This window comes from Rhodococcus sp. 14-2470-1b (genome assembly GCF_002259415.1).
Classification (GTDB): domain Bacteria; phylum Actinomycetota; class Actinomycetes; order Mycobacteriales; family Mycobacteriaceae; genus Rhodococcoides.
Genome location: NZ_NPFY01000016.1, coordinates 56751 through 171446 on the forward strand (window position 1 = coordinate 56751; position 114696 = coordinate 171446).

Consider the following 114696-nt stretch of genomic DNA (forward strand, 5'->3'; position numbering starts at 1 on the left):
GGAGCTCGAACACCTTGAAACCTGGTGGCCGGTATGCCACTTCACCGAAGTACATCTCTCCGTCGCTGGTGACGAAGTATTCCGGGTGCACGAATCCGAACTCGATGTCGAAGGTCTTGATGAGCTTCTCGATCTGCGCGGTGATCTGCGGCCGGTACTTCTCGAGCTCCGGAGTTGCGGGCACGAACACCGAGTATCCGAGCGTCACGTACTCGGAGATGTTGAGGAACTTGATCTTTCCGTTGTGGATCCACGCTTCGACAGCGAATTCCCAGCCGTCCAAATGCGACTCCATCAGCACCGGGAACTCGTCGTCGGGGATGGAGTCGACCTCGTCGGGAGTGCGGATGACGCGGTGCCCCAGGCATCCGGCCTTGTCGAAGGCCTTGAGGTGAATGGGATCGTTGGGGTCGCCGTCGAGTTTGAGGAGTGTCTGGTTGACGCGGCGGAGGAATCGAACAACGTCTTCCCGGTCGTGCGCTTCCTCGAAGATGCCGACGCGGATGCCGCCGAGCTGCGCGCGACGCTTCATCAGCGCCTTGTCTCGCAGCAACATCGCCTGACCGAACAACCGTGGGTTACCGAGCAGAACGGAGTTGATGGCACCCGCCCACTCGACAGTCTCCTCGTACAGCGGGATCGCGACGTCGACACCACGATCCTGCAGTGCCTCGGCGATCTCGAGCGAACGGTCGTTGATGCGTTCGAAGTTCCAGGAGATGTACGGAATGTCGTGTTCGGTGCAGTACTGCTCGGCCCATTCGGGCGCCACGACCACATACCGACGGTCGAATGCATCGAGGGCCTCCACCGCGGCGAGACTCCAGCCCAGTAGTGCGACGTAGCCCTTCTCCGGATTCTTCTCCAGTCGTGTGGGCTGCGGCATACATGGTCCTTTCCGTCGGAAACGTGTCGTCAGGTCGTCCCGTCCACCGTACATAGGGCAGTGCGCAGGGCAAATCGCGCACGTACGTCACCGTCGCGACGTGCGGTGGTCCGCGACGTGCGGTGGTCACCGTGGGCCTAGTGCTGGTTGACGTCCACGGCGCTGCGGATCAGGTCCGAGAAGCCTTTCTCGTCGACGACGTCTCCGGAGTGGATGTCGATCGCGCGGCGCGTTCCGGCATCGAGGCTGGCGTTGAAGATTCCGGACGGGTCGGTCACCGACGCGCCCTTCGCGAAGGTCACCTTGACCTTGTCCTTGTAGGTCTCGACCGTGCACAGAAGACCGTCGAGACTGAACGTAGGCACGCCGTCGGGATTGGACGGCTTGCGCCACTTCACTTCCTCGGTGGCACCTGGAGCAGCAGTGAGAATCAGTCCACGGATGGTGTCCACGGTGTCGATCCGCCAGTCTGCGCTCATAGGCGAAAGACTACTGGCCCTGGCGCCACAATCGCAGGGCCACGAACGCATTCGCAACGAGAACCGCGATGTACGGCGCCACGAACAACGGCGTGCCCGACGGCGTCAGCGCCGAGACCCAGCCGGCCGGGTCGCCGTCGACGACGGGACGGAACAAGTCGGTGATCTCGGCGGTGACGAGAACGGTCATGCAAAGGATCGCCAGCACGTTGCCGAACGTCGACACGGCCCGGCCTGCCCGGAAGTCGGCGATCATCACGAGCGCCGCGACGCAGGCGACGATCATGATGGGAGCGAACACGGTAAGGCCGAACACCGCATACAGATTCCAGTCGCCGAGTGCGCCGGGAAGAAGGTCCTGATGGTCTATCAGTGCCATGATCGGCATCGTCAGAACCAGAACGAGTAGCGGCGCAACTCCGACGGTCAGTACCCACTCGATGTCCCGAGGGCCGCGAGCGCGATGCCCGATGACTGTCGGTTGGGGGTATTTGTCCGCTTCGTGCACGGACCTACAGTGCCATACGGGCGGGTGTGATCGAAACGGTTCATCGCAGGCCAGGCGCATAATCTGCAAGAATCGAACAATGGTCGACGACGTGGCGCTACGACGGGATTCGCTCGTGCGAATCCTCGAGGTCGTGCGCGGGCTCGGCGTCGGAGAGGGGCTCGACGTCACCCTCGATCGCATCGCCGCCGCTGTCGTCGACGTATTGGGTTTCGGGGCTGTTGTCGTCAACGTCAAGGTTCCGGGTGGAGGCCTCGTCGTCTCGTCGGCAACCGGCCCTCCGGAAGTCCGCGACATGGTCGGCGAGACGATGACGCACGAGGTGTGGCTGGGGCTGCTGGAGGCCTGCGAGCGGTGGGGTGAACTGCGGTTCCACGAGAACTTGGCGGACGTCGATGCCCTCGGAGGCGTGTCCTATCGTGACCCGCATCCGACGCACTACCTCGCCGCATCACCGGATGGTGAGCGGAGGATCTGGCGGCCGGAGTACGCGCTTCTGGCGCCGATGTGGGCCGGGGAGAACACGCTGCTGGGTGTTCTGAGCGTCGATCTCCCGATCTCCGGTCTCGTGCCGGACTCTCAACAGTGCGCGATGCTCGAACTGTTCGCAGGCCAGGCCGGTGCAGCCATCGCCGAAGCCGCCAGGATCGGCGATGCCGAAGATCAGCAACTGCAGTACCGAGCCGTGTTCCTCGATTCGCCGATTCCGACGGCGATGCTCGGTCTCGACTCCGCCGTGGTCGAGGTCAACAGGGCTTTCGAGGAGCTCACCGGCCGGAACGACGATGAGCTGCGCGGCCTCGATCTGACTGCGGTGTTCGGTGTCGAGACCCGACATGCCGGCGTCGAAGACCGACGAGTCGTGCGCATCGACGGCGAGGAGAGATGGGCGCACGTTCGGCTGCAACGCATCGAAAGCGCCTACGGCACAAGGTTCGTCTGTACGGCCGAGGATCGTAGTGCCTCGCATCTCGCTCTCGATCACCTGCGGCTGCGCGCGGAGCGCGACGACCTCACCGGCCTCGGGGTCCGAAGCCTCGCGATGACCGAACTCGCCGAGCGGCTCGGCCATCAGGTCGACGACGACCTCGTGGCCTTTCTGTTCTGCGATCTCGACGGCTTCAAAGCCGTCAACGACGGGCACGGCCATCTCGTCGGCGACCGGGTTCTGGTGGAGATCGCGGAGTGCCTCCGCGAATGCGTGGAGGACGGTGACCTCGTGTGCAGGCTCGGCGGCGACGAATTCGGCATCGTCGCGACCAGGAAAACGGTGGACGACATCGAAGATCTCGCGGCCCGCTGCGTCGGAAAGCAGAGTTCCGTCCACGGACGGATGTCCGTCGGAGTGTGCATCGCGTACGCGGGAAGCGGTAGCACGGCCGAGGCAGTGGTCGAGTCCGCGGATGCGATGCTCTACCGCACCAAGAGCGACGGGGGCGGCAACTGGCGAAGCACAGTTCTTCGTCCCCTTGCCGATGGGATGAGTCGACGGCGTGTTCTTGACTAGCCTCGCGGGGTTGTGTCAACCTGAGACTTGACCGAGCGATCGCTCGGTCGGCCCGAATTCGAGGAGCGCGCCGGTGTCGATCGATCTGACGTATTCACCCCAGGTCCAGGCCGTCATCGACAAGACGCGGACGTTCGTACGGGAGACCGTGCTGCCGATCGAGGACAAGTTCCTCGGAAACATCGCCGATGCAGGCGGAGACGAACTGCGGAATTCCCTGCAGCAGGCAGCCAAGGACGCAGGCGTCTTCGCCCCGCACGCCCCCGTCGAGTACGGCGGCCTCGGGCTGAACATGAGCGATCGTGCGCCCGTGTTCGAAGAGGGGGGATACTCGCTGTTCGGTCCCATCGCTCTGAACATCGGAGCCCCCGACGAAGGCAACGTGCACATGCTTGCCCACATCGCATCGCAGGCGCAGAAGGAGCAGTTTCTCGCGCCGCTGGCATCCGGTGATGTTCGATCCGCGTTCGCGATGACCGAGCCGGCTCCTGGTGCAGGCTCCGACCCGTCCGCACTGACCACGGCCGCAGTCAAGGTCGACGGCGGATGGAAGGTCGACGGGCAGAAGTACTTCATCACGGGCGCGGACGGCGCCGGGTTCTTCATCATCATGGCCAGGACTGCAGGCAAGCCGGGGGACCGCGGCGGTGCGACGATGTTCCTCGCGCCGGCCGACACTCCCGGCATCAAGGTCGGCAGGCACATCGGGACCCTGGACAAAGCAATGATCGGCGGACACTGCGAGGTGTTCTTCGACAGCGTCTTCGTACCCGACGAGAACGTGCTCGGTGCCGTCGACGAAGGCTTCTCCTACGCGCAGGTCCGCCTGGGACCGGCGCGCATGACCCACGTGATGCGATGGCTCGGCGCTGCCCGTCGCGGACACGACATCGCCGTCGATCACGTGGCGCGTCGCGAAGGATTCGGCTCCGCGCTCGGCGATCTCGGCATGGTGCAGAAGATGGTCGCGGACAACGAAATCGACATCGCCGCGACGCGTGCCCTTCTTGTTCGGGCATGCTTCGCCCTCGACCAGGGATCGCACGCCGGGAACGAGACATCGATCGCCAAAACCTATGCGGCCGAGGCCATCTTCCGAATCGTGGACCGCAGCATTCAGATGTGCGGTGGGCTCGGAGTGTCCGACGACCTGCCGTTGGCCCGCTTGTCCAGGGAAGTCCGGCCCTTCCGCGTCTACGACGGTCCGTCCGAGGTGCACCGATGGGCAATCGCCAAGCGAGTTGTCGGCGCGGCCAAGAAGGCAGCACGTCAGGCCGCCGAGAAATGACCGAACTGCCAGGCATGAACACCCCGGCCCTCGCCGCCTTCCTCGGTGAGAACGGGGTGGCCCTCGACGGTGAACTGCGCGTCGAACTGATCAGCGGGGGCAGATCGAACCTGACGTACAAGGCATTCGACGACACGAGCGCCTGGGTCGTGCGCCGCCCCCCGACGAGCGGTCTCACCCCGTCGGCACACGACATGGCCCGCGAGTGGGCTGTGACCAGCGCGCTGCAATCCACCGATGTACCCGTCGCGAGGACGGTGGCATTCGACCGGGACGGCGACGTATTGGGGGCTCCGGCAACCGTTGTCGAGTTCGATCCAGGTTCGGTCATCCGAACCCGCGAGGATCTGGACAGTCTCTCCGACGAGGACGTCGCGGCCAATACATCCGAGCTGATTCGAGTACTCGCCCGCCTGCATCAGGTGAACTACGACGCAGTGGGTCTCGGCTCGTTCGGCAAGCCGGCAGGATTCGTCGGGCGTCAGGTCAAGACGTGGGCCCGCCAGTGGGAAACCGTCAAAACGCGTGACCTCCCGGATGTGGAGAAACTGCGGGACAAACTGGAAGCGGCGGTGCCGCCGTCGTCCGAGGCGTCCATCGTGCACGGCGACTACCGCATCGACAATGTCATTCTCCAGCGAGAGAATCCAGGTTCCATTGCTGCAGTGGTGGACTGGGAGTTGTCCACCCTCGGTGACCCACTCACCGACATCGCCCTGATGTGTGTGTACCGGCAACCCGTGTTCGACGCGGTACTCGGTACGTCCGCGGCCTGGACCAGTGACCGATACCCGTCCGCGGACGAGCTCGCCCAGATGTACAGCCGAGAAACAGGTTCCGAGCTGCCCGAGTGGAACTTCTATCTGGCCCTCGCGAACTTCAAGCTGGGGGTCATCGGCGAAGGCATCACGCACCGAGCGTTGTCCGGCTCCGACTCCGGACCCGGGGCTTCGTCCGCAGCAGAAGCTACACAGGAATTCATGGCGTCGGGACTCCGCGCGATCGAGGGGAAGAAATGAAAACTGCTCTGGTGACGGGTGGCTCGCGCGGAATCGGACTCGGAATCGCCACACGTCTGGCGCGTTCGGGCTACTCGCTCACGATCACGGCGCGCGACGGCGCGGTGCTCGAGAAGGTCGCCGAGGACCTCGTCCAGGCAGGTGCTCCCCGCGTGGTGACCGTGGCCGCCGACCTCGCCGATCGCGAGGCCGCCGACCGAATCGCCGACGCGCACGCCGAGGCGTACGGATCCATGAACGCATTGGTCCTCAATGCAGGCGTCGGGACGGCAGGACGTATCGAGGACTACCCCATGCGCCGCTTCGACAAGACCCTCGACGTCAATCTGAGGTCACCGTTCCATCTACTGCAGAACTCCATCCCACTGATGCGCGTCGCAGTCCAAGCAAACCCGGACAGCGGAGCCAAGGTGATCGCGCTCGCGTCCATGGCGGGCGTGTACTCCGAAGCAGGTCTGGCCGTCTACGGAGCCACCAAGGCCGCCATGCTGTCACTCGTCGAAACCCTGAACGCCGAGGAAAGCGCCAACGGCATCAGCGGAACCTCCATTGCACCCGGATACGTGGACACCGACATGAGCGACTGGACCAAGGACAAGATCCCCGGCGACTCCATGATCCGAGTCGACGACATCGTCGAACTCGCAACGAGCGTCCTGTCGCTCTCTTCCCGCGCAGTCGTACCTCGCCTGGTGGTCACCCGCGCCGGGGCCGGGTTGGGAGCGTAGCCGAGCCCCGACCGAGCGGGCACCCGATAACAATCGAATGGATTGGTACGCCCGCTTTCGATTGAAGACTCGCCGGTTTGTCGCTCGGTCTGTGTACGAAGTTGCCCCACAATTGTTTTCGTATGCAAAACTGCCGGTGGACACGGTCGTCTGGGCCGTCTCGAGCACGGGGGTTTCATGGTTCACGCATGGCGTTTCGTTGTGTTCTGCGCGGTCCTTCTGGTCGGCTGGGTCGGTATCCCCGCCCTCGCCACTGCGGAACCGTCGGCCCCGAGGATCGACAGCCGAGTCGACGTCAGCACCACCCTCACCCAGCTCGCGGTGTACTCGCCGAGCATGGATCGGATCATCGACGTCCAGGTGCTGACCCCGGAGACCGAGAGCGGACCTCGTCCGTCGCTGTACATGCTCAGCGGGATCGGTGAGGAGGATCCGACCAACAGCATGTGGCTGCGCAAAGGTGGGGCAGCCGAGTTCTTCCGCGACAAGAACGTCAACGTCGTACTCCCACTCGCCGGGCCGGGAAGCTTCTACGCGGATTGGCAGCGCGACGACCCGAAGCTCGGGCGCTACAAGTGGGAGACTTTCCTGACGCAGGAGCTTCCGCCGCTGATCGATGCCGAGTTCGACGGCAACGGGCGCAACGGGATCGCCGGCTTGTCGATGGGTGCGCAGTCGGCGATGATGCTGGCGTCGCGTAATCCGAGTCTCTACTCGGCCGTCGGTGCGTACAGTGGCTGCTTCGCCTCGGCGGAACTGCTGGGCCAGGGCAGTATGCGCGGGATCGTCACGGCCTTCGGCGGCAACGCGGACAACATGTTCGGTAGTCCGCTCGACCCGGCCTGGGCGGCTCACGACGTACTGGTCAACGCCGAAGCGTTGCGCGGCAAATCGATCTACGTCTCCGTCGGAACCGGGCTGCCGGGGCCGCACGAGAAGTTCGAGACCGCCAAGGACTGGGACGTCGTCGTGGTGGGTGGCCTCATCGAGGTGGGATCGAACTACTGCACCCACAGACTGGACGATCGGTTGCGTGAGCTCGCCATCCCCGCCACCTTCGATTTCGAGGATGTCGGCACCCACTCGTGGGCGTACTGGGTCGATCAACTGCCCAAGAGCTGGCCTACCCTCGCCGCCGGCCTCGGGTTGTGAGTTCGAGAACCGAGACCAACGTCTCGACGGCGAGGCCGGCGTTGCTCGCGCCGGCCAGCTGCTGGCTCAGATCTTCACGATCAACGCCTGGAACCGCATCGGTGTGTCCACCCACCTGGTGCCGGGTGTGACCAATCCGGGTAGCTCCGCCTGAGGGCGGGTGGCGGTTCAGCGCAGAATCGGCGGGTGCAGCGACGAGGCGGGTCCGGGGCGATAGACCTGCGCGTTGCGCCCACGCCGGCCGGTCGAGGCGACGACCCCGTCGACGGGTTCCACGAATCCGGCCGTGCCCAGGACTTTGCGGCGAAAGTTCGCCCGGTCCAACTCCGTCCCCCACACCGTCTCGTACACCGACTGCAAATCCCTTACGGTGAAGGGGTCGGAGACGAAGTTCGTGGCCAAAGTGGTGTATTCGAGCTTCGAACGCACGCGTTCGACGGCATCGGCGAGGATCTCGTCGTGGTCGAAAGCGAGAGACCGTGCATCCCCGACAGGCAACCATGCGGCAGAAGCGGCGTCCGTTCCCGCCACGGGCTCGGGCAGATCCGGTGCGAACGCGACATAGGCGACCGAGACGACGCGCATACGAGGGTCCCGATCGGGCGCACTGTAGGTCCCGAGTTGCTCGACGTAGCCCGGAAAGATGGTCAGGCCTGTCTCCTCGCTCAGTTCACGCGACGCCGCGGCGGTGGCGGATTCCTCCGGTCGCACGAAACCGCCCGGCAGTGCGAGCTTTCCGGCGAAGGGGTCCTCGCCACGTTCGACGAGAAGGGCGCACAAATCGGCGTCACGGATCGTCAGAGCAACGAGGTCGACGGTCACGGCAAACCTCGGATACTGGGCGGCGTCGTAATTCATACCACTCCCAGCGGATCGGTGAAGGTCATGCGCCTACCCAGCTCCTGTTCTGCAACTCGAACGGCCAGAGCAGTTCTCTCGGTGAGGCTTCCCGTCAGCATGACCCAGGACCGCCCACTACGCGTGAGCGCGTCGACGAACCATCCTGTCATGTCGGCTCGGATCGACTCACCGTCCCGAATGCCGTCCTGCACGAATGGTACGTCCACGTGATCGGTCAGCAGGTACAGCGCTCGGCGGCCGTCGACCTCGTTCTCGGCTCGGCGAGATTCCGGGCCGAGGTAGCGGCGCTCCCAGACTGTCGTCGCGAAGGCGTCGGTGTCGCAGATCAGAATCGGCGAACCAGCGCGGGCGGCGGCGTCTTCCATCGCCTGCTGCGTGCGTGCGATCCGCGCGAAGTCCTCACCCGTCCAGACGATGTCGTCCATCTCCGCATCCGGGGCGACCTTCTGCGCCGCCGCGAGCTTGTCGATGGTGTCCTGTCGGCCGAACTCGTCCACGAGCCCCGTACGCGCCCACACGCCCCCGCGTCGTCGAAAGTGCTCTGCCAGAGCGACGCTGATCGTGGTGGTGCCCGTCGATTCCGCGCCGACGACGACGATGCGGGTGGCAAGACCGGCCTGCGCGGGGGCATCGAGCATGTCCCACGACGATGCCAAGTCGGATCGACAGGCGGTGCCGGATATGGGAACCGCCGATCGAGGCAGGTCGAACGGCACGTGCGTCGCATCGAACCACTGCGCGAGTTCGTCGCCGTAGGCTTCACTGCTGACGACGGCGTCGACCTCGGTGTCGGTCACGGTGCTCACCGCAGCCCTCATACAGGCCACCTGCGCAGTCCACACGGCACGGGAGGTGTGGTCGATCGGCGCATCGCACACGATCCCGGTGACGGTCACCCCGGCGTCGCCCGCCTGTGATTCGGACACGCTGTGTGATTCGGACACGCTGTGTGATTCGGACATCCAGGCGACTCGGTGTTCCAGGGGGACCGATTCGAACGCCGAGGACATGACCACGACGGTCACTCGTCGGGCACGGGCTGCGGCGAAGCGAACAAGGGCGTGGTGGCCGGCATGGGGCGGATAGAACTTCCCGATGACCAGCGCGTGGTTCCACATCTCAGGCCTCCACCAGTTCCGCGTCGCGCATCGATGCAGTCCACGCCAGCAGGCCGCCCACGCACAGGGCGATGAAGCCCAGGTAGAGCACGGCCGTCAGGACCAGATCCTTGTACAGGTACAGCGGCACGTAGATCACGTCGGCGGCGATCCACAGGAACCACGATTCCCGACGCTTGTTGATCTGCCCCCACGTCGCCAGCAGTGACAGCGTGGTGGTCAGTGTGTCCCAGAACGGCACAACGGATTCCGTTGCCGTGGAGAGCAGCATGGTGATGCCCGCGACGCCTGCGACGCCCGCGATGGCCAGCCATGTCCATTCCCGAACCGAGGTCGCGGTGACGATCGTCGTCTTTCGGTGTCCGCCGGACGTCCACGTGATCCAGCCCCAGACGGCAAGCGCGATGTAGACGATCTGAAGGGCCGAGTCCGCGTACAACCCGGCACCGACGAACAGGAGAACGAACGCGACGTTGTTCGCGATTCCGATCGGCCAGTTCCACACCGACTGTCGCGCGACGAGCAGGACACACAGTGCTCCCGTCGCGAATCCGATGACTTCGACCCAGGATGTCGGGGCGCCGAACGACACGAACGCGATCGAAGCGAGCCATTCAGTGAACGCGGTCATGTGCTGTTCCTTTAGTAGTCGATGTGACTACTAAAGCTAACACGGAGATCGGAAAGGGCAAACCGCACGTGCCGACGCCGCGGGAGTGGTCGATTCCTCCATAGGCTGAGCGCGCTCCAGCCCATAACGTGTCCCAGGTCACTCTCACCACCGAGAAAGCCGAGACACATGCCTGCAGACGCACCGAAACCCGAGATCGAAACGCGGGTGGTCAAGAAGGTCGCCCGACGGATCATTCCGTTCCTGGGTTTGGCCTACTTCGTCAACTACCTCGACCGAACGAACATCGGGCTCGCGAAACTCACCATGAGCGACGAGCTCGGCCTGACCGAGACGATGTTCGGGTTGGCGTCCGGACTGTTCTTCATCGGTTACCTGCTCTTCGAGGTGCCGAGCAACCTGGCGTTGCACAAGTTCGGTGCCAGGCGCTGGATTGCCCGCATCATGCTGACGTGGGGAGTGATCGCCGCGGGCATGGCCTTCGTGCCCACCGCGGGCTGGCTCTACGGTTTGCGCATTCTGCTGGGTATCGCGGAAGCCGGCTTCTTCCCCGGTGTGCTGCTCTACATGACGATGTGGTTCCCGCGTGCGTACCGCGTCCGGCTGATGGGCCTGTTCCTCCTGGCGTTGCCGGTCTCGTCGGCTTTGGGTGCGCCATTGTCCAGCGCGATCATCCAGTACTGGGACGGACTGTTCGGGCTGTCGGGTTGGCGTGTGATGTTCCTCGTCGAAGGCCTTCCCGCGGTTCTACTCGCCGTCGTCACCTGGTTCTACCTGACCGACCGGCCCTCCCAGGCCACATGGCTCGACGATGACGAAAAGGCATGGCTGACCGCTGAACTGGAGTCCGAGGACTCCGCGAAGGGTGGACACGTCAGTGGCTCGGTGACACGAGCGCTTCGCGACGTCCGCGTGTGGATGCTCGGCCTCGTGTACTTCGGCATCACCTATGGGCTGTACTCGCTCAGTTTCTTCCTGCCCAGCATCGTCGCCGGTTTCAAGCAGACGTTCGATACGGACTTCTCCCTCGTCACAACCGGACTCATCGTCGCCGTTCCGTTCGCCGTCGGTGCCGTGGCCATGGTGCTGTGGAGCCGGCATTCCGACCGAACCGGTGAACGTACCTGGCACGTCGCGATTCCGACCCTCGTCGGTGCCGTCTCCATCCCGTTCGCGCTGTACATGGACTCACCGTTCACGACGATGCTTGCGGTGACGGTCAACGCCGTCGGTGTCTTCTGCGCACTGCCGGTGTTCTGGTACCTCCCGAGCACGTTCTTGACGGGTGCGGGCGCTGCCGCTGGAATCGCGATCATCAACTCGGTGGGCAACATGTCAGGTTTCGGTGCGCCCTACGTGACGGGGTGGCTGCTCGACGCCACCGGGAACGCGCGCGCAGGGCTGTGGGTAGTGGGCGCGGTGATGCTGCTGGCCGTCGCGTTGGTCCTGATTCTTCGAGGCCGTGTGGGCGCCGGGCCGGGACCGGTCGCCCCGCCGCACGAGCAGTCAGTGCGCACAAGGTAAGCACGTTTTCGTTACCCAGAATCATGCAGAGTGCTCAACTTCTAAGTGATGTATTGATCCTTCTGATGATTCTTGGTTGTGTTCCAGGTAACAGTGCAACTGTATGGAGGCCGAGATGGACACCGCAATTTCACGGGCGAGCAATGACGACCTCATCCAACTCGTCACACCCGAAGGCACGCGAACCGCGCCTTCCGAATTTTCCGGCCTCGTGGAGGACATCACGACGGAGAAGCTTTGTGATCTCTACGAGGACCTCGTTGTCGTGCGGCGTATCGACGCAGAAGCCACCGCACTCCAGCGTCAGGGAGAACTCGGCCTCTGGGCTCCCCTCCTCGGACAGGAAGCCGCTCAAGTGGGATCCGCACGTGCTCTGCACGCCGACGATTTCGTCTTCGGCAGCTACCGCGAACACGGCGTTGCGTACTGCCGCGGCGTCGACCCGACGGAAATGCTGCGGTTCTGGCGCGGCTCCACACAATCCGGCTGGAACCCGTACGAGTACAACATGACGACGCCGGCCATCATCGTCGGATCCCAGGCATTGCATGCCACGGGATACGGCCTGGGAATGAAGTTCGACGGAGCCGAGGGGGCCGTCATCACCTACTTCGGCGACGGCGCCACGAGCCAAGGCGACATCTCCGAAGCATTCGGATTCGCGGCAAGTTTCAACGCCCCTGTCGTGTTCTTCTGCCAGAACAACCAGTGGGCAATTTCGGAGCCGGTGACTCTGCAAACACACATCACGATCGCCGAACGTGGCCGCGGCTTCGGCGTTCCCGCACTGCGTGTCGACGGCAACGACGTGCTGGCCGTTCTCGCAGCCACCCGGATGGCTCTGACTCGCGCACGCGAAGGCAGCGGACCCATGCTGATCGAGGCCGTCACCTATCGAATGGGACCGCACACCACCTCCGACGATCCCACCCGCTACCGGTCGGCGGCAGTCGACGACGAGTGGAAGAAGAAGGACCCCATCGACCGCATCGAGCGACTGCTCGACGCCGAAGGAGCGATGGACGACGCACTCCGCGCACGCGTCGAGGATCGGGCCGAGTGGACCGCAGCGGAACTCCGCCGCGGATGCCTCGGCACTGTGGAGCCGAAGGCGATGTCGGTGTTCGACAACGTCTACGCCGACCCGCATCCGCTGATCGCCGAGGAGCGAGACGCCTACGCCACCTATCTCGCCGGATTCGAAGGAGCTCAGTCATGACCGCGACCCTTGCCGCCCCGCAGCTTCCGCTCGGTAAAGCGCTGAACGCAGGCCTGCGTCGGGCGATGGAAGACGACCCCAAAGTAGTGCTGCTCGGCGAAGACATCGGCAAACTCGGCGGGGTCTTCCGCATCACCGACGGCCTGCAGAAGGACTTCGGACCCAACCGCGTCATCGACACTCCACTGGCCGAGTCCGGAATCATGGGCACCGCAGTCGGACTCGCCTTCCGCGGATACCGGCCGATCGTCGAGATCCAGTTCGACGGTTTCATCTACCCCGCGTTCGATCAGATCGTCTCGCAGGTCGCGAAGCTGCACTACCGCACCGGTGGCAACGTCAAGATGCCCCTGACGATCCGCGTGCCGTACGGCGGCGGAATCGGTGCCGTCGAACATCACTCGGAATCCCCGGAAGGGTATTTCGCCCAGACCGCCGGTCTTCGCGTCGTCAGCTGCAGCAATGCCGCCGACGCCAATGTCATGCTGCGCCAGGCCATCGCGTCGGACGACCCGGTCCTGTTCTTCGAGCCCAAGCGTCGGTACTGGCAGAAGGGTGAAGTCGACGTCACCCTACCGATCGACGACGCCTATCCGCTCCACAAGGCGCGGGTCGTCCGCGAAGGGACCGACGCGACCGTCATCGCCTACGGACCACTCGTCGTCACCGCGTTGCAGGCCGCCGACGTCGCCGCGGGGGAGGGCCGTTCGCTGGAGGTGATCGACCTCCGTTCGCTCTCGCCACTGGACATGGACACCATCGCGGAATCGGTCCGCAAGACCGGCAGGCTCGTCATCACCCACGAGGCAGCGACGTTCATGGGAATCGGCGCAGAAATCGCTGCGCGAGTGCAGGATCAGTGCTTCTACAGTCTCGAAGCACCCATCCAGCGCGTCGGCGGATTCTCGACCCCGTATCCGGCGGCGAAGCTCGAAGAATTCTTCCTCCCCGACGCCGACCGAATTCTCGACGCAGTGGACAGGACGTTCCCGGTATGACGAACAGCTTCCGCCTACCCGATCTCGGCGAAGGACTCACCGAGGCCGAACTGATCAGCTGGTCGGTGAAGGTCGGTGACACCATCGCACTCAACCAGGTGATAGCCGAGGTGGAAACCGCCAAGGCATCGGTCGAACTGCCGTCGCCGTTCGCCGGTACGGTCACGGCACTGCGCGCCGACGAAGGCTCGACAGTCCAGGTGGGCAGCGTCATCATCGAGGTATCCGACGGCTCGACCGAGATCGTGACCGAAGAGCCAGCCGAGAAGGAAGAACGTGTCCCGGTTCTCGTCGGATACGGCGTTGCCGGCGAAGGCGTGAGCCGACGCGGCAACCGTCGCCCGGCGGCCCCCGCGTCGCCGCCGCCGTCGAACGGTAGACCGCTCGCGTCCCCACCGGTCCGATTCGTCGCCAAGCAGCAGGGAATCGACCTTGCGGACGTATCGGCGACCGGTGCACATGGCGAGGTGACCCGCGATGATCTGGCTGCGTACACCGAGCGCGACACAGCCCCGGTCTCGGGCACGGTGAAGAACGAAACCCGCACTCCCATCAAGGGAGTTCGCAAGCACACGGCGGCAGCCATGGTGTCGAGCGCATTCACCGCGCCGCACGTCACCGAGTTCATCACCGTCGACGTGACACCGTCGGTGGAACTGTTGGAAAAACTACGCGGCACCAAGCACTTCCGCGACATCAAACTCACCCCGCTGGCGCTCGTCGCCAAAGCACTGCTGGTCGCTCTGCGCTCCAATCCGAGTCTCAACTCCGAGTGGGACGAACAGAATCAGGAAATCGTCACCAAGAACTACGTCAATCTGGGCATCGCTGCCGCGACACCCAGAGGGCTGATGGTCCCGAACATCAAGGACGCACACACTCTCGGTCTGAAAGACGTCGCGCACGCGTTGACCGAGCTGACCGTGACGGCCAAGGAAGGCAAGACCGGCCAGGCCGACCTCGCCGACGGCACCATCACGATCACCAACGTCGGTGTCTTCGGTGTGGATTCGGGGACCCCGATCCTCAACCCAGGGGAGGCAGCGATCCTCTGCTTCGGCGCGATCCGTCGTCAGCCGTGGGAGTTCGAAGGGGAGATCGCTCTGCGCTCGGTCACGACACTCAGCCTGTCCTTCGATCACCGTCTGGTCGACGGTGAGCAAGGCTCGAGATTCCTGGCCGACATCGCGTCGATCCTCGCCGATCCGATGAACCTGGTGGCGTTGGCATGAGCGACGTCGTCGTCCTCGGAGGCGGATCGGGCGGGTATGCAGCTGCATTTCGTGCTGCGCAACTGGGACTTTCGGTCACCCTGGTGGAGAAGGACAAGGTCGGAGGAACCTGCCTGCACCGCGGGTGCATCCCGACCAAAGCCCTCCTCCACGCGGCGGAGGTGGCGGACACCGCCCGGGAGAGCTCGTCGGTGGGGGTTCGTGCGACCTTCGAGGGTATCGACATCGCCGGCGTCCACGCCTACAAGGACGGCGTGGTCTCCAAGCTGTACAAGGGCTTGCAGGGTCTCGTCAAGGCTCACAAGATCGAATTCATCAGCGGTACGGGTAAATACGTCGGAAACAAGACCGTCGACGTGGACGGCCGCAGGATCACCGGATCATCGGTGGTCCTCGCAACCGGGTCGTACGCAAAGGTGCTACCGGGAATCGAACTCGGGCCGCGAGTGCTGACCAGCGACCAGGCGTTGACCCTCGACTACGTCCCGAAACGAGCGATCGTGCTGGGCGGGGGAGTCATCGGCGTCGAATTCGCCAGTGTGTGGGCATCGTTCGGCGTCGAGGTGACCATCGTCGAAGCACTGCCCCGACTGGTTGCAGCCGAGGACGAGTGGGCGTCCAAACAGCTCACCCGGGCCTTCAAGAAACGAGGCATCGCCGCACGGACATCGTCGCCGTTCACCGGCGTCAAGGAAACCCCAGACGGTGTGACAGTGACCCTCGACTCCGGGGAGACGCTCGATGCCGATGTTCTGTTGGTCGCGGTCGGGCGTGGGCCCACTACGTCCGACCTCGGCGGCGTCTCGATGGATTCGGGATTCGTCGGCGTCGATGGAAACTTGATGACCTCGGACGACGGTGTCTACGCCGTCGGCGACATCGTCCGGGGACCACAGTTGGCGCACAGAGGATTTCAGCACGGAATCTTCGTCGCCGAGCACATCGCGGGTCTGAAGCCCGTCCCGGTCCCCGACGAGAACATCCCCCGGGTCACGTACTCGAACCCCGAAATCGCGTCCGTCGGACTGACGGAAGCGCAGGCGCTCGAGCGCCACGGCTCCGCGGATTCCGTCGTCTACGACCTCGCCGGCAACGGCAAGAGTCAGATCCTCGGCGCGTCGGGCGGGGTCAAGCTGGTGCGAGCCGGGGGCGCAGTCGTCGGCATTCACATGGTCGGCGCACGCGTCGGCGAACTGATCGGTGAAGCGCAGTTGGTCGTCAACTGGGGTGCATATCCCGAGGAAGTCGCGCACCTGATCCACGCGCACCCGACGCAGTCCGAGGCCTTCGGGGAAGCTCACCTCGCTCTGGCGGGGAAGCCGCTGCATTCCCACTGAGGTGTCTTCTGTTACGCCCGTGAAAACTAATCCTCCCAGCGTCCCGCATACGTAAATCTACGGACGTGCCCACTGCCGAGTAGTTCCTACTGTTCAGCCATCGCATCAATCGGATGCGCATCACCGATCTCGGTGAGGCAAGCAGAAGGAGGCATGATGGGACGTCTGTCCGGATCAGTGGCCATCGTGACCGGTGCGGCGGGCGGTATCGGGTTGGGTATCGCCGAGCGTTTCGCCTTGGAGGGCGCAACCGTCGTCGCGACCGACGTCCAAGGCCTGACCAGGGACAGTGCGGTTGCGATCCGTCAGCACGACGTGACCGACAGAGGCCAGTGGTCGGCACTGTTGGAGGACGTGCTGGCCGCCCACGGCAAGGTCGACGTACTCGTCAACAATGCGGGCGTCGCCGGCTACCACGACATCGTGGAGACACCCGTCGACGAGTGGCAACGCATCGTCGCTATCAACCAGACCGGCGTGCTGTTCGGTATGCAGTCCGTCATTCCGGCGATGCGCGCCAACGGCGCAGGGTCGATCGTGAACGTGTCCTCGATCTGTGGATCGACAGCTGTGCCCGGTGTCGCGGCCTACCACGCCACCAAGGGCGCGGTGATCACCATGACCAAGAACGCGGCCGTGAGCTACGCCCGCGACGGGATCCGCGCCAACGTGATTCTTCCCGGCTGGATCAAGACGCCGATGACCGTCGGGCAGACCGACGAACTCAACGCTCGCTACCTCGACGCCACACCGCTCGGACACGGTGCAGATCCCGAGGATGTCGCCTGGGGCGCCGTCTATCTCGCGTCGCGCGAATCAGCCTTCGTCACCGGCGTCGAACTGCCTATCGACGGCGGATACCTCGCGCAATGAGCGCCCCTACCCGAGAAAGCGAACGCTCCACCATGAACAGGTTGCACGGCAAGGTCGCGCTGGTCACCGGCGCGCAACAGGGAATCGGACGCGCGACGGCCGAAGCGTTCGTGGCCGAGGGGGCCACGGTATACGCGGCCGACCTGACCGACAGTTTCGAACGGATCGACGGTGCACACTCCATCGCCCTCGACGTCTCGCAGGAGGCGGCCTGGCAGTGCGCAGTCGAGGCCATCCTCGCCGAGCACGGCAGCATCGACGTACTGGTCAACAACGCAGGCGTCATCGCATACTCCGGCATCGAGGAGATCGATGTCGACGAGTGGGACCGGGTCATCGGCGTCGATCAGACCGGTGTGTGGCTCGGTATGCGCGCGGTCGTTCCGTCCATGCTCGCGGCAGGGGCAGGCTCGATCATCAACCTGTCCTCGGCATGGGGGGTTGTCGGTGGCGTCGGCGTCGCGGCGTACCAGGCTGCCAAGGGAGCCGTACGGTCCATGACCCGAAATGCGGCAATCACTTATGCGCAGCAGGGAATTCGAGTGAACTCGATCGTGCCCGGGTGGATTCGAACGCCTCTCGCCGAAGCTCAGGATCCGGAGATCAACGCACGCGTCATCGGTGGAACGCCGATGGGGCGGGGCGCGGAACCGAGCGAAATTGCCTATGGCTGTGTCTATCTCGCCAGCGACGAGTCCTCCTACGTCACCGGAACCGATCTGGTCATCGACGGCGGCCTGCTCGCTCGCTAGAGCCCGAACGAGAGAGAGATTCATTATGAGCAGGACAGTCACCGTTTCCGCGGTGCAATTCGAAATGCGCGAGCTCGACGGTTTCGACGCCTTCGCCGCACAGGTCCGAGGGCTGACAGAGCAGACGGACGGTAGCGACATCGTCGTGTTCCCGGAGCTCGTCACCGAGCCGCTGTTCACCGTCAAGCCCGGGTGGCAGTCCGATCCGATCTCCGAACTCGGACGTATCTCGGAGTACACCGACGACTACCGCGCCTTGTTCGCGGACCTCGCCCGCACTCGTGGTCAGAACATCCTCGCCGGCACACATCTCGTGCGCACCGAGGAGGGGCTGCTGAACACGGCCTTTCTGTTCACTCCGGACGGCACCGAATACCGGCACGAGAAGACTCATATCTTCCCGACCGAGGCCGACTGGGGAACGGGTGAAGGAGACCGACTCGATCCGATCGATCTCGGCAACGTCACCGTCGGAATCGCGGTCTGCTACGAGGCCGAGATACCGGAGGTCAGCACGGTTCTGTCACGGCGCGGAGCCGAACTTCTGCTGATGCCGTCGTACACGTTCACCGAGGCCGGCTTCTATCGCGTCCGGCACACCGCGGCAGCGAGATGCATCGAGAACCAGGTCTACGCAGTACACGCACCGATCGCAGGTTTCGCCGGAGCACCACTGTCACCGGGCTGGGCGAGGGCGTCGATCCTGAGCCCGTGTGATCTGGACTTCCGCGCTGACGGTGTGGTGGCCGAGGCCCGGACGAACGTCGAGGACGTCATCACGGCCACGTTGGACCTGGACCTGCTTGCGGAGAACCGAAAGACGGGAGCGGCGACGACGTTCTTCGATCGGCAGCGCCGGAACCCGCTGTATCGCACATTTTCCGCAGACCTACTCCCCGAATAGAAGGAGACCTCGACAAATGCCTCTGAACCTGCCCGAAGGTAAGAAGATCGCCGTCAACATCGGCTGCGATTTCGACGCACACAGTGTCTGGATGGGAACGTTCGGCAAGACCAGCCCCAGCTACCTCTCCCGCGGTGAGTTCTGCGCCGAGGTCGGTGTGCCGCGGATGCTCTCACTGTTCGATCGCTACAAGATCGCCGGAACCTGGTGCACCCCCACACATTCCATGGAGACGTTTCCCGACGCCTTCCAGAGCATCGTCGACGCAGGACAGGAAGTCGCTGCTCACGGGTGCTACCACGAATCGGTGCCGTCGCTCGATCTCGACACCGAACGGCACCTCATGGACAAGACCCTGAAGCTGCACGAGAAGTACGTCGGAAAGCGCCCGCGCGGATACCGTTCGCCGGCTTGGGACTTCACCGAGCACACCATGTCGATCCTCGAAGAGCACGGTTTCGAATGGGACTCCTCGCTCATGGGCCGCGATTTCGAGCCGTACCATCCGCGTCCGGTGGAGGTGCGCTGGGAAGAGGGAAGCGTCCTCGGCGCCCCGTCACCGATTCTCGAGTTCCCCGTGTCCTGGTTCCTCGACGACTTCCCCGCGGCCGAGTACATCCCCGGCGTCAACCAGGGCTTCGAGTCGACAGCGTCGATGTACGAGCGCTGGAAGGACCACTTCGACTACTGCTACGACAACGTCCCAGGCGGAGTCATGGCCCTGACGGTGCATCCGCAGACCATTGCTCGCGCGCACCACATCATCATGTTCGAGAAGCTCCTCGACTACATGTCCGGTCACGACGGCGTCTGGTTCGCGTCCCTCAGCGACATCTACGACACGTGGACCGAGAACTGAACGCCCCTTCCAAACTCAAAGGACCATCATGAAGCTTCGCACCATGAGCATCGCAGCCGCGGCAGCAGTGCTCACCGTATTGCCCGCCTGTTCGGTCGACGCAGTCGCCGACTCCTCCGGCGAAGGGCGCGAGCAGACAGTTCCCACTGTCGACTCGGCATCCGATCTGAAGATCGCGTACTTCTCCGCCGGAGCGAGCAACGCCTACCTGCAGGCCTCCATCGACGAGGCGAAGAAGACAGCCGACGAACTCGGCGCCGAACTCGATGTCTTCGACGGACAGTTCAACGCCCAGACTCAGTTCGATCAGATGCAGAATGCGATCACGAGCGGAAAGTACAACGCGTTCGCTGTCGAGCCGAACGACGGAAACCTCGTGTGCAACATGCTGACTCAGCAGGCACCCGAAAAGAACATCATCGTCTCGGTGTTCAACCTCCCCATCTGCGGCCGCGCCACCAACAGTGGCGAGGAGACTTGGGAGCCCGGCACCGTCAACTACGTAGGCGGGCAGACCCTCGACGTCTACGAAGCATGGGTGGAGAAGGTCAAAGCCGACCATCCCGACGGCGCCAAGATCGCGCTGATCTCCGGACCCGACCTCAACGCGAACACGCTGTGCTTCTTCGATGCAGCACAGGCGTTCGACGGTGACGGCCGGTACCAGGTCGTCGCCAAGCAGACCACCGACTACACCACTCCCAAGGGTTTCCAAGCCGCACAGACGATTCTGCAGGCCAACCCTGATCTCGACGTCGTGATGTCGAACTTCTCCGGCATGACGCGTGGGGTCGTGCAGGCGACCGCAGGCCGCGATGTCTCGGTGTACGACTTCGGTGGCGATCAGTGGGCGCTCGACAACGTCTCTTCCGGTGCCATCACCAGCAGCGTGATGATGCTTCCGCGTCTCGAGACCCGCATGGCGATCCAGGGACTCGCCGACACCGTCGAGAAGCGCGACACCGCGCGGTTCGTCGATCTGTCCACGTCGGACTCCCTCCCCGGTACACCGTTCGCCGAGCGCAGCAACGTCGCCGACTTCACGGCCGAGTACTAGAGGCGCGAGATGACTGTGAACGAAACGCGGTCGACCGCGATCGACTGCATCGAGGTGAGCAAGACCTACGGCGCCAATCGCGCAGTGAAGTCGGCGACGGTGCAGATCGAAGCAGGCAGTGTGCACGCTCTGGTGGGGGAGAACGGCGCAGGCAAGTCCACTCTCCTCGGCATGATCAGCGGCCGTGTGGAAGCCAGTTCGGGTTCCATCACGGTGTTCGGCACCGAACTGCACGGTGGCAACCCCCGGGAAGTACGCCAACTCGGTCTTGCGGCCGTCTACCAGGAACTGACGATGGTGCCCGCGCTCGATGCGGTGGCCAATGTATTCCTCGGACAGAATCTCACCCGGCGGGGCATTCTCGACGGGAAGGCGATGCGAGCCCGATTCACCGAGATGTGCGTCGACTTCGACGTCGACATCCCGGCGGGCGTCCCGGTGCGTGAGTTGTCGGTGTCCACCCAGCAGATTCTCGAGATCATGCGCGGTGTCCAGGCGGACAGCAAGGTGTTGATGCTCGACGAACCCAGCGCGGCTCTGGCCGAGCACGAGCGGGATACGTTGTACCGGGTGCTCGACCGCCTACGTTCACAGGGCACGACGATCATCTTCGTAAGCCACAACTTGGAAGAAGTTCTGGCACTTGCGGACCGCATCACCGTGCTGCGAGAAGGAACGATCGTACGCACCGCGGACCGTGCCGAATGGGATCGAAAGCGTCTCATCCAGGAAATGGTGGGCCGCGACGTCGAGGTCGCTGTGCGTGCCGAACGCCGGCCGCTGGGCGAAACAGTGCTGCAAGCACAGGACGTGTCGCTGCCGAACGTCCTGCACGGTCTCGACATCACCGTCCGCCAGGGCGAGATAGTCGGGTTGTGGGGACTCGTCGGGTCCGGCCGGACGACGTTCATGCGCTCCATCTGCGGTATGGAACCGGCAGCCACAGGTCGGATGACGCTCGACGGTGCCGAGATCGCCTGGCCCAAGAGTCCTCGCGCGGCCATCGACGCAGGGCTGGTTCTGGTTCCGGAGAGTCGACGTGCCGGCCTCGTACTCAACATGGACGGTGCCAGCAACTACTGGCTCGGCCGCTCGAAACGCACGTTCGGATGGCTCCGTCCGGGACGAGAGCGTGACGGGGCGTCGGAACCGGTGCGGTACTTCGGATTCGACCCCGGCCGCCTCGGCGAACCGGTGGTCCACCTCTCCGGCGGCAACCAGCAGAAGGTGTTGCTCGCCAAGTGGGCTGGGCACACACCGAAGGTCCTGTTCGTCGACGAACCGACGCGCGGTATCGATATCGGTGCCAAGTCCGAGGTGCTCGCCTCGCTCGTCAACTTGGCCGAGGAAGGCGCATCCGTCGTGGTCACGTCCTCCGAACTCGAGGAAGTTCTCGCAGTCGCCGACCGACTGCTCGTGTTCGCGCACGGGCGGATCGTCGACGACATTCCAGCAGGTTCACCGACATTCACGGTGGCCGACATCGTCAAGCTCGGCTTTCGAGAGGATGCAGCATGAGTACGTCAATCGACACCAACCCGGTCGCGAGCAGTCCCGCTCCCGACAAGTCTTCGAAGAAGAAGACCAGTCCCAGCACCTTCCTGGTGAAGTACAGCATGCTGGTCGTGCTGGTGCTGCTCGTCGTCGTCGCGACGTTCCTGTACGACGGGTTCCTGGCGCCGGCGAACATCCGGGACATCCTGGTCCAGAACGCAGCCGTCGGAATCATCGCTGTCGGTATGACATTCGTGATCATCTCGGGTGGATTCGACCTGTCCGTGGGCGCAACGTACGCACTCGGTTCGACAGTGTTCGCCGGCGTCACGATCTCCACCGGTTCGGTGGCATTGGCCGGCGCGGCAGCGTTGGCCGCGGGTCTACTGTGCGGATTGGCCAATGGATTGTTGGTGGCGAAACTTCACATCAACCCATTCGTCGCGACGCTCGGTTCTGCGTCGGTGATCTCGGGGTTGGCCTACATCTACTCCAACTCCGCACCGTTCATCGTCTCCCAACCCGGTTTCCAGGCACTATCGAAGTCGCACACGCTCGGTATCCCGACTCCGATCTTCATCCTGATCCTGACGATGGTCGTCGGCGGCATCGTGTTGGCCAAGACGACGATCGGACGAAACGTGCAGGCCGTCGGTGGTAACACCGAAGCCGGCTGGTTGTCGGGACTGAGGGTTCCGTCGATCACTGCGAGCGTGTACGTGCTCACCGGCGCGCTTGCCGCGATCGCGGGGATGATCGACGCGTCGCGGCTAGCCGTCGGGCAGGCGGATGTCGGTGCGAACATCGCGCTCGACGCCATTGCAATCGTTGTCGTCGGTGGAACGTCGCTGCGCGGCGGAGAGGGCGCGATGTGGCGCTCCGCGGTCGGTCTGCTGATCCTCGCGACGCTGACCAACGTGTTCTACAGCCTCAACGTCAGTCAACATTGGCAGCTCATCGCCAAGGGTCTGATCGTGATCGCCGCTGTCGCTCTCGATTCCGCTGCACGACGCCGATCCTAGGGAGTTCCATGTACAAGGCTCTGGTGGGCGGGGAGCGATTTCGATTCGATTCGCTGAAAGAGGTGTTGGCGAAAGCGAACGAGATCAAATCCGGTGACGAGCTTGCCGGCATCGCGGCTCGATCCGACAGCGAACGGATAGCAGCCAAGATCGCATTGTCCGAGGAGACCCTGGCGAGGATCCATGGTGAGCCCGTCATCGAGGACGCGATCACCGACGCCGTCCACGCCGCGCACGACGAAGTGGGCTTCCGTTCCATCTCGGCGTTGACCGTGGGCGAGTTTCGTGAGGTCGTTCTGTCCGAAAGTTTTCCGACGGAATGGAACGGCGGACTGGCGTCGGCGATCGGTCCTGAAATCGCCGCAGCAACAGCAAAACTGATGAGTGACCTCGATTTGATCGTCGCAGCATCGAGGCTGCAGGTGGTGACCAAGTGCCGCAACACGCAGGGTGAACGCGGCGTCTTCGGGTGTCGAATTCAACCGAATCATCCGACCGACGACGTCACTGGAATCATGTTGTCGGCGCTGGACGGTCTGATGTACGGCTGCGGCGACGCCGTCATCGGTGTGAACCCGGCGACCGAGTCGCCCGATACCGTCGGCCGGGTACTGCACGCGATTCACGACCTGATCGAACTGACCGGAGCACCGACCCAGTCCTGTGTGTTGTCGCACATCACGACCCAACTCGCAGCGCTGGAACGCGGCGCCCCCGTCGATCTGCTGTTCCAATCGGTAGCGGGCAGCGAGGCAGCGAATCGGAGCTTCGGGATCTCGCTCGACATGTTGGCCGAAGGGCGCGACGCCGTGGCGGAATCCCATCGGCGTCGCGCACACGAGTTCGTCGGCGAGCAGTTCATGTACTTCGAGACCGGACAGGGCAGCGCGCTGTCCGCCGACGCACACCACGGCGTCGACCAACTGACGTTGGAAGCCCGGGCGCAGTCCGTCGCGCGACTCTACGACCCGTTCCTGGTGAACTCCGTGGTGGGATTCATCGGCCCCGAGTATCTGGCCAACTCGCGTCAGATCACCCGAGCCGGACTGGAGGATCACTTCGTCGGCAAGCTCATGGGTCTCCCGATGGGGTGCGATGTCTGCTACACCAACCACGTCGACTCCGACCAGAACGACAACGACAACCTCCTGGCCCTGCTGGGCCTGGCCGGGTGCACGTTCGTGATGGGCGTCCCGGCAGGGGACGACGTGATGCTCAACTATCAGTCGACCAGCTACCACGACGTCGCGAGCGTCCGGAAGCTGCTCGGGAGCGGCCCCGCTCCGGAGTTCGCGTCGTGGCTGTCCGAGCAACGTGGCTGGGACCCGGCGCAGGGGATCCTCGAGCTACCGGAGCAGTGGTGGGCGGCAGTCGGTGCGCGCAGCCTTCCAGCGATCGGCGCGTGATGGACGACCTCGTCGAGAACGGTGGGGCGGCGGCTCGGCGCGCCCTGGAAACCGCGACTCCTGCGCGAATCCGAGTGGGACGGGCCGGTACGTCGTACCCGACCTCGCTGTTGTTGCAGCTTCGAGCCGACCACGCCAGTGCCCGCGACGCGGTCCATTCCGCGGTCGACTACCGCTCCGGGGAACTCGAGCGGGTGCTGGCAGGTCGAGATCCCATCCACCTCGTCAGTGCGGCCGGATCCCGCGAGCGATACCTGGTGCGTCCCGATCTCGGACGCGTACTCGACACCGAGTCACGGTCCGAACTGCGGCATCGAGGAACGAAAGACGCCGACATCCAGATCGTTCTGGGTGACGGTCTTTCCGGGACTGCCGTCGCCCGCCAGGTCCCACTCGTTCTGCCCGGTCTGCTGGACGGTGCGAGTGCGCGAGGATGGACGGTCGGGAGGGTGATCACCGTCGAGAACTGCCGGGTCGGGATCATGAACGATATCGGCGCCACGCTCGGCTCGGGCGTGGTGGTTCTCCTCATCGGTGAGCGACCAGGGCTGCGTGCGGCGGACAGTCTGTCTGCGTACATGGCGTGGCGACCGGGGCCGGGCAACACCGACGCCGACCGCAACCTCGTCGCGAACATCCATGCACGTGGGGTGGGCCCGGTCGATTCGGTCGCTCGGATCCTCGACTTGGCCGCCCAGATGCACAGCCGTCGCTACAGCGGAGTGGCGATCAAGGAAAATCTCGCGCTCGCCGCGGAAGATCACACTGCTGGTCGAACGGATTTAACTCGTTCGACACAACTGACGCCGGTTTCCGGATTAGTGTCCTGACCAGGGCGGGGAAGCTCGAGTTCTAGGTCGGAAAGGCTCTTCGCCAGTGAAGCTACATCATCATGCGGACACCACTGTCGCGGCGAGCTATCTGGTTCGTCCCGACGGCACCGTCGAACATTCCTGGGTGACCGAGCCGGGACCGCTGTCGACGATTCCCGGTGACGTCGCGGCCATCGCCGTCGGAGTCATGCGTGACGACCTCCTCGAGGCGCGCTTTCGGTGGATGTCGCCGAAGAAGCAGCTGCTCGCCGTGTGCATCTCCCTCGTCGATGCCGGTGCGGAGGCACGCGCCGAGGTGTCGATACGCGAGGACGCAGAACTCGTGTGGGGGCTCACCGCACGGGAGGTCGACGTCGTCACCCTCCTGGCCGGTGGCCTGACGAACCAGGACATCGCCGACCGACTGTGGCTCAGTCCGAGGACGGTCACCACTCACGTCGACCGAGTTCTCGCGAAGCTCGGGGTCAAGAGTCGAACCGCGGCCGCGACCAAGGCATTGGACGAGGGCATGACGCGGTTGCCCGTGCCTGGCGGGACCGACGGTTTCGAGCATCTCGCTCTCGTCCGGGCATCCGCCGCGGTGCCGGGCAGAAGGCTGGTCCCTGCATCGCGACGTATCCGTTTGCAGCCACTCGTGATCGGCTCGGCTGTTCCGATCACCGGAATCGCACGTGCCGACGGCGAGGAAATGGTGCGCGGCACCGAACTGGCACTCGCGGAGATCAACGCCCGTGGTGGTGTCTGCGGTCGACGTGTCGAACTGGCCACCGCGGACGTGGACATCGTGTCGGAGTCGAGCATCGAGAAGGGCATGCTCGAATTGGCAGGCAAAGGCGTCGACGCCATTACCTCGGGTTATTTCGCGTGGCAGGAAGTGGCGCACGAAGTCGCAGCCGATTACGGGGCACCCTATCTGCACGCTGCGACGCTCGACGCGATGGTCCAACGTGTCGAGCACGACCCGTCGCGGTACGGGCGGATCTTCCAGGTCTGCCCGAGTGACACCAACTACGGCCCCGGGTTCGTGGAATTTCTTGCAGGCCTGAAGAGGCGGGGACAGTGGAACCCGTCGTCCAAGCGGTTGGTGGTGTTGCTCGGAGCATGGAAGGTGTCCAACTTGGGACTCGATCGAGCTGCCGACCTGGCTCAGGAACAGGGGTGGTCGCTCGACATCGTCCGGGTCGGTCCCAGCACGCAGGACTGGGTCGACGCCGCCAGCCGTGTGCGGTCTCTCGCTCCTGCAGCACTGTTGATCGGCCACTACTTCGTCGACGGCACCGTCGCGACCATCCGAGCACTCCTGGACAACATGCCGGATACGTTGATCTACAGCCTCTACGCGCCGTCGATCCCGGAGTTTCGAGAGCAGTTGGGCGAGCGTGCCAACGGGATCCTGTGGGCGACGGTGACCGGAACGTACTCGGATCCGGTGAGCAAAGGCTTCGCCGAGCGTTACAAGCGCGCCTACGGAGTGTTCCCCGGACGGTCGCACGCCGGAATTTCCTATGACCGCACGATGATTCTCGCCGACGCGTGGTCTCGGTCGGCATCTCCGCGGGACTACGGAAAGGTCTCGCACGAGATACGCAGTCTCGTGCACCGCGGTGTCAACGGCTCGTACTACCTCGGCGGCAAAGGGCAGGCTGCCGTCGCGTACCCGTTGGCGTCGGCGGATGCCTCGTTGGCCCAGGCGCATCTGGTGTATCAGATCCAGGACGGCAAGCACCGAATCCTCAGTCCGGACCCGCAGGCGGACAGTGCGTTCCAGCTTCCACCGTGGTTCAGGCAGTCGCCTACCCGGTGAAAACCTTGCCCGGATTCAAGATGCCGTGTGGGTCGAGGGCGTTCTTCACCGAGCGGTGCATGTCGAGGACGATCGGGTCGAGTTCCTGAACCAGCCCGTCCATCTTGAGCAACCCGACGCCGTGTTCACCGGTGACGGTGCCGCCGAGTTCCAGTGCCGCGTCGATGATCTCGGCGAACGCTGCCTGTGCGCGTTCGCGCGCGGGGAGGTCGTCGTGCGGTGTGATGAGCAGTGGGTGCAGGTTACCGTCGCCTGCGTGGGCGATATTGGCGATCGTGGTCTCGTGCCGCAGGCCGATCTGCTCGATCCGTGAGAGCATCTCCGGCACATGTCTCTTCGGGACACACACGTCCTCGGTGAGTACCGGTCCGAGGCGCTCCATCGCGGGGTAGGCCAACCTCCTGGCCGCGAACAGCGCGTCGGCTTCTTCCTGATCGGTGGACACCGCCGACCAGGTTGCGCCCGCCTCGTCGAAGCAGGACAGCATCTTCTCTGCCTCTTGGTCTCCCACGAGTCCTGGATCGTCGATCCGCCCGAGCAACACGACGTTCGCTTCGACCGAGAGCCCCATGTTCTTCCAGGCATCGACGGCGATGAGGCATTGTCTGTCGATCAGTTCCAACGCGGACGGAGTGAGTCCCGCTGCGGCAACCGCGGCCACGGCTCGCCCGGCGTCGACGATCGAGTCGAAGTATCCCGCGACCGTGCGCTGCGGATCCTGCAGCGGTCTGAGTTTGACGGTGACCTCGGTGATGATCCCGAGGGTTCCCTCCGAGCCGACCATGAGGCCTGCGAGATCGTATCCCGCAACACCTTTCGCGGTCTTCCGACCGAGCCGGACCAGCTCACCGGTTCCGGTGACCACCTGCATGCCCATGACGTAGTCCCGGGTGACGCCGTACTTGACGCAGCACAGGCCGCCGGCATTGGTGGCGACGTTGCCGCCGATGGTCGACCAGGGTGAGCTGGCGGGGTCCGGTGGGTACCAGAGGCCTTGTTCTGCGCAGGCTGCCCTCAGGTGGTCGTTGACGACGCCAGGCTCGACGACGGCATACCGTTCGAGCGGATCTATCTCCTTGACGGCGTCCATTCCGTCGAGGGCGAGGACGACGCACCCCTCGGTGGCGTTGGCGCCGCCGGACAGTCCGGTGCCCGCGCCGCGGGTGACGACGGGGGCGCCGTGTGTCAGACAGGCTCGTACGACGGCCTGGACTTCCTCTGCGGTCCGCGGCCGGACAACCGCTACCGGCACGGAGTACGGAGCCCACTCGGCCTCGTCGTGTTGGTAGGACGCGACGACGTCCGGATCGACGACGATGCGGTCCGCGGGGAGAGAATCCAACAGTTGTTCGACGAGCGTCATGCCCCGAGTTTATCTGTGAGCTGGATCTCTACCAATGTAGGTTCCATCCATGGAGTCGGATAGATCATGGATGGATTTGCTGCTCGACGACGCATCGATCGACGAGCTCGAAGCGCATCGCCTTGCCTTTCCCGGTCCCGACGCGCACGCCGCCCTGCGGTTGCGCGCGCTGCTGGACCAGCGGCGTCAGCGCAGCACCGAACTGGCTGCTCTGAACGACATCGCGGTGCGGTTGACCACGGCACGTGACGACCGTGTCCTGCTTCAGGAGGTCGTCGACCAGGTACGCCGCCTGTTGGGAGTCGATCTCGCCTACATGGGCTCGGTGTACGACGACGAATTCGTCATCGAAGTCACCAGCGGTGCACTGACGCCGAATCTGATCGGGATCCGGTTGGCTCAGGACGAAGGGCTGGTGGGCGTCATCGTGCGCGGAGCGGCGCCGTCGTGGACGCCCGACTATCAGAGCGAGCCCGCCTTCCGACACATCACCGGTGCGGACAGTGCGGCACGGTCGGAGAACATGCGAGGGCTGCTCGGGGTTCCGCTGAAGGTAGGGGATCGGGTGATCGGAGCGCTGTTCGCCTGCAAGCGTCAGGAGCGTGACTTCGCGGACAGTGAGATCGCGTTGCTGTCTGCTCTCGCCGCGCACGCTGCGCTTGCCATCGAGAACGTCCGTGCCATCGAACGGCTCGAAGCGGTGAACGCCGAGCTGTCGGCACGGACCGCCGAACTCGAACAGACTCTGCAGTGGGACAGGATGCTGACTCAGGTGGTGCTGCGCGGGGGTGGGGTGGGTCGTCTCGTTCGGGAGGTGGCAACGCTCTCCGGTCGGCCGGCGTTCTTTCTCACCGACGCCTCATCTGTTCCGGAATCTCTGGAAGAACGGGTCGTTCCAGTCGAGATTCTGTTCGGACAATGCCGCGACGGCGCCGACATCGTCGCCGACGACGTCGTCGTTGCCCACCGTGTCGCCGCTGCGGGCGAGTTTCTCGGGGTCCTGATCTCGGTGGGTCCGGACGATCAGCAGACGCGGCTCCTCCTGGACCGCGCGGTGCCCGCCATCGCGTTGTCGCTCGCCGAGGAGCGCGCGGCGGCGGAAGCTGCCCGACGGGCGCAGGATGCGTTTCTCGTCGATCTGCTCTCTCATCCGGCAGCGTCCACCGACGAAGAGCGACGGCAACTTCGCCTTGCCGGCCTGTCCCCGGGTGCCTCGTACTGCATCGCCGTCGCACAGGGTCCGGTGTCCCGTGCCGAGATCGGCAGATCGGAATTCCCGGTGGGTACGGTTGTGGCAGAACATGGTTCGAGGGTGCTGGTCGCGGTGCCCGCGCAGGAATCGGCGGTGGTGCGGCCGATGTTCACGACGGGCGCGACGGTGGGAATCTCGGAGCCGGCACGCGGAGCGGTCGCGCTAGCGGCTGCCTACCGCGAGGCCCAGCAGACCGTCGATGTGTTGATCACTCTCGGGCGGGACGGTGAGGTGTCGTCGGCGCGCGGGCTCGGCATCTATCGAATTCTTCTGAGCCACATGGCTCGCGAGCATCTCGACGAGCTCACCGAGGAGCAACTGGGTCCGCTGATGGCCGAGCAGAGCAAGCGGGGCGTTCCGTTGCTCGAATCGCTGTCCGTGTACCTCGCACACGGGCGTCACCATTCGGCCACCGCCGCAAGTCTTGGAGTGCACGTCAACACGCTCTACCAACGGCTCGACGCCATAGACCGGCTCATCGGCGTCGAGTGGCGTGACCCGGACAAGGCACTGGACCTGCAAGTGCTGATGCGACTCCGACGAAGCGCGGATCTATTGGGGAAGTGAACCGAGAAAGTCCAGCAGCGCAGCGTTGAAGTCCTGTGGGAGGTCCATGTTGGACGCGTGACCGCAGTTCTCGAGCACCACGGAGCGTCCGAGCGGATTGTCGGCAACGGCGTCCGCTGCGTGCGTACACGGCCAGAACTGGCTCTCCCTGCCGGCAACCATCAGCACCGGAACGTCGACTGTGGCAACGACCTCGCGCCAGTCCGCGACTGCGTGATCGTGCAGAAGCGCTTTCATCGGTGGCGTATCGGGTGAGACCATCTTCGGCATCGCGCGGAGCTTCGCGACGAGCTTCAGGATCGGCAACGCGGACTTCCACTTCGGCAGGCCCTTGCCCGTGTCCGGTACCCCGTCGGCGAAGAACGTGTCCTTGTTGGAGTCGGTCAATCCGTAGAAACCGTTGGACCATTCGGCATCGTTGATCATCTTCGGGGTCTGATCCACCGACACGACGGCCTTCACGCGGCCGGTCCCGAACTGCGAGACGTACGACCAGATGGTGCTGGCGCCCATGGAGCCACCACACAGCACAGCATCGTCGACGCCCAGCGACGCGAGGACATTCTCGACGTCCTGACCGTGCCTGGCCATCGTGGCACCGTGCTCGGGAGTCTCCGAATCTCCATGCCCTCGGCGGTCCAGAGCAAGAACTCGATAACCGGCTTTCACCAGTGCGTCCTGCTGCATCACCCACGTCGTCGCAGGAGCGCAGAAACCTGCGATCAGAACGATCACGGGCCCGACGCCCTCGTCGATATAGCTCAGGGTCACATTGTCGTTGGTGACGACGGTGGGCATGGGCACTCCTTCGGGTCGCTCCCGATACAACCACGGATCAGGCGCCTACGACATGGAGGATTCCTCTACCGAATGCATCGCATCGGCGCGGTCAGGTCATCGATCGGGCGTCTGGCCACCCTCGGCAGCATCACCACCAGTGTCGTCTACTCGAGCACCTTGCCCGGTCGTCCTATCGCTCCGGCATAGAGCGCTCGCGGAATTCCCTTGGTGTGCAGCCGAATCGGCTGCGGAACGCACGGGAGAAGTGGGCTGGATCGGTGAATCCCCACGACGCTGCGAGAGCACCGATGGTCGTGTGAGCGTTCTGAGGTTCGCACAACGCACGCTTGACGCCGTCGAGTCGCTGCATCCAGATCCATTCGCTTGCGGTGCACGGCTCACCGGCGAAGGCGCGGTGCACTGTGCTGAGCGACAGATGCAGTGCGGCAGCTACTTTGGCCACCGTCAGGTCGGGATCACGCAGACCGGCCGTCATCGCACGCTTGATCTCGTCGAGACGTTGCGATGCCGCGTACGGCGCGGGCTTCTCGACACCGGTGAGCCCGACGAGACCGGCGACGAGGATGTACTCGACACTCTGCGAGACGGCCTCGGCGGAGGCCGCGCTCATGTCGACATCGTCCATGATCGAGGAGATCATGCTGACCAGAAGTTTGCCGGCACCGTGACGACCGGACACCGCTCTCGCGGTCAGCTCGTTGGTGTCCCGCACGAGGGTGCGCAGCGTGGCCCCGGGAAGCATGAGGACGTACTGCGCGAACGGGTCGTCGAAGTGCAGGCTGTAGGGCCGGGTGCTGTCGTAGAGGGCGAAGTCGCCGGGTTCGAGAATCGCCGTCCGATCGTCCTGCGCGATGATCCCCGTTCCCGACGTCTGCACGCTCACCAGGAAGTAGTCGGCGCTCGTGCGGGAGATACCGGCTGGGGTACGCAGCACGTTCTGAGCCGTCGCCGCCACTCTGGACAGACCGAGCGTCGCCAGATCCGTCGACTCGATCTTCCCGGATATCGCCGACGCATCCCGGGGCACAGTGCAGTCCAGGTCGACGTAGGTGCGACTCACCGCCGCCGTCCAGAAATCGATGCTGTCTGCCTGGTCGACGGAATCCGTGCGCAGAGCGTCAGCCATGTGGGGTACCTCCAGTCTCATCCCAGCGTAGATCGCGCCGACGCCGTACGCAGGAGACCGGTGCGATCATGGCAGCCGACGTATTCGAAGAACTGCTCGTCGGCGGACGCGACCGTGACCTCGTGGTAGAGCCGTAGCTGCGCGGCCGGCCCCATCGTGGACAAGTACTTCAGTGCCGCGCCGAAGATGGCGACGTGCGTCGGATGGGACTCCGCCCAGGCCTCCAACTCGGCCAACGAGCGCCACCAACTCATGCCGAACGACTTGTCGAGATCGTATCCGTGCTCGTCGACGACGGTCATGTACCGGTTGGCGAAGCATCCGATGCTCAGGCCGTCGTCGCGCAGGAAGTCCATTCCGGCCCGCAGGACCGGTTCGACGTCCCGCAGGTACATTTCACGTTCGGTGCCCGCGGTGTCCGCCCAGTCCTGTCCGGACCTGATGAGGCAGATGTTGTCGTGCGGAACGATCCGAACCTTGTTGCCGTCGCGGACGATGTCCGGCATACCGGACGGTTTCAGAGCATCGTGCTGCGATCGGGGAATTCGATCGCGAACGCCGCCCCAGTATGCATGTTCCTCGATCTGCCCGCTGAGGGAATCAGTGAGCGTAGCAACACCTTCCAAGCGGCTGGTCGACGAGAACAGTGTCTCGTAGCGGTCGACTGTCGGACGGATGACCTCGACGAACCGTCCTGGCGCCTCGGTCCACGTGATGCCCGTCGACAGATACCACCGGTCGAAGGCCAGGGTGTCGTCCCAATAGCCGATGAACACCGTCGTGTCGATGCCCTCCTCGTCGACGTACCGTGCACGATCGCTGCGCGGCGGCCCGTCGACTCCCCATGGGCTGTCATCTGGCATGCCTTGTATACCGAAGTACGCCATGACCACTCGCGTCGTCGAGACCGGGAATCGAGCGACGTACGACGGGAACGGCGGTTGGTAGGACTCGGGTGTCCGGCGGGGGCAGGTGCGTTCTCTGGCCAAATGCTCCGGTATTGCGGATTCCAGATCAGACATGTGCCGGGGCCTCGTCACGAGCGAGTTGCTCGACGATTTCCAGGCGAACTTCAGCGGTGGCGTCTTCGGCATTTGCGACGACGTCGTAGCGGGTGGCGGTGCTCTGCTGAGCGCCGGAGACGACTCGATCACCGGGAGTCTTGTTGAGCCACAGTCGAGTAACGTCCGGCCGGGAGTAATGTCCGGCCGGATCGGCCGCTGCCTTGGCGATCGAGATGAGGCTGGTGTCGATGTCGGCGAAGACGAGTCCCTCTTCGTCGTGTGCGAGAGGTTCGTGCATCAGCTGGCCGTCGGGCGCGAAGATCCTGGCGTGTCCTCCGCCTGCGGTGAGCATTGCGCGTTTGGCGTCGTCGGTGCACATGATCTCGATCATCTCGGAGGAGACCGTCGCGCACGGGCTGATGACGAAACAACCACCTTCGACGGCGTAGATGCGGCTCGCCGCGGTGTTGACCTCCGGTCCGAGGGCGTACGCGGCGCCGGTGTACAACGAGAAGCTGGGCCAGGCGCCGACGTGGACCTGCTCGTTCTGCGCGTACATCGCGTACTTCGACAGTGGCTGCAGGTGCTCCCAGCAGCACAGTGCGCCGACGCGTCCTAGATCGGTGTCGTATACCGAGAGGTCGGAGCCGTCGCCCTCGCCGTAGACGGTCCGCTCGACGTGGGTCGGCTTGAGCTTGCGACGCATCGCGACGGTCTTGCCCTCGGCGTCGATGATCCATTGCGCGATGTAGAGGCTGGCCTTGTAGCGTTCGCTGAGGCCCATCACGACCATGATGTGGTTGTCCTTGGCGGCCTGCGCAATTCGGTCTGCCTGCGGTGTTCCGTACTCGAGCGAATTGTCGAAGTAGCGCTGCGTGAACTGGAAGCCCCAGGCGGGGGCGTCGAGCCAGATGTACCAGGGGTAGCCGGGCAGGTAGGTCTCGGGGAAAGCGACGAGCTCCGCGCCTGCGCGCGCGGCGTCCTCGATGAGTCCGATGGCCTTGTCGATGGAGGCGTCCAGATCGAGGAAAACAGGTGCTGCCTGAACGGCTGCGGCGCGGAACTGATGGTGCGTCATGGTGGGCCTTTCATTGGGAGTGCCCTAGTTTTGCCTGCGGACAGGGTCTCGGATGGCCCGAGAATGTCGAGAAATTTGACTCTGCGTTGCAGTGGTCCGCGCCGAAACAGGGCGGTAATCGTCGGGGTGGATCCGGGGAAACAATTCGGCTGAGTTGGACAGCTCCGCCCGATGCATAACCGAGTGCGCATAACGACAACATCTGTGCGCGGAGCGACAAGTCTTTCCGGGGTGTCCGAGACGAAGCTATGACCTAGGACACACTCGGAAAGAAGGTCAGCAATGACATTGCAAGCAGCAGTTCTCTGGGAAGCCGGTCAGGACTGGAAGATCGAGGACCTGGTTCTCGATGCTCCGAAATACGGCGAAGTGAAGGTCGAGTTGGCGGCATCGGGGCTGTGCCACTCGGACGAACACGTGCGTGACGGCAGCGTGCCCGTCGGACTGCTTCCGTTCATCGGCGGACACGAGGGCGCAGGGATCGTCACCGAAATCGGACCGGGCGTCACCTCGGTCGAGGTAGGAGACCACGTCGCACTCGGCTTCATCCCCGCCTGTGGTCGATGCAGGGCCTGCGCGAACGGCCAGTCCAGCATCTGCGACCTCGGCGCTCACCTGCTCGAGGGCTACCAGGTCAGCGACGGCACGGCCCGTCATCATGTGCGCGGCCAGGACGCAGGCATCCAGTGCCTCCTCGGCACGTTCGCGCCGCAGACCGTGGTCAACGAAGCGTCGTGCGTCAAGATCACCAACGACATCCCACTCGACAAGGCCGCGCTCGTCGGCTGCGGCGTCACCACCGGCTGGGGTTCCGCTGTCTACGCCGCGGGAGTCTCCGCGGGCGAGACCGTCGTGATCCTGGGTATGGGTGGCGTCGGCTGTGGCGCTGTTCAGGGTGCAGCTTTGGCGGGCGCACGCCACGTGGTCGTGGTCGACCCGTCACCGTTCAAGCGTGAACAGGCCAAGATCTTCGGTGCCACGCATACCGCAGCCAGCATCGACGAGGCGCTGCCTCTCGTGAACGACCTGACCTGGGGAGCGCTCGCGGACAAGGTACTCATCACCATCGACGTGGCGAGCGGCGCGATCATCGCACCTGCCATGAGCCTCGTGGCCAAGGGTGGAACCTGCGTGAACGTCTCGGTCGGAGACGTAACCCAGACCGAGACCTCGCTCAGCCTGTTCGACTTGACGGCCATGCGCAAGACGCTCAAGGGCGCATGGTTCGGTAACGCGAACATCCGCTTCGACATCCCGCACTTGCTGCGCCTGTACATGGAGGGCCAGCTCAAGCTCGACGAGATGATCACACGCACCTACACACTCGACCAGGTCAACGACGGGTACGAGGCCATGCGCAACGCCGAAAACGTCCGCGGACTCATCCTGTACTAGGAAGGCTCGACACATGACTGCAGTACTCACGACTCTTCCCGACAACACCGCCACGCAGCTGTTCGTTGCCGGCAACTGGCACGACGCGTCCGACGGTGGAACCTTCGCGGACCTGAATCCCACTACGGGTCAGCTGCTCGTCGACATTGCCTCCGCAACGGCTCAGGACGTCGACGCCGCGGTACGAGCTGCCCGCGCACAGCTCGGCGGAGAATGGGGCTCGACCCCGGGCGTGGTTCGCGGAAAGCTGCTGAACAAGATCGCCGACTTGATCGAGCGCGACGGTGACCTGCTCGCCCGGCTCGAAGCCCACGACGTCGGCAAGCCCGTCGGACAGCCCGCGATGCTGGACATCCCCAACGCGGCAGCCACATTCCGTCACTTCGCGGGCTGGGCCGACAAGATCCAGGGCACCACGATCCCGACGGCCGGCTACTTCGGACAGCCGACGCATTCCTACACCGTGCGTGAGCCCGTCGGAGTGATCGGTGCGATCATCCCGTGGAACACCCCACTGATGATCGCGGCCTGGAAGTTGGCTCCTGCGTTGGCGGCCGGCAACACGCTGGTCGTGAAGCCACCGGAGGACGCACCGCTCTCGATCCTGCACCTGGCGCGACTGATCGACGAGGCAGGAGTGCCTGCGGGCGTCGTGAATGTCGTTCCAGGCCTGGGCGAGGTGACCGGCGACGCGCTCGTCGGACATCCCGGCGTCGACAAGATCAGCTTCACCGGAAGCCCGCGCGTAGGCCGGATCATCGCCAAGAAGGCCGCGGACACGTTCAAGCGCACCACTCTCGAGCTCGGCGGAAAGTCGCCGCAGATCATTCTCGAGGACGCCGACCTCGACGCTGCCATCAACGGCACCGCGATGGGTCTGTTCTTCAACCAGGGCCAGGTCTGTGCGGCGGGAACCCGAGTGCTGGTGCATCGTTCGCTGTACTCCCAGGTGGTCGACGGTCTGTCTGCCGCGGCGTCGGCGCAGGTGCTCGGAGACCCGTTCGACCCCGCCACCACGATGGGCGCGCTCGTCAACGCCAAGCAACGCGACTCGGTGATGGGATACATCCAGGCCGGCCGCGACGGTGGGGCCAGGGTTGCCGCCGGTGGTGGGAGTCCGGAGCGTGACGGATTCTTCGTCGAGCCGACGATTTTCGCGGACGCGAACAATGACATGAAGATCGCCCAGGAGGAAATCTTCGGTCCCGTCGGAACGGTGATTCCGTTCGACACCCCCGAGGAGGCCATCAGCATTGCCAATGCGACGGATTACGGTCTGGCGGCGTCGATCTGGACTCGCGACGTCTCGCGCGCGCATTCGCTGGCGGCGCAGGTTCGCTCCGGCGCAGTGTGGGTGAACGGTTGGGCTGCAATCGATCCCGCGCTCCCCTGGGGCGGCATGAAGAGCAGTGGCACCGGCCGTGAGCTGGGTTGGGCCGGTATCGAAGCCAACACCGAGGAAAAGGTCGTCACGATCGTCCTGTGACCCGCAGTGAGTGGAAATGCGTCCTACAGGGCGCATTTCCACTCACAGACTGGCGAGGCGCGCCTGCCGTGGTGACATTCCGTAGGCCTCTTTGAACACTCTCGAAAAATGAGCCGAGTCCACCAGACCGTACCGTGCACAGATGGTCCCGATGCTGTCGCCGGACAATCTCGGATCCTCCAGGTCTCGTCGACAACACTCCAGCCGGCGAGACCTGATCCATGCTGCGACTCCGCCGTCCGATTCGAACAGCTTCTGCAGGTAGCGCGGAGAAATGTGCTGCGACGAGGCCACCATCGCAGTGTTCAACCCCGGGTCGTGCAGGTTGCTCTCGACGAAGGACTGTGCGCCGGCGAGAATCGCGGCGCCCGGGGAGGTGTTCTCGTGCGGAGCTCGTTCGTCCAGTGCCGCACTGACGAGGTCGAGGACCGCATCCTCGAACATCCGTGACGACGGGGAGAAGCCGTCGGACAGGCCCTTTCGCAACCCCGCGAGGAACGGTGAGACGAGTGACCCGACGCCGTCGTTACCCTTGATCCTCAGCGCCGAGACGTGCGCGAGATCGTTGGGCCTGATCTTGAGCGACTCGCGCGGAAACATCAGCACGAACATGGCGAAGTCGTCCGCGAAGTGCAGGGCGTAGGGCTCGCTGGTGTCGTACACCGCGAAATCGCCCGGTTCCAGCACCGCTTCACGATCGCGTTGGACCACGACCCCTCGGCCGCGCAGTTGGACACCGACCTTGACCAGGCCTGGATCGCTGCGTCGGATCACTGCGGGCGTTCTGCGGACGTCGACGCACCGCCCGGACACCTCGCTGATGTGCAGGGCACCCATCGAGCCGGAGTGCAACCCGCCGTCGAAGCAGCCCTCGGACGCGGAAGAGGAGGCGTCGAGCGGCACGAACGCCGCCGACACCTCCTCACGCCACCTGTCGAACTGCACTCACTCCACCTCTAGCTGGGCCGGTTGTCGATCAGACGACGAGCTTTACCGATCGAACGCTCCAGAGCCGCCGGCGCAACCACGTCTACCTGGACGCTGACACCGATTCTGTCCTTCACGAGCTTACGGAGGGTTGCACCCGCAGTGCCGTGATCTTCCGCGGTGGCACCCGGACGTGACTCGACGAGAACGGTCAGCGAGTCCATGCGACCTGCACGCTCCAACACGCACTGGAACTGCGGCGCCAGCGCGGGAACCGTCAGGATGAGCTCCTCGATCTGCGTCGGGAACAGGTTCACCCCGCGCAGGATGATCATGTCGTCGGTGCGGCCGGTGACCTTCTGCATCCGGCGCATGGTGCGGGCGGTGCCCGGCAGCAGGCGCGTCAGGTCGCGGGTGCGGTAGCGGATGATCGGCATCGCTTCCTTGGACAGCGACGTGAACACCAACTCACCCTCCTCGCCGTCGGGCAGGACTTCGCCGGTCACCGGGTCGATGACCTCCGGGTAGAAATGATCCTCCCAAATATGGAGTCCGTCCTTGGTTTCGACACATTCCATCGCAACACCCGGTCCCATGACCTCCGACAGGCCGTAGATGTCGACGGCGTCCATGTCGAGGGTCTTCTCGATCTCCTTGCGCATCTCCTCGGTCCACGGCTCGGCGCCGAAGACGCCGGTCTTCAGGGATGTCTTGGCCGGGTCGATGCCCTTCTTGATCATTGCGTCGACGATCGTGAGCATGTACGACGGCGTGACCATGATCGCGTCGGGTTCGAAGTCCTCGATGAGCTGGATCTGACGATCGGTCATTCCGCCCGACATCGGAATGACTGTGCAGCCCAGCCGCTCTGCGCCGTAATGGGCGCCGAGACCTCCGGTGAACAGGCCATAACCGTACGCGACGTGAACCTTGTCCGACGGCTTGACGCCACCCGCACGCAAGCTACGGGCGATGAGGTCGGCCCAGTTGCTGATGTCGTTTGCGGTGTAGCCGACCACCGTGGCTTTGCCGGTTGTTCCCGATGACGCGTGGATTCGCGAGACCTTGTCCTGGGGAACCGCGAACATCCCGAACGGGTAGTTCTCACGAAGGTCGTTCTTCGCGGTGAACGGAAACTTCGCAAGATCCGACAGGTCCTTCAGATCGGTCGGATGAACTCCCGCATCGTCGAAGGCCTTCTTGTAGTGCGCGACGTTGTCGTACGCGTGCTGCAATGACCACCGAAGCCGCTCGAGCTGCAAGGACTCGATGCGATCGCGCGACGCGAACTCGATGTCGGGGATGTCGGTCGGGGTGGACAATACGCTGGTCATTGCGGTCTCCGGAGGTATCAGGCGTCGAAGTCGACGGTCACGGTGTCGCTGAGGGGGAATGTCTGGCAGGTGAGTACGAAGCCGGCGGCGACCTCGTTCTCCTCCAAGGCGTAGTTGCGGCGCATGTCGACGTCACCGCAGGTCACCTTGGCGCGGCACGTGCCGCATACGCCGCCCTTGCAGGCGAAGGGGAGGTCCGATCGCAGCAGTTCCGCGGAATCGAGGATCGACTCGTCCTGCGGGAGAGTGCCCGTGACGCTTCGGCCGTCGAGGGTGATGGTGACCTCGCTGCTGGGTCCGGTCACGCCGGGCTCGCGATGCTTCTCCTGCGGTGGGGGAACGTCGTCGACGTAGAAGAGTTCGGCGTGCACGTTGGATTTGGCGACGCCGAGTTCACCGAGAACGGCTTGCGCGTCGGTCACCATCCCGAACGGACCGCACAGCCAGAAATGATCTATCTCGGGTGTCGCGACGACCGAGTCGAGGATGGCGCGGAGTCTGTCGGCGTCGAGCCTGCCGCTGAACAGTTCGACCTCGCGAGGTTCCCTGGACAGAACATGGATGACGTCGAACCGACTGCCGTACTGATCTTTCAGATCGGCGATCTCCTCGGCGAACATCACCGATCTGGTGCGCCGGTTGCCGTACAGCAGAACCACTTCGGCGTCGGGGTTGGCCAGAACGGATGCGGCAATCGACAGCATGGGGGTGATCCCGGAGCCTGCCGCGATGAGTACGTGCCTGCCACCGGCGGCGGGGTCGGCATGGAAGTTTCCGGTCGGTCCCTGGACCTCGATGCGGTCGCCTGCCTTGACCTCGTGCACGAGCCACGACGAGAACAGTCCGTCGGTCACCTCACGAACGCCGACGCGGGGGCGTGCGCCCGCCGGAGCGCAGATGGAGTAGGAACGCCGATGTTCGACACCGTCCACCGTGCGCGAGAGCATCAGGGATTGGCCTGGGCGGAAATCGAATTCGTCGCGCAGGTCTTCTGGTACGTCGAACGTGACGGCAACGGCGTCGTCGCACAGTGATTCGACGTCGGCAACGGTCAGCGTGTGGAAGGGCCTGTTGCGATTGGGGGTGACGACGGGCTCGGCGGTCACAGTCATCAGATCTCCTTCACGTGGTCGAAGGGTTCGAGGCAGTCGTCGCATCGGTACTGGGCTTTGCACAGGGTTGCGCCGAACTCGGAGGTCAGCCGCGTGTTCGTCGACCCACACCGAGGACACGCGAGCTGGCGTGGTTTGACGGTGAGGGTAAGGGGCACCGGACCCGACGTCCGCGCGGGCGCAGGCCCCGGCGTCGAGTAACCGGTCTCGCGGAGCTTTCGCAGGCCCTCGGCGGAAATCCAGTCCGTGCTCCAGGGCGGGGTCAGGCTGGTGACGATCTCGACGTCGGTGTAGCCGTGATCGACCAACTTGTGTGTGATGTCGTCACGCATCGTTGCCATCGCTGGGCATCCCGAGTACGTCGGAGTGATGGTGACGAGCACGCTGCCGTTGTCGCGTACCTCGACATCGCGTAGGACGCCGAGATCGTCGAGGGTCAGAAGCGGCATCTCGGGGTCCAGGACGGTCGCCGCGATGTCGCGAGCAGAAAGTTCCATCGTCGTCACCAGACTCCCTCCGGATGTGCACGGGCGACGACCTGCATCTCCGCGATCAACGGGCCGAATGCCTCGGTGTGGATTCCGCGTCGGCCGCCGCGGCCGCCGATGGTGCCGACCGACTTGCCTTCCGGCGCTTCCAACTCTGCCGCGTGCAGGACCTGCGCGATCACGGAGTCGAATTCCTCGCGCACATCTCGCGGATCCACTGCGACGCCGACCGTCGCCAGGGCGATCTCCTCGTCGGTGGGGACGAACAGCTCGGAGACATACGGCCAGATGCGGGTGATGGCCTCACGGACTCGACGCTTGGATTCGTCGGTCCCGCACCCGAGGGTCACGACCCAGCGTGCTGCGTAGTCGCGGTGGTAGGTGAGCTCTTTGACGCCCTTCTCGGCGACGGCCGCGAGGACCGGATCCCGTGAGTCCTTCAGACGCGAGAACACAGCGAGGCGCCATGTCGAGAACACGAGCAGACGAACGAGGGACTTCGCGAAGTCGCCGTTGTCGAGCTCGGTGAGCCGGACGTTACGGAAGTCCGCTTCGTCACGGAAGAACGCCAGAGCGTCCTCCGCGGGCGCGGGGGAGCTCTCGGAAATGAACGGGACCACGGCCGAATCGGCCTTCGCAGCGCGAGCGAGCAGGAGACGTGCCTGCCCGAGCAAGTCGAGCCCGACGTTGGCCAGCGCCACTTCTTCTTCGAGTTCCGGTGCGCGTGTGCTCCACTGAGCCAGGCGCTGTGAGCTGATCAGCGCATCGTCCCCGAGCATGAGGCAGTACGCGGCCAGAGCTTCGAGGTCGACGTCGTCCGGAACCGTGGTGTCGACGCCGGCGAGCGGGTCGTCGAAACTGGTACCGAATGCCCACTGCCCGTGTGAATCCTCGTCGACGAGGCCCTCGTAGGCGTTGTCATGATCTGTCATTGCAGGCCTCACATGTGGGGAACGTTGTCGGGAATCTCGTAGAACGTCGGGTGCCGGTACACCTTGTCTCCGCTGGGGGCGAAGAACGGATCCTTCTCCGAAGGAGACGATGCGACGATCGAGTTGGACGGCACCACCCAGATGCTGACGCCTTCGTTGCGACGGGTGTAGACGTCCCGTGCATGACGCAGCGCCATGTGGTCGTCGGCGGCGTGCAGGGATCCGACGTGCACATGATTGAGCCCCCGCTTGCCACGGAGAAACACTTCGTACAGGGGCCAATCTGCTTTGACCTGAGATGCTTTCGGCTCTACTGGCACATTCTCCGTCGGGACCGCGCCGTGTCCGCCTTCGGCGGTGAATTCAGTCATGATGCATTCCTTGCTGCAAAAGCCATCGCTGCCTCGCGAACCCAGGCACCGCCGAAGTGGGCTGCGCGACGGTTCGCGATGCGCTCGACGTTGGAAGCGCCGTTGCCCTTGATGACCTGCATGAACTCGCTCCAGTCGGGTTCGCCGAAATCGTGCGACTGCCGCTCGTCGTTCCACTCCAGGTCCGGGTCCGGGAACGTGACGCCCAGCGCCTCCGCCTGAGGAATCGACATGTCGACGAAACGCTGACGTAGCTCGTCGTTGGTGTGGCGTTTGATGCCCCACTTCATCGACTGCTCGGTGTTGGGGCTCTCGTCGTCCGGCGGACCGAACATCATCAGAGCAGGCCACCACCAGCGGTTCACCGACTCCTGAACCATGGCGCGCTGCTCGTCGGTGCCACGCATCATCGTCGCGAGTAGCTCGTACCCCTGGCGCTGGTGGAAGGATTCCTCCTTGCAGACGCGGATCATCGCGCGCGCATACGGCCCGAAGCTGCTGCGGCACAGAGGAACCTGATTGCAGATCGCGGCGCCGTCGACGAGCCATCCGATGGTGCCGACGTCCGCGTACGTCAGGGTGGGGTAATTGAAGATCGACGAGTACTTCTGCTTGCCCTCGATGAGCTTGACCGTCAGGTCTGCGCGGTCGGCTCCGAGCGTCTCCGCGGCCGAGTACAGGTACAGGCCGTGTCCTGCCTCGTCCTGCACCTTGGCCATCAGGATGGCCTTGCGGCGCAGCGACGGCGCGCGGGTGAGCCAGTTGCCCTCCGGCTGCATCCCGATGATCTCGGAGTGCGCGTGCTGGGCGATCTGGCGGATGAGCGACTTGCGGTAGCCGTCGGGCATCCAATCGCGGGGCTCTACGCGCTGCTCGCGGGCGATGGTCTCGTCGAAACCGCCCTGAAGCGCGTCGGCTTGCAGGGTCTCTGACGTGGTCATAAGTCCTACTTTCATTACCGAATGATCGGTCGAAAACTAGTATGCAACGAAGTGGCCTGGATTACAAGGCCCGCTCGGTCCGAAACCCGTATCAGCGGCCCTGAAACACCGGCTTCGCCTTGGCGAGGAACGCGTCCACAGCGGCCTTGTGGTCGACGGTCCGGCCGAGGGCGGTCTGCGCCCGAGCCTCGCGATCCAGGGCGTCGAACAGGCCGGAAGCAGAGGCACGCACGAGAGATTTAACGTGCCGATATGCCTCGGTGGGCCCTGTCGCCAGCCTGCCGGCGATCTGCGCGGCCGCGTCCCGCACCTCCTCGTCGGGAACCACGCGGTGCACCAGGCCCCAGTCGAGAGCCTGCTCGGCGGTGATCTTGTCACCGAGCAGCATCAACGCGCCGGCCCGTGAGCTGCCGAGCGACTCCACCAAGGAATAGCTGAGCCCGGAATCGCTGGCCAACCCGATTCCCGTGAAGGCGGTCGCGAACGACGATCCTGAGCCGGCAACTCGAACGTCCCCGGCCAACGCGATGCCGAGACCGGCGCCGACGCATGCTCCGGGGATGGCGACGACGACGGGAACGTCGAGACTCTTCAGCGACCTGATCAGAGGGTTGTAGTGAATTCCGACGGTGTCCATCGCGGTCTTGGGATCTGCCTGCAAGGCTTCGACGTGCTCAGCCAAGTCCTGGCCGACGCAGAAGTTCTTTCCCTCGGCGGTGACGAGCACGGCGCGAGCGCCCGCCACCCCGTCGACAGCCTGCTGGAACGCTACCTTGGTCTCGACGTTCAGCGAGGACCGCTCCAGGGTGATTGTCGCCAACCCGTCGGATATGTCCAGTCGTACGGTCATTTCTTCTCCCAGTCGTGGAATCCCTTACCTGACTTACGTCCGAGCTCACCACGCGCCACCTTGTCCCGCAGCAACCGAGGTGGAGTGAAACGGTCGCCCAGAGTCGACGCGAGGTGTTCGGCGATCGCCAGCCGGACGTCGAGGCCGACGAGGTCCGTCGAACGTAGCGGCCCCATCGGGTGCTTGTATCCGAGTTCCATCGCTCGGTCGATGGACTCGGCATCGGCGACGCCTTCCTCGAGCATGCGGATCGCTTCGAGTCCCAGGCACACTCCGAGCCGGGACGTCGCGAATCCGGGGGAGTCGTTGACGAGGACCTCGGTCTTGCCGAGCAACGACACCCATTCGCGGACGTGCTCCACGACGGCCGCCGACGTGGCCGGCGCTCGGACGATCTCCACCAACGTCGACGCCGGAACCGGATTGAAGAAGTGCATGCCGATGAATCGCGAAGGATCGCTCAGCGCAGCACCGAGCTCGGCGATCGAAATCGAGCTGGTGTTGGAGGCGATCACAGTGCTCGCCGACACCGTCTTGTCGATCAGCGCAAGTACCTCGACCTTGAGCGACGGGATTTCCGGTACGGCCTCGACGACGAGTTCGAGATCGGCGGGCAGATCGGTCGGGCCCGCGACGGTGGTAACACGCGCAAGGATCGCGGCGGGATCCTCGTCCAGCTTTCCGCGCTCGTGAGCCCGGGCCAACCCGGTCTCGACGCGGCCGAGCGCCGCTGCCTGGTCTGCCGCTTCGGCAATGGTCACGGCGGCGCCGAGAGCGGCGAAGACCTGGGCGATTCCCGCGCCCATCCTGCCACCACCGACGACACCGACGCTTACGGGAACTGTCATTTCTTCTCCAAAAATGCCGTCATGCGGCGTTGTTTGTCCTCGGTCTCGAACAGAACGGCTTGAGCGATGTCGTCGGCCCACGGGTGCGAACCGGGTGCATCGAGGATCGTTTTGGTCAGTTTCAGGGCCAATGGTGCTTGCTTGACGATGCGATCGGCGAGCGTGTGTGCCGAAGCCAGCGGATCGTCCACGATCTCCATCACCAACCCCGATTTCGAGGCTGCGTCGGCGTCGAGCAAGCGGCCTCCCAGGAGGACCTGTTTGGCGACGGACACCCCCACCAACGTCGGCAGCCGGTAGCTCGCTCCCGCGGCCGCCATGATTCCGAGGCCTGGCTCGGGATTGCCGAAAACAGCCGTAGCGGAGGCGATTCTGATGTCGCAGGCATACGACAGTTCGGCGCCGCCGCCCAAGGCGTAACCGCGGATGGCGGCGATCGTCGGCAGCGGAAGGGAAGCGATGCGGTCGAACAGGTTTCGGTTGATGCCGCGCAGAGCGTCGTCGCGCGTGCGTCGACGGAGCTGGTTGATGTCAGCGCCGCCGGCGAAGTGCTCACCGCGCCCGGTCAGGATCAGTACACGAGGATCCCGCTCGATCAGCGCGCACACGTCGTGCAGCTCCGAGATCATGTCGGAGTCGATCGCGTTGCGCTGCTTCTCTCGTGCCAGCGTGACGACGACGCGATCCGCAGTTTCTTCGACGACGATGGTGTTCACGGCGCCTCGATCAACATCGACACACCCTGCCCGACGCCGACACACAGCGTCGCCAGTCCCCGCGACGCCTTCTCGCGTTCCATTCGGCCCAGGAGAGTCAACAGGATGCGCGCTCCCGATGCCCCGAGTGGATGTCCGAGTGCGATGGCACCGCCGTCGGCGTTGACGATCGTCTCGTCGAGCTTCAACTGCCGGATGACGCCGAGAGATTGCGCGGCGAAGGCCTCGTTGAGTTCGACGGCGCCGAGGTCGTCGATCGACCACCCCGCACCTGCGAGTGCTTTGTGTGTCGAGGGCACGGGTCCGAGGCCCATGACGTGGGGTGCGACGCCTGCGCTCGCGCTGGTGACGATGCGGCCCCGCACTTCGAGGCCGTACTTGTTCACTGCCTCTTCGGATGCGACGACCAGCGCTGTGGCGCCGTCGGTGAACGGCGACGAGGTTCCGGCGGTGACGATGCCGTCCTGCCGAAACACTGTCTTCAGTGCGCCGAGCTTGTCCAGAGTTGTTCCACGCCGTGGTGTTTCGTCCTCGGTGACGTCCCCGGTCTTCGCGGATACCGCCACGATCTCGTCGACGAATCGTCCCGCATCCTGCGCGGCGACAGCGCGCTCTTGGCTGCGGAAGGCGAAAGCGTCGGACTCCTCGCGGGTGATGCCCTCCTGGCGGGCCACCTCCTCCGCGGTCTCGCCCATGGACAACGTCGTCTTGTCGTCGAAGCGAGGATTCGTGAAACGCCACCCGAGGGCCGTGTCGAAGATCTGACCGGGCTTGGCCCACGGCGTGCCGGGCTTTGCCATCACCCATGGGGCACGAGTCATCGATTCGACACCGCCCGCGACGATGACGTCTGCTTCTCCGCTGCGGATGGTGGACGCGGCACTCGCGACCGCGGTGAGCCCGCTCGCGCACAACCGGTTGACGGTGTAGCCGGGCACGGTGTTCGGCAGGCCCGCGAGAAGCACCGCCATGCGTGCGACGTCGCGGTTGTCCTCGCCGGCCTGGTTGGCTGCGCCGAGGATGACCTCGTCGATGCTGTCCGCGGGGACGCCCGCGCGGCGCACTGCCTCGGCGACGACGATCCCGGCGAGGTCGTCCGGACGGACCGTCGCGAGCGCACCCCCGTATCGACCATGCGGTGTACGTGCGCCCGCCACGAGAAATACTTCGCCCACTGTTCGCTCCTTCTCCGGTTCCTCTTATTAATAACCGAACATTCGGTCGACACGCAAGGGTGGGAGGCCTCGGTGCTGTGAAATGGAGCAGCGCCTGGGAAGATGTCCGACATGACAACTGCACGGACTCCGCGCCGCACCGGTCTGCCGGGACGCCCGGGTTACGACCTCGACTCGTTGTTGGCCGTCGCAGTCAAGGTCTTCAACGACAAGGGGTACGACGGCACGTCGATGGAGGTCTTGGCCGGACGGCTCGGTATCACCAAGTCGTCCATCTATCACCACGTGTCCGGCAAGTCCGAGCTTCTCGAGCTGGCCCTGTCGCGAGCGCTCAACGCCCTGTTCGCCGTCACCACGGAGGAGCGGGCCACTACCGGTCGATACATCGATCGGCTCGAATACCTGGTCCGGCGTAGCGTCGAGATCCTCGTCGCCGAGTTGCCGTACGTCACGCTGTTGCTGCGGGTGCGCGGGAACACCGAGGTGGAGCGTCGTGCCCTGGCCAGGCGCCGCGAGTTCGACGCCTTCGTCAGTGGCCTCGTGGTCGCGGCCGCCGAGGAGGGGGACCTGCGCGCCGACATCGATCCCGCTCTGGTGTCGCGCTTGCTCTTCGGCACGGTCAACTCGCTGATCGAGTGGTACAAGCCCCGGACCGGCGGCTCCGCCGACGCCCTGGCCGACGCCGTCGTCGCCCTGACCTTCGACGGTTTGCGTCACCGCCCCGAGTGAGACGTTCCTTGACATCTCCGCACCGGAGCGCGATGGTAATTACCGACCGAACGTACGGTGAGACGGAGAGATGCTGTGAGCAGATTGTTGGAAAGCTACGCGCAAGGTCGTTGGTTCGCCGCGAGTGACGAGGGCACTCCGCTGCTCAGCGCGATCGACGGAACCGAGGTCGCTCGTATTTCGTCCACCGGCCTCGATGTCGCCGGCATGGTGGACTACGCCCGCACGGTAGGTGGCCCGGCGCTCGCCGCGCTGACGTTCCACGAGCGCGCCGGCCTGCTCAAACAGCTCGGTCTGACGTTGATGGCGGGCAAGGACGAGTTCTACGAGGTGTCGACCCTGACGGGCGCCACCCAGCGCGATTCCGGCGTCGACATCGACGGAGGATTCGGGACCGTGCTGAGTTACGCGAGCAAGGCTCGGCGCGAACTTCCCAACGACACCGTCTACCTCGACGGCGCCGTCGAGCAGCTCGGCAAGAAGGGCACGTTCCTCGGCCAGCACGTCTACACGTCCCGTCGCGGCGTGGCCGTGCAGATCAACGCGTTCAACTTCCCGGTGTGGGGGTTCCTCGAGAAATTGGCGCCTGCGTTCATCGCGGGCGTGCCGTCCATCGTGAAGCCGGCGAGCCAGAGCGCCTATCTGACAGAACTCGTCTTCCGACGCATCATCGAGAGCGGAATTCTCCCCGAGGGATCGGTACAACTGCTGGCCGGCAGCGCCAGGGGGATCATCGATCATCTGGGCGGGCAGGATTCCGTCGCGTTCACCGGTTCTGCCGACACAGCGGCACAGCTGCGTGCGCACCCGAACGTTGTCGGCGAGGGTGTGCACTTCACCGCCGAAGCCGATTCGCTCAATGCGTCGATTCTCGGCACCGATGTGACGCAGCAGGATCCGGAATTCGACCTCTTCGTCAAGGGTGTCTTCACCGAGATGACGGTCAAGGCCGGACAGAAATGCACCGCCATTCGGCGCGTCCTGGTCCCACAGGCGCAGGTCGACCCGGTCATCGACGCGCTGGCGGCCAAGCTGGGGAAGGTCGTCGTCGGCGATCCCCGCGACGACGGCGTCACGATGGGTGCGCTCGCCAGCATCGATCAGCGCGACGAAGTCCTCAAATCGATTCGTGGCCTGACCAAATCGGCCTCGGTTGTCTTCGGTGACCCCGAGGCCGTCGACCCGCGCCCGGGCGCATTCATGGCGCCGGTCCTGTTGAAGGCCGCAGACGCGTCTGCACCCGAGCCGCACGAAATCGAAGCATTCGGCCCCGTGTCCACGGTGATCGGATACGACGACACCGCGGATCTCCTGGACCTCGTTGCCCGCGGCAAGGGCTCTCTCGTCGCCTCGCTCGTCACCAAGGATTCGGCACTCGCCCGCGAGATCGTGCTGGGATCAGCGCCGTACCACGGTCGCATCCTGGTGCTCAACAGTGAAGACGCCCGAGAGTCCACCGGCCACGGATCCCCCCTGCCGGTTCTGGTGCACGGCGGACCTGGTCGAGCGGGTGGCGGTGAAGAACTCGGCGGCATGCGAGGCGTGCTGCATCACATGCAGCGCACAGCGATTCAGGGCACACCGGATGTGTTGACAGCCGTCGGCAACAAGTGGGTGGCTGGTTCGGCTCGGATCACCGGTGACATCCATCCCTTCCGCAAAGACCTCGGTGAGCTGCAGCTCGGCGACACCATTGTCGGAGGTCCTCGTCAGGTCACCCGCGCGGACATCGACCATTTCGCCGAGTTCACCGGCGACACGTTCTATGCCCACACCGATCCCGAAGCGGCAGCAGCCAATCCACTGTTCGGCGGCATCGTCGCGCACGGGTACCTCGTCGTCTCGCTGGCGGCCGGACTGTTCGTCGACCCCGCGCCCGGCCCCGTTCTCGCGAACTTCGGCGTCGACAACCTGCGCTTCCTGACACCGGTGAAAGCCGAGGACTCGCTCACCGTGACGCTCACGGCCAAACTGATAACACCTCGTCAGAGTGCGGACTACGGTGAAGTGCGTTGGGATGCAGTGGTAGTGAATCAGGAAGGTGACCCCGTCGCGACATACGACGTGCTCACACTCGTCGCGAAGCCGGAGGGAGACAAGTGACTGCCCGTGTAGTCGTGTGTTACGGCACACCAGAAGATCCGGCCGCATTCGACGAGCACTACACCTCGGTGCATGTCCCGCTTGCTGCCACGGTGCCGGGATTGGTCGAATTCACTTACGGCAAAGCCAGTTCGATGGACGGATCCGAGCCGCCGTACTACATGATCGCGTACCTGGTCTTCGCGGACGAGGCGTCCCTGAAGGTCGGTCTGGGATCAGCCGAGATGAAGGCCGCAGGCAAGGACGTCCGCAACTTCGCCACCGGTGGAGCGACGATGTTCACGCAGGAGGACGTGCGGGTCTCATCGGTGGATCGGTAGTGATGGGACAGAACAGGATCGCTCACGAGATGTTCGCCGCCGACGCCGCATCCCGCAAACTCGGAATCGAGTTGCTCGAGCTGAGGGACGGCCACGCCAGGATGTCGATGGTCGTCACCGAGGACATGGTCAACGGTCACGCCATCACGCACGGAGGATACGTGTTCATCCTTGCCGACACGACGTTCGCGATGGCGTGCAACAGTTACGACGATGCCGCAGTGGCGGCGCGTTGCGATATTCGCTATCTGCGGCCGACGAAGGCCGGAGACGTTCTCGTCGCCGACGCCGTCGAGCGTGCACGCTTCGGTAAGAACGGCATCTACGACGTCACCGTCACCAGCGGTGACCGAGTAGTTGCGGAGTTTCGAGGCGACAGTCGTATCGTGAGTCGGTGAACTCGGGCGATCTGTCGGCTCTCGCCGATGCGACCGCGGCCGCCACAGGCGGTGCGGTCGCAGTGATGGATCCGCACGGTTATGTCGTCGCATACTCGTCGTTACCGGGTCAACAGACAGACGAAGTGCGGCGTGACGGCATTCTCGGCAAACGCGTACCGGACAAGTACCTGGTGCATCACCAGGATCCCGCGTTTCGTGCCAGTTCTGCGGTGCATGTCGTCGATCTCGAGGGGACACTTCCGCGGCTGGCGGTGGCTGTGGGCGATACGTCCGGTCACCTCGGTTCCATCTGGGTGATCGTGGCCAGGCAGTCGATCGACCCACCCGATCGCTCGGCTGTCGCGGCGATGGCGCGTGCCGCCGCCGCGGCGATGGCGCGTGCCGCCGCCGCGGCGGCACCCCTGCTTCGTGCGCGTGTGTCGCCCCGGCGGGACGGTTCGGACGAAGTACGGAAACTTCTGACGGACGATACGTTGACGCCGTCGGACCGTGGGTTCGTCGTGGTCGCTGTGGAGAGCGCACACCACACGGTGGAGTCGCTGATCGGGTTGCTCGACCTGACGATGACTCGCGGTCCTCACTCGGGATGCGCGGTGATCGATGGGGTCGTCTATGTGCTGCGTACTGTCGACGGCCTGCACGCGTCCACCGAAGCCCTGGTCGCGGAGGCGGAGGAAGTGCGTCAGCGCGCGTGCGCCACTGTGGGGATCTCGATCGCGATGGGGATAAGCGACGTACGTTCGCGACCGGTCGACGCACGCGTCCGTGCGAGAAGAGTTCTGGACGTGGTTGCGGGAGAGGGCCGGACGGCGACCTTCGAGCAGGTCGAGGTGAAACTCTTACTGTCCGATGCACGATCGGCGCTGGTGAACGTACCTCTTGCCATTCCTGCCGTCGAGGAGATGCTCGTGCACGATTCGCGGGAGGGGACCGCCTACGGGGCGACTGTGCTCGCACTGCTGGAGAACGAGTCAAACGTGGCGGTGGCGTCGGCGTCGTTGTACTTGCACGCCAACACGTTTCGCTACCGAATTCGACGGACCAAGGAGCTGTTCGGTCTCGATCTCGACAACGCCGACACCCGACTTCTGGTGTGGATGGCGCTGCGATTCACCGGCTAGCGCGCCCTGAGAACCTTGCCTGGGTTGAGAAGATACTGCGGGTCGAGCAACTCCTTGATGCCACGCTGAAGAGTGGCCGCGACAGGATCGAGTTCTTTCTCGAGCAGATCGCGCTTGAGCAGTCCCACACCGTGCTCACCGGTGATGGTGCCACCGAGTCTCAGTGCGACGTCGGCGATTGCGTCGAACGCTCGGTTGGCCGCATCGAGAGAAGCCGGATCCTCGGGGTCGACGATGACCGTCGGGTGGAGGTTGCCGTCACCGGCATGCCCGACGACGCCGATGACGATCCCGATACGCTCGGCGATGCGCTCGGACTCGTCGATCATGGTCGCCAGCGCGGACAGTGGGACCGAGACGTCGTCGACGAGAGGGGCACCGAGGCTTTCCAGCGCCGGGTACGCGAGCCTGCGTGCCTGCACGAGTTGATCGGATTCGGCGGCGTTCTCGGCGACCACCACCTCGGATGCGCCCGCTGCGGTACAGATCGACGCGATGGCGTCCAACTGAGCCGACGCGCCGACGCCGGTGTCGGATTGAGCGATCAGTACAGCGGCTGCATCGGAGCCGAATCCCATCTTGGCGTAGGCGTCGATCGCCCGAATCGTGGTGCGGTCCAGGAGTTCGAAGAGACTCGGCGTGATCCCCTGCGCGAGGGTTCGTGCGACGGCCACACCTGCAGCTGCGGTCGAGGGGAACGTGGCGGCCATGGTCAGCGGAGCGGAGGCGGGAAAGTCGAGGCCGACGGTGGCTTCGGTGACGACGCCGAGTGTGCCCTCCGAACCGACGAACAGCTCGGCGAGTGACAATCCTGCGACGCCCTTGACTGTGCGCCTCCCGACGAACATCGCACGCCCGTCGGCGAGAACGACGCGGAGCCCCCTGACGAACCGAGCTGTCACACCGTACTTCACGCAGCACAATCCGCCCGCGTTGGTTGCGATGTTTCCCCCGATCGTCGACGACTCCCAGCTCGACGGGTCCGGCAGATAGGTCAGACCTTGTTCGGCTGCGGCAACCTTGAGCTGCTTGTTGGTCACCCCCGGCTGGACGACGGCCACCCGATTGGCGACGTCGAGTTCGACTATCGCGTTCATGCGCCTGGTGTTGAGGGCAATGCACCCCGGTGTTCCGTTCGCTGCCCCGGACAGGCCGGTCAGTGCGCCTTGGGGCACGACGGGCACGAGATGCTTCGCCGAGAATCGCATGATCGCTTGGACGTCCGCTTCGGAGCTCGGAAAAACCACTGCGAGAGGTGGAGTGGAATCGCAGAGAGCGGCAGCGTCGTGGGTGAAGCTACGGAGTATGTCGGGGTCGGTCACGACGGCACCGTCGCCGAGTACTGCGATCAACTCGTCCAGATCGAGAACAGAGTTCGGCGATGTCATGAGAATCGAGTATGGCCGGTCTCACAAGCGATGTCTGCGTCGAGAACTACGAAGAAGTCCGGGCCGATCCGTAGTTTCGAACGATTCATGGATGTGTGTTGCTGTTCTGCGTCGCCGCCACAACCGAGTTCTTTACAGTGCGATGACTGGATGCAGAAGTTTTCGTGGATGAGATCTTGACAACATCCCCGGCTCCAGTCATGGTATTACCGACCGAACGGACGGTGGTGTGGGTCCGTCGGACTCCGGCTGTCGATCTCGACCGCTGCGGTAGGACATCGGATCCGAGTCCGCCCTCCGAGAAGACTTCTGCCGCGACGAACCCCCGTCGCGGTGAGGAACCGAAACGAAACGAGACAGTCGATGGCAACACAGACCTCGTCGCGCACCGTGGCGACACGGGAACATCGTCGCGCTGCACTGGCGAGCATGGTCGGTACGACGGTGGAGTGGTACGACTTCTTCATCTACGCCCAGGCAGCGTCGTTGATCTTCGCCAGTTTGTTCTTTGCGCCCATGGGTTCGTCGGGACAGTTGGTGGCCTACGTGACCATCGGCATCAGTTTCGTCTTCCGGCCCCTCGGCGCCGTGGTGGCCGGTTACTTCGGCGACAAGATCGGCCGTAAGAAGGTCCTGATTCTGACGCTGACTCTCATGGGGGCCGCGACAGTCGGGATGGGTTTGTTGCCGACCTACGCGACGATCGGCATCTGGGCGCCGATCATTCTGATCGTTCTGCGGATCCTGCAGGGCTTCTCGACGGGTGGTGAGTGGGGCGGCGCGGCGTTGATGGCCGTCGAACACGCCCCCAAGGGCAAGCGCGGAATCTACGGCGCCGCGACACAGATGGGTGTTCCGCTGGGCATGCTCATCGCCGTCGGCACGTTGGCGCTGTGCACCGGTCTGCTGACCGAGGAGCAGTTCGAATCCTGGGGTTGGCGGATCCCGTTCCTCATCAGCTTCGTGTTGATCCTCGTCGGCTTCTACATTCGACGCCGTGTCGAGGAAACTCCGGTGTTCAAGGAGCTCTCGGAGCGCAAGGAGCGCAACCACACTCCGGTGCGGTCGCTGTGGAAGACCAACAAGAAGCAGGTCATGCTGGCCGCTCTGTCGTTCATCGGAACGAACGGCAACGGATACATCATCGTCGGCGGGTTCATCGTCGCCTACTCGACGCGCGAGCACGGACTTGCTCGCGTCGACGTACTGGTCGCGAGTCTCGTCAGCGCCATGGTGTGGGGACTGTTCACGCTCGTCGGTGCCTACGCCTCCGATCGAATGCCGCGGACCACGGTCATGAACATCGGAAACGCGGCCATGATGTTGTGTGCCGTTCCGTTCTTCCTCCTGGTCGACACCGGCGAGTTGAAGTGGGTCTATCTGGCGCTGGTTCTGTTCGCCGTCGGTCTCGGTCTGTCGTACGGCCCACAGCCGGCTCTGTACGCAGAAATGTTTCCCGCCGCAGTACGATTCAGCGGTGCGTCCATCGGTTACGCGATCGGCACCGTTCTGGGCGGCGCTTTCGTACCGACCATTTCCGAGGCGCTGTTCAAGGGAACAGGAACATCGATGTCGATCTCGATCTACCTGATGCTGTTGGCCGCGATCTCGTTCATCGCGACCTCTCGTATCAAGAACCGCCGCGATCAGGATCTGAACGTCTGACGCAGCGGAGAAGGCCCCCGAAGCAAGGAGCTTCGGGGGCCCCGTCGTGGGGTTCGTCCGTCGTGGGGTCGGTTGCTCAGCTGTGTGCATGCAACGGCCGGCCGGACAATGCCATCATCGCCTCACCGAGAGCTTCGTTCTGAGTGGGGTGAGCATGAACGAACGCCCCCACCTCCGACGGCAGTGCCTCCCACGCCACGGCGAGTTGCGCCTCACCGATGAGCTCGCCCGCCCGATCCCCGACGATGTGCACGCCGACCACCGGTCCATCCTCCCGAGCGCGAATCACCTTGACTCCGCCTGCGGTGCCCAGGATCCGGCTCTTTCCGTTGCCGCCCAGGTCGTACACCGCTGAGGTTGCGGTACCGAACTCGTCGCGAGCGGCGTTCTCGGTCTTTCCGACCGATGCGACCTCGGGATGCGAGTACGTCACCCGCGGAACGATGTCGCCGTCGACTCGAGCCGGTTCCATGCCGGCGACGTGCTCGGCGACGAACATCCCGTGCTGAAACCCACGGTGTGCCAATTGGTATCCGGGAACGATGTCGCCGACGGCGTAGACGCCCGGTACCGATGTCGTCAGATTGTCGTCGACAGTGACGAATCCCCGTTCGGTGGCGATGCCGATCTCGGCGAGACCGAGCCCATCGGTGCGCGGACCCCTTCCGACGGCGACGAGCACTACGTCGGCGTCGATGGTGTCGCCGCTGGAGAGCGTCACCGTCACGTCTTTCTCGGTCTCCTGCACTGCGTCGACCTTGGTGCCGACGCGAATGTCCATGCCGCGCTTCCTCAGAGCGCGCAGCATTTGTTTCGAGGACCACTCGTCCTCGCCGGGAAGGATGCGATCGAGCGCCTCCACCACGGTCACCTTCGATCCGAACGACGCCCAGATGCTGGCGAATTCGATTCCGATGACACCGCCGCCGAGGACGACCACGGATTCGGGCACCCGATCGAGGGTCAGTGCCTGCTCGCTCGTCATCACGCGGTCACCGACCTCGATGCCAGGGATGGTGCGTGAGTAGGAACCGGTGGCGAGCACAACCGACTTCCCCGTGATGCGACGCCCGTCGACCTCCACGGTGTTCTTGTCGACGAGACGTCCTCTACCGAAGACGATCTCGATGTTCGGGCGCTTCAGCAGCCCCTGCAGGCCGGTGTACAACGCTGCGACCACACTCTGCTGATACTTCACTGCAGCACCGGCGTCGACGCCTCCGAGAGAGGCCGTCACACCGACGTGCCCGGCACCGCGAACCGCATCCGCGATCTCGGCCGTGTGCAGTAAGGCTTTGGTAGGAATGCATCCGCGGTGCAGGCACGTTCCGCCGAGTTTGTCTTCCTCGATCAGGACGACGGACAGACCGAGTTGCTCGGCGCGGATGGCACACGAGTAACCGCCTGAGCCGCCGCCGAGGATCACGATGTCGGTCATCGCACTCCCGCCAGTGCCACCACGGGGTTCTCGATGTAGTCGGCGATCGTACGAAGAAACCCTCCCGCCACACCGCCGTCGCACACGCGGTGATCGAACGCGAGCGAAAGCTGAGCGACCTTGCGCGCTGTGACCACCCCATCGACGACCCAGGGGCGATCGATGATGCGCCCGATTCCCAGGATCGCGGCTTCGGGATGGTTGATGATCGCTGCGGAACCATCGACTCCGAAAACACCGTAGTTGTTGAGCGTGAACGTCCCACCCGACAGTCGTGCCGGCGGAATGGATCCCGTGCGTGCCATCTCCGTCGTCTCGGCGAGCCGCTCGGAGAGCTCGCGTAGATCAGCTCGGTTCGCCTGCGACAGAACGGGAACGATGAGTCCACGGTCGGTCTGAGCGGCAATGCCGAGGTGGACGTCCTCGTACCGATGAATTTCTTCCGCGGCCGTATCGACAGTGCTGTTGAGTTCCGGGTACTTCGACAACGCGATCACCGTCAGCTTGGCCAGCACTGCGAGCAGGGTCACCTTGACTCCGTCGACGGAGGCGTCGAGGTCCCGTCGGGCTTGCAGAAGCGCCGTGGCATCGACGTCGACCCATACGGTTGCCTCGGGAATTTCTGCCCGACTGCGCGAGAGCTTGTCGGCGATGACCTTGCGCATGCCCGTGATCGGGATGCGGGTGACGCCGCTCGCCGGTGACGCGGACTTGACGTCGAGCGCACGCTCGACGTCGGCGCGGGTGATCACCCCGTGGCTACCTTCGGCGGGAATGGTGTCGAGTTCCAGTCCAGCGGACAATGCGAGTTGTCGGACTATCGGGGACAGGACCTTCGGGCCGGCCGACCGATGAGGTGCCGCCGTGGGGCGGGATGCGGGCTGCACTCGACGCCTGCGCCCGGTCGGACCGTGGCCCGTCCCGTAGCCGATCAGCACATTTCCCGAACCTGCGCGTTCCTCCTGGCGGTATTGCTCGTGGGCGGTGGACACGTCGGCCACGGCGCCGCCGCTGACGGTGATCAACGGCGTTCCCACCGCAAGCACATCACCTTCCGCGCCGTGCAGTTCGGCGATGACGCCTTCGAACGGGCACGGGACCTCGACCGAGGCCTTCGCGGTTTCGACCTCGACGACGACCTGGTCAATGGTCACGGTGTCGCCCGGCTTCACTTTCCACTCGAGCACGACTGCGTCGGTGAGACCTTCGCCGAGGTCCGGGAGCATGAACACCTGTGCAGTCATACCGACACCGCCTTGCTCAGATCCGGGACGTCGTTCCACTGAAGACGGTCGATCGCGTCGAGCACCCGGTCGGCGGAGGGAAGGTGAAAGTGCTCCAATTTCGGTGCAGGATAGGGGATATCGAGGCCGCTGACACGAAGGACAGGTGCGTGCAGGTGGTGGAAGCACCGCTCGGACACGCGGGATGCGATTTCGGCACCGACGCCTGCGAATGCCTGTGCTTCCTGCACGACGACGCAGCGGCCGGTCTTGCGGACCGATGCCGCGACAGTCTGGTCGTCGAAAGGATTGAGCGAACGCAGGTCGACCACCTCGACGCTGCGGCCGTCCTCGGCGGCGAACTCGGCGGCCTCCATGGCCACCGACACCGTCGGCCCGTAGGCGAGCAAGGTGACATCGGTGCCCGGGCGACGAACCACGGCGGTGCCGATGGGTTCGGTCCGTGTCAATTCGATGTCGTCCTTGGAGAAGTACAGCCGCTTCGGCTCGAGGAAGATCACCGGATCCGGATCGGCGATGGCGTCGCGCATCAGCGAGTACGCGTCGGCGACGGTGGACGGCGAGACCACTTTCAGGCCAGGGGTGTGCGCGTAGTAGGCCTCTGACGAATCGCAGTGGTGTTCGACGCCACCGATACCTCCCGCGAACGGAATTCGGATCACCATCGGTGCCGTCAAGGAACCACGAGTGCGGTTCCGGAGTTTTGCGACGTGCGAGACGATCTGCTCGAAGGCCGGGTAGGCGAAGGCGTCGAACTGCATTTCGACGACGGGCTTGTAGCCGGACATCGCCATTCCGATCGCGAAGCCGACGATGCCCGACTCGGCGAGCGGGGTGTCGAAGCATCGGTCCTCGCCGAAGTCTCTAGTCAAGCCGTCGGTGACACGGAAGACGCCACCGAGGGTTCCAACGTCCTCGCCGAACACGACGACTTTCTCGTCCTCGGTGAGCGAGTCACGCAGTGCTGCGTTGAGAGCTCCTGCCATGGTCAACGTGGGCATATCAGTTCTCCTGTGCTGCTGCGGTTTCGGCGGTCACCTGGTCGCGTTGCTCGATCAAGGACGGGGTGGGCACCGCGTAGACGAACTCGAACAGATCATGGGGATCGACATCCCGATCGGTGTTCATACCTGCGCGAAGTGCTGCGGCATCCGCGTCGGCGGACACAGTGATCTCCTCGCGCACCTCGTCGGTCAGGATCCCGGCCGCGCCGAGGTAGGCATCCAATCGCGTGAGCGGATCGCGAGCGAGCCATCCCTCGACTTCGTCGGCCTTGCGGTACCGAGTGGCGTCGTCCGCGTTGGTGTGCGCATCCATTCGGTAGGTGTGTGCCTCGACGACGACGGGCCCTTTGCCGGACCGAACATGTTCGACGGCTGCATCCATGACGGCCATCATCGCCACCGGGTCGTTGCCGTCGACCTGCTCGCTGCCGACGCCGTAGCCGACACCTTTGTGCGCCAACGACGGTGCCGCGCTCTGGCGTGCCAGTGGAACGCTGATCGCGAAGCCGTTGTTCTGCACCAGAAAGATGACCGGCGCCCGGAACACGGCAGCGAAGTTGAGTGCCTCGTGGAAGTCGCCTTCACTGGTCGCACCGTCGCCACAGAACGCGAGGGCGACGGTGTCGCGTCCCTGCTTCGCCTCGGCGTACGCGAATCCGGTCGCGTGCAGCAATTGTGTTGCCAGCGGCGTGCATTGAGGCGCCACGCGGTACTGCGTCGGGTCGTAGCCACAATGCCAGTAACCGGCAAGCATCCCCAACAGTTCGACCTGGTCGACACCGCGCGCAGCCAGAGACATGGAGTCGCGGTACGTGGGGAACATCCAGTCCTGCTCGCCGAGACACATGGCGGCCGCGATCTGACATGCGTCCTGGCCTCGCGAGGACGGGTACACCGCAAGGCGGCCTTGCTTGGTCAATGCGGTTGCCTGCTGATCGAACCGACGTCCGTGCACCATGGACCGATACATGTCCAGAAGACGCGCGTTCGACGGCCGTGCATACCTGGCGGCGCTGTCGACGCTCGTACCGTCCGGAGCGAGGTATTGCACCGGATGGTCGGCAGGCATGAATTGCTGATAGGACGAAGCCGAAGCATCTGCCGGATGGGTCGACTGCGGTTGTGTTGACGGTTGTGTTGACGTCACGGGGGTTGTCACGGGCACCTCTTTCGAGCTCGACTTGTAAGGTGATTGTGGCCCTCGATGCTCAGTCTTTCGCTGGGATGCCGCAGATCGGAGACATATGGTCGGCAGGCGGGCGAAATCTCGGCATAATGTCCAATCGACGTCGTGGTGGATCGAAGGATGGTGGACGGATGGCAGACGCTCGCGGACGGGTCGAATTGGACGATGTCGATCGCGGCATCCTGCGTGAACTGACAGCCGACAGCAGAATGTCGATGCGCGTCCTCGCGGACCGTGTCCATATCTCACGCGCGCACGCCTACACACGGGTCGAGCGACTGGTAAGCGCAGGCGTCGTGGAGCAGTTCACCGTTCGCGTGGATCCGACCGCGGCCGGCCTGGCCACGTCGGCGTTCATTGCACTGTCGATCCGCCAGGATTCATGGCGGAGCGTCGCGGCAGAGCTGAAGACGATGTCCTTCGTCGACCATTTCAGTCTTCTGGGTGGCGACTTCGACGTGCTGGTCCTCGTTCGGACACCGGACAACGAGACGCTCCGTCACGTGGTGCTGGAGGGTCTGCAAAGTCTCGACGGGGTTCGGTCGACGAGGACGTGGCTGATCTTCGACGAAGCTCGCGGCGGATTGCACGGTTAGCGGACACTCGCGTCGGCCGGCGTGGGCGTGACGAGTCCTCCGACTGTCGTCAGCTCCCAGCTGCTCGCCGCCACATCGAGGTCATCACAGCGCCCGACGCCAACGCGAACGTCCCCGTGACCTCGAACCCGAATTTCTCGTAGAAAGTGACGTTGTCGGTCGACGTGCAGACGAGAGAGGCGTCGGCGCCGCCCACGTCGCAGCGCGCGAGCCGGTCGTGCAGGAGCGTCGAGACGAAACCCCGGCCCCGAGCCGACTGGGTACTACCCAGATTCGCCAGATACCACGCCGGTTCGGAAGGGTGGTGGGCATCGAGCGTCGACCTGACTCGTACCGCTGCGCCGACGCGGGTCCGCAGTGCCGGAAGCAGCGACGGCAGCGCCCGCGCGGTGCGCAGCAGCGACGAGTGCTGACGACCGGGCGGATCCCACACCTCGACGGCAACGGCTGCCCCGTTCTCCTCGACGAACCGCACCCCGCCTCCGGCGATGTGAAAGTGCCGCAGTGACGCAGTGAAGTAGCCGGTCAGAGCCGCGTGCCGTCGCGCGCGGCCGGGCCAGATGGACGCCATCAGCGGATCGTGGCGGAAGGCGTCGGCCAGAACCGAGGCGCAGGTGGTGGCGTCGGCGATGGTTGCGGTGACGATTCGGCCAGTCAAGAGCCCCCCGGAGAAATCATTCGGAACAGTCGGTTCGCACTAGGGTGGCTGTGTGAAATCGAAACCGGATGCCGCGGCGCCGCAGCGCAACGTCGACGCGGGGGCACAGCCATGGATGCTGGTGGAGACGCTACATCAGGACAGGGCGACTCTGGTCTCCCTCGGCGGACGGCTACGCGAGATGTCGTCCCTGCCGCGCGCAGTCAGATCCATGGTCGGCGGACGATCCTCTGCACAGGTCTGGGCGGAGGTCGCTCGGTCGATCGACGTCGTCCGCGAACACGCAACCTCCCGCGACGTCACGATCCCGACCGGTAACGGACGCACCCGCGTCGTCCTGCATCCGGTCGTGGGTCCGTCAGGTCCCGTCCACGGCATCGCGTTGTGGGTCGGCGACGCAGATTCCGCCGTCCCCGAGCGACCCGACGACGCGCTCGCCGTGACCTTCGACTCCGAGCGGCGCGCGTTCGTCGTCGACGCGGACTGCCTCCGCGAGATCGCCGCGGACCTTCCCCCCGACATCCGAACCAGATTCACCTCACCCGAAGTGTTCCGAAAGATCGACGTCGACGACGCTGTCGGCGCCATCGGCGCGCTCCTGCAACCCTCTCCCGAGGACGGGGCCACGTGGACCGGCCTGGCCTCGACACCGCACCTTCCCGGCGTTTCCCGCCTCGGAATCGTGTTCACTGCCGTCGACGACGGATCGACGTGGAGAGGTGTGGTCCACGCCGTCGAATCCGAGTCGGTGGTGACGCCGAGGCTCGAGACGGCGGCGTTCGCGGCGTTGGGTCAGGTGTCTCCGCAGATGGCGCTGGTCCTGATGGACGTCACGCACAATCGGCTGATTCGGTGGCTGACCGATCCGGTGCCGGAGATTCAGTGGAAGGGCATCGTCGACGACAGGGATACTCCGCACCCGGACGACGTCACACGCATCTTCGCCGCCGCGTCGGGGATGTACGCGGGCACGGAAACCAGTACCTCCGTCGACGGCATCCGCCTCCGGCGCATCGGCGGCGGATGGACCGTCGTCGACGCGCGCGCCGCGCTGTTGCCGCGAGAGAAGGGTGGGCCGCGATTGATGCTGGTGCAGATGACCGTCGTCGGGCACACCGACGACCCCGATCCCGTCCCCGTCGACGACACCGGGCATCCCAGCCTGCTCGACTGAACCCGAGGGAATGGTCATGGTGCAGAGTGGTCGACACAACGGTGTACGAGAGAAGGATGTGACGATGGCAGGACAGCTGTGGGCACTCGACGGGGGAAGCCCGGACATCGACCAGGAAGCGTGGATCGCACCGACGGCTACCGTGGTAGGCCGCGTGAAGGTCGGCCCGACGTCGGGAATCTGGTACGGCGCGGTACTGCGCGCCGAGTTCGAGGACATCACCATCGGCGCGGGCAGCAACCTGCAGGACGGCGTCGCCGCGCACGTCGACCCCGGTTTTCCCCTCACGGTCGGTGAGAATGTCAGCGTCGGACACAACGCGGTGCTCCACGGATGCACCATCGGCGACGGCAGCCTCGTCGGAATGGGTGCGATCGTCATGAACGGCGCCGTCATCGGCGAAGGCAGCCTGGTGGCAGCCGGTGCGCTGGTGCTCGAAGGAACTCAGGTTCCGCCGCGTTCGCTCGTCGCAGGCGTCCCGGCGAAAATCCGGCGCGAACTTTCCGACGACGAAGTCAACCACAACGGACTCAACGCCGCCGTCTACCGCGAATTACTGAAACAGCACCGCGCAGCCCGTCCACTCACCTGAGGCGCCCGGTCAGTGCGTGGGCATGTTCCAGCAGGAGGGTGCCCAGTTCGTGGTGCCGATCCGCGCGAAAGCGGGTCTCGACTCCGGTGAGACTCAGGGCCCATGCGGGCTTTCCCGATCGGTCGAACACCGCGGCACCGATGCCCCAGCTGCCTTCGACGAGCAGCGCGGGGTTGACTGCATAACCCGTCGTTCGTGTCGCGACGATTCGCCGCCGGATTTCGGTAGTCGCGTGTTGCGGGCCCCACGTCGGCTCCAGGTCGGCGCCGGCCAGGTACTGATCGATCTCTCGATCCGGTAGATGCGACAGGATCACCAGGCCCGCCGACGCCACTCCGAGCGGCAGCCGAATCCCCTCGTACAACACGTGTGACCGCAGGGGGAAGCTACCGTCCTCGCGCAGAAGGCAGACCGTCTCGTCGCCACGCCGAGCAGACAGGAATGCACTCTCACCGCTGGCCGCAGCCAGAGCATGAACGACGCCGCGCGCTGGGTCGGTGATGTCGTATCTGCTCGCGGCCGCAGCGCCGAGGAGGTACATCTCTGGTCCGAGGGTCCACGAACCGGTGGCGGAGTCGCGGTCGAGAAACCCCTCGTGGGCGAGCGAGGTGAGCAACCTGTGCGCAGTCGGTCGGGCGAGGTCGGTCGCGCGTGCCAGTTCCGTGGTCGACGCCCCAGTCGGTTCCGCAGCGCCGGCGGCTCTGAGAAGCGCAGCCGAGCGAGCGACGACGTTGGGTTGCATAGGGGCAACTCTACCCGGGCGTTCGCTCAGTGAACGCAAATAGCAGCGTTTTTCGCTGAACGAGCAGTGTTTGCCGACTTCTATGCAGAATCACCACGTCAGGGTCTACTGGAGGTGCGTTTACTGAATGAACACGTGAGGAGTTTGTCCATGGCAGGGAAGGTGTATCGGTCGGCCGCGGCTGCCGTGGCCGACATCGGCACAGGCGCGCGGATCGCGGTCGGAGGATTCGGCTTGTGCGGCATCCCGGACGCTCTGATCGAAGCGATCGCCGAGACGGACGCCTCGGAGCTCGAGGTCTTCTCCAACAACTGCGGCGTCGACGATCACGGCCTGGGAATTCTGTTGTCGAAGGGGCGCATCGCCCGGGTGACTGCGTCGTATGTCGGCGAGAACAAGGAGTTCGCGCGGCAGTACCTCGCGGGTGAGCTCGAAGTCGAACTGACTCCCCAGGGCACTCTTGCGGAGCGGCTGCGCGCCGGAGGCACGGGTATCCCGGCATTCTTCACACCTGCGGGCGTCGGAACCCCCATCGCCGACGGCGGTATGCCGTGGCGCTACGACGCGGACGGCGGTATTGCCGTGGCGTCGACACCGAAGGAAACCAGGGTCTTCGGGAACAAGCGTTACGTTCTCGAAGAGGCCATCGATGCGGACTACGCACTCGTGCACGCCGAGATCGGCGACACCGAAGGCAATCTCGTGTTCGACAAGACGGCCATGAACTTCAACCCGCTCGCCGCGATGGCGGGAAAGATCACCATCGCCCAGGTGGAGACACTCGTCGAACCCGGTGACATCGACCCGGGCGCAGTGCATCTGCCCGGCGTGTTCGTCCAGCGCATCGTCCACACGGGACCGCAGAACAAACGCATCGAGAAGCGCACCGTCAGTGCAGGAGGACAGGCATGAGCTGGACACGGAATCAGATGGCCGAACGCGCGGCAGCAGAGATGGTCGACGGCGAATACGTCAACCTCGGAATCGGCCTGCCCACCTTGATTCCCGCGTACCTGACCGACGGAGTCAAGGTGGTCCTGCACTCGGAGAACGGCATTCTCGGCACCGGCCCCTACCCGACCGAGGAGAACATCGACGCCAACCTCATCAACGCGGGCAAGGAGACCGTGACGGTCAACCCTGGTGCCGCATACTTCGATTCGTCGTTGTCCTTCGGCATGATCCGCGGCGGTCACATCGATACAGCCGTTCTCGGGGGCATGCAGGTTTCCCGCACCGGCGATCTCGCCAACTGGATGGTGCCCGGAAAAATGGTCAAGGGTATGGGCGGCGCCATGGACCTGGTGCACGGTGCGCGCCGGGTCATCGTCGTGATGGAACACACCGACCGCGAGGGCAACCCCAAGATTGTCGACACCTGCACTCTCCCGCTGACCGGGCAAGCCGTCGTGAACCGCATCATCACCGACCTCGCAGTCCTCGACGTCGTGGGCGACGGAACACTGTCACTCGTCGAGTTGGCGCCCGACGTCACGCGTACTCAGGTGGAGGACGCCACGGGAGTGCCGCTCGCATGATGTCGTGCTAAGGTTGAACCTTCAACCTAAGTAGTCGAAGGAAAGCCCATGACGTCTGTGATGAATCCGCCGGTCGCCGGCGGCGCGTTCGATGCGTTTTTCGCCGACGCGGCCCCTGCGAGTCGCGGCCAGAAGCTGTGGACAGCCGCCGACGGACCGCTGCCCGCCCTGTACATCAGCCACGGTGCACCGCCGGTGTTCGACGACCCGCTGTGGATCGACCAGCTCTTCACCTGGTCGCAGTCCATGCCGAAACCCAGGGCCATTCTCATCGTCAGCGCGCACTGGGAAGAGGCGCCGCTGAGCCTGTCCGCCATCGACGCACCGCTGGTGTACGACTTCGGCGGATTCGCGGAGCGGTACTTCTCGATGACCTACGCAACGCCCGACGCCACCGCGCTGGCCGACCGAGTGGCCGCGATGATTCCGGCCTCGGCCAACCTGCATCGGCATTCGTCGCGCGGACTCGACCACGGTGCGTGGGTTCCACTGAAGGTCATGTACCCGTACGGCGACGTGCCGGTCCTCCAGCTGAGCCTGCCCACGGATTCGCCCGACGCCCTGCTGGACATCGGGCGACGGCTGAAAGCGCTTCGCGCCGAAGGCGTACTCGTGGTCGGCTCCGGATTCATGACCCACGGGTTGCCGTTCCTCTCGCGCGAGAACTTCTTCACCAACACCGTTCCGACCTGGTCACGTGACTTCGATCAGTGGTCGGCCGAAGCGCTGGGCAGAGGTGACGTCGATGCGTTGGCGAATTTCCGTACCCGCGCGCCAGGAATGCCGTACGCGCACCCCACCGTCGAGCACTTCACTCCGCTCTTCGTCACGCTCGGAGCGGCATCGGACCCGGAAGCGCCTGTGCACACCGAGATCACCGGTTTCCAATTCGGTTTGGCGAAACGCTCCTTCGCGGTCTCCTGACGGATCGTTAGGGTGGAGGAATGTTCGTCAACTCCGCCCGAACGTTCGTCGCCGACGCCATCCGAGGGCTCGTCGCTTCCACCGCAGACATCTCCTGGCATCCCGATCCAGGCTTCCTGACCCGCGAAGAACCACTCGCAGCGGGACAGGTCGCCCTCCTGTCCGGTGGCGGTAGCGGCCACGAACCGATGCACGCCGGATTCATCGGAGCCGGCATGCTCACCGGTGTCTGCCCCGGCTTGGTGTTCACCTCACCCAACGCACTCCAAGTGCACGAGGCATCGAAGGCCGTGAGCGTCGGAGGCGGCGTGGTGCACATCGTCAAGAACTACACCGGCGACGTCATGAACTTCTCGATCGCCCGAGAGCTGTTGCGCGAGGACGACATCGAATCCGACTACGTACTGATCGACGACGATGTCGCGACCGAGAGGGCCGATGGCGACGGTCCGGGCAGACGCGGAACCGCAGCGACGGTGATCGTGGAGAAGATCTGCGGCGCGGCGGCGGAACGCGGAGACGCCCTCGCTGACGTCGTGGCACTCGGACGCCGAGTCGCGGCCAATTCACGAAGCATGGCGGTGGCGCTTCGGGCGTGCACAGCGCCCGGCTCGAACGAACCCTCCTTCGACCTGCCCGACGGCGAAATCGAACTCGGCATCGGAATCCACGGCGAACGGGGCACCTCACGCGTACCCGACATGCCGGCTCAGGACATCGTTGCTGCCTTGACGCAACCGGTGATCGATTCGTTGGGCTTGGAACGCGGCGAATCCGTCATCGCCTTCGTCAACGGGCTCGGGGCAACCCACCCGATGGAGCTGCACCTTCTCTACGGCGAACTGGCGGAGTACCTGTCCGACAAAGGAATCAAGGTGGCGCGTCCACTCGTCGGTAGCCTGGTCACCGCCTTGAACATGGCCGGCGCATCGATCACACTCGTCCGCGTCGACGACTCCGTTCTCGAACTTTTCGACGCCCCGACCGACGCCCCGGCATGGCCCACTCCGGTGCAGAACACAGTGCTGGGGGAGCGAACGGGATTCGGCCCGACCTTCACCCCGAGCGAAAACGATTCGCCGCGAAGCGAGTGGGTGTCGGACTGGATGGCGTCCTGGGTGCAGCGAGTGCTCACCGAAGAACCCGCACTGACCGATCTCGACCGCCGCGCGGGTGACGGAGACTTCGGGACCAACATGGTGTCCGCGCTCGAACAGGTGGATCTGGCGCAGATCCGCGAAACCTATTCTGCGCAGACAATCTTCGAAGCCGTGTCCGCTGCTTACCTCGGCCATGCGGGCGGTACCTCCGGAGCGCTGTTCGGTATCTGGTTCCGTCAGTTCTACCTGGCACTGCACGCGGAAGACCTCGCCGCGATCACCACCGCCGCACGCAGCGGACTGGAGAGAATCACCGAACTCGGGGGCGCCCGTGTCGGCGACAAGACGATGGTCGATGCCATTGCCCCCGCAGTCGACGCCCTCGACAATGCGACGGAATTGCGCGCCGGTCTGACCGACGCAGCTCGCGCGGCGGCCGATGGCGCGCAGTCGACCGAGGACTTCACCGCCAACAGGGGGCGAGCGTCCTACGTGGGTGACGCCGCCCGAGGCGTCGTAGACCCGGGTGCGCTGGTCATTGCGTGGTTCTTCGAAGCGGCCGCGGACGCTGTTCGGGCGTAGCGATTGGGTGTAGCGATTGGGTGTGGCGTAACAGTTGCGCATTCCACAGGCGGGATCCCGCCTGTCAGAGGCGCGATTGTCACACCACGCCCGGTCAGGCGAGGGATCCGACGAAGACCGCGGCGATCTGTTCGAGACCGGCCTGGTCGTCGGCGTCGAAGCGGGCGAGCAGGGGACTGTCCAGGTCGAACACTCCGACGAGTGTGTCCCCGTCGTACAGCGGCACCACCAGTTCGGATCGGGTGGCACCGTCGCACGCGATGTGACCGGGGAAAGCGTGGACATCCTCGACACGCTGGGTCTCCCGCGAGGACGCCGCAGTACCGCACACTCCCTTGCCGAGCGCGATGCGCACACACGCAGGCAGACCCTGGAACGGTCCGACGACCAGTTCGGTGCCGTCGAACAGGTAGAACCCGACCCAATTGACATCCGGGATGGAGTTGAAAACCAGGGCTGAAATGTTGGCGGCGTTGGCAATCCGATTCGACTCGCCGTCGACCAGTGCGCGCGCCTGCTGCGTCAGCTGTGCGTACTGCTCGGATTTCGTACCCTCGAGTGCGGTTGCGGTGAACGACATGGCCCGATTCTAGGTTTCGACGCCCCGGAGCTTCGCGCGGAGTGCGAAACCGAGCGCAACCAGGTAGAGCGACATACCGGTTACCTGCAGCCGCTGGGCGATACCGAGGCCGTACGAGCCCGGAAGATTGTCGGCGATCATCAACCACGCTGTCGCGAGCGACGTCACGATCAGCAAGACGAGTCCAACCGTGCGCAGCAGCGGAAGAGTGCGGTACCGGAACGCTGCAACAGTGAACGCAACCATGGCAGTGAACACCGCGAACACTGCAACGGTGCTCGTCAACGCGTGGATGTGATGCAACTGAGGAAACAATCCACTCGGTTCCACCGGGCAGGACGGATCGTTCTCCGCAACACACTCGATCGGCAACTGTGAATCGGCAATCGTCGCTGCACCGAAAACGACCAGCGCACTCCACCCGACATTCGTCAACCGACGACGCGGCAACGTCAACCCCGCCGCACCCGCCACGATCAGCAGAACCCCGGTAACCAGATCCGCCGTGCTGAAGAAATGTCGATACGGCTGATCAGCCGCATCGAGTTCACTGAGAAACGAATGCGCAGGGTCCAAGCCCGTATCGAGAAAGAACTCCGCCACCCACGCCGAATACAACACCCCCGCCAGCACCAGTAACACCGTCAGCGCAGCGATCCTTCGTCGTTCCACTCGATCGACAGTAGTTCCAGGCTCACCCGTTGTGGTGGGTGCACCTTTTCCCGGAGCGAACGTCGCGTTCGGTCAGTCAGACTGACCGAACGCGACGTTCGCTCCCGAAGAGGGCGAGGATTCGAGGGCGTGCAGGACGAGTGCTGCGGCGTCGCTGACGGGTTCGTGCTCCCAGATTCGGACGACGGTCCACCCTTCGGTCTGAAGGCGGTCGTCGGTGTCGCGGTCACGGGCGACGTTGGCGGCGAGTTTGTCCGCCCACCATTGGGCGTTGTTGCGTGGTTTCGTCGCGTGCACAGGGCAGCTGTGCCAGAAGCAGCCATCGACGTAGACGGCGACCTTTCGGCGAGGAAAAACGATGTCGGCCCGACGCCTCATACCCTTCAGCGGGGCACGGTCGACGAAATATCGCAGGCCGAGCCGGTGCAACTCCCTGCGCAGCGCTACCTCAGGCTTGGTGTCGCGTCGCCGCTGCTTGCTCAGCCGCGCACTGGTAGCGGCATCGGTCACCGGTCTCCCCACGACTCCAAACTAGCTCGCCGGTCCCCTAGCCGTCTTCGCTGTCCTCGGGCTCGGACCAGGTGGGCGCGAATTTGTTGCGGCGCTCGACTTCGCCGTGGACGACGGAGACGAAGTCGTCGAAGGACAAGGTCTGAGTGTCCGACGGCCTGCCGTTGCGAGGAGGGGATTCGTCGACGTCGAAGAACCGGACTTCACCGTCCGGGTCGTAGAGGCCGATGAAGACTTTTTCGAACAGGTCGTACCGAGTGTCCTCGGCACCGAGGTCGACCCACATCTTGCCGGTGCCGCCGACGACAGCGCGTTTGCCGCGACCCGACCGCTTGGACAGCGTCGTGACGTGGTGCGCGAAGGAGGACTTGCCGATGTCGCTGGCCTTGGAGGCGTCACCGTCGTCGCAGGTGGCGAAGGGCTCGAACATCACTGCGATCAGCACGCTGTACGGCTGACGCTGGTGTAGGACCATGGCCTCACCGCGCAGCTCGTGATCGTTGCGGACGATGTTCTTGGTCCAGCGGCCGAACTTGCCGGTCCGCGGGCTGAAGTCCCGGAAGCTGTAGGTCTTGATGGAGACGCACAGAATCAGTCCCAGCGTGGGGTCGAGTGCTTTCACATCCAGCCTTTTGCGGCCTTTCGCGACGTCGACCTGCGCTTCCTGACCGACGCCCATCGCGTCGGGAGTAATGTTGGGATAGTGCGGGCGCAGGGCGTCGGCGACGGTTTGTGCCAGGTGGTTCGAGAGCCGCTGCGCGTAGTTCTTCTTGTCACTGCGATCGGCGTCCGGTGCGGGCTTGTCGCCGGCGAGGGCGAGCGGCCGGGCCAGTGCCGGTGGATCGGGAAACAGATGCTCGCTCATGCGGCCGGGACTGCACGAGACGCCGGGCTGGGGTGCCCGCCCATACGGTCGAGGTGGGACTCGACATCGTCGAGAAATCCCGGTTGGAACCGAAGATTGCCCATGCGAGCGCGCTTGAGGAATCCGGCCGTCGCCCGAGCCGAGAGCAGCTGGGAATCGTCGAGAAAGTCACTGAGGTTCTCGTAGGGCTCGTGCACCGGCCACGTCGAGCGGTGCACGCGGTACGCCGAGCCCTTCGCCCCCCACGCAGCGGCAGGCCAGGCTTGACCGGGGAGGATCTGAACGTCGTCGGAGTCGTCGTGGACCTGCGGGCGCTCGATCTGCGCGGCGACCCACGACGCCATCCGGACACTCACCGCGTTGCCGACGAGCTTCCATCGATGCCCGGCCCTGACGCCCGGCAGACCGAGTGCCGGTGCAGTCCAGTCCGGGTCGAACCCCTGCAGTCGCTCCGCGCCGACGATCCCCGGCGTGACGATCTCGCCCGACGGCAACCGAACAGCCGGGGGACTGGCGATACCGAGGGACGAGCCGCCCTTGAGTGTCGGAACAGCGTTGACTGCCCAGCCGAGCCCGCGGGTGCCCTCGGTCCAGTAGAAACCGCACGGCTGCTCCGACGGGTCACCGTCGGGAAGGGGACCTTCGTCCTGCGCGAACAGGATTTCGCGTGGGTCCTCGGTACGGGACGCGAGCATGAGGACGCGCTGACGGCGTTGCGGGAGACCGAACGACCTGGCGTCGACGACACGGTAGGCCCACATGTAGCCGAGATCCGACAGAGCGTCGGTGATGTGACGCATCGCGGCACCGCGGCCGAGTTGCAGCATGAACGGAACGTTCTCGATCAACAACCACCGAGGCCCGTTGCGGCGCTTGACCAAGCGGAAGACCTCGTCGACGAGCCCGGAGCGTTCCCCGGTGATGCCCGCCGTACGACCCGCCTGCGACAGGTCCTGGCACGGAAACCCGGCTGCGACGAGCTCGGTACCCGACGGCAGCGCTCGGAGCTTGGTGACGTCGCGGTGAAGCGGCACGTCGGGAAAGTGAGCACCGAGAACTGCGCCGGCGCCGGGGTCGATTTCGCACAGCAATTCCGTCGACCAGCCCTGCTCCGAGAGCCCCAACTCGAGCCCGCCGATCCCGGCGAACAGCCCGACCATCGATCGCGAACCCACGCGCACCCTTCTCTCCCGTAACCGAAACTCGTGGAGAACGTTACTCGAGAAGTACGACAGGTTTTCGCAGGCGCACGGTAGCAGGGCCGAGTGGCGCTTGACCTGAACGTTGGTTCAGGTTCGACGATGGAATTCGGCAGTTGAAAAATCGGTTGGTCGAAGTGCTGTCGCGATGAAACCATTCATGCGAGGCCGAGTCAGGAGAGCAAACGTGTCGACGGGTGTACTGGAAACGCAGGAGACGACGGCTGCAGTGCCGAACCTTCAGCAGGACGCACCCAGTTCGCTGGCGAGGTTTCTACCGTTTCTGGCCCCGTACAAGTGGTATTTCATCGGGTCGATCGCTGCGTCCATCGTCGCCACGCTGACGGGTTTGGTGATTCCGCTGGTGTTGCAGGGGGTCATCGACGGCCCCATCGCCGACGGCGACTTCGCCGGTGTGTGGTGGCCGGCGGCGTTGGTCCTGCTGCTGGGCACGATCGATGCGGTCGGTATATGGATTCGGCGCTACTTGGTGTCCGCGCCGTCGAGCCAGTTCGAGATATCGGCCAGAGCAACGGTTTTCGACAAGCTGCAGAGATTGTCGGTGTCCGCTCACGAGGGCTGGGAATCGGGTCAGCTGCTCTCTCGGGCTATTGCCGACCTGTCCTCGCTGCGACGCTTCGTGGCGTTCGTCGGGCCGTTCATCATCATCAACAGCGTCACGTTGGTGGTCGGCCTCGGAGTCCTGTTCGTTCAGTCCTGGCAGCTCGGTCTGATCATGTTGATCACGTCCGTGCCGTTGGTCGTGATCTGTACCAGGTTCGAGACGCTGTACCGGGTAGTTGCCCGTGATGCGCAGGACCAGGCAGGTGATGTGACCACCACAGTCGAGGAATCCATTCAGGGCATCCGGGTGCTGAAGGCGTTCGGCCGCAGCGCCCACCTCGGGCGTCGCTTCCTGCGAGAGGCCGCGACGCTGCGTGGGACGGAGATGAAAAAGGTTCGCTACCTTGCCATTCTGTGGTCCTTGATAGTCGGGATCCCGCCGCTCGGGATCGGCGCGATGTTGGCGTTCGGCGCGTATTCGATCGTCCAAGGGACGATGACGGCGGGCATGCTCGTCGCAGCCATGGCCATCGTCGCGTTCCTGCTCTGGCCGATCGAGGCATTCGGATTCCTGCTGGCCGAGCTGAACAACGCTCGAACGGCGGCGGACCGGTACTGGGAGATCATGGACACGGCGGAGACCATCACCGAACCCGTCGACCCAGTTGCTCTCCCGCAGGACGCACGCGGAGTCCTCGAATTCCGGGGCGTCGGATTCACGTTCCCGGACGCGGAATCGTCGCTGCTCACCGACGTCGATTTCCGGATCGACCCGGGTGAGACGGTCGCTCTCGTCGGCGTCACCGGTAGCGGCAAGACCGCGCTGACCAATCTGGTTCCCCGGTTGTTCGACGTCACCTCGGGTTCCATCACCGTCGACGGAATCGACATCAGAACCTTGTCGCTCGCGGATCTTCGGGCCGTGGTGTCGGTTGCGTTCGAGGACCCGGTGCTGTTCTCGGCGAGCGTCCGCGAGAACGTTGCGTTGGGTCGACCCGATGCGACGGACTCCGACGTCGACGAGGCTCTCGGCGTCGCGCACGCGCGGGAATTCGTCGAGGCATTGCCGTGGGGGCTCGACACCCGGATCGGCGAGCAGGGAATGAGCCTGTCCGGCGGGCAGCGTCAGCGACTCGCGCTGGCGAGAGCGGTACTCGGCAAGCCGCGGATCCTGGTGCTCGACGACCCGCTGTCCGCGCTGGACGTGGGCACCGAGGCACTCGTGCAACAGGATCTACGACGCGTACTGACGCACTCGACGACTCTGCTCGTCGCGCACAGGCCGTCTACTGCCGCACTCGCAGACCGAGTGCTCTACCTGGAGAACGGAACAATCGTGGAGCAGGGTACGCACGAGCGCCTGTTGGCGACGTCGGCGCGGTACCGCCACGTAATGGGGTCTCTCGATGACTGACGAGAACGAGAACGATCAGAGCCCGCGCGACGACACCGTCAGTTGGCGCGGAGTCGCCAACGAGGAATCCGACATCGACCGCACCGGCAATTCGATTCTCGCCGGCCGATCGAGGCGGTTACTGGCGTCGCTCGTGAGGCCGTACCGGAAGCAGGCGTTGCTGGCGCTCGCGATCATCGTCGTCGACAACATCGCGTTCGTGGCCGGTCCGTTGTTCATCGCGTACGCGTTGGACAACGGAGTGTCGGCTGCGATCGAGGGCAGGTGGGCGCCGCTGGCGTGGACTGTGTTCGGGTACATCGCATTCGGCATCCTCGGAACAGTCACCACGTACACGTTCCTGATGGTGTCCGGGCGGCTGAGCCAGGCGATTCTGTTCGACCTCCGCCGCCGTGTGTTCGATCATGCTCAACGGTTGAGCTTGTCCTTCCACGAGCGGTACACGTCGGGCAAGCTCATCTCACGGCTGACGAGCGACGTCGAGTCGCTGCAGACGCTGCTCGAAAGTGCCCTGAACGACGCCTTGTCCGCGGTGCTGTCCATCGTCAGTATCGCGATCATCCTGGTGTACCTCGATGTTCCGCTTGCATTGGTGGTGCTCGCGGGCTTCGTGCCGCTGGTGCTGATCACCCGCTGGTCGCAGCGTAGGCAACGCACCGGTTACCGGCGCACGCGAGTGGCGATCGCGAAGGTCGTCGTCCACTTCGTCGAGTCGATGGGCGGTATTCGCGCGGTCCAGGTTTTCCGGCGCGAGAGAAGAAACAGCACGATTCTGAAGACCGAGGACACCGAATATCGCGACGCGACGACGGTTGCTCTGCGGGGCATGGCCACCTACACCGGCGCCGTCCGATGGATCGGAAACGTCACTCTCGCGATCATCCTCGTGTTCGGCAGCTACCGAGTGATCAACGGGCACTTGGACATCGGAGTGCTCGCCGCGTACGTGCTGTATCTGCGTCGGTTCTACGGTCCGCTCGACGAACTCGCCATGGTCTTCAACGCCTACCAGTCGGCCGCTGCGGCGCTGGAGAAGATCTCGGGTGTGCTGGAAGAAGAGCCGTCGGTGGAAGCGCCGACGGCTCCGGTGGAATTGGATACTGCGCGAGGCGACATCGACTTCGACGCGGTCCACTTCGCGTACACCAGGGACCGCGTCGTGCTACCGGAATTCTCGCTGCACATCCCGGCCGGGCAGGTCGTGGCGATGGTCGGTGCCACCGGCGCCGGAAAGTCCACCCTCGCCAAGCTGCTCGCGCGGTTCTACGACCCGACGCAGGGAACAGTGCGTCTCGACGGTGTCGACCTCCGAGAACTGGGTGACGAGAACATGCGTCGACACATCGTGATGGTCACGCAGGAGTCGTTCCTGTTCTCCGGATCGGTCGCGGACAACATCCGCCTCGGCAAACCGTCGGCGACGGATCTAGAGGTGGCGGCCGCCGCAGACGCTGTTGGACTCACCGAGTTCATTTCGACGCTGCCGGACGGGATCGACACCGATGTCCGCAAACGCGGCGGACGGCTTTCCTCCGGCCAACGTCAACTCGTCGCGTTCGCGCGGGTGTTCCTGGCGGCGCCCGCGGTGATCGTGCTCGACGAGGCCACCTCCAGCCTCGACATCCCCAGCGAGCGGCTGGTCCAGCGCGCGCTGGAGACGATTCTGCAGGGCCGCACGGCGCTGATCATCGCGCACCGGCTTTCCACCGTCGCCATTGCCGACAGGGTGTTGGTGATGGAGAGCGGCCGGATCGTCGAGGACGGTTCGCCCTCGGATCTCATCGAGGAGAAGGGGCGATTCGCCGACCTGCACGAGCTCGCGGCGGCGTCGTCCTGAGCGTCGTCACCACGGTGCGATGGGCGGCTTGACCCACATGATCTTCTCGTCGGCATGCTTCGGGGAGGCCGCCGGGTGGTCCGGGTTCGACGACGCCCATTCGTTCTTGCGGTCGAGGAGTTCGGCGGTCATCGTCCACGTCTCGAGCGTGCTCGGGGGAGTGATGTCCGCAGCTCTCGCGAGCTTGCGTCGAGCGGCGTCGGTCATCGCGAGCAGTTCGCTGCCGTCGATGTCACGTTCCCAGACGTAGCGCGCCAACGCCGTTGCCTTGTCCTGTCGAGATTTCGCGGCCTGTTCGGAGTGCGCGAAGTCGAAGCCACCTCCAGTCATGTCGATCACAATAATGTGCCTCGAGAACGAAAAATCACCACAGCTTGTTCCGATGGCCCCCCTGTCGCTTAACGTAGTCGGGTGACCACTCCAACTTCGGGTGCAGAAGCCGCCCCTTCCGTGACCACTTCGACCTGGCCGGCAATTCTGACCTGGCGAGCACACGACGTACCCCGCATGGAGTCGGTCCGCGTCCAGCTGAACGGAAACCGAATCAAGGCGTCGGGCCGCATCATCGGCGGCGCCTGCGACGAACATCCCGCGTTCAGTGCGTCGTACGACCTGGTGACCGACGAGAACGGCATCACCCGCAGGCTATCCCTGCGCACCGCGGTCGCCGGCGGCGAGAAGCAAGCATCGGTGAGCCGCGACAACGAGGGCTACTGGATGATCGAGGGGTCCCACGCGTCGCAGCGTTCCACCTACAACGGTGCGCTCGACGTCGACGTGGTCCTGAGCCCGTTCTTCAACACCCTGCCGATCCGCAGGCTCGGTCTGCACACCGATTCCTCGGACGTCGTCGTTCCGGTCGTGTACGTCAATCTTCTGGACCTGAGCATCCAGGAAGCAGGCTTGACCTACAGCAGCGGCGCCGACGGCATTCACGTGCTCTCGCCGGTGTCCACCTCGTCGGTGACGGTGGACGCCGATGGCTTCGTTCTCGACTACCCGGGGCTCGCCGAGCGGATCTGACGCACGACGCCGCCTCGGCGGCCGGCGGACCGGAATTTCTCGATCCAGTCGTTGTCGCCCGGCTCGACGCCGGTGATGTCGAAACGTTCGTGCTGCTCGTACTGTCCTCGCGCGGCATGGCCGGCGGTGACCAATGTGCGGGTCGACCCTTCGTCGACAAGTTCGCTGCGCGCCGCAGTCAGCAGGTCCAGAGCGGCATCGAGCGCGTCGGTGAGGGCGACGGCGTTGCCTTCGCACATGGCCCGAACCAGATCGGGCGCCGACGACGCCACGCGCGTCCCGTCTCGGAACGAGCCGGCGGCCAGCCCCAGCGCGAGAGGGTTCGCGGCGCCGACCTGGGCCAGTGCCTCGGCCAGTAGGTGAGGCAGGTGCGAGATGCGTGCGACGGCGCGATCGTGTTCGGCGCTCTCGACCGGGATCACGACGGATCCGCAGTCCACGGCCAACGACGCGACCTGACGCCACACCTCGGGATCGGCCCCGTCGTCGACGCCGACGACCCACACCGCGTCCTGGAAGAGGTCGGGATCGGCCGCGGACCAGCCGGACCGATTCGTTCCTGCCATCGGGTGTCCGCCCACGTAACGCGCCGACAACCCGTGCCGCGCGACGGCCGCCGCGACCTCGGCCTTGACGCTGACGACATCGGTGATCGGATTGTTCGGGGCGTGCTCGGCGACGGCAGCCAGAATGCCGTCGACGGCGGGCATCGGAACACCGACGACGATCAATGCCCCGGTCTCCGCCGCCCGGGTGAGTGCAGCCGTCAAGTCGGTGCCGGTGTCGAACCCGGCCTCGGCCGAGCCGGCGATGGCGTCGGCGGAACGGTTGTATCCCCATGCGGTTCGTCCGGCGCGAACAGCAGCCTGCAGAACCGATCCGCCGATCAGCCCGAGCCCGAGCACACAGACATCAGTGTTGGTCACGGCACCTAGTTTCACAGGTGGACACGGTGGACTTCATTTCGAGGCGGTAAGGCGACTACCGTTGCGCGCATGGCTGCACAGCGCGGGAGTAACAACTCCGCCAAGGCGAAGAAGTTCGACGGTCCGAGCAAGGAGACCTTCGACGACCTCGAAGGGTTCGGCGTTGCCGTCGTCCGCGAGGACGGCAAGTGGCGCGTGACCCCGTTGACCACGGCTGCGTTGTCCTCCCTGTCGACAGCAGAGACCGAACTGCGCGAGATGCGTAGCTCCGGGGCGGTCTTCGGGCTCCTCGACGTCGACGACGAATGCTTCGTGGTGCTACGGCCCGCGCCGTCGGGTACCCGACTTCTTCTGTCCGACGCCAGTCTTGCAGGCGAGTACGACATCGCCGCCGACGTTCTCGACGAACTCAACGTAGAGATTCCCGATTTCGACCCGGACGAACTCGACGACATCGAACCGTGGCCCGAGGGAGACATGGGCCTGTTGGCTGATCTGGGCCTGCCGGAGGCGGTCATGGGCATCATCGTCGCCGAGACCGACCTCTACCCGGACGAGCAGCTCGGCTCCATCGCAGGCCGTCTTGGATTCGCCGACGAGCTGTCCGCCGTGCTGGACAAGCTGCCTCGGTGACCGACGAGGACCTCGTTCGCGCGGCGTTGACCGCTGCGCAGGGAGCGTCCGATCTCGACGTCCCCGTCGGTGCCGTCGTGTACGACGCCGACGGGCGAGAACTGGCCCGTGCGGCCAACGCCCGTGAAGCGACCGGGGATCCAACGGCCCACGCTGAAGTTCTCGCGCTCCGCGCCGCGGCGTCACGCCACGGCGACGGGTGGCGACTCGAAGGCTGCACGCTGGCCGTCACCCTCGAACCATGCACGATGTGTGCGGGCGCTCTGATACTCGCACGGGTCTCACGCGTCGTGTTCGGTGCCTGGGAACCGAAGACGGGCGCCGTCGGGTCGTTGTGGGACGTCGTGCGGGATCAGCGGCTGGCCCACCGCCCCGAAGTCCGCGGCGGCATTCTGGAGAACGAATGTGGCGACGTCCTACGCCGATTCTTCGACGCCAGACGCTTATGAAACTCTCATGTTTGCTGCCTCTACCTGTGGGTAAGCCGTGGTCGGGGAACGCGGAACACGCGTTCTGAATTACGCATCCTCAGGAGGCAAAAATGGGACTCGACGACAAGATCGGTAACAAGGCCGAGGATCTGGGCGGCAAGGCCAAGGAAGCCACCGGCGCAGCCACCGGCAACGAAGAGCTCCGCCAGGAAGGCAAGGGCGACCAGCTCTCGTCTGCAGTCAAGGACGGCGCCGAGAAGGTCAAGGACGCAGCCTCCAACATCAAGGACAAGCTCACCGGACACTGATCCTGCCGCTTGACCAGGCGATTTAGCCTCAGGCCGCTACTGCGGTATTGTTCTTCGCGGTGGCGTGTCCGAGCGGCCTAAGGAGCACGCCTCGAAAGCGTGTGACGGGTAACCCCCGTCCGAGGGTTCAAATCCCTCCGCCACCGCCAAAACTCCCCATCTGCATCACGTAGGTGGGGAGTTTTTTGTGTCACTGTCTCGCGTCGATCTACACAACAAACCACTCGGTTGATTAGGGTACCCTGCCCTCATGAGCAGAGGCGTTGAAGGCATCATCATGAAGGCGTACAAGACGGACGACTACAAGTTGACCGTCACGTCCAGGGAACACGTCACCGACAAGTACGTTCGCGTCGGCTTCGACGGTGGCGGATTGCTGAAGAACCACCCGGTCCACCCGACGCAATGGGTCCGCCTGTGGATCGACGACGGCACCGGCAAGGAACGCCAGCGTGGGTACACGCTGACGCAGCAGGACCCCGCAACGGACACATTCGTCATCGAATTCGCCGTCCATTACGGCCCCGCGTCGAAGTGGGCCGAAACCGCCGAAGCCGGTGACGTCCTCGAAGCCACCCTGATGCGCGGAAACAACGGTTCCAGCTTCGAGATCCCCGAGCCTGCGCCGTCCGAGTTCTTTCTGTTCGGCGACACCGCATCGCTCCCGGCGATCAACACCATCCTCGACACCCTCGGCGACACTCCGGCGAAGGTATGGCTCGAATGGCAGTACGAATCCGACCCGACCCTCCCCGTCCACGCAGGACCCAACACCGAAGTGACCTGGCTCCAGCGCGTCGACGACGGTCGTCTTCTGTGCGAGCAAGCAGAAGCTCTCACACCAGCATCAGACGCATTCGCCTGGATCGCGTGCGACGGCCGAACCACGCGCTCGATCGTCAAGACCTTCAAAACCGTCCACGGCTTCGCGAAGGATCGCATCAAGTCACAGGCGTACTGGAAGTAGTGCCGGCCCTCCGTTCCGGGGTCACGTCAAGCGATGGAGGGAGTGCGCTCCAACCTCCAGCCGCTGGACCGCGAGCGCTCGTGCCAGAAGCCGGCGTATCGGCCGTCGAGGGCGAGGAGTTCGTCGTGTGTTCCACGTTCGACGATGCGCCCGTCGTGCAGGAACAGAATTTGGTCCGCGTGCGCGATGGTGGCGAGTCGGTGTGCGACGACGATGACGGTCTTGTCCCGAGTCAGCTCATGGATGCCCCGGACGACGACGGCTTCGTTGTGCGGGTCGAGGGCACTGGTTGCTTCGTCGAGAAGGACGATCGGTGCGTCCTTGAGCAACGCCCGGGCGATCGATACACGTTGACGCTCGCCGCCGGACAGGGTGGTTCCGCCTTCGCCGACTTCGCTGTCGTATCCGTCGGGGAGTCGTTCGACGATGTCGTCCACGCAGGCGATCGCGCCGGCTCGACGGATGTCGTCGTCGGAAGCGTCGGGTCTCCCGATCCTGATGTTCTCGGCAATGGACCGCTCGAACAGGTAGACGTTCTGGAACACCAGTGACAACTGCCCGAACAACGTTTCCGACGGTTGTGCACGCACGTCGTGTCCGCCGACCGTGATGCTGCCTTCGTCGACGTCGGCGTATCGAGCAGCAAGCCGAAGCAGTGTGGTCTTGCCCGATCCGCTGGGGCCGACGATTGCCGTCGTCGTACCGGCCTCGACGGAGAACGACACGTCGGAGACGACGGGGGTCTCACCGTAGCCGAAGGTGACACCGGTGAATTCCACGGCGGGCGCGTCGGGCTGGACCGACGAATTCGTTTCGGGCAGAGCAGGTTCGACGAGCAACTCCGTCGCGCGGGCGATCGACGTCGACGCTGACCGCAACGCGGTTCCGATCTGTGCCGCCTGATTGAGTGGTTCGATGAAACGCGCACTCACCGCGATCAGCGCGATGGCTGCGGCGGTGGAGATCGCACCGCCCGTCACTTGGCCGACGACTACATAGGTGAGAGCCAGGAATGCGGCCTGCACGAGAAGGCCGAACATGATCACGCCGGTGACGGCCGATGCTACGTTACGAGTTGCCGCGGACTTCTGTGCTTCCAAGGCCGCGCCCAGCGCGCGGTTACCGTCGCCGACAGCGCCGAACGCACGCAGAACGGGTTGAGCCTGAGCGAATTCCACGACGCGTGTGTCCGCCTCGGTGGCAGCTGCATGTGTTCGCTCGTCCGCGCGGACGTACGCTGCGTTCCCGAGTCGGTTGACGGCGAGGAGAATCGGTGCGGCGACGAGCATGGACAGAGCAATTCTCCAGTCCACGAACAGCATTCCCACGCCAACTCCGACGGGAACGAGGATGCTGGTGATCAGCTTGGCCGTGAGGTATGCGACGGCGTGCTGGATGTCGAGGACGTTGTCGATGACGATGCGGGACACCGATGCAGCGTTGTGGGTCTCGAACCACGCGAGTGGGAGAGCATTGAGCCGATCACCCAAGCGAGTCTGCAGTCCCGACTGCATTCCGATGGCGATTCGCAGACCGAGCGTTGCTTGCAGGACCGTGAGCCCGCCCATCAGAGCGACGGCAACGGCCATGACTGCCGCCCAGCGCCATGCGCGGCCGGTGTCGCCGTCGAACAATGCCTCGAGCAGCGGCACGAGCAAGCAATACGCCGCGGCCTGCGACAGTGCCTGCGCGACCGTGACGGCGATCAGTCGGGGGTTGAGATGCGCGTACTCGTCGGGTACGAGACGGAAGACTGCAGCGATCATCGGTTCTCCTCCACGTGTACGGCGGCGCCCAACGCAGCTTCGTTGACATCCCAGAGCCTCTGGTAGAGCCCACCGCCGTGGACCAGATCGTCGTGCGTGCCGCGCTCGACGATCGCTCCCTTCTCCAACACCAGGATCTGGTCGACGCCGGTAACGGTGTGCAGGCGGTGTGCTATCACCAACACGGTTCTTCCGGAGACCAGCACCGCAAGAGCGTCCTGCACCGAGGCCTCGGACTCCGGATCGGCGAACGCGGTCGCCTCGTCCAGAACCAGGATCGGTGTGTCGGCGAGTAAGGTGCGGGCAATCGATAGTCGCTGGGCTTCACCGCCGGACAGGGAGGCGTCGATGCCTATTTCCGAGTCGTAACCGCGCGGGAGTGCAGCGATGCGCTCATGGATCCGAGCTGCGCGAGTTGCGACCTCCAGCGCCGCTTGGTCGGCGTCGGGACGTGCGAGGAGCAGATTGTCACGAATACTTCCGGCGATGAGACGGACGTCCTGGAACACGAACCCCACTGTGCGGTAGAGCTCCTCCGGTCCGATGGCGCGGATGTCCCTGCCGCCGATCGTGATTCGTCCGGACTCCACGTCGTAGAACCGAGGCAACAGGGCCGCGAGGGTCGACTTCCCCGATCCCGACGGGCCCACCAGAGCGGTGATGGTTCCCGGCGAGAGCTCGAACGATACGTCGTGGAGAACGGCACGGTCCTGTCGGTAGCCGAAGCTCACGGACTCGAACTCGACCGTCCCGTCGACGATGCCGGGCGCATCGGTGGTAGCGACGGCCAGTTCGGACTCCTCCTGCAGAGCGTGCAGTCGCTGCGCGGCAACGGCGCCGTCCCTCAGGGCCTGACCACTGTAGCCGAGTCCCATTGCAGCGCTGCCTATTCCGAGGCCGACGAGGAGGAACGGCAGGACGTCGATGGCGTCGAACCACCCCTGGGACACCCCGATCAACCCGCCTACGACCGTCAACAGCATCACGAAGACCGGAGAGATGACGACGTCCGCAGTCGCCTGCAATGGGATCATCGGTGTCTTGAACTTGCCGAGGGCGTCGGCCTGACCGTCGACGGAGTCCTGGAACGACCTGTGTGCTTTCCCTGCCTGGCCGAATGCGCGGACCACCTGGATGCCGTCGACGTATTCGATTGTTGCGGAACGCAGCCGACGATTCCACCGATTGAACACCGCGAGACGGTCGCGACTGGACTGATCCATCATGCGGCTCAACAGAATTGCGTAGACCAGCAGCGGGAGGATCAGCAACAATGCCAGTCTCCACTCGACAGTGAAGAGGTACACCAGCGTGACCAGAGGTATCACCACGGCCCCGACGAACTCCAGCCGCGCATGCGCGACGAGGTAGTGGAGTGCGTCGACGTCGTCCTGTAGATAGCCCTTGATCTCCGCGGAATTGTGAGACGCGAACCAGCCGAGTGGAACCCTGGTGAGTTTCAGCGCCAACGCTCTACGCAACGAGAGTTGAAACCCCGCATCCGTGAGGTGGGACAGAGTCATCGCTACCGCTTGCAGAAGTATCTGCGCACCCAGTGCCCCGAACGCGACGAACAGCAGCACCCAGATCCGCCCGGTATCGGTGGATTCGTCCAGCAGCTCACGGCACATCTCGACGATCACCATGAACGGGGCGACGGCGCACACTGCGGCAACTGCCGCGATGACACTGGCCACCGTCAGGGTGCGACCGACCGGCGCGAGGATTGCGCGTCGGGCATGCGCTTGGTCTTTCTTGTTCTGTCGAGCAACCGTCCGCGGAAGGCTGTTGCCTGCATCGTCCGCGGTCAGCGGTTCGGATTGCACCGTCATGCGCACTCGCAATCTTCTGTTCTTCACGGGCACCAGCCCACCGGTCGGATTAGATCCTTACACATTCTCGGTAGGCAAGGCTAACCTCGAAAACCGAAAGGTCTGTTACGAGCGGTCGTTGTGCGCCGGGGTAAATGGTTTGCAGCAAAGCTCGCCTGCGTCTACTATTTCCTAGTGTTATTAGGCAAAAGCCGGTTCCGGCTAGGGAGGAGGTAACGATGGCACGCGCAGGCCTCAATGCTGCTCGCCTCACCGCGGCGGCCGCGGACATGGCGGACGAGATCGGGTTCGAGAACGTCACTGTTCTTGCCCTGGCCAAATCGTTCGGCGTGAAAGACGCCAGCCTCTACTCGCACATCAAGAATTTGCGAGATCTCCGGCAACGGGTGGCTGTCGCCTCGCTGTCCGAACTGGCCGATTGGGTATCCGACGCCGTGGCGGGGCGGGCGGGCAGAGATGCGCTCGTCGCGTTCGCCAACGCGTACCGCGATTTCGCCCGCCAACATCCAGGGAGATACGACTCGACTCGATACGAGCTCGATGCGGACGTGGCGCTCGCGAGTGACGCACGCAAACACTCGCATATGTCGCGGGCGATCCTACGCGCGTACAACTTGCCCGAACCCGACGAAACCGATGCAGTCCGCTTGCTGGGCAGTACATTTCATGGCTTCATCGAGATCGAGAGCTCGGGGGGATTCGGCTACGGCATCCCCCCGCGAGAATCCGAACAGACGTGGCAGCGAGTACTCGACGTACTCCACCACGCACTCGAAAACTGGCCGAAGGCCTGACGTTCCGGGAGAACACACATGCAGTCCATCACCGAGAAAGAGATCAGACAGTCGTTCGTGAACTGTTCCAAGGGCGACGCCAAACGACTGAACCTGCCATCCACCCTGACCGACACCGACTGGGAACAGTTGGATTTCCTCGGTTGGTCCGACCCGTCGTACGCAGGTCGAAGCTACATCGTCCTACCCAAGGGCGACGAGCTGGTCGGCGTCGCGCTCAAACACGAATCCGGCGGATCCGACCGCGCGCAGATGTGCACCATCTGCACGACGACGCACTCACGCGGCGACGTATCGCTCATGACCGCCAAGAAGACCGGCGAATCAGGGCGGCGCGGAAACACCGTCGGCACCTACATGTGCACGGACCTACTGTGCTCTCTGTACGCACGAGGCAAGAAGACCCCGGCGCTGGGCAACCGGTACCGCGAGAACCTCAGCACCGAGGAGCGCGTCGTACGGGTTCAGGAGAACATCGAAGCATTCATCGCCAGGCTGTACACCTGACAGCTGTACACCTGACAGCTGTACACCTGACAGCTGTACACCTGACAGCTGCTTCACTCCCGCCGCCTCGGTCTAGCAGCTGCCGAGGCCGGCTGCGTCCAAACCGCGGAGCATCTGCTGCTGGTCCTCGGGAGGGACCGTCGACCAGCTCGGATTGGCCTGCAGCTGTGCGGAAATCCCCTGGACGGTCACGTCCCGCGGAGCTCCGGTGACAGCGAGGGCATCGATCGCGGCAAGGAACTGTTGGCAGGTCTCGACGTACAGTTGCTCTCCGGTGGGCCGGTTCGACCCGTCACCCTGGTCGATGGGCAATTGCACGGGTGCCGGTGGGGGAGCGTCCGCCGGTGTGGTCTCGGGTACGACGGATTCGGCCGGAGCGGCAGGCGGCGACTCCGCAGTCGTGGAAGGGGCGGGCGTCGCCGTCGTCGTCGACGTGGAGGGTGTGCTGGGCGCGGCCGAAGGCTGATCGTCCGAGCTGCATCCGGCAAGTGCTAGCACCACTACTGCGCCCGCGACAATGGTCCGCTTCATGGCCAAGTGTGTACCAGACGTCACTCGACATCAGCCGCGTGGGAGGCAATGGCGTCGACCGTCGTGCGCCACGCGACCGAGCCGCTGTTCGTGAAATCTCCGTGCCCAGCCCCCGGCAGAACGATGACGTCGACAGTATCGCCCGCGGCGCGTGCGGCGTCGGCATAAGCCTTGCTCTGGTTCACGGACACGGTCTTGTCGGCGTCACCGTGGATTGCCGTCACCGGTGTGCCGATGGGCAGATGCGCGATCGGCGAGGCAACACGATAACGGTCGGGAACTTGATCGGGCATACCCCCGAGGAACGCGGGGACGAGTTTGTCGCCTCCGATGTTGGCTGCGCGTGCCATGTCGAAGACGCCGGCCATGATCGTCGCGCTGCGCGGCATGATCTTCGGCTGCGCACCGGGAGCCGACGCGTCCAGTGTGTGGCGTCCAGCCAACCACGCGGCGAGTTGGCCACCGGCCGAGTGGCCGGCCACATGAACTCGGTCCAGGTCCAACCGGCCGCCTGCTGCTTCCTGGACGGTGTTGGCCAGTGCTTCCATCGCATTGTCGACGTCGGCGAGTGTATCGCGGTAATTGCCGGTGCCACGGCGGTATTCGATGTTCCATACTGCAATTCCGCGGTCGGCGACGGCCTCGGAGATCGGTCCGAAATACGACTTGTCGTACCTCTGTTGCCACCCGCCACCGTGCACCATCACGACAACGGGCAGGGAGTCCGAGCCGTTGTCCGGCAGATACAGATCACCCACGTTGTCCTCGTCGGCGCCGTAGAGAAGCCTGATCGGTGGATCCGCCAGGGCAGGGATCAGTGCGGGCGACGGCGTCGGAATCGGGGGCGGTGTGTGCACTGTCGCCCCGCTGCAGCCGGCGGTCAACGCCACCGTCACGAGGAAGGCAGCGACACGTTTGTTTCTCACCGGCTCTCACCGGTCCACGCGAGAAGGTCCTCGGCCGACCAGGTGTTGACGACGCGTTCAGCCGGGACGCCCCGGGCCTCGGCGCGTAACGCCCCGTAACCCTGCCAATCGAGCTGACCGGGCGCATGTGCGTCGGTGTCGATCGAGAACAGACAGCCCCGCTCCAACGCGATGTCGATGAGGCGCTCCGGCGGGTCCTGACGCTCGGGCCTGGCGTTGATCTCCACGGCGGTGCCGAACTGCTTGCATCCTTCGAACACCACCTCGGCGTCGAACTTCGATTCCGGCCTCGTGCCCCGGCCTCCCTCGACGAGCCTGCCGGTGCAATGTCCCAAGACGTCGACGTGGGGGTTGGCGATTGCGTTGACCATGCGGCGGGTCATGGACTCGGAGTCGGCCCGCAGGTTCGAATGCACGCTGGCGACAACGATATCCAGTTCGGCGAGCAAGCCCTCGTCCTGATCCAGGCTGCCGTCGTCGAGGATGTCCACCTCGATACCGGTGAGAATTCGGAACGGCGCGAGTTCCTCGTTGAGTTCGGCAACGACGGCGAGTTGCTTCCTCAGCCGATCCGCCGACAATCCGTTGGCCACCTTGAGTCGGGGGGAATGATCGGTGAGCGCGCAGTACTCGTGACCGAGCCGAGCGGCAGTACGCATCATCTCCTCGATGCCGCTGCCGCCGTCGGACCAGTTGGAATGGGTGTGCAGATCCCCTTTGAGGGCGGACCGGAGATCGTTGTCGCCGATCGGCTCGGCCTCGGCGCGCTTCTCGGCAAGAAAGTCCGGTACATCGCCGGCCAGTGCCTGACGGATGATGAGTGACGTCTTGGCTCCGATGCCCGGCAACGCGGACCACGAATCGGTCTTCTGGCGCTCGGATCGTGCAGTCTCGCTCAATGATTCGACCACGTCGGCAGCACGACGGTACGCCTTGACGCGGTGGGTATCCGCGCGCGAGCGCTCGAGCCAGTAGGCGATCTCGCGCAGAGCTTCGATCGGGTCCATGTCCCTATTGTCCAGCAGCGGGGTGACGACCCGACACGGCGGTATCGGACAAACTTCTCAGCAAGTTGCCAGGCGTACGAGCCCCCATCGAGTTGAAGGTGCAACTAGCATTGCGAGGCATGACAAAGAAATGGTGGATAGCCGGCGCACTCGTCGTCGTGATCGCGCTCGGTGCGTACTTCGGTCCCAAGATCTATGCGTCGTTCCAAGAGGACGATGCGCCCGCCGCGACGGTCTCGACCGAGGGAGCGCAAGCCGCCTCCACCGACGACCTGGACGGAACATGGACCATCGTCCCAGGCGACGCGTCGAACACGACGGCAGCGGGATACACCGTCGACGAGGTGCTCAACGGCTCCGACGTCACAGTGGTCGGCTCGACTCCAGACGTCAGCGGCGATGTCACGATCGCTGACACCACGCTCACCGACGGTGAGGTGACGGTCCAGACCGGGTCGATCACCACGGACAGTGACCGTCGCGACAACCAGTTCCGCGGCAACATCTTCGACACCGCGACCTACCCGACGGCGACGTTCACGTTCGATTCACCCGTCGATCTGTCGTCTCTCCCCAAGGACGGTACGACGGCCACCGTTACCGCGGAAGGGACGTTGACACTGAAGGATCAGTCCCGCCCGGTTTCGGTCGACATGGAGGTTCTGCAGTCCGGTGACACCCTCATCGCGTCGGGAAGCATCCCGACGACGTGGGCGGACTTCGGTATCGAGCCTCCGTCGCTCGGATTCGTGACCGTCGAGGGCTCGGGATCGGTCGACTTCCTGATCAACCTGAACTCGAACTAGTCTCTTTCGCCTCAGCCCTGCTCGGCGTCCACCCCGGCGGGCCGAGGACGAAACCGAATCGTTCACGCCACGACCGCGATGCCGCTACATCCCGTGCGATGGAGCGGTATTCGTGTGTCTGAAGGGTCCAGATGTTGAATGTGTCGACCTTCTTCGTCAGGCCGTAATGCGGCCGCGCCACCTCGTCGGCGTAGCTGCCGAACAGCCTGTCCCACACGATGAAGATGCCGCCGTAGTTCTTGTCGAGATACTGCGGATCGTTCCCGTGATGCACCCGATGATGCGACGGCGTGTTGAACACGAACTCGATCACGCGAGGCAGCTTGTCGATCCGTTCCGTGTGAACCCAGAACTGATACACCAGGTTGATCGAGAAGCCTACGAACACCATCCACGGCGGAATCCCCAACAACGGCAACGGAAGCCACATGACGATCTCGCCACTGTTGTTCCACTTCTGTCGGAGAGCAGTGCTGAAGTTGAAATACTCACTGGAATGGTGCGCCTGATGCGTCGCCCAGATGATCCGCGTGCGGTGCGCAGTGCGGTGATACGCGTAGAAGAGGACATCGACGCCCACGATGAGAATCACCCACGTGTACCAGGCGTCGGCCGGTAGATGCCACGGCGCGACGTACACGTACAGCGCCGTGTAACCGAACAGAGCCAAGGTCTTCCACACCGTCGTCGTCGCAATCGACACGACGCCCATCCCGAGGCTCGCCCGCGCATCGGCTCCCTTGTAGCTGCCCCTGTCGCCGTCCTCGAGCTTGATCGCGGCACACCACTCGATCACCAGAAGCAGAGCAAACGCCGGAATCGCCAACGCCACCGGATCGCGTAGCGGCTCGGGCAGCGCATTCCATGCAGACGTCACCCACTCGACCATCGTCTTGGCTCCTTTGCGTGACACTTGTAGATTAAGTGTAACGCTTCGACGTGTCGTGGACCACACCCTGCCGGCCCTTTTCCGGACCGAACGTGGCATTTGGTCACTTGGAGTGACCGAACGGTTCATTCGGTCCGAGTGACGCAGACCGCTGGACTTCAGGGAGCGAGGTGATGAGGCGCGGCCTATCATCATCCATACCGCGATTGGGCCCAACGGCGTGTGCCCTAGCGTCAGCGCTGTCTCTGCGCAGGAACGAAAGCAGCCCCGAGATGATGTCCAGCCCGCACAATCGATTTCGAAATCTCGCCGACCTCGGCCCCGCACTGGTTGCTGCGGACGATCTCGAGCAATTAGGAGATGCATACCTCACTTCGGTGGAGAGCGTATTCGACTTCCCGATGAGAGCGCTGTATCTCTTCGACGATGGTGGCACGTCGCCTGCGTGGCATGCGTCTCGCAATGTGAGCGAGCGGTTCATGCGGACCTACGAACAGCTCGGGCGCCCGGTCGACCACGAACTACAGCAGGTGATGTCCAGTTCCGCCCCGGTCTACAACTTATCCGAGCAGTCGATCGACCAATGGGTGCAGACCGAGATCTATCAACGAGTGGATCGGCTCGAGAACATGGTGCACGTCCTGAAGGCGCCGATCGTTGTCGACGGCAAAATCATCGGGACCATCGACTTCGCTTCGGATCGGGTTGCCACCGAGGTGACCGATGTGGACATGCAGTTGATGGCCGTTGCGGCGGGAGTGGTGGGTGGCGCCGTCGCGGGATTGCGGAAGCGTAAGTATCTCGAGGATCGGTTGGCATCCGCAGCGTTCGCGATCGAGGCGGGTTCGTCGGCGCTGGTGTTCTTCAGTGCCGAGTCCAACGAACCGGTGCTCAATCCTGCAGCAACGAGGGTTGTGGGTGGACTGCAGGAAGGTCAGAACATCCTTTTCCGAATCCTGCGCGATATCGGGATATCGGGAGACGTCAGTCATCGTTCGTATCTTGTCCGCTTGCTCAACGGCGAGAAGGACGTGTTGGAGAGCACGATCAGGGCGGTGCCTGACAGGCCCGGGGCTTACATGCTCGAGATTGCGCTCGAGTCCGCCGAGTCGCGGACCCGGGGAAACCAATTACAGTCGTTGACCATCAGAGAGTACGACGTCGCCGGTCTGGTCGCGGCGGGCTTTTCGGACAAGGATATCGCCGACGAGTTGGTGCTCAGCCTCCACACGGTTCGACAGCACGTGAAGAACATATACACCAAGCTCGGCATCAGCACACGAGTCCACCTTGCTCGTCTGTACCACGGCATGGCTTCTCGGGCTGTGCCCGAGAAACCATGACGAGATGCTTCAGTTCTGTGCGAGAAGCGACTGGATCGCTTCGACGAAAGCGTCCGGCCGCTCGTATGCAGGCCAATGGCCGCATCGCGCCAACAGGCGGACGTCCGCGTGCTCGATATACGAGCCGATGGCAAGTGCTTGTTCGAACGGGACCATCCGATCGTGACGGCCGTGAACGACGGTGACCGGCATATCGAGCCGACTGAGCGCAGCCATGTTGCTGTGCGGCACGCTGACCGAATTACGTTCGGCCGCCCAGTGATCGGTGAGGGTCAGCCTCACAGTTTGTAGTGCGTCGACCAGTTCATCGGTCACGAGCGCGTTGTCGAACCACAACGCGCGCAGCATTCGTCGGAGCTTGTCCTCGTCCTCGGGATCGGCGTCGGCTTCCTGGTACAACCGCATCACTTCGGACGGAAACGGTGTCAAGAGGTACGGGTCGCCGCCCGTCGATGCGTGGCAGGCACCGATCAGCATTCTCGATACGCGATCGGGCTGCGCCAGAGCGATGTCGATCGCCGTGGTTGCGCCCATCGAACACCCGACGAACGGTGCTTCCTCGATACCCAGGTGATCGAGGACAGCCAGCACTGCCCGTGCGCTCACGTCGTGTACCGGTTCCTTGTATTCGACCGGCCCGGTGAGACCGTAGTTCGGGAGGTCGACGGCTATGCACCGAAAGCGGTCCTCGAGTAGCGGAAAGACTTTGTCGTACACGAGAGCGGCAGTGGCGCCGGGGCGGGGACCCCATGCCTGGACGAAGACGAGCGGGGTGCCCCGTCCGCGGTCCTGGAATCCGATCTCCATCTCGTCGGTGGCGAGACTGTGTTGAAAACGGTTGTCGAGCAGAGCCATTGGGAACGCTGGCGCTGTTGTCATGCCACCGGCTCCTTCCCGAGGCGTCGTAGATCGGTTGTACTGTCGGCAAGGGCCTCTCGATCGACGCGGCTGCCGCGCTCCATGATGAGCATCGCGGCGCGGATGTCCCGCTGTGCATCCACACCGACCGCGCCGACGAGTCGATCGCCGTCGACATAGAAGGTCGATACGGCACCGCTTGCATGGCGTCGTTCCACGATGTCGGCCGTTTCGTCCACCCGGCCGGCGATCTGCACGTTGATTCCGAAGTGATCGGACCAGCACCACGGCACGTCGCAGTACGCGGTCGACGAACCCATCATCGCCCGAGCCGCAAACCTTCCCTGATTCTGGGCATTCATCCAGGTCCCGTGTCTGGTCCGTCCGCCCATGTACGGGTCGACGAAGTTGGCCACGTCCCCGGCCGCGAAGACACCGGGTACCGCAGACTCCAATCGCTCGTCGACCGGGAGACCACGGCCCGATCCGAACTGGGCGCGATCGAGGTAGCCGAGGGAGGGGTGCTGTCCTATTGCGACGAGTACGACGTCGGTGGGAACGGTAACTCCGGAGTCGAGCGTCACCCCGGTCACCGCGTCGATCCCGTCGATCGACGCCACCGTCGACGCCGACATCACGGTCAGCGCCGAACTCGCGTATCGCTCGGACAGTTCGGATGCGGTATGGCCACCTACCGTGCCGGTCAACGGAACTCGCGCCCGATCGATCCAAGTCACGTCGTTCCCGAGGGTGCACGCCGCCGAGGCGACTTCGGCCGCCAGGAAGCCGCCTCCGACGACCGTGACACGGAGACGCCCGCGTCGTAGACGGTCACCGAGCGCCTCGCAATCGTCGACGGTCCGTAGCGTGTGAACCCCGGCGAGTGTCATGCCGGGCACGTTCAACTTCTTCGCCACGCCGCCGGTCGCGAGGAGCACCTTGTCCGCGCGGATCCGCAGTCCGCTCGACAGGACGACCGCGCCCTCGGAAGTGTCGACGGAACCGACGCGGTCGTTCATGACGAGATGGACGGCCATGTCCATCCAGTCCTCCCACGCACGGAGATCGGCGACCTCGACAGGTTTGGTGCCGACGAGACATTCCTTCGACAGCGGTGGGCGCTCGTAGGGAAGGCGGCCTTCGTCCCCGATGAGGAATATCCGGTCCTCGAAACCGTCGCTGCGGAGAGTTTCAGCGGCGCGTGCACCCGCCATGCCGGCGCCGACGATCACAAATGACTTGGTGTTGGGCATAGCTCATTTCCTGGAATCAGAAGAACACGCTGAGGTTCTTGGACAGGATCAGGTTCTGGTCGAGCAGGATGATGCGATCGGCGATGCGGAAACTGTCGCCCTTCGCACGCAGGACATCCCGACGCTCGCCCGCCCAGAGATCGACCTCCGCTTCCAACCTGTTCCGATAGACGAAGAAGTTGGATCGGACGAAGTACTCGCCTTCGGTGGTACCCGGACGTAGCCGCACGTTCGTCACGAGGTGACGCGACCGCGACGGTGGATCCTCGGCCCAGTGCATCCCGGTTTCGAGCTGTTGCACGCGCATGTCGAGCGACTTGCGGTCGTCGTCGAAGTGCGCGACTTCGAGTCCGCCCATGTCGTCGGCCTCGTCCCTCTTGCGCTGACGTCGAAGCTGGTTGCGGCGGATCGGCATTCGGTAGTGTGAATCCTCGGTGAACAGATCCACCCAGGCGCGCCACTGCCAGTCGTCGAGCAGCTCAGATTCCGCGTACAGGAACTGTTCGACGGCGTGTTGCAGCTCGAGCGGAGTCCGCTCCATGCCCATCGAACGGAACTGAGGAGCCGAGATCGACTTCCTGGACTGCTCACCGGTGGTCAGCATCGGTCACCCCCAAGCGTGCCGCGCGGCTGCCAGCCAACGCCTTCATCTCGGTGGCCTCGTACTCCGCCCGTTCGGGTTCGGCCGCAGCGGCGAGTGGCCACTCCGTGCTCGTCATGAATTCGAGCCACCGTCGGTAGAATCCACGCTGCGGGCCTTCACCGAAGTAGTTGCGCAGCACACGTCCGGGGTAGACGGGGTCGTTGTCGACCTCGTGGCCGTGACCCATCTGATAGTTCCACGCCATCTTTCGCGTCTGCACGCCGCGTTCGAGCATCTGGCCGATGAGGTCCCAGTTCTCGCCGTCGTCGGTCTCCACCACACCTGCGGCTCCCTCGGTGAAGGCCGCTGAGGTGCGCTGCGCACGCTTGACCTCGTCCGGCGCGTCCTTGTCGACGATGGTCCACGACCAGATCTCGAATTCGTTGGGTCCCTTGGGATGCCACATACGCAGGTTGGCTGATCCGGGAAGTCCGGACAGGTTGGGGAAGACGGTGAAGTTGCCGACGGTGTTCGCTCGCGCGTCACCGAGGCGTTCGAGCCGCTCGGGTACCTGGACTTCGTTGTAGCGTCCCAGCGGATCGTCGCCGAACCGAGTCATCCGGTCGAACACCATCGAATATCCGTGGCCCTGACGCGATGTGAACTCGATTCCCTTGATGTCACGCAGGAACGAGGGATCGAACGTGCCGAGCGACGATGCGTGCGTGATGATCGCGTGGTATCCGTCACCGCCGAACTGCTCGGCGCCCATCTTCCAGTTTCCGTGGATCGTCCACTTGATGGCACCAGGGAGAACTTCGATGCCGCCGGGGGTGCGATCGACCCACGCGTCGATGTAGTACGTCATGTCGGCCAGGAAGTCCTGGAGTGGGGGAGCGGTCTCGTCGAACGTCGCGAACCACAGACCCTTGTACTGATCGATCTGTGCGACTTCCACCAGACCCCAACGCTTCTGATCGAGTTCGTTGAAGTACGCGGTGTCGAGGTTCGGGACGTTGATCAGTTCGCCCGCGGTGTTGTAGGTCCACCCGTGATAGGTGCACATGAAGTTCTTGGCGTTACCGTCCTCGGCGCGGCAGATCTTCATTCCGCGGTGACGACACGCGTTGAGGAACGCTTTGACCGAACCATCCTTCTGCCGGATCGCGATGACGGGGTCACCACCCATGTAGGTGTTGAAGAAGTCACCGGCGTTCGGCAACATCGAGTCGTGCGCAATGAACAACCACGCACGTCCGAAGACCTGCTCCAGTTCCTTGCGGTAGATCTCGTCGTCGATGAAGATCTCCGGGCCGATCAGCCCGTTCTCCCAATCGACCAGTTCGGTCAGCTTTCGGTCCAGTGACGATGCTGAATCGGTTACTTCGGTCACGTCGGTCTCCGTTCCGTTCGGTGTTGTCAGTTGTCGAGGAATGCGGACACGACTGCGGCGTACTCTGCAGGTCGCTCCTCTTCCATGTGGTGTGGTCCGTTCGCCATCACGTACAGCGAAGAACCCTCGACCTTGCGCGTGAGTGACAGGGCGTAGTCCGCGGTCAGGAATGCGTCGCGGTCGCCCCACAGGAACAGCGTTCGCGCGGTGACGAGAGGGAGATGGTGGCTGAGATCCTGCGGAATTCCGCGTCCGCCGCCCGCCGACCAGTCGGCACCGAGAGCAATCAAGTCCGCCTGGCAGGAAAGCTCCCATCGGAGATCGAACGTCCAGCTCGGAATGTTCTCCGCACCGGTCCATTCCAGTTGCGCCATGATGTCGAGCAATTTCGCTTTGGTGGGGCCCTCGTCGGCGTAGTAGTTCGGCCATGCGGTGATGCCTGCGTGGCCTAGTTCGGGCGTCAGCGGTACAGCACCCTCGGCCACCGGTTCACTGCCGGTGAGGACGAGTGTGCCGACGAGGTCCGGCCGTTCTGCGGCCAAGGCGAGAGCCGCCGAACCGCCGATCGAGTTGCATACGAAATCGGCGTTCTCGATTCCGATGGCGTCGAGCGCCTGGGCAATGATCTTGGCATGGTAGCTCCACCTCGGCGCGACGAACGGTTCCTTGCTCGAATGCCCGTACTGGAGCATGTCCATCAGAATGACTCGACGATTCTGAGCGAAAGTCCCTGCCACAGTGCCGAAATCGGTCCAACCGTTGCAGCCGGGCCCACCGCCGTGGAGAAAGACCGTCGGGCGTCCGCTGCCCATGTCGATGTAGTGGATGGAGTGGCGCCCGACCGTGACATTCTTGCCGTCGGGCTCGGGAAGTTCGAGTTCGATCATGTCTTGTCTGTGCTCCTTGATCTATCGGTTCAGCCGACGAGTGGAAGATCGTCGAGTGAGCACGTACGTTCTGCCGGTTCGACGTAGTCCGCGATGGTGGCGCCGTCCACGATGGAACTGGCGACGACGTATTCCTCGGGTGGTGTGCCGTCCTGCGCGTCGCGCATGGCCCCGGCGACAGCCCATCCCGAACACACCGGATCGGTATCGACCGTCGCGCTCAGGGTTCCGCTCCGAACCGCACTGATGGCGGATGCGTCGCCGTTGACACCGGTCACGACGAGGCCGTCTCGATTCGACGGAGAATAGATGCTGCGTCCGGAACCGGTGAGAACCGACGAAACACCCAATGCCGAGGCGTCGTTGTACGTCCAGAAACCTTCGATCTCCGGGTTCGCGGACAGCATGTCCTGAGCGAGTGCCGACGCGCCCGCACTCGTGTCCTGCGTGTTGTCCTGCTGGCTGACGATGGTGAGCCCGGCTGCGGTTGCTGCGTCGACGAAGCACTGGGTCAGTGCGACGATGGACGGTACCGGTGGCCCGCCCACGACGGCGATCTTGCCACCGGGCTTTGCCTCGGCGAACGTGTCCGCGAGCTGCTCGACGACGCCACCGCTGTTACAGGTGTTGACCTCCCACCAGACGGACGTGGTGACGTTGCTGCCTGCGGAGTTGATGCCGATCACCGGGATATCCGATGCCGAGGCGTTGGCATACGCACCTGCGATGGCGCCGTCGTCGAGCGCCCAAGCGGCGACCGCGGACGCCTGACGATCGACCATCGTCTGAATGTTGGAGAATTGGGTGTCAGCCGAGAGGTTGGCGTCGTAGACCTGGGAGTCCCAGCCGAGTTCCTGGGTCGCGGCGGCGAAGCCTTCGGACATGTATTTCTGGCCCTCTTGGGCGAGAACGGGCGACGACATTCCTACGAAAGTGTCGGAACTGGATGCTCCTGCGCCGCTGCATGCCGTGAGTGCCGCAAGGCTGCCCACTGCGAGCGCCGCAGTGACGACGCGGGGTGTGTGCTTGTTCATCGATGGTCCTGTCTCGTTGGGCTGGAGCAGAATTGGGTTCAGGCGCGGAATTGCTGAAGTACGCAGCGGGCCCCGATGGCTACGTAGATCGTGTCGTTCTCGACTTTGACCGGGTAGGTCCCGAGGGGGTCGACGGCCGGCGCGGTCAATGCTTCGCCGGTTCGTACCGAGAACTTGGCGAAGTGAAGTTCGCACTCGATCTCATCGCCTTCGAGATACCCCTCGGACAGCGAGTACTCGGAATGGGTACAGGTGTCGTCCACCGCGCAAATATCACCGTCGACGTTGAAGACTGCTATCGGTGGGCACGCATCCGGAACGGTGACGGCGGCACCTGGTGCGAGATCGCGCGTGGTACATACTGCGGTCCAGTCCTGTGCCGAGTTGTCAGACATTGCTTTTCACCCCGCGCGATCGCCGTGCGGCAAGTCGGTTCTGGACAGCTTTCGTTCGGAGGACGCCGAGACCAACGGCCAGGATCAGAAGGGCTCCATTGACGGCTTGGCGCCAGAAACTGGAGATGTCGGCTACCGTCATCGCGTTCTGTACGACCCCGAGGAACACCACACCGAGGACGGTTCCCCAGATCCCTCCCTTGCCTCCGCTGAAGGAAGTACCACCGATGAGGACAGCGGCGAGTACACCGTTGAGCAGCGCTGGATCGATCTGCGGCGACGCACCGGTAAGTCGGCCGACGGAGATCAGGCAGGCAATTCCGGCCGACAGTCCGGCGATCGCATACACGGCGGCGGTGACGTTCTTGACGTTGATTCCGTTGAGCCGAGCTGCCTCCCGGTTGGATCCGACCGCGAAGACCGACCGACCGAATCGCGTGTAGGTCAGGACGCCCGCGGCCGCCAGGATCATCGCGAGGTCGAACAAGGCAATGATCGGGATCGCACCGATCTTGCCGGTCGCGAAGGTGTTCACTGCAGCGAACGCGGGAATGTCGAAGACGTTGACAGTGGACCCGCCGTTGGCGAGCAGCGCCAGGCTGGCCGCGATCGATGCCATACCGAGTGTGACTACCAGGAAGGAAATCCCTGCTCGTGAGATGAGCAGGCCATTGAGAATTCCCAGCGCCGACCCGATGGCGAGGGCGCCGACAACCGCGACGAGCGTGGGTGCTCCGGACTGCAGTAGGAGGCCGAACACGACGCCTGAGGCCGCGGTCATCGACACGATCGACAGATCGATTCCGCCGGCGATGATGACGAATGTTGCTCCCATGGCCAGCATCAACGCGACGCTGTTGGCTCCCACGATGTTCATCAGGTTGGACCACGTCAGAAAGCTGGGTTGTGTTATCGACGCGACGACGATCAGTGCGGCGAGCGCGACGACGACTCCGCCGGTGTCTCCGAACCTGAGGCGGGGGGAACGACGCGCAGTGGTGTCCACGGTCGGATCCGCGGATTCTCGTTCGAGAAGTGTCATGGGATGTCCCTGTGTCGAGGTGTGTGGACTGTCAGGCAGCCGTATGAACGGTCCGGCCGGTGACAGCCGCCTGGTTGATCGAATGTTCCTCGATGTCGTCGCCTGTCAACTCGGCGACCATTCGGCCCTGGTACATCACGAGTACGCGGTCGCAGACGCCGCACAGCTCGTTCAGCTCGGACGAAATGAACAGCACACCTGCACCTTTGGCGGTCTGCTGTCGAAGCAATGAGTAAATCGCGCTCTTTGCGCCGACGTCGATACCGCGTGTCGGCTCACTCATCACGTAGACGGGTAGATCCAATTCGAACAGTCGGCCGATCGTGATCTTCTGCTGGTTGCCGCCAGACAATGATCCGACCGCGAGTTGTGCCGATTCGGCGCGGATATCGTACCGGGACATGGCATCGTCGACGAGATGCTTTTCGCGTCCTCGCCGGCGCAGTCCGCGAGTGAAGATCGTGCTCGACCACGCCAGGGCGAGATTGTCCGATACCGAGCGGCCGAGTAACAAAGCCATCGCCTTACGGTCCTCGGGGACGAAACCGAGTCCACCGCGAAGTATGCGATCCGGTCGGCCGAGTTCGACTGTTTCGCCCGCGACCTTTACCGACCCTTCGGCAGGCACTGCACCGCCTAGAGCATGACCGAGGGACTCCTTGCCGGATCCAGAAAGTCCTGCGACGCCGACAATTTCACCGCGATGCACAGTGAGGTCGACGGGACCCAGGCCCGTCGAGGAAACAGACAGGCCGGCTACGCCGAGAACGGGGGACTCGCCGATAGCGTGAGTACGCAAATCGTAGTAATCACCCAGTTCCCTCCCCACCATCAGGCGCACGAGCTCGTCCTCGCCTGTCGACGGAATCGGAACGGTGGCGACTATGTGTCCGTCGCGGAGTACAGCAGCGCGGTCGGCCACACGATAGATCTCTTTCATCCGATGAGTGATCATGACGACGGCGGTCCCCATCTCGCGTCGCAGCTCCACCAATCGCAACAGACGATCTGCAGCCGCCTCGGACAGGGAACTAGTGGCTTCGTCGAGGATCAGGACGCGGGGGTCGGTGGCCAGAGCACGTGCGATCTCGACCTCCTGCCGGGTCTCCAACGGAAGCGAACCCACCCTTGTCCTGGGGTCGATCTCCATGCCGTAGGAAGCGAGGACCCGCGCCGCATCCGCGTTCATGGACTTCCACGACAATGCACCCCACCGACCACGAGGAAGGCGTCCCATGAACATGTTCTCGGCCACGGTCAGCTCGTCGGCGAGAGTCAATTCCTGACTGATCAGCGCAACCCCGTGCATGCGCGCAACCTTCGCATTCGGAATGCGTTCGACCTTGCCGCGAATCGCGATCTCGCCGGAATCCGGCGACGTCATGCCGCCGAGGATCTTTGCAATCGTGGATTTGCCAGAACCGTTCTCGCCTGTCAGTGCGGTGACAGTCCCTGCCTCGAAATGGACGTCGACTTCCTCCAAAGCGACTGTAGCGCCGAAGCTTTTCGCTATCGAGGTCAGCCGAAGTTCCGGTTCGCGAGGGCTGCAGGTGACGCTCAAATTCATGAATGAGAGTCAACACTCGACTACCGAATATCGGCTATTCCCGCTAATGGGTAATTGTCGTCGTACCTAGAATCAGGTACAAGAATTGCGGAAGATCCTGCAATTCATTTCCGTGATGTTACGCCGAAATATCTTTGATTGCATTTCGATTAACAAGATGGTCCGACGGCAGAACGGTGGTGTGGGGAAGCCGGATCGGAGTGAAGGCGCTCACTGCCGCCCCATCGGTTGCAGGCTGCGCAACCGTCGTAGCCGAACGGGACGTTCGGTCCGGGGTGGACCGGGATTCGCCTATTTCCTATTCGAATGGTAGGAATTAGGGACCATTCGTCGGCCGAGGAGATTGCTGTGCACATTACCGCCAAGGCGGACTATGCCGTGCGGACTTTGCTGGAGCTGGCGGCCGCGGATGGGGTTCCGGGGAAGGCTGAGGCGCTGGCGGGTGCGCAGAAGATTCCGCACAAGTTTCTGGAGTCCGTGTTGTCGGATCTTCGGCGGGCTGATCTGGTGCGCAGCCGGAGAGGGCCCGACGGAGGGTACTGGCTTGCCCGACCGGCGTCGGAGATTTCTGTTGCGGATGTGATCAGGGCGGTGGAGGGCCCGCTGGCGTCGGTGCGCGGGCAGCGTCCGGAGGATGTCGACTACCCGGGCCCCGCGAAGCCGTTGCAGCTGGTGTGGCTGGCGGTGCGGGCGAACATGCGCGCGGTGTTGGAGGAAGTGTCGCTGGCGGAGATCGTTGCCGACGATGTTCCGGCGTTCGTGTTCGAGCTGACTGCCGACCCGGCGGCCTGGGCGCGGCGCTGATTCGCTGCGAGTGGAAATGTCGCGTCTTCTGGTCGCTGCGCAGGCTCCGCTTCTGGCCCAGGGCCTACATTTCCAGTGCCGCAAGGGTGTGATCTGGCGCACCTGGAAGTCTGGGGTGTGACTGAATCGTCAAACTTGCAGCTCTCTGCAATAGTGCAGAACTCTGCAACTTCCGTATCTTGGAGTTCGTGACTGTTCCCCCCACTGGCCTTCGTGATCTGAAGAAGGCTGCCACGCGCGACGCCCTTGGCCTCGCAGCAGTCCAACTCGCCAAAGCTCGCGGACTCGACGCTGTCACGGCCGACGCCATCGCCGCCGAGGCGGGTGTGTCGACGCGGACCTTCCACAACTACTTCGCCAACAAAGAAGAAGCCGTTCTGCATCACATCGAGGCTTCGGCGCTCGAATGGTTCGAGATGCTTCGGGACCGACCTGCCGACGAGCCCATCTGGGACGCGATGAGGCACGTCGCAGTGTCGGTGGTGTCCGATCCGGAAAAAGACCTCGCGGAGACCTTCGCCGTCGCACAACTCATCGAGGCGACGCCGAGCGTCATGGCGCGGAAGCTCGAAGTTCACCACTCGCTGGTTCGAGTTCTCGGCGAAGCAATTGCCGCGCGTACCGGTACGGACATCGACCGTGACCTGTACCCGAACCTTCTCCAAGCTGCCGTCGGCAATGCCGTCACAGCTGCCTTGACGATTTGGACCGCCGACCCTGAAGGAGACCTTTCGCCGAAACAGCTCGTCGAAGACGCATTCGACCAACTGCAGGCCGGGCTTCCGGACCCTCGCGAAACGAAAACCAGCGCACCGAACACAGACTTCAGGAGCTGACCCGTGGCAACATTTCTCTATCGAGTCGGTAAGTTCGCCTTCCGACGAAAAGGCATTGTCCTCGCCCTATGGCTGGCGATTCTCGTACTGGCAGGCGTCGGCGCCGCCACTCTGTCCGGCCCGACGGCCAACTCGTTCAACATCCCCGGCACGCCCGCGCAGGAGGCGCTCGACCTGCAGAGCGAGCGGTTCGGCAACGCCGAAGATCCCCTGACCGCAGTATCGGCTCAGTACGTCTTCAAAGCTCCGGACGGTGAAACCCTCGACACTCCGGCGTACACCGCCGCGATCGACGCGACCATCGCGGACATCGACCAGATCGCCGACGTCGACGCCGCCGCCAAGCCCGGCGGGGCGCAACCGCTCGCCAACCCGGTCGCGGGCAACACCGCCATCGTCGAGCAGTACAGTTCGCTGGCCGAGCAGGACGGAACCCCTGCCGACACCGCCGCAGCCAACGCGGCTGCACTGTCGCCGCTGAGCCCGAACGGCAACATCGGCACGCTCGAAGTTCCGCTGTCCGTCGAGCTCGCCGACGTCACGGAGGATCTGCGCACCTCGCTCGACGAGGCTGCTCAGCCTGCACGTGACGCCGGATTGACCGTCGAGCTGGGCGGCAGCGTCGCCCAGGATGCGTCGCCACCGGGTGGCACGTCCGAGCTCGTGGGTCTCGCTGTCGCAGCCGTCGTACTGCTCATCATGTTCGGGTCCGCAGCCGCAGCCAGCCTTCCGCTGATCACCGCGATCGTCGGCATCGGTATCAGCAGTCTCGCCATCACCACGGCGTCGGGCTTCGCCGATCTCTCGACCTTCACGCCGATTCTCGCGATCATGATCGGTTTGGCCGTCGCGATCGACTACTCCCTCTTCATTCTCGCCAGGTACAGGCACGAGCTCACGCTCACCGACGACCGTGAGGAAGCCGTCGGACGGTCGGTGGGGACCGCAGGATCCGCTGTTGTGTTCGCCGGCGCTACGGTGCTCATCGCACTGGTCGCACTGCGTGTCGTCGGTATCCCGTTCCTGTCGCAGATGGGTTACGCAGCCGGCTTCGCAGTGTTCGTCGCAGTCCTGATCGCGCTGACGTTCCTGCCCGCGTTGCTGGGTGTCTTCAAGGGCAAGGCGTTCGGCGGCAAGATCAAGTTCGTCAACACAACCGATCCCGAGGACCCGAACGCAGCGCCCACCAACGGTCTCCGCTGGGCACGTGCGCTGGTCAAGCGTCCCGCGATCGGTCTGATCGGCGGCGTCGTACTGCTCGCCGTCATCGCAGGCCCGACGACCGGACTGTCGCTGGCGCTGCCCAGCATCGCCACCTCGGACCCGTCGACATCCGTCCGCAAGGCGTACGACCTGGTCGACGAGGGATTCGGACCCGGCCGCAACGGACCGCTCCTCGTCATCGCCGACGCTTCCGCGGCGCCGGAAGCGGATCGCACCGCTGGATTCGGCAAAGTCATCGAGTCGATCTACGAAGAAGACGACGTCGTGAACGCGCAGATCGTAGCGGTCAATCCGGCAGGTGACACCGCACAGATCCTCGTCACGCCGAACAGTTCGCCCAACAGTGACGCGACGAAGGACCTCGTTGCGAACCTTCGCGCGGCAGAGCCGGGCTTCGCCGAGACCGACGGCGTGTCGTACGGCGTGACCGGTCAGACAGCGCTCGAGCTCGATGTGTCCGAGCGTCTGCAGGATGCACTCGTGCCGTACCTCGCCGTGGTCGTCGGCCTGGCGTTCGTACTGCTGATGGTGGTGTTCCGGTCGATCCTGGTGCCGCTGACCGCGACACTCGGATTCTTGCTCAGCGTCCTGGCGACGTTCGGTGCGACGGTGTTCATCTTCCAGGAAGGCGGGCTGGGGCTGATCAGCAACCCGCAGCCGATCGTCAGCTTCATGCCGATCTTCCTCATCGGCGTCGTCTTCGGACTCGCGATGGATTATCAGGTGTTCCTGGTGTCGCGAATGCGCGAGGAGTTCGTCCACGGCACTCCCGCGAAGGACGCCGTCGTCAACGGGTTCAAGTACGGCGCCCGTGTGGTGACGTCGGCAGCGGTCATCATGATCTCGGTGTTCGCTGCGTTCATGGCCGAGCCCGACTCGTTCATCAAGTCGATCGGGTTCGCGCTGGCCGCTGCAGTGTTCTTCGACGCGTTCGTCGTCCGCATGGTCATCATCCCGTCGGTGATGGCGCTGCTCGGCGACAAGGCGTGGTGGTTGCCGAAGTGGCTGGACAAGATCCTGCCCGACGTGGACATCGAGGGTGCCAAGTTGCAGAAGGCGACCCCGAAGTCCTGACCTGGCCAGATGGCCGAAGATTGAAGTCCACCGGTAGAAATGTGGAGACTGTTACCCATGTGTACGAGTAATCTTCGGCCATCATGCTGATCCCGCTTCTCAAGACGTTCCTCGCCCCCTACAAAGGGGCGATCGCGGGGTTGGTCACCCTACAGCTCGTGGCCACGGCCGCGTCGCTGTACCTGCCCAGCCTCAACGCCGACATCATCGACAACGGCGTCACGCGCGGCGACACGGGCTACATCCTCTCCACCGGTGGCTGGATGTTGCTCGTGTCGCTGGTGCAGATCGTGTGTTCGGTCGCGGCGGTGCTCATCGGGGCCAAGGCCGCGATGGGCGCAGGCCGAGACCTGCGCGGCGCCATCCTGCACCGCGTCGGCACGTTCTCGGCCCGGGAGGTCGGTCAGTTCGGTGCACCCTCGCTGATCACTCGCAACACCAACGACGTTCAACAGATTCAGCTTCTGATCGTCATGGGCTTCACCATCGTGGTGATGGCGCCGATCATGTGCATCGGCGGCGTCGTGATGGCGTTGCGCGAAGACATCGGCCTGTCCTGGATTCTGCTCATCGCCGTACCTGGACTCGCCATCGCCATGGGCTTGATCGTCGCGAGAATGGTTCCGGGTTTCCGCGCCATGCAGGTGCGGATCGACGCGGTCAATCGTGTACTCCGTGAGCAGATCACCGGCATCCGTGTGGTCCGGGCCTTCGTCCGCGAACGCAAGGAAATCGACAGGTTCGGCGTCGCGAACGATTCACTCACGGCCGCCGCGCTGCATGTCGGCCGCCTGATGGCGTTGATGTTCCCGACGGTCATGCTGATCTCCAACGTCACCAGCGTCGCCGTCATCTGGTTCGGCGGGCACGCGATCAACAACGGCACCATGGAAATCGGCGCACTGACCGCGCTGCTCAGCTACATCATGCTCATCCTGATGTCGGTCATGATGGCGTCGTTCATCGCCATGATGGTGCCCCGCGCCTCGGTCTGCGCCGACCGCATCAGCCAAGTCCTGTCGACCGAGTCCTCCGTCGTCCTGCCCGCCCAGCCGAAACCGTTCGCGACCGCACCCGGAATCGTCGAGATGCGGAACGCCGAGTTCGCCTACCCAGGAGCCGAGTTCCCGGTACTGTGCGGCGTGAACTTCAAGGCGGAACCTGGCAAGGTGACCGCGATCATCGGCGGAACCGGGTCCGGCAAGTCCACTCTGATCAACCTCGTTCCACGGCTCATCGACGTCACCGCCGGTCAGGTTCTCGTCGGCGGCACCGATATTCGAGACCTGGACATCGACGCTCTCCGGCAGGAAATCGGCCTGATCCCGCAGAAGCCCTTCCTCTTCTCCGGCACCATCGGATCCAATCTCCGCTACGGCAAAGCCGACGCCACCGACGACGAACTCTGGGAAGCACTGGAGATCGCGCAGGGAGCAGACTTCGTTCGCAAGATGCCGGAGGGCCTCGAAACCGAGGTATCTCAGGGCGGCACCACGGTCTCCGGAGGTCAACGTCAACGCCTGGCAATCGCGCGAGCGTTGGTTCGTAGACCGAGCATCTACCTGTTCGACGATTCGTTCTCCGCGCTGGACCTGACCACCGACTCCAAACTCCGAGCCGCGCTGAAGCCGGTCATGAAGGACGCCTGCATGATCGTTGTCGCCCAACGAGTCTCCACCATCATCGACGCCGACCAGATCCTCGTACTCGACGACGGGCAACCCGTCGGACTCGGAACACACGACGAGCTCATCGCCACGTGCCCGACGTACGCGGAGATCGTCGACTCCCAGCACGCGGTGGCTGCGTCATGACGCGGTCGGTCCCTCCTACGAGCCAGCCCGCACCCGGACCCCCGAACGCACCGGTTGCGCCGGCGAAACCGGGCAAAACGGTTGTGCCGGGAACGAGAGCGAAGAACTTCAAGCCGTCGCTCAAACGCATGGTCGGCCTGCTCGCTCCCGAGAAGATGCTGCTGTCCATCATGCTCGTCTTCGCGGCCTCCAGCGTCGTGCTGTCGGTGGCGTCGCCGACGATCCTCGGGCACGCGACCAACCTGATCTTCAACGGTGTGATCGGTGGTCAGCTCGAGCCCGGACAATCCAAAGCGCAGGCGGTGGAAGACCTACGCGCGCAAGGGCAGGACACGTTCGCTGATCTGGTGAACGGAATGGACGTCACCCCAGGCATCGGCATCGATTTCTCCGCCGTCGGAAACGTCCTGTTGTTCGTGCTTGCGTTGTACCTGGTCTCGGCCTTGTTGGCGTGGGCTCAGGGCTACATCCTGAACATCGCGTTACAGCGCACCATCCGCAACCTTCGCGGCAGCGTCGAACGGAAGATTCATCGGCTTCCACTGAAGTACTTCGACTCTCACACCCGAGGAGAACTGCTCAGCCGAGTCACCAACGACGTCGACAACGTCTCGACCAGCCTGCAGCAGACCCTGAGCCAGCTGATCACCGGCATCCTGACCGTCGTCGGCATCCTCGGCATGATGATCTGGATCTCGCCGCTGCTGGCACTCGTTGCCCTGCTGACGGTTCCGGCGTCGTTCCTCGTCACCGCGGTGATCGCCAAACGCTCACAACCTCACTTCGTCAACCAGTGGAAATACACCGGCAAACTGAACGGACAGATCGAGGAGACCTACACCGGACACGAACTGGTGAAGGCCTTCGGGCGTCAGGCCGAGGTCGAGCGCGAGTTCGGCGAACGCAACAACAAGCTCTTCGAATCCAGCTTCCGGGCGCAGTTCATCTCCGGAATGATCATGCCCGCCATCATGTTCCTGGGGAACGTCAACTACGTCATCATCGCCGTCGTCGGCGGACTGCGCGTGGCGTCGGGCACCCTGAGCCTCGGTGAAGTCCAGGCCTTCATCCAGTACTCGCGACAGTTCACTCAGCCACTGACGCAGGTCGGTTCCATGGTGAACCTGGTGCAGTCCGGAGTAGCGTCCGCGGAACGCATCTTCGATCTCCTCGACGCCGACGACGAGGATCCCGATCCTCCCCGCCCTGCCCTGCCGGCCACCGACCACGGCCGCGTCGAATTCGAGAACGTGTCTTTCAGCTACCGCGAGGATCAGCCGCTCATCGAGGATCTGTCACTCGTCGCGGAGCCGGGACACCTCGTCGCCATCGTGGGTCCCACAGGCGCAGGCAAGACCACACTCGTGAACCTCATCATGCGCTTCTACGACATCGACGCAGGCAGGATCACCGTCGACGGCGTCGACACCCGCTCCATGACGCGAGACGAACTCCGCGAGCGCACCGGAATGGTGCTGCAGGACACCTGGCTGTTCGGTGGAACAATCCGGGACAACATCGCCTACGGAGATCCCGACGCCACCGAGGAGGAGATCCTCGAAGCTGCGCGCGTCAGCTACGTCGACAAGTTCGTGCATTCGCTGCCGGCCGGCTACGACACGATCATCGACGAGGAAGGCAACAACGTCAGCGCCGGGGAGAAGCAGCTCATCACCATCGCGCGCGCGTTCCTGGCGAAACCGCTGATCCTGATCCTCGACGAGGCCACCAGCTCTGTCGACACTCGCACCGAACTGCTCGTGCAGAAGGCAACAGCCGCTCTGCGCAACGACAGGACCAGCTTCGTCATAGCCCACAGGCTTTCGACCATCCGCGACGCGGACCTCATCGTCGTGATGGAGGACGGCCGAATCGTCGAGCAGGGCGACCACGACTCGCTCGTCGGCGCGGGCGGTGCATACGGGCGGTTGTACGCCTCTCAATTCAGCTAGCCGGGGAAGGACGTTTAGGGTTGGGCCTGTGAGCACTCCGAACGATCCCTTCTTCAGCATCGACACTCGGCTGGAGGACCGCCTGGGACGTACGGGGACCATCCACACTCCCCACGGCGACATCGCGACGCCCGCCTTCATCGCCGTCGGTACGAAGGCGACGGTGAAAGCGGTGCTGCCGGAGGCCATGAAGGACCTCGGTGCGCAGGCGGTGCTCGCCAACGCATACCACCTCTACCTTCAGCCCGGGCCCGACATCGTCGACCAAGCCGGTGGCCTCGGCAAGTTCATGAACTGGGACGGTCCGACGTTCACCGACAGCGGCGGCTTCCAGGTGATGTCGCTCGGTGTCGGGTTCAAGAAGGTCATCTCGATGGACGCGAGCCGCGTCGAATCCGACGACGTCATCGCCGAGGGAAAGGAACGCCTCGCCCACGTCGACGACGACGGAGTCACGTTCAAATCGCACCTCGACGGATCGCGGCACCGGTTCACTCCCGAGGTGTCGATGCAGATCCAACACCAACTAGGTGCGGACATCATGTTCGCATTCGACGAGTTGACAACCCTGATGAACACCCGCGGCTACCAGGAGATGTCGGTAGACCGCACACAGGCATGGGCGAGACGCTGCGTCCTCGAACACGAGCGGCTGACGGCGGAGCGCGTCGGGAAGCCGTATCAGGCGCTGTTCGGGGTGGTGCAGGGCGCGCAGTACGAGGATCTGCGCCGCAAGGCCGCGCACGACCTCGAGACCATCACCGGCGAGACCGGCCGAGGGTTCGACGGCTACGGCATCGGGGGCGCGCTCGAGAAGCAGAACCTCGGCACCATCACCCGGTGGGTGAACGAGGAACTGCCCGAACACAAACCGCGACACATGCTCGGCATCAGCGAACCGGACGACTTCTTCACCGCCATCGAGAACGGTGCGGACACCTTCGACTGCGTCAACCCCTCACGTGTGGCTCGCAACGCGGCGATCTACGTACCGACCGGCCGATTCAACATCAACACTGCCAAGCATCGTCGCGACTTCACACCGATCGACGAGAACTGCGACTGCTACACCTGCGCCAACTACACCCGGGCCTACATCCACCACCTGTTCAAGGCCAAGGAGATGCTGGCGTCGACGCTGTGCACCATCCACAACGAACGATTCACCGTGAAACTCGTCGACGACATCCGTGAATCCATCCAGCAGAACAGATTCCACGAATTCAAGGACGAGTTTCTCGGTCGCTTCTACGCATCGCGGCCGTGAGGTAATCACCGAGCTCGCGCTGCAAGTTCTCGTCCAGAGCCCGGGCGAGCGTCGAGTTCACCGAATACACGGCCAGCTCGCGCATCCGGGTGAGCATGTCCGCCGTCGCGCCCACCTCGGTCTCGCCCGGTAGCCACCCTTCGCCGTGCTGGTCGACGATGTGCTGCTTCGCCGTGGCGATCATGTCCTTGGCGACACCGTCGACTGCTGCATGGATACGTTCGTGGACGTCGATGAGCTGCCCGACGGTGAAGCCGTGGCCCGACAACGACGAGAACCCCTCGAGCAATTCCGGGTCGGTGAACACGCAGTACTCACCCTCGACCCGAGCCAGGCCCAGCGCCTCGAGCCGCGCCAATTGGTCGCCCTCACCGAGGAATTCGTCGACCAGCGCCAGTGGAATCTCCACCGAGTCCTGGCGGGACCACTGCTCGGTGACGGCATTCTGCAACCCGAGGACCTCCGCGAGATCCTTGCCGTTCTCCCACCCACTGATGAAGTCGCTGATGTGCGACGTCGTGAAACCACGCTGCAGCAGAATGTCGATCAACTTCAGACGCGCCAGGTGCTTGTCGTCGTAGATTCCGACGCGCCCACGCTTCTCGGGAGGAGGCAACAAGCCACGTTCACGGTAGGCGCGCACGTTCCGGGTGGTGGTACCGGCCGCATGGGCCAGATCGTCGATCCGATATTCCACCCGTGATCCTCCCGACAGCCTGCCTGTGTCGGTTACACGGTAGCCGTCCGGGCGGCGGCCACCCTCGCCCGGTACTCGGTGACGGCGTAGTCGTCGTAGTTCACCGACTTCAGCTGTCCGACGTACTGGCTCGCGAAGCCGGGGAACATCGTCGCGTTGAAACCGTCCTCGGTGAGGTACCAGCTCGAGCAGCCGGAATTCCACGTCGTCCGCTGCAGCCGACGCTGCAGATCGGTGTTGTACTCGCGTTGCCTGTCCGCCCTGACCTCGAGAACCGAGTTCCGTGCGATCGCGTGGGAGATGGCGTCGACGAGATAGTCGATCTGAGCCTCCATGTAGACCAGCGCGGAACTGTGCCCCGGACCTGAGTTGGGGCCGAACGTGAAGTACATGTTCGGGTAGCCCGCGACGCTGATGGACTTGTAGGCCTTCGCGCCCGAGCTCCACTCGTCGGCCAGCACGCGGCCGTCGCGTCCGGTGATGGGAACCGGAGTGCCCGTCTTGGACACGTCGAATCCGGTGGCGAAGACGATCACGTCCGCCTGATGTTCGATACCTTCGACGGTGCGAATTCCCTTGGGTGCCAGACGCGCGATCGGCCAGGTCACCAGAGTGCAGTTGTCCCGCTGCAGCGCCGGATAGAACTCGCTCGTCATGAGCAATCGTTTGCATCCGGCCCGGAAATCGGGAGTGAGCTGCCGTCGAAGCCAGGGATCTCGAACCTGTCGCCGCAGATGCAGCTTGCCGACGGCTTCGACGACGCGGGTGAGCGGAGAATTCCAGACGACGCCGAGGGCGACGGACTCGTGACCCCAGAACCAGGCCTTGCGTGCGATCGACTGCGCAGCCGGATACTTTCGGTACAGATCCTTGGTGGTCTGACGAGTGGTCAGATTGGTGCGGGGGAGCGCCCAGCCCGGCGTGCGCTGGAAGACCTTGACCGACTGCGCCACCTTGACCAGTTCTGGCACGATCTGGACACCGGACGCCCCGGTCCCGATAACGGCCACCTTCTTGCCGGTGAAGTCGAACTCGTGATCCCAACGGGCGCTGTGGATCTTGTGGCCCTCGTACGTGTCGAGGCCGCGGATGCCCGGGAAGCTGACGTTCGCCAACGGGCCCGACGCCATGACGACAGACCGTGCACGTACCGAGGGGTGATCGTCGAACGTGACCTCCCACAGTGACGATGCCTCGTCCCAGTGGACACCGGTGACATTGTGCCCGAACCGCAGCAATGGACGCAGACCGAAATCGTCGACCATCCGCTCGATGTACTTCAGGATCTCGGCGCTACCGGAATACGTCTGCGACCAATCCGGATTCGGGGCGAAACTGTACGAGTACAGCCTCGACGGGATGTCACACGCCGCGCCTGGGTAGGTGTTGTCACGCCATGTTCCACCAGGTGCCGATCCACGCTCGAAAATCGCAAGATTCTCGATTCGTTTCTGCTTGAGTCGAATTGCGGTACCGATCCCGGCGAAGCCGCCGCCGATGACGGCTACATCGAGCGGGAGTGGAGCCTGCTGGAATGACCCATGGGACGGGAGTGGAGCCTGCTGGAATGACCCATGGGACGGGAGTGGAGCCTGCTGGAATGAACGCTGTTCGGCGCTCATGCGACGGGCTCGTAGGTGAGTTCCTTCGACCAGGTGGGCTGTGGGCGCAGCAGCTTTTTCGGGTACTTGGCCGTTGCTCGAACCAGGGCGTCGGCGAACTTGTGGTACGGGTGCGCACGGTTGATGACGACGCCGGAGTGCCAGCTGATGAAGCGGTACATGGGCAGACGCTTCGGGAATTCGCTTCTTTCGCCGACCTTCTTGAATCTGCGCATCGCGGTGTACAGGCGTTCCTCGTCGACACCCATGGCCACGATGTTGTCGCGCATCTTGTTCAGCAGTGGGATGTAACGAAGGGTGCCGACGATCAGCGACGGATTCATCCAGGCTCCGACGGTCTCCACCAGGATTTTTCGCATCGTCGCGTGTCCCAGGAGTTCGATGACCTGGAAATCGACTGCAAGATGGCGTGATTCGTCGGAGTTGATCTTCTTGAAGACCTCCTGGCAGACCGGGTCGTCGATCTCGTCGACGATGAACTTGACCAGTGCGCCGTCGAGTGCGACCTCGAGCATCGGGATGACGGTCCCGAGGACGGCGAGCGACGTCTGATCCGAGTACTTGTCCAGCCAGTCGATGACGAGTTTGACGTTCACGTTGGGCTGAGGGATCTCGTCGCCGTCGAGCATGCCCCACCGCCGCATCAGTGCGAGTTCGGCGTTGGCGTGTTTCTGTTCCTCTGCGTGGAAGTAGGTGTAGATCTCCTTCAATGTGTCCGTCGGAGCTTTCTTCGCCATAGCCGCGAAACCGCGGGCGCCGACGTTCTCGATCCACATCAGGTCCGACATGAACGGCTTCAGCTTCGTCCAGAGTTCAGGGCCGATGGTCTCCGCTCCCGGTGCGTCCCAGTCGATGTCGGCCAACGCCCACTGCTTGTCCTTGATCTTGACGAGCATCTCGTCGAAGTCGAATGCCATGTCAGACTCCTGCTTCCTGTGTGGTTTCCTGTGGTGCGAAACGCGCGAGCAACCCGAGCGTTCGGGTGTAGAGCGCGGGGGCGATGCGTTTGAGACGCCAGATGACTTTCGCGTCGATCTGCGGCACGACGTAGAGGCGGCCGCGGTCGTACTTGTTCAAGGTGTCGACGGCGACCTTCTCCGGCGTGAACCCCGTCGTGCGCATCAGTGTCTCGGCGATCTTGTTGCCGGCAGCGGTGATTCGTCCGTCCTTGGCGACATTCGTCTTCACGAACGTCGGGCACAGCACGGTGACGCGCACGCCTTCGGCGGCCATGGTCTCCGACAACGAGATGACGCCGGCTTTGCCCACGTTGTACGGCGCCATCAGTGGCGCAGCCCCGAATCCTGCCGCGGACGCGACATTGATGAAGCCACCCTCGCCGACGGCCTTCATGGCAGGCGCGAAGATTTCGCAGCCGTGGATCACTCCCCAGAGATTGATCCCCAGCGCCCAGTTCCAGTCCTCGAACCCGATATCGCCGACGGGTGTGCCGCCGATTCCGACACCCGCATTGTTGATCACGAGGGTCGGCGGACGGCCGAAGGTCAGTTCGGTGAACAACGCAAGGTCCTCGACCTGTTCGCGCCGAGCGACATCGCACTTCACCGCATGTGCTGTATCGCCGATGAGAGCAGCGGTGTCCTCGGCACGCGGTAGGGAAATGTCGGCGCAGATCACCTCGCCACCGCGCTTCGCGAGCTCGAGCGCAAACGCGCGGCCTATTCCGCTGCCCGCTCCGGTCACCACGGCACGAGCGTTGTACGACGGTTTCATTCGTTCAGACTCATACCGATTGTGCCATTTGTCAATGGCTCAATCGATGCGGTCTGTGGGAGCGAACGTGTCGTTCGGTCACCGGCGGGGCTGGGCGCGCGGGTTGTTGCCGACTGCGCGGGTTGCACGGTAGTTGTCAACCTGCGCGTTCGCGGGAAGGTGCGCGGGACGAGTTCGGACGTGACCGAATGTGTCGTTCGGTCACGCCCGAGGGGTGAGATGTACCAGAGCAGGAACTACGCCGTGACGGAGTCCTGGTAGCTCGGTTCGCGCTTCTTGATGTAAGCGATCACGCGGTAGGTGATGGGAAGTACGAGAATCTCGACGAGGGTCTTCCAGAGGAAGCCGACGATGACGTAGTTGACGAAGTCTTCCCACGTCGAGATGCCGATGACGCCGGCGGCGATGGAGCAGAAGATCAGGGTGTCGAAGAATTCGCCGACGACTGTCGAGCCGATCAGTCGCGCCCACAGGTGCTTTTCCTTGGTGCGCTGTTTGATCTTGACGAGGACGAGGGCGTTGAGCATCTGCCCGACGAAGTATCCCGCGAGACCGGCAACGACCAGCCGCGGTACCACGCCGACGACGGTTTCCAGCGATTCCTGATTCTCGTAGAAGCTGGCTGCGGGGAGCTCGATGGCGATCCAGAAGCACACGGCGGCGAGGATGATCGACCCGAAGCCGAGGTAGATCGCGCGACGCGTCGCTTTGAAGCCGTACACCTCGCTGAGGACGTCGCCCAGGATGTACGCGAGCGGAAAGAGGAAGAATGCGCCGTCGGTGTTGATCGGCAGCACCTGGAACGGGCCGAGGAATACTTCGCTGTCACCGAAGAACGCGACGCCTTTGCTCGCCGTCACATTCGAGATGATCAGGGTTGCGGCGAACAAGGCCACGATGGTCGGGTAGTAGCCGCGGCTGACGTGCGCGAACTGCGCAACGGCGCCTGGCGTGTCTTCGGATTTCTGAGCTGTCACGTGCCTCATCCAAACACGGGAAATCCCCAGGTCCGAATCGGAAGTGCGCCGAATCGAGCAGCCGAGTCCGTTATGTCTCGAAAATCCACGGGGTCGTCGGGAGTTTCTGTGAATCGAATCGCCGAAGAATGTCGCCCGGGGACACTCGTTCGTCGGATTCTGCCAGTTCGAGCGAACGGGCCAGAAGGTGCAGGACGTCCTGAGGTCCGAGGCCCAGGGCTGCCTGGTCCTCGAGCGTCACTGCGCCGTCGCGTTTCGCCAATCGTTTCCCCTGCGCATTGAGGGCGAGCGGCACGTGGGCGTAGGTGGGCGCGGGTATGTCGAGCAGCGACGCGAGGTACGCCTGACGTGGTGACGACGTCAACAGATCGTCCCCGCGGACCACCTGATCGACGCCCTGTTCACCGTCGTCCACCACCACCGCGAGGTTGTAGGCCGCAACACCGTCGACGCGGCGAAGTACGAGATCGTCGACCTGTCCGTGAAACGCGCCGAGTATGTCGTCGTGAATGGAGAACTCGGTCACGTCGGCCCGCAGGCGCACCGCGGGAGGCCTGGTTTTCGACGCCCGTTCCGCGGCCGTGAGATCCCGGCAGGTTCCCGGATAGGCGCCGTCGGGCGCGTGGGGTGCGGACGCCGCTTCCTGTATTTCCCGACGCGTGCAGAAGCACTCGTAGGTCATTCCGGTTGCGGTGAGGTGGGCGATGGCGTCGTCGTACAGCGCGGTGCGCTCGGACTGCCGAACGACGGGGCCGTCCCACTCGAGGCCGATGGCGTGGAGATCGGCGAGCTGACGAGCCTCTGCGCCCGCACGGACACGATCGAGATCCTCGACTCGCATCAAGAACTGTCGTCCTGTCGATCGCGCGAACAGCCACGCGAGCAGTGCGGTGCGGAGGTTGCCGAGATGCAGATCGCCGGACGGACTCGGAGCGAATCGGCCGGCAGACATAGCTCGATGCTAGGGCAGCGTGGGCGCGGTGTGACACTTGCGCGCTTGTGGGGCTATGCACGCCCCAGCAGAGCATCGCGCTGGTCCAGTACGGAGGCTTTGATGGCCTCGACGACGCGGGCGACCTCCGGGCGTCGCAATGTCTCGGCTCGGGAAACCAACCAGTAGTCCAACCGAACGGATACCTCGTGCGGCAGCAACCTGACGAGATCGTCGTGTCGATCGGCCATGAAGCAGGGGAGCAGTCCTATTCCTGCGGCCGCACGGGTGGCCTCGACGTGCACGAACACGTTGGTCGACGTCACCGACTCCCGCATCAGCGGCGCGAAGCCGGGGGCGATGTCCAGGTCGTCGACCTGCAGCATCGAGTCGATGAAATAGACCAGCGGGTGAGCGGCGAGATCGTCGACAGTGGCCGGTCTGCCGTGGGCTTCGAGATAACTCGTCGACGCATACAGCCCCAGGTGATAGTCGCTGAGCTTCATCGCCTCCGCGCGGTGCACCTGAGGTTCGCCGACGACTATCTCGACGTCCATTCCGGAGCGTTGTTGCGAGGCGCGCCTCGTCGTCGCGACGATCTCCACGGCGATGCCAGGGTGGCGAAGCCGGACTCGGGCGACGGCGGGAGTGATGACGTAC

At 64.1% G+C, this 114696-nt stretch carries 111 protein-coding genes and 1 tRNA gene (2 of these 112 running past the window's edge); 54 read left to right on the top strand and 58 right to left on the bottom strand.

Annotated elements, in window-relative coordinates; translation table 11 throughout:
- The 3 genes from CH293_RS12355 to CH293_RS12365 all read right to left on the bottom strand — a co-directional run.
- Positions 1-886, bottom strand: the 5' portion of a protein-coding gene (locus tag CH293_RS12355; protein WP_020111081.1) for an acetyl-CoA carboxylase biotin carboxylase subunit family protein. It extends 356 nt beyond the left edge of the window; only the first 886 of its 1242 coding nucleotides appear in the window; its start codon is at positions 884-886; its stop codon lies off the left edge, out of view.
- A 137-nt stretch (positions 887-1023) separates the two neighbouring features.
- Positions 1024-1365, bottom strand: coding sequence for a DUF1801 domain-containing protein (locus CH293_RS12360; protein WP_094720388.1), 342 nt, complete (start codon positions 1363-1365; stop codon positions 1024-1026).
- Between the two features lie 10 nt (positions 1366-1375).
- Positions 1376-1873, bottom strand: coding sequence for a hypothetical protein (locus CH293_RS12365; protein WP_094720389.1), 498 nt, complete (start codon positions 1871-1873; stop codon positions 1376-1378).
- 79 nt (positions 1874-1952) lie between these two features.
- Here CH293_RS12365 and CH293_RS12370 point away from each other — a divergent pair, with 79 nt between their 5' ends.
- The 5 genes from CH293_RS12370 to CH293_RS12390 all read left to right on the top strand — a co-directional run bounded on the left by CH293_RS12370 (position 1953) and on the right by CH293_RS12390 (position 7567).
- Positions 1953-3380, top strand: a complete 1428-nt coding sequence (locus CH293_RS12370) for a sensor domain-containing diguanylate cyclase (protein WP_094720390.1) — start codon at positions 1953-1955, stop codon at positions 3378-3380.
- A 73-nt stretch (positions 3381-3453) separates the two neighbouring features.
- Positions 3454-4668, top strand: coding sequence for an acyl-CoA dehydrogenase family protein (locus tag CH293_RS12375; RefSeq protein ID WP_037107952.1), 1215 nt, complete (start codon positions 3454-3456; stop codon positions 4666-4668).
- Positions 4665-5687: a phosphotransferase family protein gene (locus tag CH293_RS12380; protein WP_094720391.1), complete on the top strand. Its 1023-nt coding sequence runs from the start codon at positions 4665-4667 to the stop codon at positions 5685-5687. The genes CH293_RS12375 and CH293_RS12380 overlap by 4 nt, the downstream gene beginning before the upstream one ends.
- A complete protein-coding gene (locus CH293_RS12385) occupies positions 5684-6415 on the top strand; it encodes an SDR family oxidoreductase (protein ID WP_037107957.1) in 732 nt (243 codons plus the stop codon). Before CH293_RS12380 ends, CH293_RS12385 begins: the two co-directional genes overlap by 4 nt.
- Positions 6416-6592: 177 nt before the next feature.
- Complete coding sequence (locus CH293_RS12390; protein ID WP_094720392.1) at positions 6593-7567, top strand: alpha/beta hydrolase family protein; 975 nt, start codon at positions 6593-6595, stop codon at positions 7565-7567.
- A gap of 168 nt (positions 7568-7735) precedes the next feature.
- Here the strand turns inward: CH293_RS12390 and CH293_RS12400 are convergent, their stop codons facing one another.
- From CH293_RS12400 to pnuC, 3 genes are read right to left on the bottom strand one after another with little or no spacing between them, the layout of a single operon-like run.
- On the bottom strand, positions 7736-8425 hold the full coding sequence (locus tag CH293_RS12400; protein ID WP_094720393.1) for an NUDIX hydrolase: 690 nt from the start codon (positions 8423-8425) through the stop codon (positions 7736-7738).
- Positions 8422-9546 carry an AAA family ATPase gene (locus CH293_RS12405; RefSeq protein ID WP_094720394.1) on the bottom strand — a complete coding sequence of 375 codons (1125 nt, stop codon included), beginning with the start codon at positions 9544-9546 and terminating at the stop codon, positions 8422-8424. Before CH293_RS12405 ends, CH293_RS12400 begins: the two co-directional genes overlap by 4 nt.
- Before the next feature lies 1 nt (position 9547).
- On the bottom strand, positions 9548-10177 hold the full coding sequence (pnuC, locus tag CH293_RS12410) for a nicotinamide riboside transporter PnuC (protein WP_094720395.1): 630 nt from the start codon (positions 10175-10177) through the stop codon (positions 9548-9550).
- Between the two features lie 168 nt (positions 10178-10345).
- On the opposite strand from pnuC, the gene CH293_RS12415 reads away from it, so the two are divergent.
- The 15 genes from CH293_RS12415 (at position 10346) to CH293_RS12485 (ending at position 27491) form a co-directional block, all read left to right on the top strand.
- Entirely contained in the window at positions 10346-11701 is a 1356-nt protein-coding gene (locus tag CH293_RS12415; RefSeq protein ID WP_094720396.1) for an MFS transporter, read from the top strand.
- Between the two features lie 115 nt (positions 11702-11816).
- Entirely contained in the window at positions 11817-12920 is a 1104-nt protein-coding gene (pdhA, locus tag CH293_RS12420) for a pyruvate dehydrogenase (acetyl-transferring) E1 component subunit alpha (protein ID WP_094720544.1), read from the top strand.
- Complete coding sequence (locus CH293_RS12425) at positions 12917-13918, top strand: alpha-ketoacid dehydrogenase subunit beta (protein WP_094720397.1); 1002 nt, start codon at positions 12917-12919, stop codon at positions 13916-13918. Before pdhA ends, CH293_RS12425 begins: the two co-directional genes overlap by 4 nt.
- Complete coding sequence (locus CH293_RS12430; RefSeq protein ID WP_094720398.1) at positions 13915-15150, top strand: dihydrolipoamide acetyltransferase family protein; 1236 nt, start codon at positions 13915-13917, stop codon at positions 15148-15150. Before CH293_RS12425 ends, CH293_RS12430 begins: the two co-directional genes overlap by 4 nt.
- Complete coding sequence (gene lpdA, locus CH293_RS12435; RefSeq protein WP_037143112.1) at positions 15147-16487, top strand: dihydrolipoyl dehydrogenase; 1341 nt, start codon at positions 15147-15149, stop codon at positions 16485-16487. The genes CH293_RS12430 and lpdA (CH293_RS12435) overlap by 4 nt, the downstream gene beginning before the upstream one ends.
- A gap of 156 nt (positions 16488-16643) precedes the next feature.
- A complete protein-coding gene (locus tag CH293_RS12440; RefSeq protein ID WP_037108704.1) occupies positions 16644-17360 on the top strand; it encodes an SDR family NAD(P)-dependent oxidoreductase in 717 nt (238 codons plus the stop codon).
- Positions 17357-18112, top strand: a complete 756-nt coding sequence (locus CH293_RS12445) for an SDR family NAD(P)-dependent oxidoreductase (RefSeq protein WP_255122835.1) — start codon at positions 17357-17359, stop codon at positions 18110-18112. Before CH293_RS12440 ends, CH293_RS12445 begins: the two co-directional genes overlap by 4 nt.
- A gap of 25 nt (positions 18113-18137) precedes the next feature.
- Entirely contained in the window at positions 18138-19016 is an 879-nt protein-coding gene (locus tag CH293_RS12450) for a nitrilase-related carbon-nitrogen hydrolase (protein ID WP_094720399.1), read from the top strand.
- Between the two features lie 16 nt (positions 19017-19032).
- On the top strand, positions 19033-19875 hold the full coding sequence (locus CH293_RS12455) for a polysaccharide deacetylase (RefSeq protein WP_037107973.1): 843 nt from the start codon (positions 19033-19035) through the stop codon (positions 19873-19875).
- Positions 19876-19903: 28 nt separating this feature from the next.
- Positions 19904-20932 carry a sugar ABC transporter substrate-binding protein gene (locus tag CH293_RS12460; protein ID WP_037107975.1) on the top strand — a complete coding sequence of 343 codons (1029 nt, stop codon included), beginning with the start codon at positions 19904-19906 and terminating at the stop codon, positions 20930-20932.
- 9 nt (positions 20933-20941) lie between these two features.
- The gene (locus CH293_RS12465; protein ID WP_094720400.1) at positions 20942-22450 is read left to right on the top strand and encodes a sugar ABC transporter ATP-binding protein; all 1509 of its coding nucleotides are present in this window, start codon (positions 20942-20944) and stop codon (positions 22448-22450) included.
- Positions 22447-23448 carry an ABC transporter permease gene (locus CH293_RS12470; protein WP_037107980.1) on the top strand — a complete coding sequence of 334 codons (1002 nt, stop codon included), beginning with the start codon at positions 22447-22449 and terminating at the stop codon, positions 23446-23448. Before CH293_RS12465 ends, CH293_RS12470 begins: the two co-directional genes overlap by 4 nt.
- Before the next feature lie 8 nt (positions 23449-23456).
- Positions 23457-24854: an ethanolamine ammonia-lyase subunit EutB gene (gene eutB, locus CH293_RS12475; RefSeq protein ID WP_037143119.1), complete on the top strand. Its 1398-nt coding sequence runs from the start codon at positions 23457-23459 to the stop codon at positions 24852-24854.
- A complete protein-coding gene (eutC, locus tag CH293_RS12480; RefSeq protein WP_094720401.1) occupies positions 24854-25684 on the top strand; it encodes an ethanolamine ammonia-lyase subunit EutC in 831 nt (276 codons plus the stop codon). The genes eutB and eutC overlap by 1 nt, the downstream gene beginning before the upstream one ends.
- 46 nt (positions 25685-25730) lie before the next feature.
- On the top strand, positions 25731-27491 hold the full coding sequence (locus tag CH293_RS12485; RefSeq protein WP_037143122.1) for an ABC transporter substrate-binding protein: 1761 nt from the start codon (positions 25731-25733) through the stop codon (positions 27489-27491).
- Here the strand turns inward: CH293_RS12485 and CH293_RS12490 are convergent.
- Complete coding sequence (locus CH293_RS12490) at positions 27481-28854, bottom strand: FAD-binding oxidoreductase (protein ID WP_037143124.1); 1374 nt, start codon at positions 28852-28854, stop codon at positions 27481-27483. The two genes, CH293_RS12485 and CH293_RS12490, sit on opposite strands and share 11 nt — an antisense overlap.
- Before the next feature lie 70 nt (positions 28855-28924).
- On the opposite strand from CH293_RS12490, the gene CH293_RS12495 reads away from it, so the two are divergent.
- A complete protein-coding gene (locus CH293_RS12495) occupies positions 28925-30673 on the top strand; it encodes a helix-turn-helix domain-containing protein (RefSeq protein WP_094720402.1) in 1749 nt (582 codons plus the stop codon).
- On the opposite strand, the gene CH293_RS12500 is transcribed toward CH293_RS12495, so the two are convergent.
- The 4 genes from CH293_RS12500 to CH293_RS12515 all read right to left on the bottom strand — a co-directional run bounded on the left by CH293_RS12500 (position 30659) and on the right by CH293_RS12515 (position 34682).
- Complete coding sequence (locus tag CH293_RS12500) at positions 30659-31471, bottom strand: alpha/beta fold hydrolase (RefSeq protein WP_094720403.1); 813 nt, start codon at positions 31469-31471, stop codon at positions 30659-30661. The genes CH293_RS12495 and CH293_RS12500 overlap by 15 nt on opposite strands.
- A 172-nt stretch (positions 31472-31643) precedes the next feature.
- On the bottom strand, positions 31644-32600 hold the full coding sequence (locus CH293_RS12505; protein WP_037108712.1) for a helix-turn-helix domain-containing protein: 957 nt from the start codon (positions 32598-32600) through the stop codon (positions 31644-31646).
- Positions 32601-32617: 17 nt separating this feature from the next.
- Positions 32618-33622 (bottom strand): phenylacetaldoxime dehydratase family protein, encoded by a 1005-nt coding sequence (locus CH293_RS12510; RefSeq protein ID WP_094720404.1) that lies wholly within the window; start codon positions 33620-33622, stop codon positions 32618-32620.
- On the bottom strand, positions 33615-34682 hold the full coding sequence (locus CH293_RS12515) for a carbon-nitrogen hydrolase family protein (protein ID WP_094720405.1): 1068 nt from the start codon (positions 34680-34682) through the stop codon (positions 33615-33617). The genes CH293_RS12510 and CH293_RS12515 overlap by 8 nt, the downstream gene beginning before the upstream one ends.
- A 282-nt stretch (positions 34683-34964) precedes the next feature.
- Here CH293_RS12515 and CH293_RS12520 point away from each other — a divergent pair, with 282 nt between their 5' ends.
- Positions 34965-36077 carry an NDMA-dependent alcohol dehydrogenase gene (locus CH293_RS12520; protein ID WP_037108000.1) on the top strand — a complete coding sequence of 371 codons (1113 nt, stop codon included), beginning with the start codon at positions 34965-34967 and terminating at the stop codon, positions 36075-36077.
- 13 nt (positions 36078-36090) lie between these two features.
- Entirely contained in the window at positions 36091-37563 is a 1473-nt protein-coding gene (styD, locus tag CH293_RS12525) for a phenylacetaldehyde dehydrogenase StyD (protein WP_037108002.1), read from the top strand.
- A 42-nt stretch (positions 37564-37605) separates the two neighbouring features.
- Here the strand turns inward: styD and CH293_RS12530 are convergent, their stop codons facing one another.
- The 11 genes from CH293_RS12530 to CH293_RS12580 form a co-directional block, all read right to left on the bottom strand.
- Entirely contained in the window at positions 37606-38508 is a 903-nt protein-coding gene (locus CH293_RS12530) for a helix-turn-helix domain-containing protein (RefSeq protein WP_094720406.1), read from the bottom strand.
- Positions 38509-38519: 11 nt separating this feature from the next.
- Positions 38520-39824, bottom strand: a complete 1305-nt coding sequence (gene paaK / locus CH293_RS12535) for a phenylacetate--CoA ligase PaaK (RefSeq protein ID WP_094720407.1) — start codon at positions 39822-39824, stop codon at positions 38520-38522.
- A gap of 17 nt (positions 39825-39841) precedes the next feature.
- Positions 39842-40936 carry a 1,2-phenylacetyl-CoA epoxidase subunit PaaE gene (paaE, locus tag CH293_RS12540; RefSeq protein WP_094720408.1) on the bottom strand — a complete coding sequence of 365 codons (1095 nt, stop codon included), beginning with the start codon at positions 40934-40936 and terminating at the stop codon, positions 39842-39844.
- Entirely contained in the window at positions 40936-41433 is a 498-nt protein-coding gene (gene paaD / locus CH293_RS12545; RefSeq protein ID WP_037110971.1) for a 1,2-phenylacetyl-CoA epoxidase subunit PaaD, read from the bottom strand. Before paaD ends, paaE begins: the two co-directional genes overlap by 1 nt.
- A 5-nt stretch (positions 41434-41438) precedes the next feature.
- Complete coding sequence (paaC, locus tag CH293_RS12550; protein WP_094720409.1) at positions 41439-42356, bottom strand: 1,2-phenylacetyl-CoA epoxidase subunit PaaC; 918 nt, start codon at positions 42354-42356, stop codon at positions 41439-41441.
- An 8-nt stretch (positions 42357-42364) separates the two neighbouring features.
- Complete coding sequence (gene paaB, locus CH293_RS12555) at positions 42365-42727, bottom strand: 1,2-phenylacetyl-CoA epoxidase subunit PaaB (RefSeq protein WP_037108029.1); 363 nt, start codon at positions 42725-42727, stop codon at positions 42365-42367.
- The gene (paaA, locus tag CH293_RS12560; RefSeq protein ID WP_094720410.1) at positions 42724-43668 is read right to left on the bottom strand and encodes a 1,2-phenylacetyl-CoA epoxidase subunit PaaA; all 945 of its coding nucleotides are present in this window, start codon (positions 43666-43668) and stop codon (positions 42724-42726) included. The genes paaB and paaA overlap by 4 nt, the downstream gene beginning before the upstream one ends.
- Positions 43669-43759: 91 nt before the next feature.
- Positions 43760-44518: an enoyl-CoA hydratase-related protein gene (locus CH293_RS12565; protein ID WP_094720411.1), complete on the bottom strand. Its 759-nt coding sequence runs from the start codon at positions 44516-44518 to the stop codon at positions 43760-43762.
- Positions 44515-45366, bottom strand: coding sequence for a 3-hydroxyacyl-CoA dehydrogenase family protein (locus CH293_RS12570; protein WP_037108037.1), 852 nt, complete (start codon positions 45364-45366; stop codon positions 44515-44517). The genes CH293_RS12565 and CH293_RS12570 overlap by 4 nt, the downstream gene beginning before the upstream one ends.
- Positions 45363-46082, bottom strand: a complete 720-nt coding sequence (locus tag CH293_RS12575; RefSeq protein WP_094720412.1) for an enoyl-CoA hydratase/isomerase family protein — start codon at positions 46080-46082, stop codon at positions 45363-45365. The genes CH293_RS12570 and CH293_RS12575 overlap by 4 nt, the downstream gene beginning before the upstream one ends.
- Positions 46079-47257 carry a thiolase family protein gene (locus CH293_RS12580; RefSeq protein WP_094720413.1) on the bottom strand — a complete coding sequence of 393 codons (1179 nt, stop codon included), beginning with the start codon at positions 47255-47257 and terminating at the stop codon, positions 46079-46081. The genes CH293_RS12575 and CH293_RS12580 overlap by 4 nt, the downstream gene beginning before the upstream one ends.
- A gap of 111 nt (positions 47258-47368) precedes the next feature.
- Here CH293_RS12580 and CH293_RS12585 point away from each other — a divergent pair, with 111 nt between their 5' ends.
- The 5 genes from CH293_RS12585 to CH293_RS12605 all read left to right on the top strand — a co-directional run bounded on the left by CH293_RS12585 (position 47369) and on the right by CH293_RS12605 (position 51931).
- Entirely contained in the window at positions 47369-47986 is a 618-nt protein-coding gene (locus CH293_RS12585) for a TetR/AcrR family transcriptional regulator (RefSeq protein WP_037108723.1), read from the top strand.
- Between the two features lie 75 nt (positions 47987-48061).
- Positions 48062-50089 (top strand): phenylacetic acid degradation bifunctional protein PaaZ, encoded by a 2028-nt coding sequence (gene paaZ, locus CH293_RS12590; protein WP_094720414.1) that lies wholly within the window; start codon positions 48062-48064, stop codon positions 50087-50089.
- On the top strand, positions 50086-50409 hold the full coding sequence (locus CH293_RS12595; RefSeq protein ID WP_094720415.1) for an EthD family reductase: 324 nt from the start codon (positions 50086-50088) through the stop codon (positions 50407-50409). Before paaZ ends, CH293_RS12595 begins: the two co-directional genes overlap by 4 nt.
- Before the next feature lie 2 nt (positions 50410-50411).
- Positions 50412-50807, top strand: coding sequence for a hydroxyphenylacetyl-CoA thioesterase PaaI (gene paaI, locus CH293_RS12600; protein WP_037108049.1), 396 nt, complete (start codon positions 50412-50414; stop codon positions 50805-50807).
- On the top strand, positions 50804-51931 hold the full coding sequence (locus CH293_RS12605; protein WP_094720416.1) for a CdaR family transcriptional regulator: 1128 nt from the start codon (positions 50804-50806) through the stop codon (positions 51929-51931). The genes paaI and CH293_RS12605 overlap by 4 nt, the downstream gene beginning before the upstream one ends.
- Here CH293_RS12605 and CH293_RS12610 read toward each other — a convergent pair.
- Positions 51928-53319, bottom strand: coding sequence for an FAD-binding oxidoreductase (locus CH293_RS12610; RefSeq protein ID WP_037108054.1), 1392 nt, complete (start codon positions 53317-53319; stop codon positions 51928-51930). The two genes, CH293_RS12605 and CH293_RS12610, sit on opposite strands and share 4 nt — an antisense overlap.
- 363 nt (positions 53320-53682) lie before the next feature.
- Between CH293_RS12610 and CH293_RS12615 the strand changes: the two genes are divergently transcribed.
- Positions 53683-54984, top strand: a complete 1302-nt coding sequence (locus CH293_RS12615; protein ID WP_037108057.1) for an MFS transporter — start codon at positions 53683-53685, stop codon at positions 54982-54984.
- 76 nt (positions 54985-55060) lie between these two features.
- Here the strand turns inward: CH293_RS12615 and lpdA (CH293_RS12620) are convergent, their stop codons facing one another.
- The 4 genes from lpdA (CH293_RS12620) to CH293_RS12635 are packed head-to-tail and all read right to left on the bottom strand — an operon-like array spanning position 55061 to position 59739.
- On the bottom strand, positions 55061-56422 hold the full coding sequence (gene lpdA / locus CH293_RS12620) for a dihydrolipoyl dehydrogenase (RefSeq protein WP_037108059.1): 1362 nt from the start codon (positions 56420-56422) through the stop codon (positions 55061-55063).
- A complete protein-coding gene (locus tag CH293_RS12625) occupies positions 56419-57666 on the bottom strand; it encodes a dihydrolipoamide acetyltransferase family protein (RefSeq protein ID WP_094720417.1) in 1248 nt (415 codons plus the stop codon). Before CH293_RS12625 ends, lpdA (CH293_RS12620) begins: the two co-directional genes overlap by 4 nt.
- Positions 57663-58667: an alpha-ketoacid dehydrogenase subunit beta gene (locus CH293_RS12630; RefSeq protein WP_037108065.1), complete on the bottom strand. Its 1005-nt coding sequence runs from the start codon at positions 58665-58667 to the stop codon at positions 57663-57665. Before CH293_RS12630 ends, CH293_RS12625 begins: the two co-directional genes overlap by 4 nt.
- Before the next feature lies 1 nt (position 58668).
- The gene (locus CH293_RS12635) at positions 58669-59739 is read right to left on the bottom strand and encodes a thiamine pyrophosphate-dependent dehydrogenase E1 component subunit alpha (RefSeq protein ID WP_052059217.1); all 1071 of its coding nucleotides are present in this window, start codon (positions 59737-59739) and stop codon (positions 58669-58671) included.
- Positions 59740-59987: 248 nt separating this feature from the next.
- On the opposite strand from CH293_RS12635, the gene CH293_RS12640 reads away from it, so the two are divergent.
- On the top strand, positions 59988-60452 hold the full coding sequence (locus CH293_RS12640) for an Lrp/AsnC family transcriptional regulator (protein WP_052059218.1): 465 nt from the start codon (positions 59988-59990) through the stop codon (positions 60450-60452).
- Between the two features lie 49 nt (positions 60453-60501).
- Here CH293_RS12640 and CH293_RS12645 read toward each other — a convergent pair whose 3' ends face one another.
- A complete protein-coding gene (locus CH293_RS12645) occupies positions 60502-61110 on the bottom strand; it encodes a GNAT family N-acetyltransferase (protein ID WP_037108067.1) in 609 nt (202 codons plus the stop codon).
- 52 nt (positions 61111-61162) lie between these two features.
- Between CH293_RS12645 and CH293_RS12650 the strand changes: the two genes are divergently transcribed.
- A complete protein-coding gene (locus CH293_RS12650) occupies positions 61163-62284 on the top strand; it encodes a GAF domain-containing protein (protein WP_037108070.1) in 1122 nt (373 codons plus the stop codon).
- A gap of 64 nt (positions 62285-62348) precedes the next feature.
- Positions 62349-62876, top strand: a complete 528-nt coding sequence (locus CH293_RS12655; protein WP_037108731.1) for a gamma carbonic anhydrase family protein — start codon at positions 62349-62351, stop codon at positions 62874-62876.
- Here the strand turns inward: CH293_RS12655 and CH293_RS12660 are convergent.
- Complete coding sequence (locus CH293_RS12660) at positions 62869-63618, bottom strand: IclR family transcriptional regulator (protein WP_037108072.1); 750 nt, start codon at positions 63616-63618, stop codon at positions 62869-62871. The two genes, CH293_RS12655 and CH293_RS12660, sit on opposite strands and share 8 nt — an antisense overlap.
- Positions 63619-63768: 150 nt before the next feature.
- Here CH293_RS12660 and CH293_RS12665 point away from each other — a divergent pair, with 150 nt between their 5' ends.
- From CH293_RS12665 to CH293_RS12680, 4 genes are read left to right on the top strand one after another with little or no spacing between them, the layout of a single operon-like run.
- On the top strand, positions 63769-64530 hold the full coding sequence (locus CH293_RS12665) for a CoA transferase subunit A (RefSeq protein WP_176459991.1): 762 nt from the start codon (positions 63769-63771) through the stop codon (positions 64528-64530).
- Entirely contained in the window at positions 64527-65156 is a 630-nt protein-coding gene (locus tag CH293_RS12670) for a 3-oxoacid CoA-transferase subunit B (protein WP_037108075.1), read from the top strand. The genes CH293_RS12665 and CH293_RS12670 overlap by 4 nt, the downstream gene beginning before the upstream one ends.
- A gap of 48 nt (positions 65157-65204) precedes the next feature.
- Complete coding sequence (locus CH293_RS12675) at positions 65205-66080, top strand: dioxygenase (protein WP_094720418.1); 876 nt, start codon at positions 65205-65207, stop codon at positions 66078-66080.
- A gap of 20 nt (positions 66081-66100) precedes the next feature.
- The gene (locus CH293_RS12680) at positions 66101-67762 is read left to right on the top strand and encodes a dihydroxyacetone kinase family protein (protein WP_094720419.1); all 1662 of its coding nucleotides are present in this window, start codon (positions 66101-66103) and stop codon (positions 67760-67762) included.
- A gap of 94 nt (positions 67763-67856) precedes the next feature.
- Here the strand turns inward: CH293_RS12680 and CH293_RS12685 are convergent, their stop codons facing one another.
- The 5 genes from CH293_RS12685 to CH293_RS12705 form a co-directional block, all read right to left on the bottom strand.
- Positions 67857-68342: a GAF domain-containing protein gene (locus CH293_RS12685; protein WP_094720420.1), complete on the bottom strand. Its 486-nt coding sequence runs from the start codon at positions 68340-68342 to the stop codon at positions 67857-67859.
- A 9-nt stretch (positions 68343-68351) separates the two neighbouring features.
- Positions 68352-69014: a DUF998 domain-containing protein gene (locus CH293_RS12690; protein WP_094720421.1), complete on the bottom strand. Its 663-nt coding sequence runs from the start codon at positions 69012-69014 to the stop codon at positions 68352-68354.
- 72 nt (positions 69015-69086) lie between these two features.
- Positions 69087-69524 carry a very short patch repair endonuclease gene (locus CH293_RS12695; protein ID WP_255122836.1) on the bottom strand — a complete coding sequence of 146 codons (438 nt, stop codon included), beginning with the start codon at positions 69522-69524 and terminating at the stop codon, positions 69087-69089.
- A 37-nt stretch (positions 69525-69561) separates the two neighbouring features.
- Entirely contained in the window at positions 69562-70389 is an 828-nt protein-coding gene (locus CH293_RS12700; RefSeq protein WP_037108090.1) for a hypothetical protein, read from the bottom strand.
- Positions 70386-71549: a DNA cytosine methyltransferase gene (locus CH293_RS12705; protein ID WP_176460002.1), complete on the bottom strand. Its 1164-nt coding sequence runs from the start codon at positions 71547-71549 to the stop codon at positions 70386-70388. Before CH293_RS12705 ends, CH293_RS12700 begins: the two co-directional genes overlap by 4 nt.
- Positions 71550-71775: 226 nt before the next feature.
- On the opposite strand from CH293_RS12705, the gene CH293_RS12710 reads away from it, so the two are divergent.
- Together CH293_RS12710 and CH293_RS12715 are read left to right on the top strand one after the other, a co-directional pair.
- Complete coding sequence (locus CH293_RS12710; protein ID WP_037108738.1) at positions 71776-73566, top strand: ABC transporter ATP-binding protein; 1791 nt, start codon at positions 71776-71778, stop codon at positions 73564-73566.
- Positions 73559-75403 (top strand): ABC transporter ATP-binding protein, encoded by a 1845-nt coding sequence (locus CH293_RS12715; RefSeq protein WP_037108092.1) that lies wholly within the window; start codon positions 73559-73561, stop codon positions 75401-75403. The genes CH293_RS12710 and CH293_RS12715 overlap by 8 nt, the downstream gene beginning before the upstream one ends.
- Positions 75404-75409: 6 nt before the next feature.
- Here CH293_RS12715 and CH293_RS12720 read toward each other — a convergent pair whose 3' ends face one another.
- Positions 75410-75733, bottom strand: a complete 324-nt coding sequence (locus CH293_RS12720; RefSeq protein WP_037108741.1) for a hypothetical protein — start codon at positions 75731-75733, stop codon at positions 75410-75412.
- Positions 75734-75910: 177 nt separating this feature from the next.
- Here CH293_RS12720 and CH293_RS12725 point away from each other — a divergent pair, with 177 nt between their 5' ends.
- A complete protein-coding gene (locus CH293_RS12725) occupies positions 75911-76426 on the top strand; it encodes a putative glycolipid-binding domain-containing protein (RefSeq protein WP_241483716.1) in 516 nt (171 codons plus the stop codon).
- Here the strand turns inward: CH293_RS12725 and CH293_RS12730 are convergent.
- Entirely contained in the window at positions 76399-77367 is a 969-nt protein-coding gene (locus CH293_RS12730; RefSeq protein ID WP_094720424.1) for a prephenate dehydrogenase, read from the bottom strand. The genes CH293_RS12725 and CH293_RS12730 overlap by 28 nt on opposite strands.
- Positions 77368-77421: 54 nt before the next feature.
- On the opposite strand from CH293_RS12730, the gene CH293_RS12735 reads away from it, so the two are divergent.
- The 5 genes from CH293_RS12735 to CH293_RS12755 all read left to right on the top strand — a co-directional run bounded on the left by CH293_RS12735 (position 77422) and on the right by CH293_RS12755 (position 79691).
- A complete protein-coding gene (locus CH293_RS12735; protein WP_037108100.1) occupies positions 77422-77985 on the top strand; it encodes a tRNA adenosine deaminase-associated protein in 564 nt (187 codons plus the stop codon).
- The gene (locus CH293_RS12740) at positions 77982-78434 is read left to right on the top strand and encodes a nucleoside deaminase (RefSeq protein WP_094720425.1); all 453 of its coding nucleotides are present in this window, start codon (positions 77982-77984) and stop codon (positions 78432-78434) included. The genes CH293_RS12735 and CH293_RS12740 overlap by 4 nt, the downstream gene beginning before the upstream one ends.
- A 92-nt stretch (positions 78435-78526) precedes the next feature.
- Positions 78527-78724, top strand: coding sequence for a CsbD family protein (locus CH293_RS12745; RefSeq protein ID WP_033190058.1), 198 nt, complete (start codon positions 78527-78529; stop codon positions 78722-78724).
- A gap of 58 nt (positions 78725-78782) precedes the next feature.
- Positions 78783-78873, top strand: a tRNA-Ser gene (locus CH293_RS12750).
- A gap of 101 nt (positions 78874-78974) precedes the next feature.
- Positions 78975-79691 (top strand): siderophore-interacting protein, encoded by a 717-nt coding sequence (locus tag CH293_RS12755; RefSeq protein WP_094720426.1) that lies wholly within the window; start codon positions 78975-78977, stop codon positions 79689-79691.
- Between the two features lie 26 nt (positions 79692-79717).
- Here the strand turns inward: CH293_RS12755 and CH293_RS12760 are convergent, their stop codons facing one another.
- Together CH293_RS12760 and CH293_RS12765 are read right to left on the bottom strand one after the other, a co-directional pair.
- On the bottom strand, positions 79718-81457 hold the full coding sequence (locus CH293_RS12760; protein WP_094720427.1) for an ABC transporter ATP-binding protein: 1740 nt from the start codon (positions 81455-81457) through the stop codon (positions 79718-79720).
- A complete protein-coding gene (locus CH293_RS12765) occupies positions 81454-83289 on the bottom strand; it encodes an ABC transporter ATP-binding protein (RefSeq protein ID WP_255122837.1) in 1836 nt (611 codons plus the stop codon). Before CH293_RS12765 ends, CH293_RS12760 begins: the two co-directional genes overlap by 4 nt.
- A 218-nt stretch (positions 83290-83507) precedes the next feature.
- On the opposite strand from CH293_RS12765, the gene CH293_RS12770 reads away from it, so the two are divergent.
- Both CH293_RS12770 and CH293_RS12775 read left to right on the top strand, forming a co-directional pair.
- Positions 83508-84083: a TetR/AcrR family transcriptional regulator gene (locus CH293_RS12770; RefSeq protein WP_094720429.1), complete on the top strand. Its 576-nt coding sequence runs from the start codon at positions 83508-83510 to the stop codon at positions 84081-84083.
- An 18-nt stretch (positions 84084-84101) separates the two neighbouring features.
- The gene (locus CH293_RS12775) at positions 84102-84590 is read left to right on the top strand and encodes an FBP domain-containing protein (protein ID WP_037108152.1); all 489 of its coding nucleotides are present in this window, start codon (positions 84102-84104) and stop codon (positions 84588-84590) included.
- A 72-nt stretch (positions 84591-84662) separates the two neighbouring features.
- Here CH293_RS12775 and CH293_RS27900 read toward each other — a convergent pair whose 3' ends face one another.
- Genes CH293_RS27900 through CH293_RS12790 form a run of 3 tightly spaced genes read right to left on the bottom strand, consistent with a single transcriptional unit; the run spans position 84663 to position 87054 of the window.
- The gene (locus CH293_RS27900; protein WP_141217176.1) at positions 84663-85121 is read right to left on the bottom strand and encodes a hypothetical protein; all 459 of its coding nucleotides are present in this window, start codon (positions 85119-85121) and stop codon (positions 84663-84665) included.
- A 20-nt stretch (positions 85122-85141) separates the two neighbouring features.
- Positions 85142-86047, bottom strand: a complete 906-nt coding sequence (locus CH293_RS12785) for a S9 family peptidase (protein WP_094720431.1) — start codon at positions 86045-86047, stop codon at positions 85142-85144.
- The gene (locus CH293_RS12790) at positions 86044-87054 is read right to left on the bottom strand and encodes a PHP domain-containing protein (protein ID WP_094720432.1); all 1011 of its coding nucleotides are present in this window, start codon (positions 87052-87054) and stop codon (positions 86044-86046) included. Before CH293_RS12790 ends, CH293_RS12785 begins: the two co-directional genes overlap by 4 nt.
- 119 nt (positions 87055-87173) lie before the next feature.
- On the opposite strand from CH293_RS12790, the gene CH293_RS12795 reads away from it, so the two are divergent.
- Positions 87174-87860, top strand: coding sequence for a YceI family protein (locus CH293_RS12795; protein WP_094720433.1), 687 nt, complete (start codon positions 87174-87176; stop codon positions 87858-87860).
- Here CH293_RS12795 and CH293_RS12800 read toward each other — a convergent pair.
- Entirely contained in the window at positions 87841-88749 is a 909-nt protein-coding gene (locus CH293_RS12800) for a sterol desaturase family protein (RefSeq protein ID WP_037108758.1), read from the bottom strand. The genes CH293_RS12795 and CH293_RS12800 overlap by 20 nt on opposite strands.
- 272 nt (positions 88750-89021) lie before the next feature.
- On the opposite strand from CH293_RS12800, the gene CH293_RS12805 reads away from it, so the two are divergent.
- Positions 89022-90092 (top strand): LuxR C-terminal-related transcriptional regulator, encoded by a 1071-nt coding sequence (locus CH293_RS12805; RefSeq protein WP_176459992.1) that lies wholly within the window; start codon positions 89022-89024, stop codon positions 90090-90092.
- Positions 90093-90101: 9 nt separating this feature from the next.
- Here CH293_RS12805 and CH293_RS12810 read toward each other — a convergent pair whose 3' ends face one another.
- From CH293_RS12810 to CH293_RS12850, 9 genes are read right to left on the bottom strand one after another with little or no spacing between them, the layout of a single operon-like run.
- Complete coding sequence (locus CH293_RS12810) at positions 90102-90971, bottom strand: alpha/beta fold hydrolase (RefSeq protein ID WP_094720435.1); 870 nt, start codon at positions 90969-90971, stop codon at positions 90102-90104.
- A complete protein-coding gene (locus CH293_RS12815) occupies positions 90968-92203 on the bottom strand; it encodes an NAD(P)/FAD-dependent oxidoreductase (RefSeq protein WP_094720436.1) in 1236 nt (411 codons plus the stop codon). Before CH293_RS12815 ends, CH293_RS12810 begins: the two co-directional genes overlap by 4 nt.
- Before the next feature lie 16 nt (positions 92204-92219).
- Positions 92220-92807, bottom strand: coding sequence for a 3-phenylpropionate/cinnamic acid dioxygenase subunit beta (locus CH293_RS12820; RefSeq protein ID WP_094720437.1), 588 nt, complete (start codon positions 92805-92807; stop codon positions 92220-92222).
- The gene (locus CH293_RS12825; protein ID WP_255122838.1) at positions 92791-94179 is read right to left on the bottom strand and encodes an aromatic ring-hydroxylating dioxygenase subunit alpha; all 1389 of its coding nucleotides are present in this window, start codon (positions 94177-94179) and stop codon (positions 92791-92793) included. Before CH293_RS12825 ends, CH293_RS12820 begins: the two co-directional genes overlap by 17 nt.
- Before the next feature lie 26 nt (positions 94180-94205).
- Positions 94206-95066 (bottom strand): alpha/beta fold hydrolase, encoded by an 861-nt coding sequence (locus CH293_RS12830; protein ID WP_094720438.1) that lies wholly within the window; start codon positions 95064-95066, stop codon positions 94206-94208.
- 29 nt (positions 95067-95095) lie between these two features.
- Positions 95096-96100 carry a sugar ABC transporter substrate-binding protein gene (locus tag CH293_RS12835; protein ID WP_094720439.1) on the bottom strand — a complete coding sequence of 335 codons (1005 nt, stop codon included), beginning with the start codon at positions 96098-96100 and terminating at the stop codon, positions 95096-95098.
- Positions 96101-96138: 38 nt separating this feature from the next.
- A complete protein-coding gene (locus CH293_RS12840) occupies positions 96139-96495 on the bottom strand; it encodes a bifunctional 3-phenylpropionate/cinnamic acid dioxygenase ferredoxin subunit (protein WP_094720440.1) in 357 nt (118 codons plus the stop codon).
- Positions 96488-97537, bottom strand: coding sequence for an ABC transporter permease (locus tag CH293_RS12845; protein ID WP_094720441.1), 1050 nt, complete (start codon positions 97535-97537; stop codon positions 96488-96490). Before CH293_RS12845 ends, CH293_RS12840 begins: the two co-directional genes overlap by 8 nt.
- Before the next feature lie 31 nt (positions 97538-97568).
- Positions 97569-99104: a sugar ABC transporter ATP-binding protein gene (locus tag CH293_RS12850; RefSeq protein WP_094720442.1), complete on the bottom strand. Its 1536-nt coding sequence runs from the start codon at positions 99102-99104 to the stop codon at positions 97569-97571.
- Positions 99105-99452: 348 nt separating this feature from the next.
- Between CH293_RS12850 and CH293_RS12855 the strand changes: the two genes are divergently transcribed.
- From CH293_RS12855 to tgt, 6 genes are all read left to right on the top strand, one after another.
- A complete protein-coding gene (locus tag CH293_RS12855) occupies positions 99453-99908 on the top strand; it encodes an Rrf2 family transcriptional regulator (protein ID WP_026347383.1) in 456 nt (151 codons plus the stop codon).
- Between the two features lie 179 nt (positions 99909-100087).
- A complete protein-coding gene (locus CH293_RS12860; RefSeq protein WP_037108162.1) occupies positions 100088-100744 on the top strand; it encodes a TetR/AcrR family transcriptional regulator in 657 nt (218 codons plus the stop codon).
- Between the two features lie 3 nt (positions 100745-100747).
- Positions 100748-103042, top strand: a complete 2295-nt coding sequence (locus tag CH293_RS12865) for an MMPL family transporter (protein ID WP_094720443.1) — start codon at positions 100748-100750, stop codon at positions 103040-103042.
- Positions 103043-103125: 83 nt separating this feature from the next.
- Positions 103126-104856 (top strand): ABC transporter ATP-binding protein, encoded by a 1731-nt coding sequence (locus CH293_RS12870; RefSeq protein WP_037108167.1) that lies wholly within the window; start codon positions 103126-103128, stop codon positions 104854-104856.
- Positions 104853-106808 (top strand): ABC transporter ATP-binding protein, encoded by a 1956-nt coding sequence (locus CH293_RS12875; RefSeq protein ID WP_094720444.1) that lies wholly within the window; start codon positions 104853-104855, stop codon positions 106806-106808. Before CH293_RS12870 ends, CH293_RS12875 begins: the two co-directional genes overlap by 4 nt.
- A 28-nt stretch (positions 106809-106836) precedes the next feature.
- Positions 106837-108075 carry a tRNA guanosine(34) transglycosylase Tgt gene (gene tgt, locus CH293_RS12880; protein ID WP_094720445.1) on the top strand — a complete coding sequence of 413 codons (1239 nt, stop codon included), beginning with the start codon at positions 106837-106839 and terminating at the stop codon, positions 108073-108075.
- On the opposite strand, the gene CH293_RS12885 is transcribed toward tgt, so the two are convergent.
- The 7 genes from CH293_RS12885 to CH293_RS12915 form a co-directional block, all read right to left on the bottom strand.
- Entirely contained in the window at positions 108032-108772 is a 741-nt protein-coding gene (locus CH293_RS12885; RefSeq protein ID WP_037108175.1) for a MerR family transcriptional regulator, read from the bottom strand. The genes tgt and CH293_RS12885 overlap by 44 nt on opposite strands.
- Before the next feature lie 32 nt (positions 108773-108804).
- A complete protein-coding gene (locus CH293_RS12890; protein ID WP_094720446.1) occupies positions 108805-110394 on the bottom strand; it encodes an NAD(P)/FAD-dependent oxidoreductase in 1590 nt (529 codons plus the stop codon).
- Positions 110391-111311, bottom strand: a complete 921-nt coding sequence (locus CH293_RS12895; protein ID WP_094720447.1) for a reductase — start codon at positions 111309-111311, stop codon at positions 110391-110393. The genes CH293_RS12890 and CH293_RS12895 overlap by 4 nt, the downstream gene beginning before the upstream one ends.
- 1 nt (position 111312) lies before the next feature.
- Positions 111313-112128 carry an SDR family oxidoreductase gene (locus tag CH293_RS12900; RefSeq protein WP_037108183.1) on the bottom strand — a complete coding sequence of 272 codons (816 nt, stop codon included), beginning with the start codon at positions 112126-112128 and terminating at the stop codon, positions 111313-111315.
- Positions 112129-112364: 236 nt separating this feature from the next.
- Positions 112365-113114 carry a queuosine precursor transporter gene (locus CH293_RS12905; RefSeq protein WP_094653377.1) on the bottom strand — a complete coding sequence of 250 codons (750 nt, stop codon included), beginning with the start codon at positions 113112-113114 and terminating at the stop codon, positions 112365-112367.
- Positions 113115-113175: 61 nt separating this feature from the next.
- On the bottom strand, positions 113176-114057 hold the full coding sequence (gluQRS, locus tag CH293_RS12910; protein WP_094720448.1) for a tRNA glutamyl-Q(34) synthetase GluQRS: 882 nt from the start codon (positions 114055-114057) through the stop codon (positions 113176-113178).
- 53 nt (positions 114058-114110) lie between these two features.
- Positions 114111-114696, bottom strand: the 3' portion of a protein-coding gene (locus CH293_RS12915; protein WP_094720449.1) for a LysR family transcriptional regulator. Its footprint extends 389 nt past the window's final position; 586 of the gene's 975 nt are visible here — the last part of the coding sequence; its start codon lies off the right edge, out of view — the gene reads right to left on this strand; its stop codon occupies positions 114111-114113.

Bases quoted from the DNA above. Each gene is read 5' to 3' on its own strand.
- CH293_RS12360 (WP_094720388.1), bottom strand. From the start codon at position 1,365: ATGAGCGCAGACTGGCGGATCGACACCGTGGACACCATCCGTGGACTG.
- CH293_RS12370 (WP_094720390.1), top strand. From the start codon at position 1,953: ATGGTCGACGACGTGGCGCTACGACGGGATTCGCTCGTGCGAATCCTC.
- CH293_RS12380 (WP_094720391.1), top strand. From the start codon at position 4,665: ATGACCGAACTGCCAGGCATGAACACCCCGGCCCTCGCCGCCTTCCTC.
- CH293_RS12385 (WP_037107957.1), top strand. From the start codon at position 5,684: ATGAAAACTGCTCTGGTGACGGGTGGCTCGCGCGGAATCGGACTCGGA.
- CH293_RS12390 (WP_094720392.1), top strand. From the start codon at position 6,593: ATGGTTCACGCATGGCGTTTCGTTGTGTTCTGCGCGGTCCTTCTGGTC.
- CH293_RS12400 (WP_094720393.1), bottom strand. From the start codon at position 8,425: ATGAATTACGACGCCGCCCAGTATCCGAGGTTTGCCGTGACCGTCGAC.
- CH293_RS12405 (WP_094720394.1), bottom strand. From the start codon at position 9,546: ATGTGGAACCACGCGCTGGTCATCGGGAAGTTCTATCCGCCCCATGCC.
- pnuC (WP_094720395.1), bottom strand. From the start codon at position 10,177: ATGACCGCGTTCACTGAATGGCTCGCTTCGATCGCGTTCGTGTCGTTC.
- CH293_RS12415 (WP_094720396.1), top strand. From the start codon at position 10,346: ATGCCTGCAGACGCACCGAAACCCGAGATCGAAACGCGGGTGGTCAAG.
- pdhA (WP_094720544.1), top strand. From the start codon at position 11,817: ATGGACACCGCAATTTCACGGGCGAGCAATGACGACCTCATCCAACTC.
- CH293_RS12425 (WP_094720397.1), top strand. From the start codon at position 12,917: ATGACCGCGACCCTTGCCGCCCCGCAGCTTCCGCTCGGTAAAGCGCTG.
- CH293_RS12430 (WP_094720398.1), top strand. From the start codon at position 13,915: ATGACGAACAGCTTCCGCCTACCCGATCTCGGCGAAGGACTCACCGAG.
- lpdA (WP_037143112.1), top strand. From the start codon at position 15,147: ATGAGCGACGTCGTCGTCCTCGGAGGCGGATCGGGCGGGTATGCAGCT.
- CH293_RS12440 (WP_037108704.1), top strand. From the start codon at position 16,644: ATGGGACGTCTGTCCGGATCAGTGGCCATCGTGACCGGTGCGGCGGGC.
- CH293_RS12445 (WP_255122835.1), top strand. From the start codon at position 17,357: ATGAGCGCCCCTACCCGAGAAAGCGAACGCTCCACCATGAACAGGTTG.
- CH293_RS12450 (WP_094720399.1), top strand. From the start codon at position 18,138: ATGAGCAGGACAGTCACCGTTTCCGCGGTGCAATTCGAAATGCGCGAG.
- CH293_RS12455 (WP_037107973.1), top strand. From the start codon at position 19,033: ATGCCTCTGAACCTGCCCGAAGGTAAGAAGATCGCCGTCAACATCGGC.
- CH293_RS12460 (WP_037107975.1), top strand. From the start codon at position 19,904: ATGAAGCTTCGCACCATGAGCATCGCAGCCGCGGCAGCAGTGCTCACC.
- CH293_RS12465 (WP_094720400.1), top strand. From the start codon at position 20,942: ATGACTGTGAACGAAACGCGGTCGACCGCGATCGACTGCATCGAGGTG.
- CH293_RS12470 (WP_037107980.1), top strand. From the start codon at position 22,447: ATGAGTACGTCAATCGACACCAACCCGGTCGCGAGCAGTCCCGCTCCC.
- eutB (WP_037143119.1), top strand. From the start codon at position 23,457: ATGTACAAGGCTCTGGTGGGCGGGGAGCGATTTCGATTCGATTCGCTG.
- eutC (WP_094720401.1), top strand. From the start codon at position 24,854: ATGGACGACCTCGTCGAGAACGGTGGGGCGGCGGCTCGGCGCGCCCTG.
- CH293_RS12490 (WP_037143124.1), bottom strand. From the start codon at position 28,854: ATGACGCTCGTCGAACAACTGTTGGATTCTCTCCCCGCGGACCGCATC.
- CH293_RS12495 (WP_094720402.1), top strand. From the start codon at position 28,925: ATGGATTTGCTGCTCGACGACGCATCGATCGACGAGCTCGAAGCGCAT.
- CH293_RS12500 (WP_094720403.1), bottom strand. From the start codon at position 31,471: ATGCCCACCGTCGTCACCAACGACAATGTGACCCTGAGCTATATCGAC.
- CH293_RS12505 (WP_037108712.1), bottom strand. From the start codon at position 32,600: ATGGCTGACGCTCTGCGCACGGATTCCGTCGACCAGGCAGACAGCATC.
- CH293_RS12510 (WP_094720404.1), bottom strand. From the start codon at position 33,622: ATGTCTGATCTGGAATCCGCAATACCGGAGCATTTGGCCAGAGAACGC.
- CH293_RS12515 (WP_094720405.1), bottom strand. From the start codon at position 34,682: ATGACGCACCATCAGTTCCGCGCCGCAGCCGTTCAGGCAGCACCTGTT.
- CH293_RS12520 (WP_037108000.1), top strand. From the start codon at position 34,965: ATGACATTGCAAGCAGCAGTTCTCTGGGAAGCCGGTCAGGACTGGAAG.
- styD (WP_037108002.1), top strand. From the start codon at position 36,091: ATGACTGCAGTACTCACGACTCTTCCCGACAACACCGCCACGCAGCTG.
- paaK (WP_094720407.1), bottom strand. From the start codon at position 39,824: ATGACCAGCGTATTGTCCACCCCGACCGACATCCCCGACATCGAGTTC.
- paaE (WP_094720408.1), bottom strand. From the start codon at position 40,936: ATGACTGTGACCGCCGAGCCCGTCGTCACCCCCAATCGCAACAGGCCC.
- paaD (WP_037110971.1), bottom strand. From the start codon at position 41,433: ATGGAACTTTCTGCTCGCGACATCGCGGCGACCGTCCTGGACCCCGAG.
- paaC (WP_094720409.1), bottom strand. From the start codon at position 42,356: ATGACAGATCATGACAACGCCTACGAGGGCCTCGTCGACGAGGATTCA.
- paaB (WP_037108029.1), bottom strand. From the start codon at position 42,727: ATGACTGAATTCACCGCCGAAGGCGGACACGGCGCGGTCCCGACGGAG.
- paaA (WP_094720410.1), bottom strand. From the start codon at position 43,668: ATGACCACGTCAGAGACCCTGCAAGCCGACGCGCTTCAGGGCGGTTTC.
- CH293_RS12565 (WP_094720411.1), bottom strand. From the start codon at position 44,518: ATGACCGTACGACTGGACATATCCGACGGGTTGGCGACAATCACCCTG.
- CH293_RS12570 (WP_037108037.1), bottom strand. From the start codon at position 45,366: ATGACAGTTCCCGTAAGCGTCGGTGTCGTCGGTGGTGGCAGGATGGGC.
- CH293_RS12585 (WP_037108723.1), top strand. From the start codon at position 47,369: ATGACAACTGCACGGACTCCGCGCCGCACCGGTCTGCCGGGACGCCCG.
- paaI (WP_037108049.1), top strand. From the start codon at position 50,412: ATGGGACAGAACAGGATCGCTCACGAGATGTTCGCCGCCGACGCCGCA.
- CH293_RS12610 (WP_037108054.1), bottom strand. From the start codon at position 53,319: ATGACATCGCCGAACTCTGTTCTCGATCTGGACGAGTTGATCGCAGTA.
- CH293_RS12615 (WP_037108057.1), top strand. From the start codon at position 53,683: ATGGCAACACAGACCTCGTCGCGCACCGTGGCGACACGGGAACATCGT.
- lpdA (WP_037108059.1), bottom strand. From the start codon at position 56,422: ATGACCGACATCGTGATCCTCGGCGGCGGCTCAGGCGGTTACTCGTGT.
- CH293_RS12625 (WP_094720417.1), bottom strand. From the start codon at position 57,666: ATGACTGCACAGGTGTTCATGCTCCCGGACCTCGGCGAAGGTCTCACC.
- CH293_RS12630 (WP_037108065.1), bottom strand. From the start codon at position 58,667: ATGCCCACGTTGACCATGGCAGGAGCTCTCAACGCAGCACTGCGTGAC.
- CH293_RS12635 (WP_052059217.1), bottom strand. From the start codon at position 59,739: ATGCCTGCCGACCATCCGGTGCAATACCTCGCTCCGGACGGTACGAGC.
- CH293_RS12640 (WP_052059218.1), top strand. From the start codon at position 59,988: ATGGCAGACGCTCGCGGACGGGTCGAATTGGACGATGTCGATCGCGGC.
- CH293_RS12655 (WP_037108731.1), top strand. From the start codon at position 62,349: ATGGCAGGACAGCTGTGGGCACTCGACGGGGGAAGCCCGGACATCGAC.
- CH293_RS12660 (WP_037108072.1), bottom strand. From the start codon at position 63,618: ATGCAACCCAACGTCGTCGCTCGCTCGGCTGCGCTTCTCAGAGCCGCC.
- CH293_RS12665 (WP_176459991.1), top strand. From the start codon at position 63,769: ATGGCAGGGAAGGTGTATCGGTCGGCCGCGGCTGCCGTGGCCGACATC.
- CH293_RS12670 (WP_037108075.1), top strand. From the start codon at position 64,527: ATGAGCTGGACACGGAATCAGATGGCCGAACGCGCGGCAGCAGAGATG.
- CH293_RS12675 (WP_094720418.1), top strand. From the start codon at position 65,205: ATGACGTCTGTGATGAATCCGCCGGTCGCCGGCGGCGCGTTCGATGCG.
- CH293_RS12680 (WP_094720419.1), top strand. From the start codon at position 66,101: ATGTTCGTCAACTCCGCCCGAACGTTCGTCGCCGACGCCATCCGAGGG.
- CH293_RS12685 (WP_094720420.1), bottom strand. From the start codon at position 68,342: ATGTCGTTCACCGCAACCGCACTCGAGGGTACGAAATCCGAGCAGTAC.
- CH293_RS12700 (WP_037108090.1), bottom strand. From the start codon at position 70,389: ATGAGCGAGCATCTGTTTCCCGATCCACCGGCACTGGCCCGGCCGCTC.
- CH293_RS12705 (WP_176460002.1), bottom strand. From the start codon at position 71,549: ATGGTCGGGCTGTTCGCCGGGATCGGCGGGCTCGAGTTGGGGCTCTCG.
- CH293_RS12715 (WP_037108092.1), top strand. From the start codon at position 73,559: ATGACTGACGAGAACGAGAACGATCAGAGCCCGCGCGACGACACCGTC.
- CH293_RS12720 (WP_037108741.1), bottom strand. From the start codon at position 75,733: ATGACTGGAGGTGGCTTCGACTTCGCGCACTCCGAACAGGCCGCGAAA.
- CH293_RS12725 (WP_241483716.1), top strand. From the start codon at position 75,911: ATGGAGTCGGTCCGCGTCCAGCTGAACGGAAACCGAATCAAGGCGTCG.
- CH293_RS12735 (WP_037108100.1), top strand. From the start codon at position 77,422: ATGGCTGCACAGCGCGGGAGTAACAACTCCGCCAAGGCGAAGAAGTTC.
- CH293_RS12745 (WP_033190058.1), top strand. From the start codon at position 78,527: ATGGGACTCGACGACAAGATCGGTAACAAGGCCGAGGATCTGGGCGGC.
- CH293_RS12755 (WP_094720426.1), top strand. From the start codon at position 78,975: ATGAGCAGAGGCGTTGAAGGCATCATCATGAAGGCGTACAAGACGGAC.
- CH293_RS12760 (WP_094720427.1), bottom strand. From the start codon at position 81,457: ATGATCGCTGCAGTCTTCCGTCTCGTACCCGACGAGTACGCGCATCTC.
- CH293_RS12765 (WP_255122837.1), bottom strand. From the start codon at position 83,289: ATGACGGTGCAATCCGAACCGCTGACCGCGGACGATGCAGGCAACAGC.
- CH293_RS12770 (WP_094720429.1), top strand. From the start codon at position 83,508: ATGGCACGCGCAGGCCTCAATGCTGCTCGCCTCACCGCGGCGGCCGCG.
- CH293_RS12775 (WP_037108152.1), top strand. From the start codon at position 84,102: ATGCAGTCCATCACCGAGAAAGAGATCAGACAGTCGTTCGTGAACTGT.
- CH293_RS27900 (WP_141217176.1), bottom strand. From the start codon at position 85,121: ATGAAGCGGACCATTGTCGCGGGCGCAGTAGTGGTGCTAGCACTTGCC.
- CH293_RS12790 (WP_094720432.1), bottom strand. From the start codon at position 87,054: ATGGACCCGATCGAAGCTCTGCGCGAGATCGCCTACTGGCTCGAGCGC.
- CH293_RS12795 (WP_094720433.1), top strand. From the start codon at position 87,174: ATGACAAAGAAATGGTGGATAGCCGGCGCACTCGTCGTCGTGATCGCG.
- CH293_RS12800 (WP_037108758.1), bottom strand. From the start codon at position 88,749: ATGGTCGAGTGGGTGACGTCTGCATGGAATGCGCTGCCCGAGCCGCTA.
- CH293_RS12805 (WP_176459992.1), top strand. From the start codon at position 89,022: ATGATGTCCAGCCCGCACAATCGATTTCGAAATCTCGCCGACCTCGGC.
- CH293_RS12810 (WP_094720435.1), bottom strand. From the start codon at position 90,971: ATGACAACAGCGCCAGCGTTCCCAATGGCTCTGCTCGACAACCGTTTT.
- CH293_RS12815 (WP_094720436.1), bottom strand. From the start codon at position 92,203: ATGCCCAACACCAAGTCATTTGTGATCGTCGGCGCCGGCATGGCGGGT.
- CH293_RS12820 (WP_094720437.1), bottom strand. From the start codon at position 92,807: ATGCTGACCACCGGTGAGCAGTCCAGGAAGTCGATCTCGGCTCCTCAG.
- CH293_RS12830 (WP_094720438.1), bottom strand. From the start codon at position 95,066: ATGATCGAACTCGAACTTCCCGAGCCCGACGGCAAGAATGTCACGGTC.
- CH293_RS12835 (WP_094720439.1), bottom strand. From the start codon at position 96,100: ATGAACAAGCACACACCCCGCGTCGTCACTGCGGCGCTCGCAGTGGGC.
- CH293_RS12840 (WP_094720440.1), bottom strand. From the start codon at position 96,495: ATGTCTGACAACTCGGCACAGGACTGGACCGCAGTATGTACCACGCGC.
- CH293_RS12845 (WP_094720441.1), bottom strand. From the start codon at position 97,537: ATGACACTTCTCGAACGAGAATCCGCGGATCCGACCGTGGACACCACT.
- CH293_RS12850 (WP_094720442.1), bottom strand. From the start codon at position 99,104: ATGAATTTGAGCGTCACCTGCAGCCCTCGCGAACCGGAACTTCGGCTG.
- CH293_RS12870 (WP_037108167.1), top strand. From the start codon at position 103,126: ATGCTGATCCCGCTTCTCAAGACGTTCCTCGCCCCCTACAAAGGGGCG.
- CH293_RS12875 (WP_094720444.1), top strand. From the start codon at position 104,853: ATGACGCGGTCGGTCCCTCCTACGAGCCAGCCCGCACCCGGACCCCCG.
- CH293_RS12890 (WP_094720446.1), bottom strand. From the start codon at position 110,394: ATGAGCGCCGAACAGCGTTCATTCCAGCAGGCTCCACTCCCGTCCCAT.
- CH293_RS12895 (WP_094720447.1), bottom strand. From the start codon at position 111,311: ATGGCATTCGACTTCGACGAGATGCTCGTCAAGATCAAGGACAAGCAG.
- CH293_RS12900 (WP_037108183.1), bottom strand. From the start codon at position 112,128: ATGAAACCGTCGTACAACGCTCGTGCCGTGGTGACCGGAGCGGGCAGC.
- CH293_RS12905 (WP_094653377.1), bottom strand. From the start codon at position 113,114: ATGAGGCACGTGACAGCTCAGAAATCCGAAGACACGCCAGGCGCCGTT.
- gluQRS (WP_094720448.1), bottom strand. From the start codon at position 114,057: ATGTCTGCCGGCCGATTCGCTCCGAGTCCGTCCGGCGATCTGCATCTC.